Annotated in this window: 97 protein-coding genes, 1 other RNA gene and 18 pseudogenes (1 of these 116 only partly in view); 29 read left to right on the top strand and 87 right to left on the bottom strand. The window is 38.4% G+C overall.

Annotated elements, in window-relative coordinates; genetic code table 11:
• Nucleotides 1-50: 50 nt before the first annotated feature.
• The 11 genes from L3081_RS04585 to L3081_RS04555 all read right to left on the bottom strand — a co-directional run bounded on the left by L3081_RS04585 (nt 51) and on the right by L3081_RS04555 (nt 8,803).
• The gene (locus tag L3081_RS04585; protein ID WP_242283811.1) at nt 51-1,229 is read right to left on the bottom strand and encodes a porin; all 1,179 of its coding nucleotides are present in this window, start codon (nt 1,227-1,229) and stop codon (nt 51-53) included.
• Between the two features lie 168 nt (nt 1,230-1,397).
• Nucleotides 1,398-2,153, bottom strand: coding sequence for an ABC transporter ATP-binding protein (locus L3081_RS04580; protein WP_242283809.1), 756 nt, complete (start codon nt 2,151-2,153; stop codon nt 1,398-1,400).
• A complete protein-coding gene (locus L3081_RS04575) occupies nt 2,146-2,913 on the bottom strand; it encodes an ABC transporter permease (RefSeq protein WP_242283807.1) in 768 nt (255 codons plus the stop codon). Before L3081_RS04575 ends, L3081_RS04580 begins: the two co-directional genes overlap by 8 nt.
• An 80-nt stretch (nt 2,914-2,993) precedes the next feature.
• Nucleotides 2,994-3,995, bottom strand: coding sequence for an ABC transporter substrate-binding protein (locus L3081_RS04570; protein ID WP_242283805.1), 1,002 nt, complete (start codon nt 3,993-3,995; stop codon nt 2,994-2,996).
• A 72-nt stretch (nt 3,996-4,067) separates the two neighbouring features.
• A complete protein-coding gene (locus L3081_RS27955; protein WP_338027109.1) occupies nt 4,068-4,841 on the bottom strand; it encodes a TonB-dependent receptor in 774 nt (257 codons plus the stop codon).
• Nucleotides 4,763-5,131 (bottom strand): hypothetical protein, encoded by a 369-nt coding sequence (locus L3081_RS27950; protein WP_338027108.1) that lies wholly within the window; start codon nt 5,129-5,131, stop codon nt 4,763-4,765. Before L3081_RS27950 ends, L3081_RS27955 begins: the two co-directional genes overlap by 79 nt.
• The gene (locus L3081_RS27945) at nt 5,073-6,053 is read right to left on the bottom strand and encodes a TonB-dependent receptor plug domain-containing protein (protein WP_338027107.1); all 981 of its coding nucleotides are present in this window, start codon (nt 6,051-6,053) and stop codon (nt 5,073-5,075) included. The genes L3081_RS27950 and L3081_RS27945 overlap by 59 nt, the downstream gene beginning before the upstream one ends.
• Nucleotides 6,040-6,231 (bottom strand): hypothetical protein, encoded by a 192-nt coding sequence (locus L3081_RS27940; RefSeq protein ID WP_338027106.1) that lies wholly within the window; start codon nt 6,229-6,231, stop codon nt 6,040-6,042. The genes L3081_RS27945 and L3081_RS27940 overlap by 14 nt, the downstream gene beginning before the upstream one ends.
• 193 nt (nt 6,232-6,424) lie before the next feature.
• Nucleotides 6,425-7,210, bottom strand: a complete 786-nt coding sequence (locus tag L3081_RS04560; RefSeq protein WP_242283804.1) for a TonB-dependent receptor domain-containing protein — start codon at nt 7,208-7,210, stop codon at nt 6,425-6,427.
• A complete protein-coding gene (locus tag L3081_RS26395) occupies nt 7,161-7,334 on the bottom strand; it encodes a hypothetical protein (protein WP_274620331.1) in 174 nt (57 codons plus the stop codon). The genes L3081_RS04560 and L3081_RS26395 overlap by 50 nt, the downstream gene beginning before the upstream one ends.
• Before the next feature lie 35 nt (nt 7,335-7,369).
• Nucleotides 7,370-8,803, bottom strand: coding sequence for a TonB-dependent receptor plug domain-containing protein (locus L3081_RS04555; RefSeq protein ID WP_242283802.1), 1,434 nt, complete (start codon nt 8,801-8,803; stop codon nt 7,370-7,372).
• A gap of 268 nt (nt 8,804-9,071) precedes the next feature.
• Between L3081_RS04555 and L3081_RS04550 the strand changes: the two are divergent.
• Nucleotides 9,072-9,560, top strand: a pseudogene (locus L3081_RS04550) (N-acetyltransferase family protein).
• A 142-nt stretch (nt 9,561-9,702) separates the two neighbouring features.
• On the opposite strand, the gene L3081_RS04545 reads toward L3081_RS04550, so the two are convergent.
• Genes L3081_RS04545 through L3081_RS04530 form a run of 4 tightly spaced genes read right to left on the bottom strand, consistent with a single transcriptional unit; the run spans nt 9,703 to nt 13,293 of the window.
• Entirely contained in the window at nt 9,703-10,491 is a 789-nt protein-coding gene (locus L3081_RS04545; RefSeq protein ID WP_242283792.1) for an ABC transporter permease, read from the bottom strand.
• Complete coding sequence (locus L3081_RS04540) at nt 10,491-11,219, bottom strand: ABC transporter ATP-binding protein (protein ID WP_242283790.1); 729 nt, start codon at nt 11,217-11,219, stop codon at nt 10,491-10,493. The genes L3081_RS04545 and L3081_RS04540 overlap by 1 nt, the downstream gene beginning before the upstream one ends.
• Nucleotides 11,216-12,163: a YVTN family beta-propeller repeat protein gene (locus tag L3081_RS04535; RefSeq protein WP_242285552.1), complete on the bottom strand. Its 948-nt coding sequence runs from the start codon at nt 12,161-12,163 to the stop codon at nt 11,216-11,218. Before L3081_RS04535 ends, L3081_RS04540 begins: the two co-directional genes overlap by 4 nt.
• A gap of 47 nt (nt 12,164-12,210) precedes the next feature.
• Nucleotides 12,211-13,293 carry an ABC transporter substrate-binding protein gene (locus L3081_RS04530; RefSeq protein WP_242283789.1) on the bottom strand — a complete coding sequence of 361 codons (1,083 nt, stop codon included), beginning with the start codon at nt 13,291-13,293 and terminating at the stop codon, nt 12,211-12,213.
• Nucleotides 13,294-13,721: 428 nt separating this feature from the next.
• Here L3081_RS04530 and pedF point away from each other — a divergent pair, with 428 nt between their 5' ends.
• The 7 genes and pseudogenes from pedF to L3081_RS04495 all read left to right on the top strand — a co-directional run bounded on the left by pedF (nt 13,722) and on the right by L3081_RS04495 (nt 24,863).
• Complete coding sequence (pedF, locus tag L3081_RS04525) at nt 13,722-14,117, top strand: cytochrome c-550 PedF (RefSeq protein WP_420839717.1); 396 nt, start codon at nt 13,722-13,724, stop codon at nt 14,115-14,117.
• Between the two features lie 5 nt (nt 14,118-14,122).
• Nucleotides 14,123-14,998: a substrate-binding periplasmic protein gene (locus L3081_RS04520; protein WP_420839716.1), complete on the top strand. Its 876-nt coding sequence runs from the start codon at nt 14,123-14,125 to the stop codon at nt 14,996-14,998.
• A gap of 215 nt (nt 14,999-15,213) precedes the next feature.
• Nucleotides 15,214-16,975, top strand: a pseudogene (locus tag L3081_RS04515) (PQQ-dependent methanol/ethanol family dehydrogenase).
• A 281-nt stretch (nt 16,976-17,256) separates the two neighbouring features.
• Nucleotides 17,257-18,778: pseudogene (gene exaC / locus L3081_RS04510) on the top strand (acetaldehyde dehydrogenase ExaC).
• Between the two features lie 166 nt (nt 18,779-18,944).
• Nucleotides 18,945-21,095 carry a 4Fe-4S binding protein gene (locus tag L3081_RS04505; protein WP_242283785.1) on the top strand — a complete coding sequence of 717 codons (2,151 nt, stop codon included), beginning with the start codon at nt 18,945-18,947 and terminating at the stop codon, nt 21,093-21,095.
• Between the two features lie 66 nt (nt 21,096-21,161).
• On the top strand, nt 21,162-22,310 hold the full coding sequence (gene nosP, locus L3081_RS04500) for a nitric oxide-sensing protein NosP (protein ID WP_242283783.1): 1,149 nt from the start codon (nt 21,162-21,164) through the stop codon (nt 22,308-22,310).
• Nucleotides 22,303-24,863 (top strand): annotated as a pseudogene (locus tag L3081_RS04495) (hybrid sensor histidine kinase/response regulator). The gene nosP and the pseudogene L3081_RS04495 overlap by 8 nt, the downstream one beginning before the upstream one ends.
• Before the next feature lie 115 nt (nt 24,864-24,978).
• Here the strand turns inward: L3081_RS04495 and L3081_RS04490 are convergent.
• The 3 genes from L3081_RS04490 to L3081_RS04480 all read right to left on the bottom strand — a co-directional run bounded on the left by L3081_RS04490 (nt 24,979) and on the right by L3081_RS04480 (nt 26,513).
• Entirely contained in the window at nt 24,979-25,524 is a 546-nt protein-coding gene (locus tag L3081_RS04490) for a DUF2780 domain-containing protein (protein WP_242283782.1), read from the bottom strand.
• Between the two features lie 117 nt (nt 25,525-25,641).
• A complete protein-coding gene (locus tag L3081_RS04485; protein ID WP_242283781.1) occupies nt 25,642-25,812 on the bottom strand; it encodes a hypothetical protein in 171 nt (56 codons plus the stop codon).
• Between the two features lie 71 nt (nt 25,813-25,883).
• Nucleotides 25,884-26,513, bottom strand: coding sequence for a DUF5610 domain-containing protein (locus L3081_RS04480; protein WP_242283780.1), 630 nt, complete (start codon nt 26,511-26,513; stop codon nt 25,884-25,886).
• Between the two features lie 184 nt (nt 26,514-26,697).
• Between L3081_RS04480 and L3081_RS04475 the strand changes: the two genes are divergently transcribed.
• A complete protein-coding gene (locus L3081_RS04475) occupies nt 26,698-26,901 on the top strand; it encodes a cytoplasmic protein (RefSeq protein WP_242283778.1) in 204 nt (67 codons plus the stop codon).
• Nucleotides 26,902-26,964: 63 nt separating this feature from the next.
• On the opposite strand, the gene L3081_RS04470 is transcribed toward L3081_RS04475, so the two are convergent.
• The 10 genes and pseudogenes from L3081_RS04470 to L3081_RS04425 form a co-directional block, all read right to left on the bottom strand.
• Nucleotides 26,965-27,510: a GGDEF domain-containing protein gene (locus L3081_RS04470; protein ID WP_242283776.1), complete on the bottom strand. Its 546-nt coding sequence runs from the start codon at nt 27,508-27,510 to the stop codon at nt 26,965-26,967.
• Nucleotides 27,511-27,528: 18 nt separating this feature from the next.
• Entirely contained in the window at nt 27,529-28,287 is a 759-nt protein-coding gene (locus L3081_RS04465; protein WP_242283775.1) for a PAS domain-containing protein, read from the bottom strand.
• 197 nt (nt 28,288-28,484) lie between these two features.
• Nucleotides 28,485-29,276 carry a sterol desaturase family protein gene (locus tag L3081_RS04460; protein ID WP_242283773.1) on the bottom strand — a complete coding sequence of 264 codons (792 nt, stop codon included), beginning with the start codon at nt 29,274-29,276 and terminating at the stop codon, nt 28,485-28,487.
• Nucleotides 29,269-29,928: a CDP-alcohol phosphatidyltransferase family protein gene (locus tag L3081_RS04455; RefSeq protein ID WP_242283771.1), complete on the bottom strand. Its 660-nt coding sequence runs from the start codon at nt 29,926-29,928 to the stop codon at nt 29,269-29,271. The genes L3081_RS04460 and L3081_RS04455 overlap by 8 nt, the downstream gene beginning before the upstream one ends.
• Before the next feature lies 1 nt (nt 29,929).
• The gene (locus L3081_RS04450; RefSeq protein WP_242285547.1) at nt 29,930-30,577 is read right to left on the bottom strand and encodes an ATP-binding cassette domain-containing protein; all 648 of its coding nucleotides are present in this window, start codon (nt 30,575-30,577) and stop codon (nt 29,930-29,932) included.
• Nucleotides 30,578-30,673: 96 nt separating this feature from the next.
• Entirely contained in the window at nt 30,674-32,380 is a 1,707-nt protein-coding gene (locus L3081_RS04445) for an ABC transporter permease (protein ID WP_420839715.1), read from the bottom strand.
• Between the two features lie 41 nt (nt 32,381-32,421).
• Nucleotides 32,422-33,704: pseudogene (locus L3081_RS04440) on the bottom strand (ABC transporter substrate-binding protein).
• Complete coding sequence (locus L3081_RS04435; protein WP_242283767.1) at nt 33,691-34,527, bottom strand: DUF547 domain-containing protein; 837 nt, start codon at nt 34,525-34,527, stop codon at nt 33,691-33,693. Before L3081_RS04435 ends, L3081_RS04440 begins: the two are co-directional and overlap by 14 nt.
• A gap of 1 nt (nt 34,528) precedes the next feature.
• Nucleotides 34,529-36,693: pseudogene (locus L3081_RS04430) on the bottom strand (FAD-dependent oxidoreductase).
• 18 nt (nt 36,694-36,711) lie between these two features.
• Nucleotides 36,712-39,072 (bottom strand): annotated as a pseudogene (locus L3081_RS04425) (TonB-dependent receptor).
• A 194-nt stretch (nt 39,073-39,266) separates the two neighbouring features.
• On the opposite strand from L3081_RS04425, the gene L3081_RS04420 reads away from it, so the two are divergent.
• Nucleotides 39,267-39,680 (top strand): hypothetical protein, encoded by a 414-nt coding sequence (locus L3081_RS04420; protein ID WP_242283766.1) that lies wholly within the window; start codon nt 39,267-39,269, stop codon nt 39,678-39,680.
• A gap of 166 nt (nt 39,681-39,846) precedes the next feature.
• Here the strand turns inward: L3081_RS04420 and L3081_RS04415 are convergent, their stop codons facing one another.
• The 11 genes and pseudogenes from L3081_RS04415 to L3081_RS04380 all read right to left on the bottom strand — a co-directional run bounded on the left by L3081_RS04415 (nt 39,847) and on the right by L3081_RS04380 (nt 47,595).
• Complete coding sequence (locus tag L3081_RS04415) at nt 39,847-40,899, bottom strand: aldo/keto reductase (RefSeq protein WP_242283765.1); 1,053 nt, start codon at nt 40,897-40,899, stop codon at nt 39,847-39,849.
• A gap of 103 nt (nt 40,900-41,002) precedes the next feature.
• Nucleotides 41,003-42,250, bottom strand: a complete 1,248-nt coding sequence (gene olsF / locus L3081_RS27935; protein ID WP_476728545.1) for a bifunctional ornithine lipid synthase OlsF — start codon at nt 42,248-42,250, stop codon at nt 41,003-41,005.
• 116 nt (nt 42,251-42,366) lie between these two features.
• Nucleotides 42,367-42,678, bottom strand: a pseudogene (locus L3081_RS29340) (GNAT family N-acetyltransferase); the annotation flags it as partial.
• Nucleotides 42,679-42,806: 128 nt separating this feature from the next.
• The gene (locus tag L3081_RS04405; protein WP_242283763.1) at nt 42,807-43,562 is read right to left on the bottom strand and encodes an alpha/beta fold hydrolase; all 756 of its coding nucleotides are present in this window, start codon (nt 43,560-43,562) and stop codon (nt 42,807-42,809) included.
• Nucleotides 43,559-44,656 (bottom strand): M14 family zinc carboxypeptidase, encoded by a 1,098-nt coding sequence (locus L3081_RS04400; protein ID WP_242283761.1) that lies wholly within the window; start codon nt 44,654-44,656, stop codon nt 43,559-43,561. The genes L3081_RS04405 and L3081_RS04400 overlap by 4 nt, the downstream gene beginning before the upstream one ends.
• Before the next feature lie 151 nt (nt 44,657-44,807).
• Entirely contained in the window at nt 44,808-45,194 is a 387-nt protein-coding gene (locus L3081_RS04395; protein ID WP_242283760.1) for a protein tyrosine phosphatase family protein, read from the bottom strand.
• 14 nt (nt 45,195-45,208) lie between these two features.
• Nucleotides 45,209-45,838 (bottom strand): sulfite exporter TauE/SafE family protein, encoded by a 630-nt coding sequence (locus L3081_RS04390; RefSeq protein ID WP_242285544.1) that lies wholly within the window; start codon nt 45,836-45,838, stop codon nt 45,209-45,211.
• A gap of 28 nt (nt 45,839-45,866) precedes the next feature.
• A complete protein-coding gene (locus tag L3081_RS26390) occupies nt 45,867-45,989 on the bottom strand; it encodes a hypothetical protein (RefSeq protein ID WP_274620329.1) in 123 nt (40 codons plus the stop codon).
• Nucleotides 45,990-45,995: 6 nt separating this feature from the next.
• Nucleotides 45,996-46,367, bottom strand: coding sequence for a hypothetical protein (locus tag L3081_RS27925; protein WP_338027102.1), 372 nt, complete (start codon nt 46,365-46,367; stop codon nt 45,996-45,998).
• The gene (locus L3081_RS04385; protein WP_338027101.1) at nt 46,286-46,867 is read right to left on the bottom strand and encodes an MBL fold metallo-hydrolase; all 582 of its coding nucleotides are present in this window, start codon (nt 46,865-46,867) and stop codon (nt 46,286-46,288) included. The genes L3081_RS27925 and L3081_RS04385 overlap by 82 nt, the downstream gene beginning before the upstream one ends.
• A 68-nt stretch (nt 46,868-46,935) precedes the next feature.
• Nucleotides 46,936-47,595, bottom strand: coding sequence for a peroxiredoxin (locus L3081_RS04380; RefSeq protein ID WP_242283758.1), 660 nt, complete (start codon nt 47,593-47,595; stop codon nt 46,936-46,938).
• A 282-nt stretch (nt 47,596-47,877) separates the two neighbouring features.
• Here L3081_RS04380 and L3081_RS04375 point away from each other — a divergent pair, with 282 nt between their 5' ends.
• Complete coding sequence (locus tag L3081_RS04375; RefSeq protein WP_242283756.1) at nt 47,878-48,795, top strand: hydrogen peroxide-inducible genes activator; 918 nt, start codon at nt 47,878-47,880, stop codon at nt 48,793-48,795.
• Between the two features lie 224 nt (nt 48,796-49,019).
• Here the strand turns inward: L3081_RS04375 and L3081_RS04370 are convergent, their stop codons facing one another.
• The 11 genes and pseudogenes from L3081_RS04370 to L3081_RS04320 all read right to left on the bottom strand — a co-directional run bounded on the left by L3081_RS04370 (nt 49,020) and on the right by L3081_RS04320 (nt 56,973).
• Entirely contained in the window at nt 49,020-49,298 is a 279-nt protein-coding gene (locus L3081_RS04370; RefSeq protein WP_242283754.1) for a hypothetical protein, read from the bottom strand.
• A gap of 101 nt (nt 49,299-49,399) precedes the next feature.
• Nucleotides 49,400-50,728, bottom strand: coding sequence for a Na(+)/H(+) antiporter subunit D (locus L3081_RS04365; protein ID WP_242283752.1), 1,329 nt, complete (start codon nt 50,726-50,728; stop codon nt 49,400-49,402).
• The gene (locus L3081_RS04360; protein ID WP_242283751.1) at nt 50,728-51,063 is read right to left on the bottom strand and encodes a hypothetical protein; all 336 of its coding nucleotides are present in this window, start codon (nt 51,061-51,063) and stop codon (nt 50,728-50,730) included. Before L3081_RS04360 ends, L3081_RS04365 begins: the two co-directional genes overlap by 1 nt.
• A 2-nt stretch (nt 51,064-51,065) precedes the next feature.
• Entirely contained in the window at nt 51,066-52,532 is a 1,467-nt protein-coding gene (locus L3081_RS04355; protein ID WP_242283749.1) for a monovalent cation/H+ antiporter subunit D family protein, read from the bottom strand.
• Nucleotides 52,529-53,602: pseudogene (locus L3081_RS04350) on the bottom strand (proton-conducting transporter transmembrane domain-containing protein). Before L3081_RS04350 ends, L3081_RS04355 begins: the two are co-directional and overlap by 4 nt.
• A 426-nt stretch (nt 53,603-54,028) precedes the next feature.
• Nucleotides 54,029-54,388, bottom strand: coding sequence for a cation:proton antiporter subunit C (locus L3081_RS04345; protein WP_242283747.1), 360 nt, complete (start codon nt 54,386-54,388; stop codon nt 54,029-54,031).
• Nucleotides 54,385-55,362 carry a DUF4040 domain-containing protein gene (locus tag L3081_RS04340; protein WP_242283745.1) on the bottom strand — a complete coding sequence of 326 codons (978 nt, stop codon included), beginning with the start codon at nt 55,360-55,362 and terminating at the stop codon, nt 54,385-54,387. The genes L3081_RS04345 and L3081_RS04340 overlap by 4 nt, the downstream gene beginning before the upstream one ends.
• A gap of 2 nt (nt 55,363-55,364) precedes the next feature.
• Nucleotides 55,365-55,699, bottom strand: a pseudogene (gene mnhG / locus L3081_RS29335) (monovalent cation/H(+) antiporter subunit G).
• The gene (locus L3081_RS04330) at nt 55,692-55,967 is read right to left on the bottom strand and encodes an MrpF/PhaF family protein (RefSeq protein WP_242283743.1); all 276 of its coding nucleotides are present in this window, start codon (nt 55,965-55,967) and stop codon (nt 55,692-55,694) included. The pseudogene mnhG and the gene L3081_RS04330 overlap by 8 nt, the downstream one beginning before the upstream one ends.
• 2 nt (nt 55,968-55,969) lie before the next feature.
• Nucleotides 55,970-56,491 carry a Na+/H+ antiporter subunit E gene (locus tag L3081_RS04325; RefSeq protein WP_242283741.1) on the bottom strand — a complete coding sequence of 174 codons (522 nt, stop codon included), beginning with the start codon at nt 56,489-56,491 and terminating at the stop codon, nt 55,970-55,972.
• The gene (locus tag L3081_RS04320; protein WP_242283740.1) at nt 56,488-56,973 is read right to left on the bottom strand and encodes a Rap1a/Tai family immunity protein; all 486 of its coding nucleotides are present in this window, start codon (nt 56,971-56,973) and stop codon (nt 56,488-56,490) included. Before L3081_RS04320 ends, L3081_RS04325 begins: the two co-directional genes overlap by 4 nt.
• 146 nt (nt 56,974-57,119) lie before the next feature.
• Between L3081_RS04320 and L3081_RS04315 the strand changes: the two genes are divergently transcribed.
• From L3081_RS04315 to L3081_RS04305, 3 genes are all read left to right on the top strand, one after another.
• Complete coding sequence (locus L3081_RS04315; RefSeq protein ID WP_242283739.1) at nt 57,120-58,034, top strand: LysR family transcriptional regulator; 915 nt, start codon at nt 57,120-57,122, stop codon at nt 58,032-58,034.
• Nucleotides 58,035-58,572: 538 nt separating this feature from the next.
• Nucleotides 58,573-60,936, top strand: a complete 2,364-nt coding sequence (locus L3081_RS04310) for a TonB-dependent receptor (RefSeq protein ID WP_242283737.1) — start codon at nt 58,573-58,575, stop codon at nt 60,934-60,936.
• A gap of 40 nt (nt 60,937-60,976) precedes the next feature.
• A complete protein-coding gene (locus L3081_RS04305; RefSeq protein WP_242283736.1) occupies nt 60,977-62,263 on the top strand; it encodes a hypothetical protein in 1,287 nt (428 codons plus the stop codon).
• Between the two features lie 128 nt (nt 62,264-62,391).
• Here the strand turns inward: L3081_RS04305 and L3081_RS04300 are convergent, their stop codons facing one another.
• From L3081_RS04300 to ahpC, 4 genes and pseudogenes are all read right to left on the bottom strand, one after another.
• On the bottom strand, nt 62,392-63,690 hold the full coding sequence (locus L3081_RS04300) for an amidohydrolase (RefSeq protein WP_242285541.1): 1,299 nt from the start codon (nt 63,688-63,690) through the stop codon (nt 62,392-62,394).
• A 256-nt stretch (nt 63,691-63,946) separates the two neighbouring features.
• Nucleotides 63,947-64,534: a class I SAM-dependent methyltransferase gene (locus L3081_RS04295; protein ID WP_242283734.1), complete on the bottom strand. Its 588-nt coding sequence runs from the start codon at nt 64,532-64,534 to the stop codon at nt 63,947-63,949.
• Nucleotides 64,535-64,777: 243 nt separating this feature from the next.
• Entirely contained in the window at nt 64,778-66,229 is a 1,452-nt protein-coding gene (gene katE2, locus L3081_RS04290; RefSeq protein ID WP_242283733.1) for a catalase KatE2, read from the bottom strand.
• 281 nt (nt 66,230-66,510) lie between these two features.
• Nucleotides 66,511-67,075 (bottom strand): annotated as a pseudogene (gene ahpC, locus L3081_RS04285) (alkyl hydroperoxide reductase subunit C).
• A 488-nt stretch (nt 67,076-67,563) separates the two neighbouring features.
• Here ahpC and istA point away from each other — a divergent pair.
• Nucleotides 67,564-69,054 carry an IS21 family transposase gene (gene istA, locus L3081_RS04280; RefSeq protein ID WP_242283473.1) on the top strand — a complete coding sequence of 497 codons (1,491 nt, stop codon included), beginning with the start codon at nt 67,564-67,566 and terminating at the stop codon, nt 69,052-69,054.
• Entirely contained in the window at nt 69,047-69,832 is a 786-nt protein-coding gene (istB, locus tag L3081_RS04275) for an IS21-like element helper ATPase IstB (protein ID WP_242283027.1), read from the top strand. The genes istA and istB overlap by 8 nt, the downstream gene beginning before the upstream one ends.
• Here the strand turns inward: istB and L3081_RS04270 are convergent.
• From L3081_RS04270 to L3081_RS04250, 5 genes are all read right to left on the bottom strand, one after another.
• On the bottom strand, nt 69,806-71,266 hold the full coding sequence (locus tag L3081_RS04270; protein WP_242283731.1) for a tryptophan halogenase family protein: 1,461 nt from the start codon (nt 71,264-71,266) through the stop codon (nt 69,806-69,808). The two genes, istB and L3081_RS04270, sit on opposite strands and share 27 nt — an antisense overlap.
• Before the next feature lie 58 nt (nt 71,267-71,324).
• Entirely contained in the window at nt 71,325-72,350 is a 1,026-nt protein-coding gene (locus tag L3081_RS04265) for a cupin-like domain-containing protein (protein ID WP_242283729.1), read from the bottom strand.
• Nucleotides 72,351-72,359: 9 nt separating this feature from the next.
• Nucleotides 72,360-73,094 carry a SapC family protein gene (locus L3081_RS04260; protein WP_242283728.1) on the bottom strand — a complete coding sequence of 245 codons (735 nt, stop codon included), beginning with the start codon at nt 73,092-73,094 and terminating at the stop codon, nt 72,360-72,362.
• A gap of 130 nt (nt 73,095-73,224) precedes the next feature.
• Nucleotides 73,225-74,610, bottom strand: a complete 1,386-nt coding sequence (locus L3081_RS04255) for a TonB-dependent receptor domain-containing protein (protein ID WP_242283726.1) — start codon at nt 74,608-74,610, stop codon at nt 73,225-73,227.
• Nucleotides 74,585-76,339: a TonB-dependent receptor plug domain-containing protein gene (locus tag L3081_RS04250; protein WP_242283724.1), complete on the bottom strand. Its 1,755-nt coding sequence runs from the start codon at nt 76,337-76,339 to the stop codon at nt 74,585-74,587. The genes L3081_RS04255 and L3081_RS04250 overlap by 26 nt, the downstream gene beginning before the upstream one ends.
• 392 nt (nt 76,340-76,731) lie before the next feature.
• Between L3081_RS04250 and L3081_RS04245 the strand changes: the two genes are divergently transcribed.
• Entirely contained in the window at nt 76,732-77,424 is a 693-nt protein-coding gene (locus L3081_RS04245) for a GntR family transcriptional regulator (protein ID WP_242283722.1), read from the top strand.
• 487 nt (nt 77,425-77,911) lie between these two features.
• Nucleotides 77,912-78,745 (top strand): hypothetical protein, encoded by an 834-nt coding sequence (locus tag L3081_RS04240; RefSeq protein ID WP_242283720.1) that lies wholly within the window; start codon nt 77,912-77,914, stop codon nt 78,743-78,745.
• A 109-nt stretch (nt 78,746-78,854) separates the two neighbouring features.
• Here L3081_RS04240 and L3081_RS04235 read toward each other — a convergent pair whose 3' ends face one another.
• The 7 genes from L3081_RS04235 to L3081_RS04210 all read right to left on the bottom strand — a co-directional run bounded on the left by L3081_RS04235 (nt 78,855) and on the right by L3081_RS04210 (nt 85,464).
• The gene (locus L3081_RS04235) at nt 78,855-79,826 is read right to left on the bottom strand and encodes an SMP-30/gluconolactonase/LRE family protein (RefSeq protein WP_242283718.1); all 972 of its coding nucleotides are present in this window, start codon (nt 79,824-79,826) and stop codon (nt 78,855-78,857) included.
• Nucleotides 79,823-80,881, bottom strand: a complete 1,059-nt coding sequence (locus L3081_RS04230) for a Gfo/Idh/MocA family protein (RefSeq protein ID WP_242283716.1) — start codon at nt 80,879-80,881, stop codon at nt 79,823-79,825. Before L3081_RS04230 ends, L3081_RS04235 begins: the two co-directional genes overlap by 4 nt.
• A gap of 33 nt (nt 80,882-80,914) precedes the next feature.
• Nucleotides 80,915-82,141, bottom strand: a complete 1,227-nt coding sequence (locus L3081_RS04225; protein WP_274620325.1) for a tripartite tricarboxylate transporter permease — start codon at nt 82,139-82,141, stop codon at nt 80,915-80,917.
• Nucleotides 82,134-82,445, bottom strand: coding sequence for a tripartite tricarboxylate transporter permease (locus tag L3081_RS26375; RefSeq protein WP_274620324.1), 312 nt, complete (start codon nt 82,443-82,445; stop codon nt 82,134-82,136). The genes L3081_RS04225 and L3081_RS26375 overlap by 8 nt, the downstream gene beginning before the upstream one ends.
• A 5-nt stretch (nt 82,446-82,450) precedes the next feature.
• Nucleotides 82,451-83,254: a tripartite tricarboxylate transporter TctB family protein gene (locus tag L3081_RS04220; protein WP_242283715.1), complete on the bottom strand. Its 804-nt coding sequence runs from the start codon at nt 83,252-83,254 to the stop codon at nt 82,451-82,453.
• A 1-nt stretch (nt 83,255) separates the two neighbouring features.
• Complete coding sequence (locus tag L3081_RS04215) at nt 83,256-84,164, bottom strand: tripartite tricarboxylate transporter substrate binding protein (protein ID WP_242283713.1); 909 nt, start codon at nt 84,162-84,164, stop codon at nt 83,256-83,258.
• A 193-nt stretch (nt 84,165-84,357) separates the two neighbouring features.
• Nucleotides 84,358-85,464 (bottom strand): isocitrate/isopropylmalate dehydrogenase family protein, encoded by a 1,107-nt coding sequence (locus L3081_RS04210; protein ID WP_242283711.1) that lies wholly within the window; start codon nt 85,462-85,464, stop codon nt 84,358-84,360.
• A gap of 375 nt (nt 85,465-85,839) precedes the next feature.
• On the opposite strand from L3081_RS04210, the pseudogene otnK reads away from it, so the two are divergent.
• From otnK to L3081_RS04190, 4 genes and pseudogenes are all read left to right on the top strand, one after another.
• Nucleotides 85,840-87,135: pseudogene (gene otnK, locus L3081_RS04205) on the top strand (3-oxo-tetronate kinase).
• Nucleotides 87,126-87,764: a class II aldolase/adducin family protein gene (locus tag L3081_RS04200; RefSeq protein WP_242283709.1), complete on the top strand. Its 639-nt coding sequence runs from the start codon at nt 87,126-87,128 to the stop codon at nt 87,762-87,764. Before otnK ends, L3081_RS04200 begins: the two are co-directional and overlap by 10 nt.
• Nucleotides 87,765-87,772: 8 nt before the next feature.
• Nucleotides 87,773-88,060, top strand: a complete 288-nt coding sequence (locus tag L3081_RS04195) for a putative quinol monooxygenase (protein WP_242283708.1) — start codon at nt 87,773-87,775, stop codon at nt 88,058-88,060.
• A 114-nt stretch (nt 88,061-88,174) separates the two neighbouring features.
• Complete coding sequence (locus tag L3081_RS04190) at nt 88,175-88,321, top strand: hypothetical protein (RefSeq protein WP_242283706.1); 147 nt, start codon at nt 88,175-88,177, stop codon at nt 88,319-88,321.
• Nucleotides 88,322-88,461: 140 nt separating this feature from the next.
• Here L3081_RS04190 and rnpB read toward each other — a convergent pair.
• An RNA gene (gene rnpB / locus L3081_RS04185) (RNase P RNA component class A) lies at nt 88,462-88,865 on the bottom strand.
• Nucleotides 88,866-89,440: 575 nt separating this feature from the next.
• Between rnpB and L3081_RS04180 the strand changes: the two genes are divergently transcribed.
• Both L3081_RS04180 and L3081_RS04175 read left to right on the top strand, forming a co-directional pair.
• Complete coding sequence (locus L3081_RS04180; RefSeq protein ID WP_242283705.1) at nt 89,441-89,755, top strand: hypothetical protein; 315 nt, start codon at nt 89,441-89,443, stop codon at nt 89,753-89,755.
• Complete coding sequence (locus L3081_RS04175; protein ID WP_242283703.1) at nt 89,730-89,840, top strand: PEP-CTERM sorting domain-containing protein; 111 nt, start codon at nt 89,730-89,732, stop codon at nt 89,838-89,840. The genes L3081_RS04180 and L3081_RS04175 overlap by 26 nt, the downstream gene beginning before the upstream one ends.
• 345 nt (nt 89,841-90,185) lie before the next feature.
• Here the strand turns inward: L3081_RS04175 and L3081_RS04170 are convergent, their stop codons facing one another.
• The 12 genes and pseudogenes from L3081_RS04170 to argC form a co-directional block, all read right to left on the bottom strand.
• Nucleotides 90,186-90,644 (bottom strand): hypothetical protein, encoded by a 459-nt coding sequence (locus tag L3081_RS04170; RefSeq protein WP_242283701.1) that lies wholly within the window; start codon nt 90,642-90,644, stop codon nt 90,186-90,188.
• Between the two features lie 7 nt (nt 90,645-90,651).
• Entirely contained in the window at nt 90,652-90,849 is a 198-nt protein-coding gene (locus tag L3081_RS04165) for a hypothetical protein (RefSeq protein WP_242285733.1), read from the bottom strand.
• A gap of 143 nt (nt 90,850-90,992) precedes the next feature.
• Nucleotides 90,993-91,391: a hypothetical protein gene (locus L3081_RS04160; RefSeq protein WP_338027100.1), complete on the bottom strand. Its 399-nt coding sequence runs from the start codon at nt 91,389-91,391 to the stop codon at nt 90,993-90,995.
• 20 nt (nt 91,392-91,411) lie between these two features.
• Entirely contained in the window at nt 91,412-91,876 is a 465-nt protein-coding gene (locus tag L3081_RS27915; protein ID WP_338027254.1) for a S8 family serine peptidase, read from the bottom strand.
• A 41-nt stretch (nt 91,877-91,917) separates the two neighbouring features.
• Nucleotides 91,918-93,312 (bottom strand): S8 family peptidase, encoded by a 1,395-nt coding sequence (locus L3081_RS04145; RefSeq protein ID WP_274620322.1) that lies wholly within the window; start codon nt 93,310-93,312, stop codon nt 91,918-91,920.
• Nucleotides 93,313-93,942: 630 nt separating this feature from the next.
• Complete coding sequence (gene argA / locus L3081_RS04140) at nt 93,943-95,253, bottom strand: amino-acid N-acetyltransferase (RefSeq protein ID WP_242283699.1); 1,311 nt, start codon at nt 95,251-95,253, stop codon at nt 93,943-93,945.
• Between the two features lie 70 nt (nt 95,254-95,323).
• Complete coding sequence (argH, locus tag L3081_RS04135; RefSeq protein WP_242283697.1) at nt 95,324-97,261, bottom strand: argininosuccinate lyase; 1,938 nt, start codon at nt 97,259-97,261, stop codon at nt 95,324-95,326.
• An 11-nt stretch (nt 97,262-97,272) separates the two neighbouring features.
• Nucleotides 97,273-98,533: pseudogene (locus tag L3081_RS04130) on the bottom strand (argininosuccinate synthase).
• A gap of 80 nt (nt 98,534-98,613) precedes the next feature.
• Entirely contained in the window at nt 98,614-99,552 is a 939-nt protein-coding gene (locus L3081_RS04125; RefSeq protein ID WP_242283695.1) for an ornithine carbamoyltransferase, read from the bottom strand.
• Between the two features lie 71 nt (nt 99,553-99,623).
• Complete coding sequence (locus L3081_RS04120) at nt 99,624-99,764, bottom strand: hypothetical protein (RefSeq protein WP_242283687.1); 141 nt, start codon at nt 99,762-99,764, stop codon at nt 99,624-99,626.
• Nucleotides 99,748-100,404, bottom strand: coding sequence for an acetylglutamate kinase (gene argB / locus L3081_RS04115; RefSeq protein WP_242283685.1), 657 nt, complete (start codon nt 100,402-100,404; stop codon nt 99,748-99,750). The genes L3081_RS04120 and argB overlap by 17 nt, the downstream gene beginning before the upstream one ends.
• 52 nt (nt 100,405-100,456) lie before the next feature.
• Nucleotides 100,457-101,498 (bottom strand): annotated as a pseudogene (gene argC, locus L3081_RS04110) (N-acetyl-gamma-glutamyl-phosphate reductase).
• Nucleotides 101,499-101,761: 263 nt separating this feature from the next.
• Between argC and argE the strand changes: the two are divergent.
• A pseudogene (argE, locus tag L3081_RS04105) lies at nt 101,762-102,932 on the top strand (acetylornithine deacetylase).
• Between the two features lie 90 nt (nt 102,933-103,022).
• Here the strand turns inward: argE and L3081_RS04100 are convergent.
• The 5 genes and pseudogenes from L3081_RS04100 to metB all read right to left on the bottom strand — a co-directional run bounded on the left by L3081_RS04100 (nt 103,023) and on the right by metB (nt 109,099).
• The gene (locus tag L3081_RS04100; RefSeq protein WP_242283684.1) at nt 103,023-104,396 is read right to left on the bottom strand and encodes a hypothetical protein; all 1,374 of its coding nucleotides are present in this window, start codon (nt 104,394-104,396) and stop codon (nt 103,023-103,025) included.
• 155 nt (nt 104,397-104,551) lie between these two features.
• Nucleotides 104,552-105,442, bottom strand: coding sequence for a methylenetetrahydrofolate reductase (metF, locus tag L3081_RS04095; protein ID WP_242283682.1), 891 nt, complete (start codon nt 105,440-105,442; stop codon nt 104,552-104,554).
• The gene (locus tag L3081_RS04090) at nt 105,442-106,719 is read right to left on the bottom strand and encodes a hypothetical protein (protein ID WP_242285533.1); all 1,278 of its coding nucleotides are present in this window, start codon (nt 106,717-106,719) and stop codon (nt 105,442-105,444) included. Before L3081_RS04090 ends, metF begins: the two co-directional genes overlap by 1 nt.
• Nucleotides 106,720-106,777: 58 nt before the next feature.
• A complete protein-coding gene (locus L3081_RS04085) occupies nt 106,778-107,881 on the bottom strand; it encodes an amino acid kinase family protein (RefSeq protein WP_242283680.1) in 1,104 nt (367 codons plus the stop codon).
• A gap of 48 nt (nt 107,882-107,929) precedes the next feature.
• A pseudogene (gene metB / locus L3081_RS04080) lies at nt 107,930-109,099 on the bottom strand (cystathionine gamma-synthase).
• 252 nt (nt 109,100-109,351) lie between these two features.
• On the opposite strand from metB, the gene metJ reads away from it, so the two are divergent.
• Nucleotides 109,352-109,681, top strand: a complete 330-nt coding sequence (gene metJ, locus L3081_RS04075; protein ID WP_242283679.1) for a met regulon transcriptional regulator MetJ — start codon at nt 109,352-109,354, stop codon at nt 109,679-109,681.
• Between the two features lie 68 nt (nt 109,682-109,749).
• On the opposite strand, the gene hemE is transcribed toward metJ, so the two are convergent.
• Together hemE and L3081_RS04065 are read right to left on the bottom strand one after the other, a co-directional pair.
• Complete coding sequence (gene hemE, locus L3081_RS04070; RefSeq protein WP_242283677.1) at nt 109,750-110,817, bottom strand: uroporphyrinogen decarboxylase; 1,068 nt, start codon at nt 110,815-110,817, stop codon at nt 109,750-109,752.
• Nucleotides 110,818-111,475: 658 nt separating this feature from the next.
• A complete protein-coding gene (locus L3081_RS04065; RefSeq protein WP_242283675.1) occupies nt 111,476-112,681 on the bottom strand; it encodes a GGDEF domain-containing protein in 1,206 nt (401 codons plus the stop codon).
• Nucleotides 112,682-112,836: 155 nt separating this feature from the next.
• Between L3081_RS04065 and L3081_RS04060 the strand changes: the two are divergent.
• The 3 genes and pseudogenes from L3081_RS04060 (at nt 112,837) to L3081_RS26360 (ending at nt 114,221) form a co-directional block, all read left to right on the top strand.
• Nucleotides 112,837-113,314: pseudogene (locus L3081_RS04060) on the top strand (acyl-CoA thioesterase).
• Between the two features lie 14 nt (nt 113,315-113,328).
• A complete protein-coding gene (locus L3081_RS26365) occupies nt 113,329-113,949 on the top strand; it encodes a S1/P1 nuclease (RefSeq protein WP_274620320.1) in 621 nt (206 codons plus the stop codon).
• A complete protein-coding gene (locus tag L3081_RS26360) occupies nt 113,946-114,221 on the top strand; it encodes a S1/P1 nuclease (protein ID WP_274620319.1) in 276 nt (91 codons plus the stop codon). The genes L3081_RS26365 and L3081_RS26360 overlap by 4 nt, the downstream gene beginning before the upstream one ends.
• Before the next feature lie 49 nt (nt 114,222-114,270).
• Here the strand turns inward: L3081_RS26360 and L3081_RS04050 are convergent.
• Nucleotides 114,271-115,343, bottom strand: a pseudogene (locus L3081_RS04050) (glycosyltransferase); it runs 185 nt beyond the window's last position.

Genomic DNA, 115,343 nt, shown 5'->3' with positions numbered 1-115,343 from the left:
GCAGAAGTATCTTTTCTGCTACTTACATTGGTTTAAACTGTCATTTACCTTTAAAAAGTTACCACTGCACCAATTGAGATAGTGTTATTATCTTCTGCAACCAACGAATTAGAGGCATCCACTTCAGTATTATTGTATTCAACTACCGCAGTTAAACCAGGACGAACTGTTCTGAAATAAGCAAATCCCGTATTACTATGGACCGCATCACCCACAATACCAACAGCCTCAACATTACCAGAGTTTTTAGTTTCAGATTCACCATAGGTTAATACAAAACGGTTATCATTTAATGTGTATGCCGCTTGTACTAAATACCCCTCTGATTCTATGCTGTCAGGGCCAACAAACTGATCTAAACCTGCCACATGACCCAAGCCTTCCGAGCTATAACCAGAAGCAGTTAATGATAAGCCAGAAAACTTAACATTTACCCCATAGCCAACACCAGACTGATCTTGGTCTACATCATTAACTTCACTTGATTGTGTAACACCACTAACCCAAGCTTTTACCGAACCATTATCAAAAGAAGTGTTATACATTAACTCAGCTTCAAAACGGGGTAAATCTTCATTTGAGTTAGCCGCAACCTTATTAGGATCCATCACGGCAATGGCAAGTTTAAAACCGTTCATATCGGGTGTTCTATAAGTGATCTGTGCTTTGGGGAAAGGATATGTATAACCTGTAGCTATGTTACCAAATGACACATTACCACCATCAACTAAACCAAAAAATTCTGACGTTTGACCAAAACCTAGCAATAATTCATCACCTAGTATATTAGCACGGTTATACAAACCAAAATCCTTACCTAATAATACTTCCCCCCAACCTCCACTGACCGTAGCATAAAACTGACGAACATCAATTAATGAACCTGTCCCCAAATCAGCAGGTGATGCATCACGGCTATTATCCGAATCACTTAGAGAAACCCAAAATGAAGAGCGCATTGATATTTTCATGTCATCTAGCTGTTTACCGAAATTAAAGCCTATATTGCTCGGTAAGAAGCCTGTACGAACACGTGATTGTGAATGATCTGATTCAACACCTGCGGCATCCGTTTCATCAACAGAACTGTTAGAATAAAATACATTAACTAGGCCATCAGTACTGAATGTCATACCGTCGTTGTTATATATTTCAACAGCGGCACTCGCATTAAATGCCGCCATAGCCAATGTTGCTGTGATTAAGCTTATTTTAAATCGTTTAGTCATTTTCATGCATCCTGTTTTATCGTTATTAGTGTTCAAACATCATAAAAATAACGTTACCTAAATAGAATCAGTCGACTTAGCCAAATTAGCTGTGCTTTAGGCGTAAACAAAAAGCTTAATGCTTTAGTAGGAGCAAGAAGGAGGTAAAAAAGAAATGTGTTTTAGCCGCTAGTCAATTTTCCAGAGAGTAATCTTTGGAAACCTTGTCATCAGTTGCATCTGCCATTTTAACTCAGACACGCCCGATTCTTGGCGTGGTTTAGGTATATCTACATTACACTGATGAATAATACTACCAGGTGAATCACTCATAAAAAGTATTCGATCAGCTAAATAAATAGCTTCTTGTAAATCATGAGTGACAAAGACAACCGTAGTCCCTCTTTGTTTGCACAAATCTATTAACAATTGTCTTAATCGGTTAGCTGTTGGTGCATCGAGGGAATTAAAAGGTTCATCTAATAATAATAAATGTGGGTTTATCGCAAAAGCACGCGCAATGCTCACTCGCCGTTGCATACCGCCGGACAGCTGACGTGGAAAATATTCTCCTTTGCCTGCTAACCCCACTTGAGTGAGTAAAAGTTCAATTTGATCATACTGGTTTGATTGTAAAACTAACGCTATATTTTCTCTAACTGTAAGCCAAGGCATTAACCTGGGCTGTTGAAAAATATAACCAACACGATAGGGTTCTTGCTTTTTTTCATCATTCTTATCGTAAGTAATGAGGTGTCCATCGCATTTTTCAATGCCACTGATCATATTAAGTAATGTAGTTTTTCCACACCCAGAAGGGCCAATAATAGCAACAAATTCACCGCGTTCTACACTAAAATCTACCTGCGCTAACACTGTGTTATTACGATTAACATTATTATTAGTATAATGCTTATTTTTAATAGCGACATTCAATTCAATCAAAATGATTTCCTCTTGCGACCAGTTTATCAAAAGGTTTAAAAAAGAGTATTTCAATAAGCAAAACAATCAAAACAAAAGCGAGGGTATAAGCAAGAATTCCGGCAATATCAAAAAACTGAAATAGTGTATTCAGCGCAAAGCCTACCCCATCACTTCGCCCTAGCAACTCAACCACTAAAACAATTTTCCAGATTAAAGATAAACCAGAGCGAGCAGAGGCAATAATATAGGGATAAAGTTGCGGTAAGAACACCTTAAAAAAAGTAGCTCGGGGTGACAATTGGTAAACTTTAGCCACTGCTAATAAATCCTGATCAACGGTTCGAGCGCCCTCTCTTATCATCACAACAACCGTGGGTACTTTATTAATCACTACTGCCGCAATCGCTGCCGCTTCAACTAAACCAATCCAAATGTAACATAATAAAATAGTGACTAACGCGGGTATATTAAGCAGAACAATAAGTAAAGAGTCGGTGAGTTTATTTAACCATGCATTTACCCCCATTAAAATTCCAATAATACCGCCGAGCAACATAGCAATAGTAAAACTCAATAGCACGCGCCGTAAAGTGATCAGAAGATTAGTTATCATTTCCCCTTCATTGAGGTGAAACTGTAAACTGTTGATCACGGCGAACAACGAGGGGAAATCTGAGCTGTCTAGTGCCCAAGACGCTCCTTGCCACGACAGAGCAAAAAAAGTAATAATCGAAAGTTTTGTCAATAAAAAGGAAAATAACTCTTTAGAAATTCCCATAACGGAAGTACCTCTCCTTATAAGATGTTTTTCTACCTTACTTTGTGATTCAATAAAATTTTTAAAAAGAAAAAAACTCATTAATCAGCCTTTGGGTATACAGATAAGTTACTATCCAATAAGTTACTCTGCCAAAATGTGCCTTCGTGTAATGCTGTCGCATTACCCACTAATGCACTACCACCTTGCGTTGCTAATATGTTAAATATGCGTTTACTTGCCTCGACTTCTTTACTACCAAATTGAGATAACAAACCTGCACGGTAATCATTTATCAAGGTCTTAAATACAGCGTCATTTTCTGCTTTAATCAAGGGACGAATACGCTGCCATTCATCTTCAGAAGAAGATAATAGTTGCTTGGCCTCTGCGGATGCATGTAAAAAACGATGTAAAGCTTCTCCATTTGCATTAGCCCATGTTTGATCAAAGACCCAGACTAACAATGGTATTTGAGCATCAATCCCTAATGCCTCCGGCATTTCAGGTAGGGTGACTAACTGTTTATATCCTTTAGCCTTTAGCCTAGCACCATAATGCCAAAAATTAATCACTGCCGCTAAATTTCCTCGCAACATTAATCGATTTAACAACGGGGGTACCGCAAAGGTGGGTTCAGTTTCTTTTTTTAAATCAAGTCCATATTTTTTTTGGCTGTAAGCTTGAAGTAATAACCGGCTCTTATCAACAGCACCACCGGCAATGCCTATTTTTTTACCTTTAAGATCTGCTAAAGACTCAACACCTGAATTAGCGGCGACGTACAACCCGCCCGTTGTCATAGACGTTGGAAAAATAGTATAGTTTTTTTGCTCAAAACGTTGACGATTTACCCAAAGCCAATCCGTAAGAATAATATCAACCGCATTACTTTGTAATGCTACTGCTGATGCATTCTTACTGGCTAATGGCGTTACTTCTAAGTTAAATTGATATTTTTTGTCTAACTGGTGATGTTTTATCACATCAATTTCCCAGTTAACGGTGCCAAACTTTAAAACACCAACACGAACAGTAGGCTGCGCCTGCACTTGAAGCGATAATAATATAAATAGTGCTATGCTAAAAAAACATTTATTCATGTTGGTTACTCTTTTAAGTTTTAATCCGTACCCTATTACTCATTTTATTAAATTTGATAGTGCAAATTAGAATCAAAAATTAACACTCATACCAAGATGAAGTGCACGGGGCTGCCCACCAAAGAAGCGATAAGAATCAAAAGCATAATCAGCACGACTAGCATATTTTTCATCGGTTAAGTTTTCGACACGAGCAAACAATTTAACCTGACTATTTAATTGCAAGCTGCCCCTTAATTGCCACAAATTATGACCTGCATATTCATGTTCATTGGTTACCGGGTCTAAGTAGTAATCGCCCATATGTAACCACTCTAATTCAAGCTTAGTGTCAGTGGTTGGTAGCCAACTTAATCGGGTATTAGCAAGATGTTTTGGTGCCGTATCAATCTCATTACCTTTTATAACACCACTGTTTAAACGGTCAGATTCATATTCATGCAGACCATAACTATAATTTACCGCTAAGCTGAGATTGTGGCTAATATCATAATTAATACCTAACTCAAGACCTTGATGTGATGTTTCACTATCCGTTACGTTTAAACCTTGCGCATCGCGAAAGAAAAAATTATTCTTGGTCATACGATAAATGACCACTTCATACTGAAGTTTATCGCTAACACCGCGAACACCAACTTCGGTACTATTAATTTCTTCTGAATCAATTTCACCCACAACTTGTTGTTTTTGCAAACGATATAAATCTGTTGTTTGTGGCGCTCTAAAGCCTTGAGACCATGCACCAAATAATGCCGTGTCTTTATTTAAGCGGTAATTAATACCGATCTTGGTACTGGTATTGTTAAAGCGATCATCACTGTCGGTGGGCGTAAAAATAAGCAAGGAACAGCTTCAGCAGAATTATTCACACAACTACTACCATCAGCTTTTGTTGTACCATTGGCCACTAAATTATCGTAGTCATATAAAATGGTATCAAAACGAAGACTACCGGTAATTTTCAACGCATCGTTCACCTGCCAATCACCTTGAACGTAGGGCGCTATTGTTGATGCTTCAACCTCATAGTCATAATGAACCCCTTGTTGACGTGCTTTACCATAACTAAAGGTATCAGGTTTTAACTGGGTTTGTGTCAGTTCCCCTTTGGTCCACTCGGCGTCTAACCCCATAACAACCGCTATCTTTGGGATCAATATTCCAATAATACTGGCTTGTAACTCCAAAGCTATAGTGACTATTTTCTTCTATTGCTTGTGAAGGCAAATAATGCTGACTAAACTCCATTTGGTTAGATCTAAAATACGGCGTAATACTCAATTGCGTTTCTTCACTTAATTTACGCTGCCAATGCGAAGCAACACGTACTGATGACCATTTACGATAGGCATCCACATCACAATTTTTTTCCATCGCATCACGGTCTTTATATAAATTTTTACCACTATAATCTGAGCTATAACACTCACCACCATTATCATCAGATGAAATAAAACCGGCTGTATCTTGATCAAGTATAAAGCCTGAAATAAGCGTACTTATACTGTCTTTTCCCTCTTCATAATCATGCCTGCCATTCACTTTAAAAGAGCTAAAGCCACTATTATCTCTGTATCCACCATCATCAATTGCTTGAAAATTACCACTGACGCCATGTTGCCCCATATCTTGACCAACAGTACCCTGTAGTTGATACCTTTCATTTGGACCAAGTAATAACGAGACTTCGCCTTCATCGCTAGGGGCTTTAGTTAACACATTTAACACACCGTGCACGGCATTAGAGCCATAAACAGCACTTGCAGGGCCTCTAATTATTTCTACACTGCCCGCTTGAGCTAAATTTAACTCTGACAAGCCATTATTATTCGCAAAGCCCGCCGATCTAGTGGCAATGCCGTCTTCTAAAAACAAAAAAGCCCCTGCAGCGCCAGGCCCTGTTAAAACAGGTGAACGCAAAGCAGGAAGCGATTCCATACCATTATTTGTTTGAATATGAACACCTGTTGCTCGATTCAAAATATCACTTGGGTGAACCGAATTTACAGTTTCAATATCTTCTGATGAGATACGATCAATATTACCGGCAAACATTCAATAAACTAGAGGCTTGCTTACTGCCAGTGACCACAATAATTTCAGTTGCGTTAGAATCCGTTTGTTCTATTTTTTGATTATCTTCTGCAATAGCGAAGTTTGAATAAACACTTGAAAGGCTAATTAACGATAAAGCGAAACACGGTATAAAAGCACGATAACATTGTTGGTACATCAACTTACTCTCAGGTTTAATAAAATATACTACAATGCTATACGGACTTATTGCACAATACTTTCCTCCTTTAGTATGACAAACCTCCTCTTTTAGTGAGCTTATTGTTTTTCTATCACTCACCAATCATGCTTATTGCAAGGAAGTGATGGGCAAGTGAGTCATTTAAAACTAACGCGATATAATAGGTGCCTTAGAATTGATAGTTAAGGTTAATGCTTGCCGAGCGTGGTCGTGACGGCCCTACAAAATATTCATCAAACTCAGTATCAGGATAGATATCTTCTAACACTTCATCTGCTTCACCATATGTACCAAAGGTTTCAAAATGACGATCAAAGAGGTTATCCACTTTAACTGATAAGCGTAATTGCTCACTAACTTGATAGTTAAGATATATATTAGTCACCGAATATGATGGAATTTTCTTATTTTCATTCGCTTCATCACCACGATAATAAGAAGATGAGGCATATAAAAATTCAGTACCAATATTCACATCATCATTGACTTGCCAATTTGCATGAAACTTGACTTGATGTTTAGGTTGACCAGGAATTTCATCCCCTTTACTCACTTGTCTATTTGCTCCAAGTGGATTTACAGGGCTAAAAGAAACGAAAGGTGATTCAAATGTTGCTTTTAAAAAGTTATAACTAGCACCGAAGTCAACTTTACTGACTTGAGTAGACAGTGCTAATTCAATACCTTGACGTTGAGTTTTATCAAGATTAACAAAATAACCTTGATTAGATTTATTACCCGCTTGTTGAAAAATAATATCGTCATAACTTTGGGTAGAGAATACAGTAGCTAATGCAGAGAAATTTTCAATATTATAATGTATAGAGGCTTCTGTAGTTTTTACAACCACTTGCTCAAGGGGTGGATCAGCAACAAAGCCATTAGGTAATTTACAAGGGTCATCTTCATCCGCACAGCTTAATTCTGCTTGGACTAGGTATCCTTGAAGATTCACTATAACTAAGTTTAAATAACGTGGATTCGTTTAACTGGTAATTACCTGAAATAGCGGGGTTAAAGCGATTAAAATAGTGTTCACCATTGAGTGAACCTTCACCACTGTCTATCTGATCCTGCATACTCACATGGGCATGATTATATCGCCCGACAATATTTAGTGTAAATTTGTCACCAAAAAAAATGTATTAAGAAAATAAGCATATTCTTGTTGTGTTTTTACCTTTAAACGAACCCGTGATTCTGTATCGAACAGACCAATACCAGTGACCGAACGATCATCATCGACCGAGTCATTGTGCAATATAGCAAACTCGGTATCACTACTAAAATCAATATCAGCCTTATCAATTCCTACACCAAAAATAAACTCGTTATCAAATGAACCAATAAATGTAGAAGTATCAACATGACTTAATCTGACAAATTGCAGTGCAGCACCATAACTTTTATTATCAGTAAAGCCCGTATTGTAGGTACCATCTATTGAATCAGCATCAATATCAGTCAGTTCACTCAACCATGTATCTTCATCATATCCTACAAAATGAACTCGCTCTAGCTCCCCTATTTCAGTTTCTGCCTCGTCTTCCATTTCATCATCTTCCTCTCCTTCGCATAAACTATAAAGTAGGCCTGATTCACATTCTTCGTAGTCACTATCATCGCCATTAATACTATTGATTTCATTATGGCGGTAATAGGCTGTTGCCTGCCACGACATTTGATCGTTTATCAAATTATCGCTTTTAAGACTTAACTGTTGATAACGGCTAGCGGTTTTATCAGGTTGTGTATAAATAGCACTTCTACTTGCCAACGCCGGCAATTGTTCTGGTACAGCACCATTACCTAATAATTCATTTTTATTGGCCGCATAAGTAATATCAAAAGAATGTTCTTTGTTCGCATAACTAAGTGTAGTAAGCAACTGCTTTAATTCACTTTCAGAATAATCACGCCGACCATCTTCTTGGTATTTATTGGCAATAAAATAATACCCCCAATTACCCTTATTGCCACCAGATTGTACTGTAAATTGCTTCTGGCCAAAGCTACCGAAGCGTACATCAAGTTCATTTTGTGTGTAACTAAAGCCGTTTTTGGTTTGTAGCGCTAATGCACCACCTAATGTATTTTGACCAAAGGCGGGATTAGAGCCTGAATATAAAGCAACAGATTCAAGTGCCGCTAATGGAATCAAATCCCAATTTACCGTATCACCAAAAGGCTCATTAAAACGTATACCATTTAAATATACCGAAATTCCTTGAGGTAAGCCTAATAAGGGTGAAGCAGTAAATCCTCTGTATTGAACATCAGGTTGAAAGGGGTTATTTTGCACATCATTTATATGTAAACTAACTAGTTGATTCTTCATATGTTCAGCTAGTGAGATGGCTTGTGATTGTACTAACTCTGATCCCTTGATCATTTGTACGCTAGCCAAAAGGTTTCGCTCACTTGTTGTACTACCCGAGAGAGGTGTTTGACTATAGATACTAATTTTTTCTATTTCTTCACTTTCTTGCGCTAATGCGGGAAATATAATAGTAAAATAAATACTAACAACAGCACTTTTCATCTTCATTGGTTCATTCCTTAGATTACACTAATAATGAATAGTGTAACGGAATTCATACAAATGTAACCTAATCAACAACCCTACCAAAACAGAAATAAAACAAAATATCTTTTAATAACAAAAAGATAAAAACAAACACTATCAGTAAATCCTGCTAAAGTAGGATTATTTTACTACCCGAGTTTAATGCTCAATACCCTTATCAATTTAAAAAATACACTATAAACACACCTACTCACACGTTATGATATTCCAATAATAAATAACGGAGTACATTTTGAATCATTTAACTATTCGCCAAGCAGTTGCTGAAGATACCGCATTAATTTTACATTTTATTCGTGAATTAGCCATTTATGAAAAAGCCGAACATGAAGTTTTAGCAACAGAAGAAACCATTAAGCAATCAATTTTTTCTGAAAATAGCCATGTAAATGCATTAATTTGTATGCAAGGTGAGCAAGCCTTAGGTATGGCTATTTATTTTTATAATTATTCCACTTGGTTGGCAAAATCAGGACTTTATCTTGAAGACCTTTACGTTTCTCCTGAACATCGCGGCAAAGGTCTTTGAAAATTATTACTTAAAAAAATGGCTCAAATCGCTTTGCAAAATAACTGTGGTCGATTTGAATGGAGCTGTTTAGATTGGAACCAACCGTCACGGGATTTTTATCAGTCTATTGGCGCACAATCACAAGATGAATGGGTTGGTTATCGTATGTCTGGTCAAACGCTTATCGACTTTGCCAAGGAGGATTAATTTCCCTTATACAGGATTCATTAATTAAGCGATCTATTTTATATGTAAAAAAATTGCCAAATACAAGGTGTTTATTTCAATAAGTAGTTGTTCTAGTTAGTTATTAAATAAATAACGATCTAGTTGGTGATTTAACCTTAACTCACCTGCTATTTCTTCCTTGCTGAGGTTTAAAACTCATTAATGCAAAAAATGACGCAATGCTTGTGGCAATGAATACGGTAGCCAAGGCAACAGTATTCATTTGCCCATAAAGGGCAAATCGTAAGAGCTCTACACAAGCAGTAAAGGGATTAAACTGACATAGCCAAAACAGCCAAATACTCGCTTCTTGCATTTTCCATAACGGATATAAAGCGCTAGAAAGAAAGAACATCGGAAAAATAACAAAATTCATTACGCCGGCAAAGTTTTCTAATTGCTTAATTAAATTAGATAACATCAACCCTAACGCGCCAAGAAAAAAAGCAATTAAAAAAATTGCGGGTATTGCAGTAAAGTAACCAATAAGTGGAATTTCAACATCAACCAACTGCGCAAATAGTAAAAAGATCATCACCTGCAGTAGCGACAGTAATGCGCTAGCAATTAGCTTACAACACAATAAAAACGGCCTTGGTAACGGGCTCATTAATAACACTTTCATGCTACCCATTTCTCTGTCATACACCATAGACAACGAGCTTTGCATACCATTAAATAATATGATCATGCAGCAGAGTCCTGGGGCAATATATTGTTGATAAGTTATGTAGGTACCATAAGGTTCCATTATAGACACACCCAAAGCTGCTCGAAACCCTGAAGCAAAGACAATTAGCCATAACAAGGGTCTAACAAGCGCGCTTAATAACCGAGAACGTTGCTGAAAAAAACGTAATAATTCGCGTTTAACAATGCCCGTAAAACAATAAATATAACTAAGGAACATTAGATAATCTCCACGCTAGTGGTTAACGTGCGATAAAGCTGATACACATCAGCAACCTTATGTGTTTTACATAACTGTCCACTAGTACCTTGTGCTTGAATTTTTCCTTCATTGATAATAATTAACTGATCTTCTTCTGAAATTTCATCAATCAAGTGAGTCGCCCATAACACACAAATGCCCAGAGTTTGACAAAGGCTACCAACGTATTCGGTGATCATTTTTCTGCTGTCAATATCTAAACCAACGGTGGCCTCATCAAGTAACAATACTTTGGGTTGATGAATTAATGCCCGTGCAATTTCAACTCGACGACGATGACCGCCATTTAATGTGCGCACTTTGTCATTCAGTCGAGAGGTTAATTCAAGTTGAGTTAATATTTCGGATATATTTTCTATGGCTTGTGATGAGCAAATTCCATGTAAAGCGGCGTAGTAAATTAAATTTTGTTTTACGGACAAATCAAGGTCTAGGGTACTTTGTTGAAATACCACCCCCATCGTTCGCATTATTTTGGCTCTATCATGGCTTAAATCATAACCATTAATTTTGATAACGCCTGACGTAGCTTTATAAAGCCCTGTTAGCATAGAAAACAACGTACTTTTGCCTGCTCCGTTAGGACCCAGTAACACATTAAAGCCTTTGTTAATTTTTAGGTTTAGTTCTTCAATTACAGCTTTCTTACCATAACAAAAACTAAGGTTATTAGTCTCTATACTCATGGCATTCTTCGTATCACTACGCCCCAAGGGTAACGACCCACTTTAATTGACTTGGTTACCTTCATTCGCTCAACATCAATAACAGACACATCGCCGCTAATACCATTAGTGGTTACGAGTTGACTTTGATCTTCATTAAAAGCGAGTTGCCACACTCTACGTCCTACTAATAAATATTTATCTATCTTCATTGTTTTTCGGTCAATCACAGCAACATGATTTGCCGGCCCAAGTGCGATAAAGGCATAACGTCCGTCTTGTGTTAATTCGATGCCAACGGGTTGAATTCTATCACGGTGAATACCATTGATTTCAAAAGAAAATTTTTGAATAATTTGTTGAGTTGCAACATCAAATATAACCACAGTACCGCCGATTTCAGCACTGACCCATAGAAACTTCCCGTCATCCGTAAATTTAACTGACCTTGGTCTGGCGTCAACTAAACTATTAGCAAAGTTTTTATGAGTTCGCGTATCAATCCAATGAACCATATTGGTTGTTTCTGACGTAACAACGACCATGTTTCCATCTGGGCTTACTGCTAACCCTTCAGGCTCAACACCAACATCAATTTGTGCAATAACAGAGCGCGAAGCAATATCAATAACGGTAAGCAAGGCATCATCTTCATTAGACGTATAAATAGTTTTTCCGTTGGGGTGTAACGCAATAGTTTCAGGATCTTCTCCAGAAGGTAATTCACCAATAATTTGCTCTGTTTTCAAATCTAAGATCTGAATAGTGTCCGATTCACTTGCGCAAATATAAGCCAGTGTATGCATTTTATTTAAAATAACACCACGAGGCCGTTGACCTACAGCAATAGTTTTAATGACGTTATTCTGGCTTAAATCAATCACCGAAATATTATCGTCCTTTTCATTGGTAACATAAGCTAATTCAGTGGCATAGCCGGATTTAGTGCCTAATAACATAGTCATGAGGAATATAGTTAAAACGAGTTTATTTTTCATGGGTCGTATATACCTTATTTACATTGCGATTCTTGAGCGTCAAACCCCAAGGTATCGAGATCAGTTAACGGATGAAGCATACCTGGCTGAGGTGATTGCGATACCAAGGCATGTGGCTGCACCAAAGCAATTGGCATTCTCAATTGTTTACTCCATGGGCGGAAGCTAAGTTTTCGTCCTTTATAAGCCGCTAAATCAAAGTCAGATGAATTAATATAGTTGATGAGTTTAGTACTTTCACTCGAATGAAGTTTATGTACCGACTGGGCCACACTTCGTACCGCAAGATAACCCGCAAAATCCTGTTCATTCATTCCCCTATCCGCCATTTCAATAAAACGTGATTGTAACTGCGCGGCTCCCCATTGCTCTATAACTTTATGCCATGCCAGAGCTTCTAAACCAGCCGAACCAATAACAGGCCGTGGTAAATACGTATTAAAGGGAATAAACTCAGCAAAATCTTTTGATTTGTCCGCAACATAAACTACGTCATAATCTTTTATTGTTTGTGTAAATAATGGAATTTCTTGCTGAGCACTACGTCTAAGATCTGTATTGAAATCCCATTGTTTTTCATCAATAACTTTCAAACCAAAGCGTTTTGATGAACGCTTAAATGATGCAACAAGTTGAGTATCTTCCACTTTACTACCCTGTACCAACAACACCTTATTCATTCGGCGAGAAAGCAACCACTGAGCAAGTGCATCAGACTTCATAGCATTACTAGGTATAGTATGAAATACCGACGCTAAACACTGTTCATGCCGAAGTTGATCGGCAGTTTCACTGACATTAAACAACAATACAGGTTTTTTTTGAGCCCAACGATCCACATCAATTAACAATCGTAAAGGGGCTTCAAGTATAAAAATACGTTGCCCTTGCAAATATTCACTGTCTAAATAATCTAGAAATTGTGCTGCTGTTGTTGCTGTAACATAGTTCAATTTAAAGTGCTGTTGTAAAAACTTACCTGTAGTATTTGAGTCGGTAACGGCTAACTTTGCCCCGAGGTAACCACTATTTTCTGGTTTTACGAACAGAGTAGAAAAAGTAGGAGGCTTGTGCTGCTCTAACTTAATATATGTCATATTTAGGGTAAGCGGGCTTGATATCGCATTAAAACAAAATAGCCACACGCTAATAGCAATACTTCTTAAATAAAACATGGCAACCCTCAAACAAAAAATCAAAGGCACTACATCAACTTGATATAGTTAAATTTGATATACGTGAACTAAGCATATAGAAAAAAACACTAAAGTGAAAAAAGCAACACGACACAGTATTCTTATAACCCAATGATATACAAACAAATAAAGTTAAAACCCTCATTTTTGATCGCTAAATTCATACTAAAGGATGAGACCTAACCGCGCTAAAGTACAATTCTTGAAACTCTACAACATCGTTATAGTTTTATAAAAATAAACATAATTAATTTACAAAGATAATGGGGTATTCACTGATGGTAAAGTTTAAACTTAATAAGATAGGGCGACATTATTTAATTGCATTAATGTCTATAAGTTCGTTTGGGGTTATAGCTCATGGCGCAGTAACACCACAAGCAATCGACACATCAACATTGCCTACGTTAGGCGAAGAATGGACTGACACTAACCCATACAGAGACGAACAAGGTGATACGCTCAAGGAAATTATACGGGTAGGAGGATCTGCTTATAACCAAAACTGTGCCCGCTGCCATGGTTTAGGAGGCATCTCTGGAGGCATTGCTCCTGATTTACGTCAATTACCTGCCGATTATGATGGTGATGAATGGTATATCTATCGCGTTCAAAATGGTGCCGTACGCAATGGCGCCGTTTACATGCCGAAAATGTCTGAACATTTAAACCAAGAAGCACTTTGGTCTATTCGTACCTGGTTAGAGTCTGTCAGTGAAGAGTAATAATCATAACTTACTTTTTTTGGTTAAGCTGTTGCCTAATTTTATGCGCAACAGCTTCTGCACGATCGTACGACGATATTATTGAAAGTAATGAAATTGTGGTTGCCGTTTATAATGATTTCGCCCCGTTTTCATATCAAGAAAACGGGCAAGAAAAAGGTATTGATATTGACGTTGCAAAACATATTGCCAAACAATTAGGAGTTGCACTACGTTTTAGGTGGGTCACCGCCGATGAAAATGTGGAAGATGATTTGCGCAACAACCTATGGAAAGGACATTACCTAAACCGCAATGTTGCTGACCTAATGCTAAGAGTGCCCTACGACAAGAAATATTCTGAGCTAAGAGATGATATTGGTGAACGTGTGCACGCCCAAGTGCACATGTTTTCGCCCTATCATACTGAAGCATGGAAAATAGCCTTCAATAATAAACGCATTGACGATGTCAGTACGATGGCCGTTTTTCAATATCACAACATTGGCGTCGAAATTGACTCTATCCCGCAGTTTTATCTCATGTCGGCTTTCAATGGACGCATGCGGGGCAAAACCAAACAATTTGCCTCAATGGCGTTAGCAATGATCGCAATGCAAAAACATGAAGTTGATGCAGTGATGGGGTTACGAAGCCAAATCAGTTATTACCAACATCAACTTGCCTCCACTAATTACCAGTTAGCAACCAATGCCTTTCCTATGATAGGGAAACAACAATGGGATATTGGTATGGCAGTAAAAAGTGACTATCGACAATTGGGTTATGTTATCGGTGATATTGTCGAAGCCATGATAAAAAAAGGCCTGATGAAAGACATATTCAGACATTACAACGCCATCTACCAAGTGCCAAGCCTTTACTCTTCCACGACACAGTAACGTTTAGTCTCATCCTTTCTATCCTACTAAGTGATGAAAAAAATTCGACCGCCGAGTGATAGCAAGCCAAATAGATACATTTTATGATTTATACAACCTGCTTAAATGGTGTTTCATGATTGTAGAAAACATGAATTCAATACTGTTACGTAGGAGGGGAAGTTTAAAAATAAAAAGTATCGTTAACCAGATTTAAAACCCAAGAGGAAATAACAATGATAACAGCAGGTAAAACCAAGGTATTGTCATTATCTATGGCAATTTCTTTAGCGTTAACTGGCTTAGCAAATGCTAATGTAACGAATAAAGATATTATTAACGACCAAATGACAACAGACGATGTTGTGTCCTACGGGCTTGGTTTAAAAGGGCAACGATATAGCCCACTTGATAAAATAAATACCAAAACAGTGAAAGAAATGCGCCCAGTTTGGTCATTCTCTCTGGGAGGAGAAAAACAACGTGGTCAAGAATCTCAACCCATGGTTAAAGATGGGGTTATGTACATTACAGGCTCATATTCTCGAGTGTATGCAATAGACGTAAATACAGGTGACGAACTTTGGCAATACGACGCTAGATTACCCGATGGTATTATGCCTTGTTGTGATGTGATTAACCGTGGGGCCGCACTATACGAAGACCTCGTTATTTTTGGCACACTGGATGCAAAACTTGTCGCGCTAAATAAAGACACAGGTAAGGTTGTTTGGAAAAAGAAAGTTGAAGATTACAAAGCAGGTTATTCTATAACGGCTGCCCCCATTATTGTTAAAGGTAAGGTAATCACAGGCGTAGCAGGTGGTGAATTTGGTATCGTGGGTAAAGTTAGTGCTTATGATGCTAAAAATGGTCAGTTAGCCTGGGAACGTCCAACAGTTGAAGGCCACATGGGCTACATCTGGAAAGATGGTAAAAAAATAGAAAATGGTATTTCTGGTGGCAAACCAGGACAAACATGGCCGAGAACTTTGGAAATCAGGGGGCGCAGCACCTTGGTTAGGCGGCACGTATGACGCCGATGTTGATCTACTCTTCTTTGGTACCGGTAACCCTGCACCATGGAACTCTCATTTACGCCCCGGTGACAACCTATTCTCATCATCACGTTTAGCTATCGATCCTGATACAGGTAAAATTGTATGGCATTTCCAAACCACACCACACGATGGTTGGGATTTTGATGGCGTAAATGAGCTTGTATCATTCGATTATAAGCAAAACGGAAAAACTGTTAAAGCAGCCGCTACAGCAGATAGAAATGGTTTTTTCTATGTCCTTAATCGTGAAAATGGTGATTTTATTCGAGGTTTTCCGTTTGTAGATAAGCAAACTTGGGCTTCAGGGCTTGATAAGAAAGGACGTCCTATCTATATCGACAGTAATAGACCCAGTGATCCAAGTGCATCAAAAGGGGGAACAAAGGTAGTACCGTCGTTGCCGCACCAGGCCTTTTTAGGCGGTAAAAATTGGATGCCTATGGCTTACAGTCAAGACACTGAATTATTTTATGTGCCTTCGAATGAATGGCAAATGGATATTTGGAACGAGCCCACCGCATATAAAAAAGGTGCTGCATACCTCGGCGCCGGCTTTACCATCAAAGCAATTAATGAAGGATACATCGGTGTTTTAAAAGCTATTGATCCTAAAACAGGTAAAGTCGTATGGCGTTATAACAACTATGCGCCACTATGGGGCGGTGTTTTAGCTACAGCAGGTAATTTAGTCTTTACCGGTAACCCTGAAGGATATTTATTAGGGCTTGACGCTAAAACAGGTGAGGTGAAGTATAAATTTAATACCGGCTCGGGTATTGTTGGCTCACCCATTACCTGGGAAATGAATGGCGAACAATACCTAAGTGTACTTTCTGGTTGGGGTGGCGCGGTACCTCTTTGGGGTGGTGATGTTGCGAAACGCGTTAAACACTTAAACCAAGGTGGTAGTGTATGGACTTTCAAGCTCCCTAAATAACCATATATGATCATGGTTTAATCAGTTTTATATCCTTCTTAAAAGACTTTTGATTAAATTCAAAAGTCTTTTTTTATTCCTAAATCAAAACTGCAGGCCAATAAATATCAATCAACTCATTCTAAAGTATGACATTTTCAATGCAAAGGGATAATAGTTTCACTTACCCAAGCAATACTACACTAGAAACATGAAAAAACGCTTTGGTGACAACCAAAGGAAATACAAAACAGGGCCACGGAAAGAGTAATACTCTGGCAGGTCTCGATATGAGGTGATATATGATCTATGCAAATCCGGGAAGCGAAAATTCTGTTGTTTCTTTTAAACCCAAGTATGAAAATTTTATCGGTGGTAAATGGGTAGCTCCCGTTAAAGGAAATTATTTTACTAATACAACGCCTGTAACAGGTGAGGTTATTTGTGAAGTTCCACGCTCAAGCGCTGAAGATATTGAATTAGCACTTGATGCAGCACATGCAGCAAAAGTAGCGTGGGGGAAAACCTCAGTACAAGAACGCTCAAATATATTATTAAAGATTGCTGAACGTGTGGAAGCTAATCTTGAATCAATCGCCGTAGCTGAAACCTGGGATAACGGTAAACCAATTCGTGAAACACTCAATGCAGATATCCCATTAACAGTAGATCACTTCCGCTATTACGCCGGTTGTATCCGTGCCCAAGAAGGTTCTATATCGCAAATAGATGACGATACAGTCGCGTATCATTTCCATGAACCTATTGGTGTTGTTGGTCAAATTATTCCATGGAATTTCCCTATGCTAATGGCTGCATGGAAATTAGCTCCTGCACTCGCTGCCGGTAACTGTATTATTATTAAACCAACAGAACAAACGCCTGCAAGTATTCTTGTCTTTATGGAATTAATTGCGGATTTATTACCTGATGGCGTATTAAACATAGTCAATGGCTTCGGTAAAGAAGCCGGTGAAGCTTTAGCAACTAGTACACGAATTGGTAAAATTGCCTTTACTGGTTCAACCCCCGTTGGTCAACATATATTAAAATGTGCTGCCGAAAATTTAATTCCATCTACGGTAGAGCTTGGTGGTAAATCACCAAACATATTTTTTAGTGATATTATGCAGTTTGAAGATGATTACCTTGACAAATGTGCTGAAGGTTTTGCGTTAGGCTTCTTTAACCAAGGTGAAGTATGTACATGTCCTTCCCGTGCATTGGTACAAGAAGATATCTTTGATGAATTCATGGAAAAAGTACTAGAGAAAACCAAAAACATCATTCAAGGTAATCCACTTGATGTTAACACTATGGTTGGTGCACAAGCGTCTAAAGAGCAATATGATAAAATTAAAGGCTATTTACAAATAGGTAAAGACGAAGGCGCAGTCGTGCTTTCTGGTGGTCAACATGAGAGTTTAAATGGCTCATTAGAGACCGGCTTCTATATTCAACCAACTATTTTGAAAGGTAATAACTCAATGCGAGTTTTCCAAGAAGAAATTTTTGGTCCGGTCATTTCTGTTACTACGTTTAAAGATCCTGAAGAGGCCTTAAAGATAGCGAATGACACTGCTTTTGGCTTAGGTGCTTGGCGTGTGGACACGTGATGCTAACCTTGCTCATCGAATGGGTCGTGGTATTGAGTCAGGCCGTGTTTGGACTAACTGTTATCATTTATATCCTGCTCACGCTGCGTTTGGTGGGTATAAAAAATCAGGTATAGGCCGTGAAACCCACAAAATGATGCTTGATCATTATCAGCAAACGAAAAACCTACTGGTAAGCTATAGTACAAGTCCTTTAGGGTTCTTTTAAACTTTCTCCCAATAGCAATGTGGATAAATGAGTGCTCTACTTTTTTACAGCAGCACTCATTTAATTCAAGGAGAATCAACTAACTTACGTAAGCTCATACATTGGCTTATACACTAGTCTTTGATAGCGCTTCATTAGAGATTATAAAATTTACTTGGGTGTTAACATGCCTTTAAATAGATCATACCACCTTAAAATCAGGGTCGTTTTTACCCTTATTTTTATGTTAACACCCTCTTTTTTCACTCATGCATTTAATGCGAGTGATAGCCAAAATGCCACATCAATTTCTGAAGATATTGCCCAAATTTTCCCTCGTGCTACACGTGTAGGCCCCGTTGATAAAGACATTGCTGTTACGCCCGTATATCAATTAAACGAACTACTCGGTTATGTTTTTGAATCAGACGACTTTACTCATTTTATTGCTTTTTCCGGGCAAACCGTAAATATTCTCATAGGTATTGATACGCAAGGGGTAATTACTGGCTTAAAAATATTAAATCACCATGAACCCATATTTTTACACGGTTTAGGTGAACAGCCACTGTTCCGGTTTATTAAGCAATATCAAGGACACTCCATTAAAAAACGTTTTATTATTAACGCACGTGATAAAACGACGCTAGACACCACTTATTTAGATGGAATTACCCGAGCGACCATTTCAGTCTTAGTAATCAACGACACCATTATTGCCTCTGCCCTTAAAGTAGCACGAGAAAAACTCTCAGGTTTTCTTGCCCCCTCTAACATTACCGTTAATCCTAATTTCTACGAAGCACTCACCTTTGAACAGCTTGTAAATCAGGGCTATATTCACTATTGGCAATTAACGCGAAAACAAGCAATTGCGGAGACTGACAATTCATCCTCTGCGCTAGTTAATGAAATTAATGAAGTAAGTGACGAGGATGATAATTATATCGAACTGTATTTTGCTTTCGTTAACATCCCTATCATCGGGAAAAATTTACTTGGAGAGCAAGAATACCACCGTTTACTTGAAAGCTTAAAACCAGGAGAGCATGCGTTAATGGTTTTTAATAGAGGAAGCTATAGTTTTGTTAGTGAAAATTTTATCCCTCAAACTGTACCAAATCGTTTAAGCGCCACACAAGGCGAGCTCCCCGTTGATATTCGTGATATCGACTTTTACAGCTATTACGACCCTTATTTTGCACTGACCTTACCTAGCTTTAATGACATTAAAGTGTTTAGAATAAAGTCTCAATCAGGTTTCGAACTCAATAATGCATTTTCCTTATCTTTGAATGTTAGTTATAACCAGTCTTTTTTAAGTAAACAGCAACACAATTTTTCAACCAAAATCACTTTGCCTGACGCATTATTTATACATCAGGAACCCAAAGAAAACTTAACAGCGCAGTCGCCTTTATGGGTCAAAGTTTGGCTTAGTCGTAGTACTGAAATAATAATATTAGGTATTTACCTTACTTTTTTAAGTTTGTTATTTATTAAACAAGAAACCTTAGCCAAAAACGCCAAAACCACCCATAAAATACGCTTTATCTCTTTACTCTTTGTTGTTATTTTTATTGGTTACTATACGCAAGGGCAGTTGTCCGTTGTTAATATTTACACTCTATTACTCTCGCTATACAAAGGTTTCAATATTGAAGTATTTTTGCTCGATCCAATAATTTTTGTATTATGGGTATTTGTGTTTATTACATTATTTTTGTGGGGAAGAGGTTTATTTTGTGGTTGGTTATGCCCCTTTGGTGCATTGCAAGAATTTGTAACCTTAATTGCCAACAAATTAAAAATAAAACAGTTTAAGATCAAACCACAGCATCATAAAATAGCGCAAAAAATAAAATATTTAGCACTCTTTATATTAGTTGGTATTTCGTTTTACTCTTTAACATTAGCAGAAAAGCTAGCAGAAATTGAGCCCTTTAAAACCAGTATTACCCTAAGTTTTATTCGGTATTGGCCCTTTGTTTTATACGCCATAATATTACTAGCGCTTAGCTTAAAAATTCACAAATTTTATTGTCGATACCTGTGTCCTTTAGGTGCCGGCTTGGCTATTTTAGGACGATTCCCTTTACTTAAAAAGCTAAGACGCCGTGAAGAGTGTGGTTCCCCCTGCCATCTTTGTCGCACTAAAAAATGTGGTATCGATGCCATCAATATTGACGGCTCTATTGACTATGGTGAATGCATACAATGTTTAGAATGTTTAGTAACCATCGAAAGCCCTCAACTTTGTGTAGTAAATAAGTATTCAAACAAGGCAACGAGAACAAAAAAAACATCTAAGGCCTTAGATATAAAGGTTATGAACTAACTCAAGTTAACGATAAGATAGCAATAATACGTAATTAAAACGTCATCAAAGGCAATTATAAATCATATGAACTCAATAAAAACAATAACTGCTGTTAGTAGAGCGACTGATCCATTCATTGCAAGCCAAGAGCTTTATCAGCAATTAAACCAAGATAATATTACTTTTGTACTTTTCTATTGTTCATCAACTTATCAATTAAATTCGCTTGCAACAAGCATGAACAACGCATTCAAAGACATCGATATTGTTGGCTGCACTACAGCGGGAGAAGTCACTAACAAGGGCTATGAGCAACATTCTATAGTCGCCATTGGTTTCTCTTCTCATTATTTTGCCATCAGCGCTGCGCTCGTTGAATCAATGAAAAAATTCGACACTATCAACGCACAATCTACAGTCAATGACTTAGTAGAGCAATGTCAAACTAAAAACTTAACAACGATAAATAGTAATAGTTTTTTACTCACGCTACTTGATGGCTTGTCTTCTGACGAAGAACAATTTTTGGTAACGTTAAACGCTGCTGCTAGAGGCACTCCACACTTTGGTGGTTCGGCGGGCGACGACATTGTTTTAGGTAAAACCCACGTTTATTATCAAGGGCGTTTTTATCAAAATGCCGCGATTGTGATCATGGTGACTACCCTTTTATCTTTTGAGGTATTTAATTGCCATCACATAAAACAGCCAACAGAAAAACTAGTGGTTACCGCTGCTGATGCTGACAGTAGAACAGTTTATGAACTCAACGCAGAACCCGCCGCTCTTGAATACGCTAAACTGTTAAATATGGACATAAAAGACTTAAGTCCTAAGGTTTTTTCCCTTAATCCATTAGCGGTTAAAGTGGGTGGTCAATATTATATTCGCTCTATTCAAAAGGTTAATGAAGAAAATTTAAGCCTGACATTTTATTGTGCTGTCGATATTGGCATTGTATTAAGTGCTGTCGACATGGGCGATATATATGCCCCGGTTATACAAAAGCTTAGTGAGATTGAGGAACGTAGGGGGAAGTCTGAGTTAGTACTGGTGTGTGATTGCTTTTTAAGGCGGCTAGAAATAGAACAAAAAAGTTTAGAAAAACAAGGACAAATGTTGAATGCTCAGTACAACATCGTAGGCTTTAATACCTATGGCGAGCACATAAATGGTATTCACTTAAATCAAACCTTTACGGGTGTTTATATCGCGGGAGGCATGGATGAATGAACAAACTTTAATTGAAGAGTTAGCGCAATTAAAAAAGCAAAATAGTAAATTAAAAAAAATTAATGATGCGCTAATGCAGCGTGTTGAGGACAGCGGCGAAAATCAATATGCCCCTTATACGGCATTTGAACATTCTGTCCACTTAGCCGAACAAGTAAGAGAAAAGACCCAAACATTAAATGAAACCTTAGCAAAACTTGAGCGAACTAACCATGCACTGAAACGGGCAAATGATAAAGCGAATCTTTTCAGACAACGTTTTATAGATGCCATTGAAAGTATTTCCGAAGCCTTTGTATTACTCGATAGTAAAGGTAGAATTATTTTACAAAACAGTAATTTTGCCAATTTTTGGACCGACTCGGGTTTACCCATTAAAGAAGGTGCCAACCTAAACGATTTAAAAGATTTAGCAAAAACACGCGGTATTATTCGACGGGCTTCACCAGGTGATGGCTTTGCTAGCCCTGTATATCAATTATCAGACGATCGTTGGTTTCAATTAAATGAACACCGTACCGAAGGTGGTCGGGTAATGCTTTATACTGATATTACCGCAGTAAAAAATGCAGAAAGTGCTCGTTATGAACGTGGTATGGCACAAAAATCACTCTTGTTACAAAACCTTATCGATAATTTATCTCAAGGCGTTATATTAATTAGTAGTTACAATAAGATAGAAGTCTGGAATACGCGTTTTGCCCACATAAGTCAATTATCTCCTCGCCTATTACGAACAACACCTAATACGCATTATTTAAAAAACCTTACTGAGCTTGATTTAACACCCAAATTAAGTACTGACGTTGACTATTACACTCAAACCTTAGCGAATGGAACGGTAGTAGAAATACGAGATCACAGATTAACTAATGGTAAAACCATTAAAACCTATAGTGATATAACTGAGCGTCATCGCAATGCAGAATCATTAAGACAAAGTGAAAGTCGGCTACGCTTAATTACAGATAATGTGCCCGCGATGATTGCCTATGTTGGCAAAGATTTAAAATATCAATTCACTAATCAAGTTTATGTTGACTGGTACGGTTGGCCCCAAGGGGGACTTAATGAGCTAGAATTAGAGCTAAGTCGCGTACATCCTGACTTTAAGCAATTAAAACCTTATATTAATCGTGCTCTAAATGGTGAAAGTGTTAGCTTTGAGATTGAAGAACGAAATAAGCTCAATGAACTAAGCTATTTACTGAAATCTTACGTGCCTAATCGTGATATTAACGGTGACGTTCAAGGATTTTTTGTGCTCATTCGTGATATTACCGAACGGCGTAAAAACGCCCTCGCTCTGCAAAAAGCACATGATTTACTTGAAATTAGGGTTGAAGAGCGAACATTTCAATTACAGAGTTTAAATAATACATTGCAAGTGGAAGTTGAAGAGCGTCGACAAGCACAAGCGAATCTCCTTAAAGCCAAAAGTGAAGCTGAATTTGCCAATAGCTCAAAAACTAAATTTCTTGCCGCGGTGAGTCATGATTTACTGCAACCTTTAAATGCCGCACAACTTTTTACCACTCATTAATGGAAGCGCCTTTTGAAGGTAAAACTAAAACACTGCTTGGCTCTGTTGCCGGCTCATTAGATGATTTAGAAAACTTAATTTGTACATTAGTAGATATTTCAAAGCTTGATCTTGGTGTTGTTAAAGCGGATAAATGCTCGTTCAAATTATCAGAATTACTGAACAACCTCATTAGCGAGTACCAACAGATAAGTCAGCAATTTAAAGTAGAATTACGCTATGTTAGTTCTGATTTAGTCATCAACAGTGATAGCGTTTTACTCGCAAGAATACTGCGTAACTTTCTGTCTAATGCCTTTAGATACGCCGGTAACGGCAAAGTGTTACTTGGTTGTAGACGCCATGGAGACCAAGTATCCATTGAAGTATGGGACAATGGCATGGGTATTGCTCAAGATCAAATTCAAGAAATATTTAAAGAATTCAAACGTCTAAAACCCTCTCAGAACGCTTTTCGTAATGGTCTAGGCTTGGGGTTAGCCATTGTTGATAAAATTTCTAAAGTACTAGAACACCCTATTATGGTGAATTCTACATTAGATAAAGGTTCGGTATTTTCTGTCAAAGTACCTCTAGGCGAACTAAATCAGGTATATCAGTCAACTGATCCCCTAAGCTTTATGAGAGCATCCTCAGAATTAACCAATAGCAGCATATGGCTGATTGATAACGATGTAAATGTTTGCGCGGGTATGTCGCAGTTGCTTGAAGGTTGGGGTTGTATTGTCACAACAGCCACCAGTTTAGAGCACTTACAGCAACAAGTTGACACAGAGCATGATCATGCTGATATTTTGATTGTTGATTACCATCTTGATGATGATGTAAATGGCCTAGATGTTGCCAACGACATTAACAATTGTCGTGATTTTCCTTTACCAGTGATGATGATCACGGCGAATTACAGTAAAGAACTAAAAAATGAAGTCAGTAATAGCGATATACTTTTGCTCAATAAGCCAGTCAAACCCATGAAACTCAAAACCTCTATGTTATATTTATTAAAATAAGCATAAGGGGTTTTAGATATATAACTTGAACTAAAATCTGTACTGTAAGGCTAAATACCTTTCATCACAGAGCAGATTTGGTTTAGTTCAAGTTCAAGTTCAAAGAAGAATACAATTAGCCTAATAGTTTAGCTAATCCTTCAGTCAATACTTGCTTTGCTTGTTGACCTTCTTCCGTATCCAGATAACGTTGAGCACTTGCAATAAAGCTAGTGATCATTTCTGGTTTTAAACCTAACGCTTCAAATTGTCTTTTAACATCATTAATGGACTTTAACGAGTCACTGTATTCTGATGCTTTATCAAGTAATCCACCCAAACCTTCGCTAGAGCCAAGTTTACTTAGATCAGGCATTTGACCTACAAGGCCTTCAACACCTGGTACAGAGCTAGCAAGCTGACTAAACTGATCTGACGTTACATTGTTTTTAACATAATTTAAAAGTGATCCCATACCACCAGATGCTTGCTCAGTATTAACACCCAAACCGCTAGTTAGCATATTAACTAAACCATCGCTACTTAGCTTTTCAACTGCACTTTGTTCTTGAGTTTCACCCAAGCCAACAAGGTTTTTCAAGCTATCAAGCCAAATGGTTTCTGCTGCCATGGCTGAACTACTTAAGGTGGTAACAGTTAAAAGTAAGATAAGTTTTTTCATAAAATTTCCTATAGTGTAAAAAGTTTTAATTGATTTGGAGGCTAGTATACAACAATTCTCATTCAACAAAGGAACAAAAAATACTAGTCTACATTCTGGTTAGCTAAATTACAGATATTAGTTTTCTGTTTTAATGGTTACTTCAATATTCTTACTATCGCCTGCAAACCATTTTTGTACATAGATAGAGCCTAAAACTGGTGGCATACCATTTTCGGGGACTTCTTTATAACGAATACTATTTTTATTATGTTTTTCAAATTCAAATTTAATTGTTTTTTCAGACAAAATCAGCTCACTTTTAGTTAATATTTACACTGTATTATATTGTATAAATGACTATGAACAAATTCTAGCCCTTACTGTGCAGGTTCTTCCTCTTTTTTATCAAAAGATTCGACAAAAGACTGTAACCCTTCTTGAACTAATGTATAAGTTTTATCAATAGTATCGCCAATTTCTCCCTCTAATACTTTTAAGCCTGAGAGTATATCTTTGGCTTCGCCAAATCCTTGATCTATACCTCCGCTAATAATATCCACAAAAGCGCTTAATGCTTCATCTTCAGCTATTTCTGGGTGCTGATCTCGATACGAGCCAAAGAACTGAGTACTAAAAGAAACAATTCGCTCTGCCGTTGCTTCAGGGCTGAAATCTACGCCTGACTCATAAACCTCTTCAATGCTAGTCTCAACCTCTGTGCCCTTAAGCGCTTCATTTATTCCCTGTAAAGCTGTTTTTAATAACAATGACAGCGGCTGATCACCAATGGTTGTATTGAATTTTAACGATGACTCAATAATTGCAGCATTTAATTGCTGTTTATTGGTAACAGAAATAGGGTCTTGCACTTTCGCTGTTGTTTGCTCATTTGTAAGCTCCGCTGCTTTCTGTTCTGAGGAGGGTGCATCTACCTTATCTAGTGCCTTTGTCGATGTCCGTATATCTTGACTATAAGTACCGTTAGCATTTATTGATGAACTCATCATATTATCTCTTTTTATCGAAGCATACCTTTATATCGGCTACGCGAAGCATAACTTAAGGAGTATCCTAAGCTAATTAAATTTACTTTTACTAAACTTAGAATAGTGGGGTTAAAGCTTTAAGTAAACTTGCCGACAACATGTTTACGTACTATTATTTATTTACCTCGAATATCGGAGAACCCTAATGTCTATCAATATTAATAATGCATCGAGTTTTGCTCCTGCCAATAGCGGTAATGGAACAATACTCAGCGTTGCAGTTAAAGCAAAAGAACTTGCAGAAGCAGAAGGTAAAATGGCGTTACAATTAATTGAAAGTGCAGCTCCGGCTAGTAGCTCAAGCAGCCCAGTAGGAAATATTGGTAAAAATATAAATATCCAAGTTTAATACGCAGATAAAATGCGTTAAGGACAGGCGTTACCGATTATTTATTCGCTATCGCTTTGATATTTATTCGCTATCGCTATATAGCTCAACCCGATTTCTCCCATTAGCTTTTGCCCTATACATTGCAATATCAGCTTTTTCTATTAGTTGGTCTCTTGTTGAACCATGAGCAGGATAAGTTGAAACTCCCATACTCACTGTTAACGTGATTTCAGTTTGATCAGCGAGTGTAATGCGATTCCTTTCAATGGTTTTACATAACTTTTCAGCCACTCGATATTGTTTCGCTTCATCTAGGTCGGGTAAAAGTACGAGAAATTCTTCCCCACCCCAACGAAATAACAGGTCATTTTCTCTAAGGTGCTCCTCCATTTTACTAACAAAAGCCTGCAAAACAATATCACCCACTCTATGCCCATATTGATCATTGATGGCTTTAAAATAATCTATATCAACAAAAACAACGGCAAATGGCTCACCATTAATGCGGGAAGTCGCAATTTGTTGCTCCAAAATCTCATGACAAACCCTACGATTAAACGCCCCGGTAAGCTCGTCTCGTGCCGCTTGGTTTTCTAACCTTTCTTGTAAAGCAACTTGATCAGTCACGTTCTGCACCATGCCGAACTACAGCAGTCGGGCACCTTGTGCATCTCTTTTACTCACTTTTCCTCTATCATCAACCCAAATATAGTGGCCGACTCGGTTTCTTAAACGGTATTTAGCTTCAAATTTATCAGTACGTCCTTGCAAATGCTCTTGCATTACAGCGAGTACTCTATTTTTATCATCAGGGTGAATACCATCTACCCAAAAATCAACCTTTGATGCATCTTCTTCTGGACCATAACCTCGCATTTGCATTAGTTTTGGGCTGACATAAAGACTATCATTCTCAATATCCCATTCCCAGATACCATCTGAGGCTTCATAGAGGGCGTACCATAAACTATGCTTATGCGCCTCCATTTCCTTGTCTCTCATTTGTCGATGGCTAATATCACGAGCAACTGATAGGAAGAAATGCTTCCCCTCATAATATACATTAGAAGTGCGAATTTCGACGGGAAAAGAACGACCTCCTTTACGTTGATGATGCCCTAAAAATACATAGGGCTTTTTTGATTGCGAGATAACTTCAGCAATTTCACTCCAATGAGGCTGATTAAAAACAGAGTCTTGCAGGCTCAAAACCGAGTGATTAATAATTTCGGCTTCCGTCATCTCCACAGATTCATAAGCCATTTTATTTGCATATAAAATATTGGAGGACTCAGGATCAATAAGATAAACAGCTTCAGGAAGATGAGTAAGCACAGAAGTTAATAGTAAATAATCAGGCGCAGTACCACCTGTTAAATCAATTTCTTTTGTAGTTTTTTTCATACTTCGTCTACCTACAGTGGAAGCTATAGAACACCCCACCTTACAGCTAATGAATTCGAGTTCATGAAATAACACCACCGGTTATTATCGCGAAGAACTACCTAGCATATCCATATGTGTATTATAATATTACACATTAAAAGCATTAAAAGCATTAAATGGTCAACGTATTTCCCAAGAGGAATGCTTTTTGAGCTTTATTTATTTTCAAACGGCATAGTAAGTAAACGCCAAAGCTTAGCATTATCCTTTACTGGAGGGTATTCAGTTAACCCGATATCTAATTCACTATCCCGCTTTTGAGCCTTATCTTTATAACTACCAAATAACTTATCCCACCAAATGACACTAAAACCATAATTTGAGTTAGTTTCACTGACAACTTGGCTGTGATGAATACGATGCAATATTTGCGTCATTAATATCAAGCGCAGTGGTTTTTCTATCACGTTGGGTAAACGAATATTGGCATGATTAAACAATGCCAAACCGTTTAAAGTAATTTCAAATATAAGCACTGCAATAGCAGGTACACCAAATGCCGTGACAGCAAGTAGTTTAATCAGAACACTAAGCACTATTTCAATAGGATGAAATCTAAGTCCCGTGCTGCTATCTACATGTACATCTGCGTGATGTACTCGGTGAAAGCGCCACAAAAAAGGCACCTTATGAAACAACCTATGCTGCCAATAAATAAGGATATCGAGTAAAAACAAACTTAGGATGATTTCGATAACGCTAGGTAACAAAAATAGGTTAAATAAGCCAATATTGTGCTGTTGATTATAGAGTGCTACTGCCGTAAGACCAATAGGCACGGTTAATCTAACAACAAGGGATGAAACAATAACTAGGCCAAAATTGGCAATCCATCGTGTACTATTTTTAATGACAGATTTTCGAGCAGGATGTTGCCATTCCAGTAACATCATGACAACCAATATAGTGAAAAAACAGCCTAAACGCCACCCAAGTTCGTTAGTCATTTTTCACCATCTCATCTTTAGTAGTTAATATATTAGCTTCTTGCTGTTTTAACGTATGATAGCCACCATAAATACGCGTTACAATCGTTATTACACAGGCAATAGCGAATACGGTCGCCAATGCAGAAAAATATTGTGGCCAAAGACAAAAAGCCACAAAAAAGGCAATAGTTTCAGTCCCTTCAGTTAAACCATTTAAGTAGTAGAAGCTTTTATATTTAAATTGTGGTTTTTCCAAGTTAAATTTTTCTGCGGCGATAGCAAAAGCCAAAAAACTTGACCCTGTGCCAATAAACGCAGCCAATAAAAAAGAACCCGCAACAGCATTTTGTTCAGGGTTTGCTAAGATAAAGCCAAACGGAATAGCCGCATAAAATAAAAAATCGAGGGTAATATCAAGAAACCCACCTGCACTTGTACTGTTATTAGCGTAACGAGCCAATGCACCGTCAAGCCCATCGATAACACGGTTTAAAATAATAGCGGCAAGGGCGGCATACCAGTACTGAAACGCAAGTAACGGTACAGCAAGTAAACCGATAGAAAATCCCACGAGTGTCAGTTGATTTGCTGTTACACCACGCTTATTCAATAACACTATCGGCGGGGTTAATAAGGGTTTAATAACCGGAGTTATGAATTTATCTAACATGCTATTTACCTCCTGAGTGTAGCGAAATAACTTTGCCGTTTGCCTCATCAGCATCACTGTGATCATGGCTAACCATAATAGCAGGAAGCTTATGATCTCGAATCAGATTAAACACTAATTGGCGAGTAGCAACCCTTAATTCTGTATCGAGTTTACTGAAGGGTTCATCCAGTAAAATTGCTTTAGGCTTGCTTAATAGCATACGTAATAAAGCGACGCGTGCTTGTTGCCCACCAGAAAGGTTATCAGGATGGCGATTACCCACGCCTTTTAAACCGACGCTCTCAAGCGCCTGCTCAACTTTTTCAAAACGCTCTTTTTTACCCGCCTTTTCCTTAGGTATAGCAAAGGCAACATTATCACTCACAGATAAGTGTGAAAATAATAAGGGATCTTGATATAGCACCCCAATATGACGTAAATGTGCAGGTAAATTATTAATAGATTGCCCGTTCAGCCATAGCTCACCCGTTGCGTTAAAATCCTTAGTTAATGTGCCCGCTATCCAATTGAGTAAACTTGATTTACCACTGCCTGACGGGCCCATAATAGTAAGAATTTCACCACCATTAACTTGCTCATTCAAACTAAGTAGCTGCGTATTTTGCCGATATAACTGTAAATTTTTTATTTGTAAACAAGGTTGCATTTCAATACCTTTAGCAATATTCGTTTCATTAAGGCCTGTTGACCTTTCATGTTTAAATTTTGTTCGAATTAAATAATCAGCAAAGTTCAACAGGCCCTAGTGGGCACTTTTAAAGAAGTACTTCGGTAATATCCAAGCCAAGATAAAACCAAGCAAAGGTAATACCATCTGCATAATGCCATAAACAGCACTCGTACGCCGACTTGCGCCATTAGCTAAAGTAACGGCTTCAGTTGTTATCGTGGTTATACGACCTCCTCCGACTAAAAGCGTTGGCAAATATTGTCCAAAGCTTATTGCCAACCCCAATGCCACTGCGACTAAAATAGGCGCAAATAACTGAGGGAGTTTTATCTTTAAAAATACGTTAAACGGTGTAGTCCCTAAACTTGCACCAACTTGCGCAAACCTTGGGTCTAAGCGCCGATAACTACTGGCGAGTGATAAAAAAACATAGGGTAATACAAACAGCAAATGCGAAAAAACCATATTAAAGAAAGAAGATTGAATATGCATCAGTTGTTGTACCCATACAAGACCAAATAAAAAGGCAATGCTCGGTACCAACAACGGTAAATATATAATTAAGTTAGTCACATTAGATAACGGCTTAGCGCTTAATTGCTCAGCCTCTAAACATAACAACGTCAGAATAATAGCTGAGATCGTTGCAACGAAGCCAATAGACAGGGTGTTAAATATCGGATTGCCCATTTGTGCTAAAGCACTTTTAACATGAAGTAACGTAAGCTGTTCTGGCAGTAAAGCGGGAAAGCGCCAGAAACCTGCCACCGACCACATCATTAAACCCACAAGTGCTAGCAAGATAAAAGCAATAACACAAACCGTCAGTATTGTTGTGATTTTTTGCCAAAAAACATCGCCATAATCACGCTTGCCATTAGTCAGTGAATCACAAAAAAATGCTTTTACTATTTTCTCCCCCATAAGCCATAGTAAAAGTAGCCCACTGGTTAGTGCAAGTTGCAATATCGCACCGGCTGAAGCCTGTAGTCGTAAATTCAAATCAACATCGTTAAACCAATGCATAATAGCAACAGCAAGCGTTGATGGTGTATTGGGTCCTAAAATCAATGGCATTTCAACACTGGCACTGGCATAAGCAAGCACGGCTAAAATAGGTAAACGTAATAGTGGGTAAATACTTGGCAAGATAACTTTAAAAAAAGCGGTCATCGGACAATAACCCAAATTTAAGGCTACTTTATGTTGTTGACGCAAAGTCTTGCCAAACTCGGGTTGTGCTAATACGCTTAATGCCATTAATAATAAAAAGGGTAACTCTTTTAGTGTTAATCCTAAAATTATACTAATACCGTACGGATCATGCGGTAAGATACCTGCAGGCGCAAATTCCCGACCGCTAAGCCAAGGTGATAATAACCTTGAAAGCATACCAGAAGGCGCAATTAAAAAACCGACAGCAATCGCCGCAGCTGCATGGGGTATAACTAAAATAGGACTCAGTAAACGTTGAATATGGTTGAGCCACTGACTGTTAAAAAAAGCACCTAGAATTAATAACGTAATAACAAAAGCGCACAATGTACTTAATAAACCAGTGACAACACTTAATAAAATCATTTGGGCTAAACCAGGTGTTTGCCAAAGCGCCATAAATCCTTGTAATCCAATGGTTGTTTGCTCAAGTGCAGGGGCATAACCAAAAGCAGGTAGCAAAACACTCATTAAACCACCGCAGACAGGTAGCATGAGTATAGCCAATAAAAAATGGGGACTATATTTAACAAAACGAGTAAATATATCAAGATTATCGTTCATCGTATTTGATGAGACACCTACTTTTTTAGCAAATATACTCATTACCTTGCCCCATAACGGGATTGCCACCCTTGCATAATGGCATTAACCCAACTGGGATGTGGTTCACTCAACGTTTGTTTAATACTGTCAAACGGTAGTGCGCTTGGGTGTTGTTTAGCGCTTTTAAATAAAGTTTGTTGCGCAGGAGATAAAGTTGAAGAGATCAAAACCGTTGTGTCTCCCCAAATATCAGGTTTTTGTTTATAAGACTGCGCTAATGGACTCAGTAAAAAGTTGGCAACCACCTGTGCTGCCTGTTGATGGCTTGAATTATAAGGAATAGCCACAAAATGCGTGTTACTTAAGCTACCATCATTCATCGCATAACTGCGAATACTTTTAGGTAAATCAAAACGGTTAACCGCAGCAGGTACTGCTTGGGTGCTGAAAAAGTAAAGGCCAAACTTAACTCGGTATCATCAATTAAGCGGCGCATTTGTGAGCCACTTTGCATAAAATGTTCGCCATTGCGCCAAAGTGTTGGGTGCAGCTTATTTAAAAAATGCCATAATGGGTTTAGCACTTGCGCTGTATTTTTGGCTGTAGCTGTTTGCTTTAATTGCGCTTTAACTGTTTCATCACTTTGCTGATGTAATACAACCAATACGTATTTTAAAAAGCTCATGCCTAAAAAATCAGGGGGTTTAGGATAACTAAAGCGTCCTGGATTATGTCTACTCCAACGTAATAATTCCTGAAGTGTTCTGGGTAGTATGTTATTGACTGAACCATCAATGGCAAGACTGTCGTAATAAAAGGTCAGTGATGCTTGTCCCCACGGTGCTTCCATTCCTTGTGTTGGTAGCCCAAAATCAAAATTAACGGTAGGATTATTACTCGGGTCGGTAAAAGCAAAATTAGGTAATTTATTTGCCCACTGCTTTAAAAGTAATCCGTGCTCACTCATGGCGGCAAAGTTTGCGCCGTTTATCCAGATTAAATCAACACTACCTTGTTGATTATTATTGGCAGACTTCTCTGCAAGCACTCTACTTACAGCTTCGCCGGTATCACTTAGTTTTACATGAATTAAGGTAATATCGTATTTGGATTTAACCTGCGCAGCAACCCATTGAATATAGGCATTAATTTGTGCGTCTCCGCCCCACGCGTTAAAGTATACATAGTGATTTTTAGCTTTTTCTTCAATAATTTGCCAACGCGATTGTTGCTCAGCATTAGCCGCACCACTGATACTAATCATGGGGATAAACGCCATGCAAAACATGGCGCAACGAAAACGATACTGCGCCAAGAGTTTCCAACACTTAGTGATGGGCATTTAAATTCCAATTGTAATCTAAAAATTTAATTTTCATTTCGCCTATTTGAAGTGCTTCTTTTTGCGTTGCGGTTAACTTAAGCGCCTCTGGATATTGTAGAAAAAACTGCTGTAAAGTATGCCCATTTCTAAACGTTTTTTCAAAATCATCGCCATACCATTTGAATATTGACGATACACTTAATAAATTACCTTCAGCTATATTACGTGTTGTATCAGACAAAAAACGAATAGTTTGATCTTCTAATTGGCTTTCTAACTGTGCCGCAGTATACGCCTCTGCACGAAGTGCAGGACAACCAATACTGGCACAGTTTACTGCAAAATGAATACGTGGGTCGTTGTACTTTGACTCACTCTTGTCATCAATCGCGCCACGAATTAAGTCATGCTCTATATTGTCTAAGCTAAGTGTTTCACCTAATAATGGAATAAATTTTTTACTCCATGGTGAGCTAAAAAAGCCCCCTAAATCTTTTATTGATTTAAGACCTGAACCGTCTTCAGAAAGGTTAGTGACAATCAGCTCCACTGTCCATGCGTTATAAGCGTTAATTAAAAAAGCCAGTTGTTTTGTTTTTCCCGAACCGTCAAATTCATTTTGGCTTACGGCTGACAACATCTTTAAATACGTTGTTAATTCGCTGTGTTGCGCCTGCATAGCAACATAGTTTACTGCCGTGCTGTGGCCATTATTAATAGCGACGACGTTTTGATTTACTAACTTATTCCATGCACTATGCATGTTTTCAGCATAACTAACAAACGATGCCGCAAGTAAGGTAGAACTTAGTAAGATTGTTTTAAAAGAAAGTTTAAACATATTAACCTCGACGCCATGTGTGGTATTTTTCAAGCCAATTTAATACAGTTTCGGGTGCATGAGCTCGTTTCCACTCGCCTGCGGCATACTTGTTGCCTTCAGCCCATGTTGGGTAACTATGAATAGTGCCTAAGATTTTGTTTAAACCTAAACCGTGTTTCATGGCTAAAACAAACTCAGCAATTAAGTCGCCCGCGTGCTCAGACACGACCGTAACCCCTAATATTTTATCTTTACCTTTCGGTGTAATGACTTTAATAAAACCTTTAGTTGCACTATCGGTAATAGCACGATCAAGTTCTTCAAACTCAAAACGGGTAATTTCAAAATCAATACCTTGGTCTTTCGCTTCTTGTTCGTTAAGTCCTACACGCGCCACTTCTGGGTCAATAAAAGTTGTCCACGGAATAACACGATAATCAACTTTAAACTTTTTAAGGTGTCCAAATAAGCCGTTTACAGCGGCGTACCAACCTTGATGCGCTGCCACATGGGTAAATTGGTATGGACCAACAATATCGCCTGCGGCAAAAATATTAGGGTATAAGGTTTCTAAGTATTCATTGGTAACTATAGTACGGTTCGTTTCAATACCTAATGCTTCAAGTCCGTAACCTTTAAGACGTGCACTACGGCCTACTGCACATAATAACTCATCGTATTCTATGGCTAACTCTTCACCATTTTCTTCGACAAGACGTTTAACAATAATGTACTTTTTACCGTCACGCGCTTCACAACGTAATGCTTGATGCGAGGTTAAAATGTTAACACCACTGTCGCTTAATGCTTCATGCGCGAAGGTAGACACGTCAAGATCTTCTTTGATCATGATGCGATCTGCCATTTCAATTTGCGTAACGTTTGAACCTAAACGAGCAAAAGTTTGTGCTAATTCGCTACCAATTGGCCCACCACCCAATACAACAAGTTTTTTAGGGGCTTCGTCAAATTCAGCAAACTTGCTCCATAAGGTATCACTGGTTACATAACCTGTTTCTTCAATACCGGGTAAAGGTGGAACAAATGGACGTGCGCCCGTTGCAATAACAATAGTGCGTGCGGTTAATGTTTGCGTGCCACCATCGTTGAGTTTAATTTCAACAGTCCATGGGTCAATTAACTTACCGTAGCCTTTTACAACGTCTACACCTAAATTTGTGTAACGTTCAACACTGTCGTGCGGAGCAACGTCTGCAATAACTTTATGAACACGTGCCATGACTTTTTTGAATGAAAACTGTGGTGTTGTGTTCTCTAAGCCGTAATGTTCTCCGTGTCGAATTTGTTCCGCTATTTTTGCACTTTTAATAATCGCTTTACTTGGTACACAACCGTAATTTAAACAGTCGCCGCCCATCTCACCCGCTTCAATCAAGGTAACTTTTGCTTTTACCGCGGCAGCGATATAGCTAGTAACTAAACCACCTGCACCTGCACCAATAACAATCATATTACGGTCGAATTTTTTGGGTTTTGAATAGTTTTTGTATACACGACTTTTTTAAACATGTTTAAAATTCCTTTAGCAATAAGAGGAAAAATACCCAATAAAGCAAATGATAAAATTAAGTTAATAGATAAAATACCCGACAAACTTTCTATTTGCGCCGGCTGTGTACCCGCGTTAACAAATACAAAAGTACCTGCCAACATACCTATTTGGCTTACCCAGTAGAATGTCCACGACTTTATCGCTGTAACCCCCATAAGTAAGTTGATTAAAAAGAACGGGAACACAGGCACTAAACGTAAAGTAAATAAGTAAAAGCCACCTTCTTTTTCTACCCCCGCGTCAATCGCAGCTAAACGCTCAGGAAAACGTTGCTTTATCGTATCGCGCAGTAAATAACGTGAGACTAAAAAGGCAAGGGTCGCACCTATGGTTGATGCAAATGAGACGATGAGTAACCCTTGTGCTAAACCAAATAAGGCACCGGCCGCTAAGGTTAGAATTGCAGCACCAGGTAACGAAAGAGCTGTAACAACTACATACAATAAAAAGAACCCACCTACCACTAATAATGGTGACTGTTCTTTATATTGGTTAAATTGCGCCATTGAGCCTTTTAAGCCATCGAGCGTCAGTAATTGATGCAGGTCAAAATGAAAGAACAAGCCTACGGCTATTGCTGCAATCAATAATACAACTATTTTTTTTATCATAAATCTCTCTAAAGCTTTTTAAAAATAATGGCTAAGCGTTAACTTAGCGTTAATTGGTAATTCAGGAAAAACTAAGGTGGCACCAAAGTAACCCCCTTCAAAAACAGGACGCCAGTTTTTTTGATTGGTTATATTATTTACATCAAACCGTAACTTGGTTGCGGGTGTAAAAGCATAACTAGAATTGATGTTTAGCGTGTATTGGTCACGTATATTAACCGTTGCTAAAAAATCTAATGGGTAACTCTTGGTATAAAGACCCGAAAAACCCGCTTGCCATTTCGAACTAATTGAATAACTACCATTAAAACTAAATGATTGCTCTGGAATGCCTTGCACTTGCCTATTTGAAGCAGCAAATGCTGTAAATGAAGGAGCGCCTACATTCGTCCCGGCAATAATATCTGGGCGCGAATCGTCAAAGGCATCTGCTACTTGAGCAGAATCTTGGCTGCTAGCAGAATTATCATAACGCGCATCAATGTAGCTGTAGCCGACTCTCAACCAGTAAGGGTATGCATCGTAAAACACTTGGCTTTCAAAACCAGTAGTACGTATACCCGTATTACTGCCATCACGATTTCTTAAACTACGGCGCTGACTAAACAAAGCGCCATCGGCGTACCAATTGCTGTCGTTTGGAGCATACTTTACGCCAAGTTCAACAAGTGTATTTTCAGTAGCAAAGTTTTGTGCACTAATAGTGTTGTCGGAACCAAGAGTTGTTCCACCTGCCATACTGTTAGAGGTTGCTTCGTTATAACTCGCTGCTCCGTATGTAGTGACATCATTATTCAACTTATAATTGAAGCTAATTTGACCTGAATGTAACGTTTCATTAATACTGTCACTTGCTGAAATCTGCCCCTGTGGTGCGATAGGATCATGTGCTTCTACATCATAAAAATCTATACGATAACCAATACTCGTGTGCAGGTCGCTTGTCCAATCTGAGTCGTGTTGCATTGCAAAACCTGTTTGCCACGAGCGTGAATCAGTTGTGTCGGATAAATTAAAATCACCGCTACCATCATTGTTAATATCATACTGACCACCAGGAGAGACAAATACACCAGGACGAAGCTCTACTAAACGTACTTGTTGTTCAGCTGTAAGCGGAATGCGTCGATTTGAAAGAGGGCCGGTTAAATCAATAGGTAAATCAGCCTCTGTGGTAAATTGGCTATAGCCTAAAACTTTATTATAGCGCACGTCAAAGGCAAAAATAGTTTCTTGGTCGTTATTCCACAGATGAGTTAGCTCAATACGGTTTTGTGCGGTATCTGCTCCATCAATTATTTCAACAAAACTGTTTTGCGCAATTTCTTCGCGTTGTAAATGTTGAAAATAAGTAATGTTTTTAATTGACGTTTTAGGCGAAAGTTCGCGCTTATAAATACTATGCAGTAAATACGTTGTGGCTTCGTTTAGATTATCTGGGTCAGTCAACACCGTGCTGCGATCAATCTCAACAAGCCCTGTTGGTGACACAATTGAGCCGGCTCGCCGGCACTGTGCTGCCATTTACTTGCACGCCTTGACCCGTAATGTATAAACCATTATCTATTAATGCTTGGGTTGGTCGATTGATCCCTGCATTGTCGGTAAATTCAACATGGTATAATTCTGCGTTAAGATCCCGCTGCTTTTATCATCTGGCAATATACGCAAAGCCGCAAATAAACTGTCACTCTGCGTACTTGAAAAATCATAATAGCTACCATTATCAATGTGTTCAACACTGACTCTAAAGCCAATTTCATCATTGACTATTGGCGCAGTGTAATCAACTAACGCACGGTATTGGTCCCAACGACCTGCCGATAAATTAACTTTTCCTTTGCTTTCATCTGTTGAAGCCGATTTAGAATGTAAATTGACAAAGCCGCCATTACGTTGGCTTGAACCGAACAACACAGGTGGCGCACCTTTTACGACATCAATTTGCTCTACCGAGTTAAATGACAAAGGCACACCAAAACCATTATTACCTGCTTGACGTCGTGTTCCGTCTTGAAATAATTCGCCTAACTGGCCACGGATAGTGGGTAAACTTGGCGCACCAAAACCGTCGGCTGAATAAGTATTTGGACTTACAGCCAATACATCTTGCAAGGTTGTTATGTTGAGCTGCTCTATTAATTCACTCGAAATAGGCGTAACAGAACGGGCAATATCTTGTAATGCTAAATTATCACCAAAAGGCCCATCGATTAATGCATCTTTTACTGACAGGCCTTGGGAATTTATTTTTTGCCCAATAATTTCAACACGCTCTATCGAACTTTGATCCAAATCGCTACTTGCTTCATCTGCGTACAATTGCATGGATAAACTCAATAACGTTGCTATAGACAACGCCAACACTGTTTGTTTCAAAAGGCTCTCGCTCTGATTAAATTTTTCATGGGGGTAAAGACCATAAGGAAGTAAAAAAACTTTCATTTAATCAAAATGAATCAATTTTATGGGTTATTTGCGAATAAACTAAAATTTATAAAAATTAATTTGCGTTTGGGCGGTCTTGTTTAGCTGATTACTCTTTTACTAATTTAATTTTTTAAGGAAACTTTATGACAAGCACAACCAATGATGACTTTCAAAACCGCCTACAATGGTCGCTTTTTTCGCTGCGTTTAGGCGTTTTTATTGTGATGATTATGTGGACACTCGATAAATTTGTTAACCCTGGTCACAGTGCTCGTATTTTTGAACATTTTTATGGTATTAGCGGTTCATCCGATATAGTCGCTTATGTATTAGGGGCTTTGCAGTTACTGTTAGTTGTAGCATTTATGGCGGGTATTAAAAAACGTTTTACTTATGGCTTAATTTTTATAATGCATGGTTTGTCTACCTTGTCATCATACAATCAATATATTGATGGCTTTAATAATTTATTATTTTTTGCTGCTTGGCCTATGTGGGCAGCATGTTTTGCGCTTTATCTATTACGAGAGCAAGATGTAAAATTAACGGTAAAGTAATTCAGGCAAAAAAAAAGCGTTTACTTGAAACCAAGTAAACGCATTATAAAACATAAAACACTAGGGAAATAACATGTTCATATAATAAGAGTACTCACAAACCAAAAAGTTCCCTCTAGTTGAAAAAATTGATAACTTTCTAATTCGCAATACCTAATACTTAATATTAATACGGTGCAGGATATTCTCGTAATACCTTATCTATATCACTTAATGCTGCTGCACTGAGCTCAAGGTTAAATCCTTTTATATTTTCTTGTAACTGAACCATGCTTGTTGCGCCAATAATGGTAGAGGTTACGCCATGAATTTGCTTACACCATGCTAATGCCAATTGTGAAGGAGTAATATTATACTGCTTGGCAATATCAACATAGGCTGCGGTTGCCTTATGTGTTGAAGGGGTATTTCTAAAGATGCCGTTTCTTTGTTCAAATGTCCATCGGCTACCCTTAGGTAAAGCATTGTTTAAATATTTACCCGACAATATACCCGTTGCAAGCGGTGACCAAGGCAGATAGGCAATATTTTCTCTAATACAGTTTTCAATTAAATAAGGTGCATCTTGCGGGTGGAGTAAGTTAAATTCGTTTTGAATCGACACAATGCGTGGTAAATCATATTGCTCGCTCAGTTTTAAATAGGTATTAATACCCCACGGGGTATCGTCTGATAAACCACAATACCTTATTTTTCCTGCTTCGACACAGCGCGATAAACCTTGCAGAATATCAAGCATATTTTCAACTTCATGGGCCGTAGTTGTTTGTGTAAAGTCCACTTCGTTCGGCCAATGTTTACCGAAATGCGGAAAACCACGATTTGGCCAATGTAATTGAAATAAATCAATATAATCAGTTTGCAAACGTTTTAATGATTCATTAACAGCAAGTTCAATATTTTTACCTGATATCGAGCTGCCCTCTCTTACCCAAGGTAATCCTGGGCCAGATATTTTACTTGCCAACACAATATCTTTTCGTTTACTAGGCTTATTAGCGAGCCAATTGCCAATAATTGTTTCAGTTTTTCCGTAAGTATCAGGTGTAGGAGGGATAGCATAAATTTCAGCCGTATCAATAAAATTTATATCTTGTGATAGTGCATAATCAATTTGTTGATTGGCCTCTTCTTGATTATTTTGTAAACCCCACGTCATGCTTCCCAAGCAAACTTCAGAAACCGATAAATCGCTACTTCCTAATAAAGAATATTTCATAATTACCTGTAATTACGTTAGTTAAATTGTGATTATTATACTATTGCTTGAACACAGGTGAAAACTAATCAACCAATAGTTACGCTAATAATGTAACAAAAAACTATTTTTTATGAATATCAATATAACGTTGGCGCTTTTTCGGTAGTAATTTGTCAAGATCAACCACCACCAAACCATCAACACAGTCGTTAAAGTCAGGGTCGATATTAAATGCTGAAAAACTCACACCACCCTCTTCGCATAACCCTGAATACTGTTTATATAATGTTGGCACACTCACACCCACATTAGCCAGTAGGTGCTTCATGGTAGTGAAGTCTTTTTCTTTATCATTCCCTTCAAATGCTGAGCTTAGCTGATCTGCTTCAAGATCATCTAACTGAAATGGTGTTTTTGCCTTTGCTAACATTTTGTTATCAAAAAAATAGTGTTGGTAATAATCAATAAGCAAATTTTTTGTTGCTGTCGGCAAGGCATTACTAATACTGACAGGACCAAACAAATAACGGTATTGAGGATTTTTTGCAACAAAAGCGCCAATACCAACCCACAAGTATTCTAAACTTCGTTTCCCCCAGTATCGAGGCTGAACAAAACTTCTCCCCAGTTCTAACCCTTGAACAAATATTGGCTCCATACTGGGCTGATAATCAAATAAAGTCTTGGTATATAGTCCTTGCGATTGTGGGTTATCAATCAGTTTTTGGGTTTCACCAAAACGATATGCACCAACAATCTCTAAATCTTTATCATCCCATAACACTAGGTGTAAATAATCCTGATCATAACCATCAATGTCACGACGTTTTCCCGTTCCTTCACCAACTAAACGAAAAGCAACCTCTCTTAACCGCCCGATTTCACGCATGATAGGTGAACTATCTTGCTGACGATACAAGATGATTGCTTTACCATCGCTAGTAGTACCAAGCATTTCACATTGGCTAATGGCCGCTTTGAGTTCAGCACGATTTTCTGGATGAGCAATCGCTTTTTCAGTTTTTAGAATTTCAGCTTTGTTACGCGCAATATTATACAAATGCTTTTTGAATAATTTAACCTTGCTTTGCCCTGGCACATCTAACGAATCATAATGTTCAAAAGGGATCACATCTCCTATTTTGATGTTCATACGTTTATGTGCTTGTTTAAACATTTCTTTTATCAAAAGCAATGTCGACAATGGTTTATATACAGCTGATATGGCGTAAAAAAGTGCTGAATTACGTGCATCCATATATACAGGTAAAATAGGAGATTTAGTGGCGGTAGCAAAACTGAGAAAGCCCTTATGCCAACTACCATCACGAATCCCGGCCAGGCCCCATACGAGACACTTCGCCGGCAAAAAATAATCACAACCCCTTCATTGTTAAGGTGTTGATAAATCGATTCAAGATTCTTTTTAGCCGTTTTTCCACCCATATTATTAACGGGTAACAAAATTGAATGTAACGGTTTAACCGCCATAAGAACCTTGTTGGCCACCACTTTAAAATCAGGTCTTATTTCACTCACCATTTTAATCAATGCTGCCCCGTCTAAGGTACCAATGGGGTGGTTAGCAATAATAACGACTCGGCCCGTTGCAGGAATTTTCTCTCTATCTTTATCGCTAACACAATAGCCAAAATCAAAGTGGTCAAGCATAGCCTCAGCATAATCTACCCCTTTAGCAAAGGGATATTGCTTTTCAATGTTCAGTAATGCTTTTTCATGTAATAGATAACGTAAAATATTTCTAAAGCTTTTACCCACCAAAGACTGTGGGTGCATTTGGGGTAGATTTTCAGAAACAACTTGATCAACATTAAACATATTAAGTCCGCCATCAATAGATAAACTGTCTATTTCAGTAATGTAACTTATCTATATGGCTAATATTTGACGTTTAAGTGACAGCTTTATGACAAGGCTAGATACTGCTTAATTTTGCTTATCACCCAACTTCCATCATCTAGAGGGAGATCATGACCGACACTTGAATGCTCAATTAAGGTTCCCCCCAAATAATGATGTATATGCTGACTGGCTATATTATTTACCAGACGATCTTTTCTACTAGTTAACACCAATGGCGTAATGTTAGCTAAAGATTTCACTTTAAAACGTGATGCGGCGATTAACTGACGGATTAGATTAAAAAGACTTGTACGTTGAACACGTCGGTATTCGGTCCAATGAACTAAGGTGTCAGCATATTGTTGTTTATTTGAGGTGAGCTGCAAAATTTCTTTTTCAATGGCTTCGTCACTGCCTTTGCTCATGATAACTAAAAGCGATTTGGCTACAGCAACCAAATTAATTCGCTTATACCATGGTGTCAGGTTAGCAGCGCTAGTATTAATCAGGGTGATTGAACTTATTTCTTGTGGAAATCGATGCGCCCAATCGAGTGCAATCATGCCACCTAATGATAAAGCGACTAAATGAATATTAGCTAACAATTCTTCTGGTTTTTCACCTAACTCAAGGCGACAATGATCTGTATACTCAGCAATAAGAAGTGGGCTGTTAAGTGTCGCAAAATCGCCATTTCCACAGGTATCTAAAACGCTCACCTTATCATCAGGAAAAGCGTGTTTAAACTTTGCTATAAATGCTCCCCAATGACGATGATCACGTCCAAGGCCTCTTAGTAATAACCAATGTCGACTCATGTTGCTCGATACCATTGTTTAACCGCCGCTTTACGCATATCACTTTTTGTTTGATTTGTAGGTAACCAATTTGCATAATTGGAAACCGCTTGCGTCATAAAATCAAATAAAACCAAGTGACTACGCTGAACTCTAGACCAACGATGCTCAACATTAGGATTGAATAATCCTTGATATGAAAACATTTGTTTCGGGCTTTTTTTAACCCAATTCCACGATCCCATCTCTAAGGTTAACGATAAAAAAGGGTTATTAAACTCATGCTTAACTATTTTGCCAACGTGATCCCATAAATCTCCATGAGTAGTATAATGGCGAGACTGCGGTTCAAAAACATAATTATTATGAGGATACGTTTGTTGCCACAACTGATATAAAGCAAAATAATTAGCGACTGTGCGCGGTGGCCTTTTACGATAGGCATAGGGGATCCACAACCGATCTCGAAAACCAAAACCTGAATGGCAATCTAGCACTAAATTAAAGGGTCGATGCAGACATTCTTGCTTAAGAAAATCCACCAATAATTGATTTTCATGCTCAAGACTCCCATTGCCTCGATACCAAGGCAAATGACGACTCAATTGTTGTCCCCCAACAAACCACGGTACTTTTTCTTGTGCATCAATAGGGGAGTTTCGCATTAAATCAACCCCATTACCGTTTGAACGTGTACCCAGTAGCATACCAACAGGGTTCATCACAGGTAAAAAATTAAAACGAATATGGCTTAGCGAGCGCATAAAGTTGTTGTCCCACTTAGCACGCGACACTAGCGTATGCAGATAACTTAAAATTACCTGACTACCAATGCGCTCAATACCGTGAATACCACCAATAAAAGTAATTGCAGGTGCATTAATATTCGTACTACCAAAAGACAAACCCACTAAGGGCAGTTTATGTGTTTTGTGCTTACTCACTTTTGCGTCAAGAACAGCGTGAACCTCTGCCTGCATGAACCCTTGACCTTGCTGTATTAGTGTCGAGATACTTTCATATTCAGGCAGTAATTCGATGATTTCATCGTTAAGGTAATCTGAAAAGCTTCCGAATTTTTTTGAAGAATTTGGTAAGTGGTCACACACTGGCATTTTGCCTAGACTCAGTTAATAAGTTGAGCTCATTGTAATCCTACATTTGTGACGTTTTGATTACAAAATAAAATGCCTTAGTGCTTTGCTGAAGTGATGACTTATATTAACAATAACTAAGAAATCACACGCCTTCTTTATCATTAATTTTTTAAATGTCATACCCAATACTTTTCGCTTTAGCAACAACATAATCTCGGCCATATTTTTGTGACTGGCTAAGTGCCCATAAACTCACACTACGGTTTCCAGTACGGCAAAATGCTACCATAGGCCTTTTTTTAATAGTAAGAAGCGTAAGGAACTTATCAATTAAACTTGCAGGATAGCAGCCTGGCGTAATAGGTAAATAGTCATAATCAATACCAAGTTTTTGGGCAGCGACCAAAATATCTTGTGAGTTTGGCTGCGCAACCGTTTCACCATCAGGGCGATTATTTACAATAGTTTTAATTCCGATAGCTTTAAGTAACGGAATGTCTGCTAGTTCTATTTGATCTGAAATATATAAATCTTCATTTAATTTATGTAATTGCATGGTGCTTCCCCGTATTATTGCAGTAAAAAGGAAATGTTTGATTTTATTAAAATAAACAAGCTCATAATGAGTAGGAATACAGCAAAAATTCTTTTGAGCTTTTGTTGAGAAAACTTTGTGGAAACTCGTTCTCCTAAAAGACTACTGAGTGAGCCAACACCCGCTACGATTGCAATGATCTTCCAATCAAAAATTAAGTTTTGTGCCTCAGCAAGAGCATAATAGTTAATAAAGCCAGTTAAAGACTGTAACGTTATTATCACCAAACTTGTTGCTACCGCATTTGTCATACTTATTGACGTAAAAGCAAGCAAGGCAGGTATAATCAGAAAACCTCCACCTACCCCAACTAATCCACTAATAGCACCAACAGCTAAACCTGCTAACACTAATTTAAATGAAAAGGTGGTTTCGCCCGCATTTTCAACTACATTAATTTTATGTTTGAACATAGAAAGTGCAGCTACAAGCATAATAATGGCAAATAAAATTATTTGTTGAGTTCCTGTTAAGTAGACAGAAAATCCGGCAGAAGTATAACTTGCCAACATACTTGGCAAACCAAACTGCCAAGCAGTATCCCATTGAATTTTATTATTAAGTTGGTATTTTATTGCACCCGTCAACGCAATTAATCCAACAATGGCAAGCGAGCTAGCAATAGCAAGCTTCTCATTCTGCCCAACAATATAGGTTAACGCTTGGGACAGTTAAAATAGCACCGCCAGAGCCTAATAAGCCTAAACTCAAGCCAATAATAATAGCCGCGATTGAAATAAGAATTAGTTCAGTCATAAGGTATTACTTCAATGTATTAATAGGTAACTTTAAATAGCTAATACCATTACTTTCGGCTTTAGGAAAATGTCCCGCTCTAATATTTACTTGTACAGAAGGAATGATTAATTTAGGCATTGGCAGGTGTGCATCGCGTTCATTTCTAAATTGTACATAATCTTGAGATGTTACATTCTCAACAAGGTGAATGTTTTTAGACTTTTGCTCTGCAACACTGCTTTCCCAAGCAAACACTTCTCTTTCATCACTTTTATAGTCATGGCCTAAAAAAATTCGGGTGCTATCAGGTAATGCTAGAATTTTTTGGATAGAATGATAGAGTTGCTCAGCACTACCGCCAGGGAAATCACAACGAGCAGTACCATAATCAGGCATAAATAATGTATCACCAACAAATGCAGAGCCATCAACCACATAAGTAATACATGCTTTGGTGTATGACCTGGTGTATGCAAGATAGAAATTGCATGCGAACCTAAATTAATAACATCCCCTTCTTCTAATAACAAATCAAATTGTTTACCATCAGTAACAAACTCAGATTCAAAATTAAAAATGGTTTTGAAAATCTTTTGCACTTCGACAATATGCTTACCAATTGCAATTTTTCCGCCTAATTTTTTTTGCAAATATGGGGCAGCGGTAATATGATCTGCGTGAGCATGAGTTTCTAATATCCGGCGGCATGTCCAATGCTTTGCTACGACAAAATCAATCACTTCATCAACTAACTCAGTAGAAGTTACTCCTGAAGAGAGATCAAAACCGAGCACAGAATCAATAATTGCACATTCTTTTTTAGCACTGTCGGCTATTACATACGTTGCAGTATTTGTTATTTCATCAAAAAAACATTTAATAAAAAGTTTAGTCATGACGTACTCCTTTATTGATATAGAGTGTAGTTTTAGCGCCCGTTAAGGACGTTAAAAGCCCATTTTTCTTATAATGACTTAGTGCTAAAATACCAGTCAGTGTATTCAAAGCCTTCACTTGCGCGTGCATTGGCTTCTTCTACCGTTTTTGGTGGAGGAACAATAACTTTGTCACCGACCTTCCAACCTTCTGGCGTTGCTACGCCATTTTCATCTGAGGTTTGTACTGCTTTAAGTAACCTTAAAAACTCAGGAATAGAACGACCATTCGACATAGGGTAGTAAACCATCGCACGAAGCATGCCATTAGGGTCAATTAAAAATGTTGAGCGCACGGCAGAAGTATCACTAGCACCGGGTTGCACCATGCCATAAGCATTTGCCACCTTCATTGAAAGGTCGTCGATAATTGGAAACTGAATATCGACACCAAAGTTATCTTTTATATTCTTAACCCAAGCAATATGGGAAAAAATTGAGTCGATAGATAATCCCAACAGGTCACAGTTCAGAGCTTGAAATTCTTCATACATATTTGCGAAAGCCATAAACTCAGTACTACAAACAGGTGTAAAATCAGCAGGGTGAGAAAATAAAATTAACCAACGTCCCTTATAATCATTTAACGATTTCATGCCATGGGTAGTATTAGCAGTAAAGTCGGGGGCAAGTTCATTCAATCTTGGAAATTGCATTGTAGTGTTATTTTCATTTGTTTCATTAGTCATAATAATACTCTCTTTAAGTTATTACATTAGAAGATATTAAATTAGTTAAATCTAATTTATTAAGTTATTATATACCCCTCGATTAAAAAGTATATTGCGTTTATTGAATAAGGATCTTTAACAAAATAGATTAAACAGTCTTATACCCAAATCTCCTTAAGGGACAGGATTCAGAAGAAATTAGAAACGAGCATCTTTAGGTGGTTTAGGTATATACCGATGATTTGTGTTGAATTACGAGTAACTAACGCCTTAAACTATCGTTAGAGAAAAGCAAAAATGATGGAAGATATGATTACACTCAAACAGTTAACCTATGCTTTGGCGGTAGAAAAAACACTACATTTTAAAAAAGCAGCCGATCTTTGTAATGTATCTCAGTCGGCACTGAGTACCGCTATTAATGAGTTTGAAAAACAGCTAGATATCACTATATTTGAACGCAACACCAAACACGTTTTAATTACCCATAAGGGGCAATTAATTTTAGACAGCGCAAGAAAAATAAATGCTGAACTCGATGTATTATTAAAAATACCAAAAATGGATAATCAACCTTTTTCGAGTGAAATGACCATTGGCATAATTCCAACGATTGGCCCTTACCTTTTACCCAAAGTATTGCCTGCACTCAGAGAAAAACACCCTCATTTTAAAATGAAAATTATAGAGGAACAATCACACCTTTTAGTGTCTAAAGTGAAAACAGGAGAAATCGACGCGGCTATTATCGCTCTACCTTACCCAGTTGACGGCTTGATCAGCTTCGAGTTTTGGAAAGAAGATTTCTATTTAGTCTGCCATAAAGATGACACCATAAAGCAACCTAAAGAAATAAAAACATCAGATTTAGAGTTAGGTAAATTAATGCTATTAAAAGACGGGCATTGTCTAAAAGAACACGTTTATGCGGCTTGTCAATTTGAAGGAAATAAAGGAAAATCTGATTTTGATTCCGCCGGCTTACACACATTAATACAAATGGTGGCAGGTAAAATTGGTACAACATTTGTTCCACAAATGGCATTAGACCAACTGATTTACAATGAATCTGAACTTAGTGCAATCCATTTAAATGAACCAGGACCGCATAGAAGAATTGCTTTCATCGTTAGACCCAATTATGTACGAACAACAGAATTAACCATGTTGATGGATATTTTTACTAAAGAGCTAACTAAAAAGTGTGGCAAACAATAAATATAAATTGAGGTAATAATGAACCGTTTATTTACCTTGAAAATATCACAACTATTCTAATTAAATTTGTCCTTTGGTTTGGTATATTCAACTCACTAAAAGCAAAATCTAACCAAAAGCGTTTCAAGAAAGAAGTTCTTTGTTGTAAACGCTATACCCAAGGGCAAAATCAAAGCAGTAAAGCAGGATAAGGCATCAAATACCCTGCTGACCGTTCATTACTCCTAAAGGTAGTACAACAACACATAGGCCGAAAGTAACCCGGCAATCCATAAAGCGGTCGTTCCCACAGGCCAAGAACGGGCAAACATGCCGCGTTCTTTACTATCAGCTGTATGCGGTTGCCCTAAATATTTAACCGCTATATTATGCAATAATTTTTGTAAACTCGCTCTTTGCACAGCAATCACTTCAGCCAAAGCACTAAATACCTTTTCTAGTGCTTTGTACAAGGAATAACCCGCACGTCGCCACAACCAGTCAGTATCTAAACTTATGGTCATAGTCCGTTTCATTAGTGGTAATAACACAAAGAAAGCAAGACCTGAGAATAATAGTAACTGCAAATAGAACAATACTTTACCTATTGAATAAGGCACGTAATCTACAGGGTAAGGAGCAGGCTATAAAGCAACTCAGGAAAAATCCCCAGTAAAAGACATAAACCGGCAAAAATAATCATCGCCAGACCCATATTCCATGGTGCATCTTTAGGCCGTAAACCTGAATCTTTTTGAAAAAACACAAACCAAGGAAATTTAATCCCCGCATGCAAGAAAACACCCGCAGACGCTGCCGTTAATGCCATGTACACCCACATTAAGTTTCCATCTACCGCCGCTTGTGAGATCATACTTTTTGTTGTGAAACCTGAGGTCAGTGGAAAACTAGAAATCGCAAGAGCACCAATAATACCGCAGGCGCAAGTAATGGGCATAGTTCGGAATAATCCGCCTAATTCAATACATTTGTTTTTGCCTGTACGATAAATAACAACACCGGCACTCATAAATAATAAGGCTTTGTAAACAATATGAGCGAAAGCATGAGCCGTTGCACCGTTAAGCGCCATTTCAGTGCCAATTCCAACAGCAACCACCATAAAACCCACTTGGTTAACTACAGAATAAGCAAGAATACGTCTTACATCATTTTCGAGTAAGGCGAAGATGATGCCATACATCACCATAAATAACCCTAGACCAATCAATACCGGTTCACCAGGGAACAACAATATAAGCGCTAACACGGCTGTTTTAGTGGTAAATGCCGATAGAAAAACTGAACCTGTTGGAGTAGCTTCAGGATAGGCATCTGCAAGCCATGCTGATACAGGCGGTGCAGCAGCGTTAATTAACACACCAATGAGTATCATCCAGGTGCTAAAGTCGGTTGCAAGCATAGGTTGAATTTGCACGCTTCCCGTATTAAGTACAACACCTACAATACCTATTTTTAGTACAACACCACCGAGAAAGTGCATTATCGCATAACGAATTCCTGCTGCCCTTGCGCCTGGAGTACCACCGCAAAATACCACCACGGTAGAAAATATTGCCATTAGTTCCCAATAAACGAACATGCTAATCAGATCGCCCGAAAAACACACACCAATAGCACCTGCAGCATAGGCATAAGCAGCCGCAAGTTCATACCATTTAGCTATTCGATAGGAATAAAGACCACCAACAAAAACCATAATGGCAAAAACAGTAGCAAATAGGCGTCTAAGCGAGCTACCTTCGATGGGCTCTAGAGTATAGGTAAGGAACTCTACCGTACTGTGTACACCATCAGTGATCTGCCAAATAGCCCAAAGTGTTAATACCGGAGCTAGTAATAAAACGGCAGTGCGCGCGTGGCCTTTTACTAGCCCAATTAATATAGCAGCGAATAACAAGATAAACGCGGGCGGAAATAATTCAAACCCCATTAGTGCCCTCCTCCACTATTGTCATTGTTAAGTTCAGGAGTAACTGCTTGCTTTGGTTGTTGTGATGATCCTAAGGATTGTGACGATTCATCGTAATAATTCTCAGGACGCTTTAACACCAGACCTAACAACTTAGCAACCAACACCATAATTAAACAACTAACAAACCCGTAAACAGCGCCAAAACCAAACCAAGCATCAAAACCAAAATACCCCTTAACGTAAATTACCGTCTGTGCCAATACCACGAGGGCGAGTATGACACTCGCGCCAATCCATAATTTGCGAATTGTGGACGGTCGCACTAACCAGTGTAAATTTGTTTCGTCAGTCATGATTATCCAAACCCCTTAACTATCTGGCTTTCCGGCTCAATAACCGGTGCATTAAACAAGAAGAAGCCGAGTGTTAACAGCGCGGTAATACACAGTGCTATCACAGCTAACAGTGGTGCTTCACCATGTTCTTTTCCACCTTCTTTTTCTCGCTCAAACCAAACCATGTATAAAATAGGTAAAAAGTAAGCGGCGTTAAGTACAGTACTGCCAATAATGGTAAACATAGCCACAAAATTATTGGCTTCAAATGCGCCGGCCAAAATATACCATTTGGAAACAAAACCTGCGGTTGGTGGCATACCTATCATACTCAGAGCACCAATGGTAAACGCCGCCATGGTCCATGGCATACGCCGTCCAATGCCTCGTAATTGAGCGATTTCAGTTTTTTTCGATGCAACATAAATAGCGCCTGCGGCAAAGAACAAAGTTATTTTACCAAACGCATGAGCAACCATGTGTAGCGAGGCGCCAAGCTCAGCTAAAGGTTTAAAAATTGCAGCCGCCATGACAACATAGGAAAGTTGGGCAATAGTAGAATACGCCAAAAGTCGCTTAATATTAGTTTGTCGTAATGCAACCACACTTGCAGCAATAATAGTAAACGCTGCGGCGTACAGTAGCCATTGAGAACTAGAAGCATCAAACAAAAATTCAATACCGAATATATAAATAATAATTTTAGTGATAGCAAATACACCGACTTTAACTACCGCAACAGCGTGAAGCAAAGCACTTACAGGTGTCGGAGCCACCATAGCTGCAGGTAACCACTTGTGCATAGGCATTACTGCAGCCTTACCTATACCAAAGGCAAATAAGCCAAGTAATAATCCTACCTCTGGATCATTCAATTTGTCGGCGAGAATACCGCCATGAGTAAAGTCACCGGTGCCTGCAACACTGTAAGTCCAGATTATTGCAGGTAAAAACAATGCAATAGACGTGCTGATCAAAACACCCAAGTAAACCCTTGCAGAACGTACTGTGGCGGCATCGCCTTTGTGCGCAACTAAAGGGTAAGTAGAAAGGGTTAATAATTCATAAAATAAAAACAACGTAAACAAGTTGCCGGCAAAGGCGATCCCCATGGTAGCAGAGAGCGCTAAAGCAAAGCAGGCGAAAAATCGGGTTTGATTTTTCTCTTTATTACCACGCATATAACCCACTGAATAGAGTGAATTAATCAGCCATAAACCAGAAGCTAATGCAGCAAACAACATACCTAAAGGTTCAACCGTAAAGGCAATGCTTAGCCCAGGCATCACCTGACTAACCTCTATCGAAGGGCGTCCTCCATCCATAATAACAGGAAGTAATCCCCAAACTACAAAGATCAAGGAAATTGACGTAACAGCCGTGGCTGCTTCACGAATATTCGGTCCAACACGTCCGGCAAGGGCGATGACTAACGCGCCAATAAGCGGCAGGAGTATAGCTGCTAATATAGCAGTTTCTGGTGTCATAATGCGCCCTCCAGAAGCAATACCGCAGCACTATCAGCGAGTGCTAATGGCACGTGAGGAAACAGGCCAAAGTAAATATTTAAGATAGCCACAGCCCCCGTCACTAATAACAATTGTATGGGCGCCTCAGATAACTGAGTTTCTCCTTCAATTGGCTCTTGAAAATAAAGGGCTTCAACAATTCGCCAAATGTAAACCACCGCCATCAATGAACTAACAAGAATAATGGCCACCAATACCCGACCCCAAGTTCCGCTTTGCAATGCTGCATTAATCAGTAACCACTTACTGATAAATCCTGCGGTACCTGGCACGCCAATTAAGCTTAAACCACAAACAACAATGGCTGCACACGTCCAAGGCATGCGGGTAGAAGCACCGCCCAGTACCGCTTAAACGTAAATCACGATAATGATAGGCTATACAGGCAACACCAAGAAATAAACCCCCTTTTGCCAAGGCATGATTAAACAAATGCATAGCACTACTACTAAGGCCGAAAGAACGCTTACAAAACTAGCACCGAGCAAAATATAACCGATTTGAGCAATAGAAGATGAAGCAAGTAATCTTTTAAGATGCCCTTCAAACATAGCGACTGCTGAAGCAACGAGTATCCCTAAAATGGCTAACGGCATTGCAAACATCGAAAACTGCACCACGTGATCAATAAGATTGCCTTGAAATATCATATAATCGAAGCGAATTAATACATACAATGCAACTTTTGTCGCGCAGGCAGCCAAAAACGCGGTCACCATGTGTGGCGCATGCGTATAAGCGTTTGGTACCCATACATGTAGTGGGAACACAGCCGCTTTAAGTGCTAACCCAACAGTAATAAAACCGGCAGCAACAAGTAACGGGTTTATATCACTAACGTCACCAATACGCGCGTTTATATCTGCTAGGTTCAGGGTGCCTGTCATCATGTAGATTAACCCAACACCAATTAAATAAAACGTTGCGCCAATAGTCCCCATCATCAAATATTTGAATACGGCAGGCAGTGCACGACGATCAGGGCCACCCGCGATCAATATATAACTTGCCAGTGACGAAATTTCCATAAAGACAAAAATATTAAAGGCATCAGCGGCAACGACTATCCCTACCGGCCCCGACAACGCCAAAAGCCAAGCTGAGTAAAACAGCGGCTGACGTGCAGATTCAATTTGCTGATCAATACTGGGTTTAGCCGCAATCAATGCGGCAGCACTCGCGCCTGTTACTACTAATAACATCAGCGCGCTAAAAGCATCAACCATCAGCGTGATACCAAAAGGTGCAGGCCAACCGCCAACTGCATACTCGATAGCTTGACCGTCTAGTACAGCTAAGGTAAGTGTCACCGCAATAGCAAAACTAACCAGTGCTGTAGCTGTAGCGCCGGCCCCATGCCAGGCCACGAGGTTGTAACATAACAATGATGGGTGCCGATAACATCGGCACTACAACTTGTAATACGGGAAGGTGTGCTAATAAATCCATAATCGTTAGTCAGCGTCCAAAATTTCGTTTTCTTCGATTGTGCCATAACACTCATTGATACGGACCACGAGTGCTAAGCCTAATGCTAAGGTAGATACTCCCACAACGATGGCTGTTAATATCAGTACCTGCGGTACAGGATTAGAAAATACTTGATCATCGACACCTGCTTTTATAATAGGGGCCGTTCCGCCTTCCACTTTATCCATGGTGATATACATAAGGAACACAGCCGATTGAAAAATAGATAACCCGATTAATTTTTTGATCAGATTTGTTTTACTTATAACCGCATACAAGCCCACAGTTAAAATAATCGCGAACACCCAATAATTGAAATAACCCAACAGTTCCAATAGTTTCATGAAAAATTCTCACGGGCGGCAAACGCATGGTAAATTGACAGCAAAGCACCGCAAACAGCCATACCAACACCGGCCTCAATAAATAAAATACCTAACTGTTGCCCAACTACAGGGTCTGTAGCCAAGACAGAATAATCTAAAAAAGCACCTCCCATTAACATGCAAGCGACTCCTACACCACCATATAAAAGTGCTCCCCCGACAACCATGCCGAGTAACACCGAACGAGGTATTGCTCGTAAAGCAGAAGATTCTCCTTCCAGTAAGGCGTAAAGAATCACGCCTGTAGCAATAATGGCACCGGCCTGAAACCCACCACCGGGGCCATATTCACCATGAAACTGTACATAGAGACCAAAAAGCACGATAAATGGTATCAGTAGCCGACCAACCACTTGAGGTATCAAGTGATGACGTAGACCACTCTCTTTTTTAATCACTTGTTCAGTTTTTCTTGTGGGCTTTACACTCAATATAAATAAAACACCGATACACGCTGCGAACACAACAAACACTTCGCCAAGTGTGTCGTAGCCACGAAAGCTACCAAGAATTGCCGTAACCACATTGGGAATATCTATATATTCTGGAGTTTTTTCTAGATACCAAGGAGCCACATGTTGATGTACTGGAGCATCAGGGTCACCAAGGCGAGGTTTGTCAAAGGTGGCGTAAATAATTAACAAAGCTAAAACACCAACAGTACAAAAAGCAACCCAACGACTTCCTTCACGAGGTTTTTCTCGATCATCAGTTAAAGATAAAGCACAAAGGAAAATTACCGTGGTTATTCCAACAACGGCCGCTTCTGTTAATGCGACATCAGCTGCATCTAATATGAAAAAATTAGCCGCCATTAATAAACTAAATATTGACGTTAACATTACGGCAACAAATAAGTTTTTAGCGCGCACAATAGCAATGGCAGTAATGACAAGTAAAGAGAGTAAAAAAACCGCAAAGATAAATATCATGTTTACTTATGTTCCTTTGGTTCATCACTAGCGGATCCAACGTCAGGTTTGAGTCCAGATAAGAGTGCAGCATTGGCTAACGCATAGGTAGAAGTAGGTCCTGTTAACAGCAGAAAAACCATGATAGCGAACAGCTTTAACGTCGCCAACGACAGACCACCTGTAGCATGATGCCAGAAAAAATTAAAATGTTACCCATAGAATCAGTAAGGCTTGCCGCGTGAATTCTGGCATAAAAATTTGGTAATCGTAGTCCACCAATACCACCAATTAACACGCAAGCACCACCAAGTAACAGTAGTATCCAACTTAGAATATCGAGTACGAGATCAATCATCTTGAGCCTCCGACTTTTTCCTAACCCGGTTTTGAAAATATTCTAAAACAGCAAGCACACCAACCATATTAACTAAGGCGTATGCTAGGGCAAGATCGAGAAAATCAGGTCGGCCATAAAGAAAGGCAATCACTGACAATAATAAAACAGTTTTAGTGCCGAATACGTTCACGGCTAATACGCGGTCGTATGCACTTGGCCCCATTAGCGCTCGCACTAACGCCAAAACCATGGTTATTAAAATAGCAATAGAAACAACTATATACATTTTTATTTATGCTCCAGAGCAGCAGCTCGTCGATTAGCCTCACCTTTTAGTAATTCCTGTGCACTTTCAGCCGTCAGACAATGAACGAGTAATTTTCCTTTATGTAAATCCAAAGTGACTGAACCTGGAGACAAAGTAATTGAATTTCCCAAAATTACATGGCCCACATCTGTTTTAGTTTCTGCTTTAAGCTCAACCACTGTAGGACTTATAGAAAGAGAAGGTTTTAGGATCAATTTAGCCACATCAATACTCGAAATCGTAATTTCTCGTAGTAACCACAGCCAATATCTTGGTAAACGCGGTATGAGTCTAAGCATCGCCTTATGATGACGAAAAAACCCCATGCGATGCGCCAAATAAGCGCTAAGTACACAAGAAAAAGCACCCAAACCTAAAAGCAGTGGTTTGTACAATCCCGACCAAAGTAGCCAGGAAAGTGCAAGAACCAATAATAAAAGTAATATAGAAGATATTTTTGCTTTGCCGCTCTGCAGCACATAACTAGTTTGCATTAGGTTCATTCTTTACAGGGATAATTTTTCATCAACGACTTATAGACAACCTCCATAGCCGGTTCATCTTTATCGCGGTTGTCTAATTTAATTTGTTGAGCAGCCAAATCGGCAACAACAACGTTCACTACTTCTCGTAATGGCAGGGGATCACCCAGACAAAAACCTGCTAAGCCGGCAGCTCTAGAACGATCGATTCTATTTGGCATACGAGTACGAATTGCGCGTTCAGTGAATGTTTCCTCACCTGCAATAGCACTTTCGGCATTTAACATCACTCGGGCATCAGTCGCTATTGCACCATCAATAAAACCTTGGATATAGCGAACACAATATTGCCCGTCAACACCTTCTGTCTCATTAACCATGAGTGCACAATGTGATGCAAGTTCTTTAGCCGTAAGTACTTCCAGAGCCTTAGCCGATGGTACTGATAACAATTGAACACCCAAGAAAGCGACAAACATTAACGTAAATTTATTAGTCGGCATATTAACTCCTTTCAGGTAATTTCTATATTTATAGCTAATTATCCATAGCAATAAAAGTCGATTTTAGTTGATTACATATCAACAAAAAGTTGATAAGTAAGGTAGAATGATAAAGATTAGTTCATCAAAAAAATTTAGGAGGTTACATGGCAAAACTTAATTACCATCACTTACAATATTTTCATGCCATAGCAACACATGGCAGTATAGCTCAAGCATCCAAAGTCTTGCATATTACGCCGCAAACGTTGAGTGCTCAGTTAAATTTGTTAGAAGAACAACTAGGGTATAGTCTATTTGTTCGAAAAGGTAAACGTTTAGTGCTAAATGATATGGGGCACATAACGCTAAGTTATGCACAAGAAATTTTCAGCTTAGGTGATGAATTGATTCATTCATTGAAAAATCATTCAACTGATTTTTCTTTTCGCTTCTCTATTGGCGTCACAGATGTTATCGCCAAAGTGTTTTCATTTAATTTATTAAAAACCATCTACACAATGGACGACTCTATTAAGTTAGTGTGCAAAGAAACAAGCTTAGACGTACTTTTTGGTGAATTAGCGGTGAATAAACTGGATGCAGTGTTAAGTGACACCTCATTGCCAACAGGATCTCCTTTAAAAGCATATAGCCACCTTGTAGGTAAATGCGGTATTACTTTTTTTGCTCATAAAGATCTCGCTAAATCTCTCACGGTTAACTTTCCTTACTCGCTTGACGGCAAGCCATTTTTTACAGTCAAAGGATCAAATCAGCACCTAAGTGTTATCTCTTGGTTTAATGAACTGAATATATCCCCCAAAATAATAGGTGAACTTGACGATTCAATGTTAACTATGTATTTCGGCGAGTCAGGCTATGGTGTTTTTTGCGCCCCCACCATTATTGAAAACTATGTAACAGAACAATTTGATGTCGAAATTATCGGAAAAACAACGGAAATAAGTGAACATTATTATTTAATATCGCCCGAACGAAAGGTGAAACACCCTGCCGTTCAACATTTATTAACTGAAGGAAAGAAATTATTTAATCGGCCTAACAGTTTAAAAATATAATTTTAATAGATAATAAATTAAAGCTTCAGAAGGTAATGAATACCAACAATTTGTGTGGCTAAGCCAGTCCGATAACTACGGTTTAACATATAGCTAAAATCGTAGTTTAGAAACACAATTTCTAACAATTATTAAGCAGTTAAACAAGCTATTATTAAATTATGTTTACTCTTCAGATTCAATAATAAAAACTTCAACCCACTTACCCAGAATTGTTTCAATATCACAAAAAAAACATAATAACCAATTAATTGTTATATTGATAACCCCCCTCACACCAAAAATAAATATAGTTTTTGATTATAACTCTCTGTTTCACGCATATATCAACTTACTTACCACAATAGTTTAAGCCACTATATTAACTACATTTAATATTAAGAATCATTTAATTAGGAACTAAAAAATATACTTTTACAAACATTATCGCTTCATATTACAAAAATGTCTTCATTGTTAAAAACGCCTTGCGTAGTGTTACATTATAACATAACATTGCCAAAAACTGTTATAACATAACAATAACATAAGAGGAATCATGAATAATCTATCCAAAATTATCAGCTTACTACTGGCTGTTTCAGCAAGCGCAGAATTAAATGCTGAACAAATTCAAGGCATCATTAAAAACAATCAAGGAGGGAGTATTTCTGGCGCTACAGTAAAAATAATGGGAACGAATCATACCTCTACCACCAATGAAAGTGGACTATTCACCCTAGAAGCAAAACCAGGACGTTATGAACTGCATATTGTTGCAGATAATTTTGTTCATAGTAATGTTGACGTGAGTGTTAGCAAAAATACTGGTGCTGAATTAACCGTATCTCTTGATAAATCAGCGTTAGAAATTATAGATGTTCATGCGACACCTTTTCATAGCTCGAACATTGAATCAGCTCTACCTATTACGGTATTGCACGGTGAAAATTTACGCATGCGTCAAGAAAACACCTTAGGTGATAGCCTAAGTAAAGAAGTTGGCGTACACAGTAATTTTCATGGTGGCGTAGGCGGCACGCCAATTATTCGAGGGTTAGATGGGCCACGCGTGTTGGTGACTCAAAATGGTTTAGATGCGGGTGACGCATCACGTATCGGTCCTGATCATGCGGTATCTACTGAAACATCCACAACAGAGCGTATTGAAGTTTTACGCGGACCCACTACATTATTTTACGGTAGTGGCGCCATTGGTGGTGTAGTTAACCTAGTTGATGAAAGAGTACCTCGTAGCACAGATACTAAAGGCGAATGGTTAGTTGAGCACAACAGTAATAATGAACAAACCTTAGCATCAGGCTCAGTTAATGGAGGTGTAGGCAAAATTGCAGTACATGCTGATGCTTTTTACCGTGATAGTGAAAACTACCAAATACCTGAAAAAAATGGCATCGACGAAGTAGAAAATTCAGCGGCTGAATCAAGTGGCTTTACTTTAGGTACAAGCTATTTACTCGACAATGGCTTTGTTGGTCTGTCTTATCAAACGTTAGATCAAGAATACGGTATTCCAGGTCATAGCCATGGTGATGAAACAATCGAAGTACTATCCGATTTAAAACAAGAACGTTGGCAGTTGTTAAGTGAGTTAGATATTAACAATCAGTATATCAAATCAGTTAATACCAAATTTGCTTACACGGATTATCAACATAGTGAATTAGAAGTGGGTGTTGTTGGCACCACATTCAACAATGAAACCATAGAAGCACGTACTGAAATATTACATCAAAATATTTGGAATTGGCGTGGTGGATTAAGTCTTCATTATAAATCAAGTGACTTTACTGCCGTTGGCGAAGAGGCATTTACACCGCCATCAAAAACAGACTCAATAGCATTAGCGTTAATGGAAGAACGTCATTTTGGCGAAGTATTAATACAACTTGGTGCCCGTATTGAGCGTACCGAAATTACTGCAGCAACAGTGCGCTTACCTGAGATTGAATTATTGTCAGAACTAAGTGCTGAAGATTCACATGATGAACATGATCACGACCATGCTACAGACGCAATCACGCGTAACTTTGAAGTTGAACATATATATACACCCGTTAGCCTTTCTGCAGGTTTAGTGTGGGATTTCAGTGATAGCTACAACTTAGCCTTATCTTTATCACATTCTCAAAGAGCCCCTTCTGCCTCTGAACTCTTATCTTTTGGCCCTCATATTGGTACAGGGTCATATGAAGTAGGTGCACTATTTTCGTTACAAAACCCTGAAGGAGAAACACCTTATTTTGGTTTAAATAATCAAGATTTAAAAATGGAAACTGCTAACAATATTGATTTAAGTTTGCGTAAATTTAAAGGTGATCTTGGCTTCATTCTTAATGCCTTTTACAATCAAATAGACGACTACTATTACGAACAAGCTACTGGTTTATCTGCCATTAGTGAGCATGAACATGAGCATGATCACGCAGAGGAAGAGGAAGAAGAAATCACATTACCTTTATTTGTTTTCACAGCTCAAGATGTCACTCTATATGGTTTTGAAGCGCAAGCTGTTTGGCAAGTAACTGACGAATTCTCATGGAAAATTCAAGGCGATATTATTCGAGCAAGTTTAGATACAGGGGGAGATTTACCTCGCACGCCACCCGCACGAATCGCCACCGAATTTAGTTATCAAGGAGAAAAAATTTCTGCTGACTTATTTATTAATAATTACTTCAAACAAACGCATACCGCAGCACTAGAAAGCTCAACCGATGGTTACGTGATGGTTGATGCCAATGTTAATTACCATTTTAGTTTAGGCCAACACGACCTAGCTGTTTATCTAAAAGGTAAAAATTTAACCGATGAATACGCCCAAGTGCACACCTCATTCTTAAAAGATTTAACACCATTAGCAGGCCGTTCTTTTGCTATTGGCATTCGAGGCTCATTTTAATTCTATCCCTGGATATACAATAATTTAACAAAGGAATAACATGAAAAAATTTACTTTAAATACCTTAGCTTTAGTTTGCGCCACTGTTTTAACAGGCTGTGGAGATTCAGAAACAAACATTGTCGAATTACCGCCAACAATAATAGAGGATACAGATGATCATAGCGAAGAAGTAGGGAAAGGGCGTTTAGCTATTGCCGCGGCAGATCAAGCCGTTGTTCATATTTTTAATCTAGAAGACAACAACTTAGTTGAGTCTATAACGCTAACTAACCCTGCAGAATATTTATACGCAAGTCCAGAAAATCGTTATGCTGTAGCGGTACAACGTTCATTTGATACTGTTGAATTTGTTGATGGTGGCGTTTGGCAAGAACTACATGGCGATCATTATGACCAACACAATGATGATCCTGTATTATCAAATTTTGCTTTATTTGATGTTAAACCCACTCATTATGTTCCGCGTGGCGACCAAACCGTAGTATTTTTCGATGGTAATAAAGATACAGGTGTTAACGCGAGTTTAAGTATATTAACTGATGATAGTATCAGTGCAGAACAAACCGTTGCCAATCATGATTTTGATACTTATCTACACGGTACAGCAGAAATTCGTGGCGACTATGTTTTAACAACATTACGCGACTCTGACTCTGAAAGTAGTTTACCAGAATCTATTGCAATACTTGAATTACATAACGATCACTTTCATCAAGAGCAAATCCTTGAAACAACATGCCCTGCTTTACATGGCAGTTTCCAAAATGAAACGCATATAGCTTTTGGTTGCAGCGATGGCGTTTTAGCTATTGAGCAACAAGGCAATGTTTTTAGCGAGTACAAAATTTCTAATCCAACAAGTTTCGCTGAAGGTGTACGTATTGGCTCGTTAACTGGTAGTGCAGAAAGCAATATAATGATCGGCACCGCTTCCTCTGAATTCTATCTAATTGATTTAGCGGCACAAGATATCACTCAGTATAACTGGCAAGCAGAAGATGATTTAACCTCTGTAACCTATGGTTTTGATGGCCATAATGAACACCTGTTGATACTTGATAGCAAAGGCTACTTAAATGTATTTCCTGCTGAAGATAACTGGCAATTAGAAGAGCGATTTCAAGTATTTGATAACTTAGCCGTAGATGCAACCCCCTCAATCGTTGCATCTAAAGCCGATGATTTGATTTATATTATTAACGAACAACAAGTCACAGCCGTTGATTTACACGAAGGCGAAGTAGTCAACAGCTTTGAATTAAATTTCACTCCAGGAAACGCAGCATGGCTTGGTATAGCCGTAGAAGAAGAACACGAACATTAATCATATAAATACATCAGTGTAATTAAAGAGTTGGCTTGCAGCCAACTCTTTATAAAAGCAAAGCTAAAGTTAACGATAAGCTTACGAAAACAGTGCTCTACAAGTATTTTTTAATGCCGAGCAGCAGGTTATTTAGCTTGTGCCATATAGTCAAGTGTCAGTTGCGTTAAGGTCGCTGTGCCCGTTTTAAATGAGGACTCATCAGCAAAAAAGTAAGGCGAGTGATTACTGGCTGCTTTTTTTGCATCTTTATCGTGGGGTGTACCGCCTAAAAACACAAACAAACCAGGTACTTCAAGCGCATAAAATGAGAAGTCTTCCGCACCTGTAATCTTTGGCATAACGGTAACATTCTCTTTTCCTGCGGCTTTCTCTAAACTTGGTAACATTTGCGCAGTTAAATCAGGGTTGTTCACTGTAACGGGATAGCCTTTATATATATCAACTTCTGCCTTTGCTCCTGATGATAAGGCTATATGTGTTGCCGTTGTTTTAATTTTTTCAAAGATCTGTTGTCGATTATCCATGTCAAAATTGCGAATAGTACCGACCATTTCAACTTTATCTGGGATAATGTTGTTACGTACACCGCCCGAAATTTTACCAAAAGACACAATAGCAGGTTCTTTAGTAATATTAATTTGACGACTAACAATCAAGTTAATACCATTTACAATCTGCGCTGCAGAAGCAATAGGGTCTACGCCATTCCAAGGCGTAGAACCATGTGTTTGTTCACCATGTACTGTAATTTCAAATCTGTCTGCACTTGCCATAAATGGGCCACTTCGATAACCTATAACACCAGAAGCAAGGCGAGACGTTATATGTAAACCAAAAGCAACATCAGGTTTATAACGCTTAAATATTCCTTGTTTTAACATAAGCTCTGCGCCGCCCTCTTCACCTTCTGGGGCACCTTCTTCTGCAGGTTGAAACACAAACATTACATTACCGTTTAACTGCTCTTTCATGCCGGCAAGTACTTCTGCTGCCCCCATTAACATAGCGACATGTGTATCGTGACCGCAAGCGTGCATAATTCCAACATCTACACCGCGATAGTTAGTTTTTTTTGTTGATTTAAAAGGCAAGTCTACCTTTTCAGTAACAGGTAATGCATCCATGTCAGCACGTAGCATTACCGTTGGACCAGACTTTGCTCCCCTTAAAATGGCAACAACTCCAGTATAGGCAATATCAGTTTCTACCTCCAAACCAAGGTTTTTTAAATGTTTTGCAACAATACCGGCAGTGCGAATTTCACGATTGCTTAATTCAGGGTTTTTATGAAAATCTCGTCGCCACTCAATGACTTTACTTTCGACACTTTCAAGTAGCTTAGTTTGCTCACTTGGCACTGCAGCTACAGTAAACGCGGCTAATAAACTGATAGAAATACAGCCAGATAAAATAGATTTTTTAATCATTGCATCATCCTTATTGATTCTTCATTATTGTAATTATTTGAGTGATTAGTTACATTCGATGACGAAATATTAATCACTGGCTCAAAGTTGAAGTCAGTGTCAATTAATAAGTCAGCTACGCACCTTGCTTATAAAAACAACAATAACAGCATAATGACGCTTCAACAAGCGGCTAGAAATAGTTTACTAAAATGTATCGCGAAGCAAAACCAAGTAAACGACAGAGCCCTACTTGAAATGCATTGTCTTGAGACTATTTCAGAGTTCCAATGGCTTGAATTACTGCCCCTAAACCATTGTGATTAATTCCTTCATGTACGACTCGTTCAAGAGTCTCTAGATGGCTAAATGTAAAATTTGGGAGTTCTTTTATTAACGTTTCTTTTGAAATCATCATTGAAGCTACGGGTGGCCCTCCCGTTTTATAGTCTAACTGTTCTGGTCTGTAACCTTCTAGTAAGAAAACTCCCGAGGGCTTAATTGCCCGTTCAATTCGTTTATATAAAGCTTGCCTAATTGTTAGCGGTAAATGGCAATATATAGAAACAATACCGTCCCATTTATTTTCTCCAAGATCAAACACTTCCAAATCAGCGCATACGGTTTCAATAATTACGTTATTTTCTTTAGCAAGTTTTTCTGCTTTCTTTAAGCCTACACTTGATATGTCTACTGCAGTTACTGAGTATCCTAATTTAGCAAGAAATACTGCATTTCTTCCTTCACCTTCAGCAAGCAACAGCACTTTGCCTTTTGGTATGACTTTGTAATGACTTTTAAGGAAATCATTCGGTAATTTCCCATAAACATATTCTTCTCTATCGTATTCTGTGTCCCACATAGTCAACTCTCTTGTTACTTAAGGTACCTATTGGCTGCCTTATAACGAGTCTGTAGAATAACTCGCTTTTATTAATACTTTATAATGAAAATACACTAGGGTCTGTTAACTATCTATCAGTGAATAGCAGCCACACCAACTGATTGATGAGTGAAAGGTTTGTAAAATCCTTCTATTATGCACAGTTACAATAAAAGGAATTTACCATGGCTGTCACTTGTTCAAGTTAAATAGGTACAATCTCTACGTATTAAATTCGCTCACTGCAATACCAAGTAATTTACCTATACCTTCACCATAAGCAGGGTCTGCTTTATAACAGTGCTTTAAGTGTCGTAATTGAATTTCTTTTGGTACCCCGTCTAAGTTACGTGCCGTATTACCAAACAGTAATTCTTGCTTTTCTGGCGTCATTAATCTGAACAAGTCACCAGGTTGAGAGAAGTAATCTTCATCTTCACGATGATCCCAATGTGCTGCAGCACCATCTAAGTTTAAGGGTGGCTCAGAAAAGTCAGGTTGTTCTGCCCATTGGCCTTGATCATTGGGTTCATAACCCGACGTACTGCCATAATTACCATCCATTCGCATTGCGCCATCACGATGATAGCTATGCACAGGACAGCGCGGGGCGTTTACTGGAATATGTTGGTGATTAACACCTAAACGATAACGTTGTGCATCCCCATAAGAAAATAAACGACCTTGTAGCATTTTATCAGGAGAAAAACTGATACCTGGTACTACATTTGCCGGATTAAATGCTGCTTGTTCGACTTCAGCAAAGTAGTTGTCAGGATTACGATTTAACTCAAACTCACCCACTTCAATGAGTGGATAATCTTTATGTGGCCATACTTTGGTTAAATCAAATGGATTATAAGGTACCGTGGCCGCTTCACTTTCTGGCATCACTTGAACTTTCAAGGTCCATTTAGGAAAGTCTTTATTATCAATACTTTCTAACAAATCAAGCTGATGACTTTCACGATCACGTCCAACAAGCGCTTCGGCTTCGGCATCCGTTAAGTTTTTAATACCCTGTTGTGTAACAAAGTGAAATTTCACCCAGTAACGTTCATTATCACTATTGATAAAACTAAAGGTGTGACTGCCAAAACCATGCATATGGCGATAACTTGCCGGAATACCACGGTCACTCATCACCACAGTCACTTGATGTAATGCTTCAGGTAATGATGTCCAGAAATCCCAATTGTTTTTACCACTACGCATATTCGTACGGGGATCACGTTTTACCGCATGATTTAAATCTGGGAATTTTAATGGGTCACGTAAGAAGAATACTGGCGTGTTATTACCCACTAAGTCCCAGTTACCTTCTTCAGTATAAAATTTTAAGGCAAAACCACGAATATCACGTTCTGCATCAGCAGCACCACGTTCGCCGCCAACGGTAGAGAAGCGGGCAAATAATTCAGTTTTTTTACCAATGGCTGAAAATATTTTCGCTTTAGTATATTTGGTAATATCATGAGTTACGGTGAATGTGCCATAGGCTGCAGATCCTTTAGCATGCATGCGGCGCTCAGGGATTACTTCACGATCAAAATGTGCTAGTTTCTCTAAAAACCACACATCTTGTAATAACTGAGGACCACGTTTTCCTGCGGTTTCAACATTCTGGTTATGGGCAACAGGACAACCTGCTGCGGTGGTTAGTTTCTTACTCATGATTCATACCTTCTTGGTTTAACTTAGGTGGTTAACTTTAGTTGATTTTAGTTTAGTTGGTTTTTTCAATTTATTTTGATTCAAGTTAATTATTTTCGCTAATCTTCTCTATTCAGATAATTAAGTGCTGAAAAGTGACATTTTGAACTATTAAGTTATTGAGCCATCGAGCATTGCGCCATCTAGCATTGCATTACTGAGATGAGTGAGTAAAAACAGGGGATCAATACCATCCCCCACCCAAATAAGTAAATAACTGAGGTTACTTAATAAATTAGCGCTTAAATTTTTCCAACTAGGTCTAAACTTGGTGTTAATGTTGCTTCGCCTTGTTCCCAAGCCGCCGGACATACTTCACCATCGTTTTCGCGAACATATTGTGCCGCTTTAACGTTACGTACCATCTCTTTTGCACTTCGTCCGATGCCGCCAAAGATGAATTTGTGCAACTTGAATAACACCGTCTGGGTCAGCTAAAAAAGTGCCACGATGTGCCATATGATCTTCTTCAATCATCACATCAAAACCACGCGTAATGATGCCTGTTTGGTCGCCAAGCATTGGAAACTTAATTTTACCAATGGCTTCTGAAGAGTCGTGCCATGCTTTGTGTGAGAAGTGTGTATCTGTCGATACTGAATAAACCTCAACGCCTAGCTTTTGTAGTTCTTCATACTGATTTGCCATATCTTCTAATTCAGTGGGGCAAACAAAAGTGAAGTCTCTTGGGTAGAACAAAAAGATTGACCATTTACCTTTAACACTTTCAGACGTTACTTCAACAAACTCGCCATTATGGAATGCTTGTGCTTTGAATTCTGGGATAGTTTTGCCTATTTGAGCCATGAGTATTTTCTCGCTTATTTTCAGTTAACGTTAAGCATAAAATGTTCTATTACGCTTGGTTTAAAAAGCTTGTTTGCTTTCGATGTGTGTATAGTAGGCTGAAACTATAAATTAATATATTTGATTAAATTGAAGTTTATATTCTATAAAATAGAACCAAAAGAGTACTTAATATGTTTAAAGTGAGTATTTCCTACAGAATTTTTTCAAAGATTTACTAACAAAGAAAGCCTCAACATTGCTGTTGGGCTTTCTTTGTTAATAGGTGAGTTAACACTTAAATTAACTTTCCCATAAAAACAAAAGTATTGATTTGAAGTGGATAGTAAATTACTTATTACTAAGTACACTATATTGACGCAAAAAGTCAGCGTGCATCGGCAAACCTTCCACTGTCTATTAGGCGACAATTAGCTTGGCCGGTTCACGACAATTAGCTTGTCTGGTTTTGGTACACTTCAGATATATCAAATTCAACAGAGAAAGATATGTCTGGAAAACCCATAACCAAACAACAGGTTAATTTATATATGTCTTATCGTAAGGACCATAAACAAACAACAGCTGCCGCCCAAGCGGGGATGTCAGAGCGCACAGCCAGTCGCATTGATACAGGGCAACATTCAACAACAAAGCAACCTAGAGCATATCGAACCCGAAAAGATCCCCTTGATGGTGCCTTTGAACTACATCTTATTCCACTACTTAAAGCAGATCCTAAGCTTCAACCTGTAACGTTATTAGATCAGCTAGATAACGTTATGCCGGGTAAGTTCGGCCGTAACCATTTACGCACGTTGCAACGTCGAGTCAAAAAATGGCTAGCCACTGAAGGGCCAGATCAAGAAGTCATCTTTCGTCAAAAGTATATGCCAGGATTTATGGGGATATCGGATTACACCTGGATGAATAAGCTCAATATTAGCATTGCCGGTGAAGCCTTTGAGCATAAACTTTTTCATTACAAGTTAGTGTTTAGTGGTTGGTCGTATGCTCAGGTTGTCTTTAGTGGAGAAAGCTTTGAGTCACTTTCCACAGGCTTACAAAATGCTTTTTGGCGCAGTGGTGGCGTACCACAGACACATCGAACGGATAGCTTAAGTGCCGCATTCAATAACCATTATGAACAAGAAACCTTAACCGAACGTTATCAAAAACTATGCAAACATTATGGCGTTATAGCGACTCGCAATAATAAAGGTGTGGCGCATGAAAATGGTGCGATTGAAGTGGCTCATAGCCATTTAAAACAAAAAGTAGATCAGCAATTGCGTTTACGCGGTAGTCGTGACTTCGCGACAATTACCGAGTATCAATCGTTTGTAGATCTAATTGTCGCCAAAATCAATCGTCAATGTAAAACACGCTTTGATGAGGAGCGCAAGCACTTAACCGCGCTACCAAAACGCCGTACTAACGATTTTAGTGAGCAATATGTTAAGGTCACATCCAGTAGCACTATCAGCATCAAACGAGTGACATATACCGTACCTTCCAGGCTTATTGGTCATCGTTTACTGGTTCATATTTATGATACCCGGCTCGCTTTATTTCTTGGTCATGAAGAGACTTTATCACTGCCCAGAATTTATGCCCAAGGGCACCGAGCACGCGCGGTAGACTATAAACATGTGATCCACTCACTGGCGAAAAAGCCCAATGCCTTCAAATATTCACAGTTACGAGAAGACTTAATACCAGAAGGTGATTTCAGTTTATTGTGGCAGCAGTTAACCGCGCAGCACGTTAGTGACAAAGACTGCCGATATATGGTTGATCTATTATTACTCGCTCATAACTATCATTGCGAAGACGCCCTTGGCCGCTATGTACTGAAAAACCATGAGCAAGGCAAACGTATATCGATTGATATGTGTCGTAAATTGTTTGGCCCTAGTATGGTTACAGTACCTAATATTGTCAGCCATCAACATCACATAAGTGATTATGATAGCTTGCTTGGAGGTATGCATGGCTAACATTCAAAGCTTACCAATATTGTTGAAAGAGCTGCGCTTAAGTGCGATAGCCAAAGAATGGGAAGTTATCGCTCAAAAGGCCGTGTCAGAGCAATGGGAGCCTGAGTTGTTTCTTGCTGAGTTATGCGAACTTGAAGCGAATCATCGCCATGAGAGTCGCTTAAAGCGGCTTCTTAAAGAGAGTAAATTACCCGTAGGTAAGCAGCTTCATCAATATGATTTTGACGAAATCGAAGGGGTAACATCGCTACAAATCAAACAAAAAACGAATCAAATAGATTGGGTTAGACAAGGTCATAATGTATTACTGTTTGGGGCAAGTGGCTTAGGGAAAACTCACTTAGCGTGTGCGATAGGTTACTCATTACTGGAAAAGTCGGTGCGAGTTAAGTTCAGTACTAGCACGACGATAGTACAAGAATTACAACGTGCTAAAGAAACACTAGGTTTGAATGATGCCTTAAGAAAACTCGATAAATATGAGCTATTGATCTTGGATGATATTGGCTATGTGAAGAAGAATGATAGTGAAAGTCAGGTATTATTTGAATTGATTGCTCATCGATATGAACGAGGCAGTATGTTGATCACATCAAATCAAGCTTTCAGTGAGTGGGATAGTATATTCGGTGACAACATGATGACTGTTGCAGCTATAGACCGACTTGTACATCACAGTGATATCTACCAAATACAAGGAGAAAGCTACCGTAAAAAACAAGCAATGAAAATAAACTCAAATACCGCCAAGTTAATTGACGCCGACCGGACAAGTTAGTTGACGTCTAATAACTGTCGAATTGATATGATGCTTTAATTCGTTAAACGCTTTTCGTAAGTTATCATCTTTAACTAAGCGACCCATTTGATGATAGCCCTCAACGTTAATACCCTGTCCCAACATGACTTGATTCCAAGAATCAACACGAAAGAGATCGCCATCATTCTGAAACGCTATTGAAGTTTTTGTGTATAGTTCCATCCTATGTCGGAGTGAATCCGGAATATCCATCGTTGCAACGTGTTGCCAAAAAGGCTCTGGCCGTCTGTTCAAGGTATAATGCAAGATAATGAAATCTCTTATGCTCTTTACCTCTCCATCAACGTAGGTGTTGTAATGTGTTTGTAGCGCTTCATCCATGCCATTAAAAGGAAACATCTGTACTAATCTTGTTGCTGCAATCTGACTAAGATGAATACTGGTGGATTCAAGTGGTTCGAGAAATCCACTAGAAAGCCCAATAGCCACACAATTCTTAAACCATGCTTTTTTACGTTTACCTGTTTTAAATTTTAGTAAACGAGGTTGCGTGATCATATCCCCTTCAAGATTTTCAGTCAGCAACTGAAGTGCATCTTGCTCAGAGAGATAGTCACTACAAAAAACCAAGCCATTGCCCACTCTGTTTTGTAGCGGGATACGCCATTGCCAACTGGCATCACGAGCAATCGATTTTGTATATGGGGGAATGTCCTGTTTACCTTCGGTTTGTACAGCCCAAGCACGGTTCATAGGTAACCAATGTGACCAATCTTCAAAACCTACTCCCAAAGTTTCGTTGATGAGTAGCCCTTTGAAGCCAGTACAATCTATAAATAAATCACCTTTAACACTTGTACCATTACTTAATACAAGGTTGTTAATGTGTCCATTTTCACTATCCATTTCTATGCTTTCAATCGTCCCCTCTACTCGCTTAACACCTCGCTGTTGACTCAATTCACTTAAGAATGAGGCGTATAAACCTGCATCTAAATGATAGGCATAATTAACGTTGGCTTTATCGTCTTTGCCAAATCTTCCTGCTTTAGCGGCTTTAAGTTCGACGCAATAATCTTGCAGTTCGCCTCCACAACCTAGTGTATTTGCATGTTGCCAAAGGTGTTGAAAGTCCCCCATCCAAGTGGAACGACCAATCTGACCAAAGGCATGAAAGTAGCTCTCACCTATATCTCCCCAATTGCTAAATTCAATACCTAATTTGAATGTCGCCTGAGTTTTTCGCATAAATTCTTGCTCGTCTACACCAATAAGACGATGATAGGCTTTGTGCGTGGGTATCGTTGCTTCACCCACGCCAACGGTTGCAATATCTGCAGATTCAACAAGCGTAATATCAATCAGGCTGCCCAATTGACTCGATAATGTAGCAGCGGTTATCCATCCTGCGGTACCACCACCTGCGATAATCACCTTTTGTACCTTTTGCATCTAAAACTCCTATCTGCGAACCAAAAATATAGAGCGCTTACATTATTACCAATTAATACTAGCGATTGATCTTTTTTAACACTTTATTACGTAATACCCGAGCACTTAATTCATCTAAATCTCGTAAAGCTCCCCATGTATTCTGAGGTAAATGTTGTCGTGCCTGCTGCTTGTCTTCAAAAATGTAATATTGAAATAACGCCTGCCATGCGTCTTTTTCACTTTGTGGCCGATCTCGCAAACTCAACATACCATGTAATAAAGTAGTCATTGGGTCATCAACATAAGCAGGTGTACTATTCCACCAGTAGTTAATCATCACGTTAAAGTCATCTAGTGCTTCAACTTGATGCCACCACAATGCAGGATAAACTAACAAGTCACCTGGCTCTAAATCTACCACGATTGCATGCTTAAGAGCCTCGCGTGCTTTGGGATAGCGTTTAAAGTCAGGAGCTGAAATATCTACCATACTTAATACTTGTCCACCGGGTGTAGGTTCTAAAGGCCCTGGATATAAGTTGCCACTTTGAGATGGTGGAAATAAAGTAAATCTACGTCGACCAAGCATACAGGCAGCAATATTATTTGAAGTATCAAAGTGAGTAACAGCAGTTGTTTTATTACCAAGCCAAATACCGGCTTGAGCTGAATGCCCAGAAAGGTTGTTATTATCGATGGGTAAATTAGTCTTTAGTAGTTCGGGAAAATAGTCATTCAGTCTGGCTGAGCCGATATAAAAAGCCTTATCGCTACGGGTTTGTTGATTCTGTTCTATATCGTTAAAAAAATCGGTTAATTGCGCAAAGTGTGTTGTGAAGTTCATCCCATCAAATTGTGCGTTATAGAAAAATCGACCTTTTTCCTCAGCTTCGCATTGATAAACCAACATAGGCTTTTGCGTATAAAAAGCCTGTAAGTACTCTTGCGCCAAGCTTAATGATTGGCGGCCTTTAAGTACTAGAGGAGAGTTAGCAATCGCGCCTTTTATTAAACATGGTCGGCCTAATTCAGTCAGAGCGTTAAAGTCTATTTCATTGAACTGGCACGCTTTAATTGTATGAAGGCTATTATTGTATCTCATTATCATTACCTATGATGCGGACGATACAAGACAACGCATTTTCATATTCACTAGATGCGACATGTTGCCTGCAGACGATACCACAGAAAAACAATGTTCAAGTAATCCTAAACTATTTAATTCATGTAATTCATCAGAAGATAATGCTGCTAAGCGCTCACGACTTATTGTGAACAGATCGGCTATGTTATAGGTACCTTTTTCTGCTAGATCTACCTTTATTTCAATAGGCTCTATCAGTTTAAATTTATCTAAAATGGCAAAAAAAGACTCTGTGCTTTGATTACCTACATGGATCTTACGCATGGCTTGAAGTATCTCCTTAAAATAGGGCGTATATCCGCCATGAGCTTGAAATATTGACTCTCCAATATCTGGATTTATACGTGTATTATCTAGGTCAACCATTACAATAGGATCAGCATCTGTCTGTAAAGAGTTTTCGTTATCGGTGAGTTGTATTGCAAATGGTCCTCGCATACACATAGCGGGGATAGAGCGTGCTGCCCAATGACCATTCTCTAAAAAAAGGTTTTCATTTTTATCAAACCCTAAAATACAAATAGCATAATAACCTGAAGTTTCATTATGACGGAAGAAAATCGGGTATTCTCTGTGTAGAGCTTCAAATTCAGTAGGAAAAACCAGAGCATGATTGCTATTACCCCCAAATACTTCACCGTATTGATTACGTACTTTTAGGTTTTGATGAGCCACACAATCTAATGCTATATAATTCGACATTTAACACCTATTTATTTTTATTACATCAAATAAAACACTTAAATAATATTTATTGCACTCAAAAGCATGAGGTGCATCGTTTAAATAAAACAGTCAAACCGCTATTACTAGCGGTTTGACTTAGCTTTTATTAAAACTTGTATCTTACGCCTAGGTAATAACGCGCTGCATTTTCACGTATGAAATGCAAATCTGTTTTCGAACGAGAAAATGATCTAGAGCTTTCTTCATTTAAATTAATTGCATCAAAAGATACTGCTAATTGCTCACTAAACGAATAACTTAGGTTGAAATCTAACTGACCATAGTCTTCAACAAAGATAGGGTTGTTAAATCCGCTGCCATCATTTGCTGAAGCAAGAAATTCATCCCTCCAGTTATAAGCTAAGCGGCTTGACCAACCATTCTTTTCGTAAATCAAGGTAACGTTTGCAGTATCACTCAAGCCTTGTAGTGCAAATTGTGATACGTTAGGAGCACCAGATATATTGTATCCAACATCCCCGTTGACTACGGTAAAACTACCCACAACGCCAAATCCTGACTCACCAAAAAAGTGCTGTGCTTGAAGTTCTAGCCCGTTAATTTCAGCTGAATTGTTATTGATAGGTTGATTCAAAGCAAAGTTGAATAATGGATCATCACCGTTTGGTACTATCTCAAAGCTACCTTCGAGACGATCATATTCAGCATCCTCTATATTTCCATCAGCACCTTGATTAGCCACAAACAGCGCCATTGCTTCGGCCATATTTGCTGATTGGTCAACGTATACTGCTGCAGCAAATAAATTGATTTCATCTGCTAATACGCCTAAGTTGTCGAGTATTTCTAGAGCCATACCTGAACGAGTACCTGGTGCACCAGACGTAGCATCACGTAAACCAAACAAGTTACCATTTACCGTTTCACGACCAACAAAATTACTTACACGTTTAGAAAACAAGCCGGCTGAAACATAACTAGTTTCATCGAAGTACCATTCTACAGATACATCATAGTTATCTGATTCTAACGGTTTTAACCCTGGATTACCTTTACTACCAGTTACCACGTTACCTAATGCCGTTGGGCCTGAAGGAGCATTTGCATTATCACTAGCGTATAAATTGTTATATGTCGCTCTTGCAAGTGTTTTACTGTATGACGCTCGTACTTTAACCTCATCAGTTAAGTTAATCGCAAGATCAATGTTTGGTAATAAATTACTGTATGAGGAATCTGAAGAAAATCCAGAACTCGATGCTGCCGCAGACTTAGCAAAATCATTATCACCTTGCCAAATAATGGCAGATGTTGGAGATGATTCTGTTATTGCAGTAACATCTGTTTGTTCATATCTAAGCCCTACATTCAAATATGCGTCTAAGCCACCAATTTGAAATTCATTTGTAAGCTGAACAAAAATAGAGGTAACATCTTCTTCAATAACATCATAAGCACTACCTGTTACGCGAAGAGGTCTAGAAGATGCACCTGAGTATCCGGCTTCATAAGGCGGGTGATAGTGCAGCAAAAATATCCGCAGCATTTCCTCGAACAGCGTAAACTTCGTTGTTAGTTGCTCCACCTACAGAAGTCGTTCCACCACCTATTGTGTGATCATTGAATTTACAAGATATACAAAAAGTTTCAAGGGAACCAGGAGCTAAATCTTCTACGTCTCCAGGATTTTCAGATCCCCAGTTCCCTAAAATTTGTTGGTAATCAGTTCTGTCAGCAACATTCTTCTGAGTACGATAATTTGCACCAACCGTGAGGTTTGCTCCATCATCTAATACCCAATCAGCACGGAGATCGTATTGATCAATTTCGTTAATTTGTGTGACCTTACGCATACCACTAGCAACTTGACTTGCTACGATTTCAGGACGAATAACTGTCGCTCCTGAGATTGTTTCGACTGTCCGTACAGGAATTGCACCACTATAATCAACTGATTGAAATGCAGAATCTGTCGATGAGTTACCGTATTTATGATCTAAACCAACGTTAATTTCAGTGTATCCCATTGGTGCATCAGGTGTTACTTCAGCCTTCGAAGAGTGGCCATCAAACGTTATCTTAAGTGTATCATTTAAATAGTATTCAGCGTTAAAACCAAAAGAACTCAACTCATCTTTTGTTGCTCGCATAACCTGAGGCATTCCGCCGCCTTTATTGATGGCTTTTTCTTTTATGAAAATAGTGCTTGGAACCGGACTATCGTCAAATACCACCTCAGTGAAAGGACGATTGAACCAGTTATAAAATTCTACTTTTTCTTCCACACCTTTATTCACAGCAAAAGTATAATCTGCTGTCATTGACAAGTTTTCGCTCGGTGCAAACTGTAATACTAATTGACCATTACTCCGTTCGCGTTCAAATTCAGAAAACTGGTAGCGACTATCTCTTGGTAAAGTCACGTATTGATCTAAAGAAGTCGGTGCATTAGTAATAATGGTATCTTCGGTAGTTAGCCCTAAAAATTCAGAATATGGAATAACATTCCACGATGAAGATGTAGCTCCTGCTGCGGCACTATCTCGATTTGATATACCACCAAAAAATCCAATACCAAACGTATTGTCTTCATTTGCCCAACTAAAAGAACCACCAACTTCAGGAGTAATACTGCTTCCTCCATCCACTGATGTATCGTGTATTGCTTTGGCACTTATTGAGCCTTGCATACCCGAAGTCCCTAAAGGACGTCGTGTTACAACATTGACAGTTGCCCCAATACCACCAGAAGAAATATCGGCACGGCCAGTTTTAAATACTTCTAGTATTTGTACCCCATCAGAGGATAAATTTGAAAAATCAAAAGCTCGACCTGAAGCCCCCGACGCACTACCACTACTACCTGCCCCAACAATTGGCACATTCGCGGTTGGCATGGTACGACCATTAAGAGTCACCTGATTAAAGTCGGCGCCAAAACCACGTACGGTGATCTGTGAACCTTCTCCGTTTACTCGGTCGATGGATACACCAGGAATACGTTGTAATGATTCAGCTAAATTTGTAGAGGGAAATTTACCAATATCTTCGGACGAAATAGCATCAACTACCCCTTCTGAGTCTCTTTTTAGATTCATAGAGTTAAGTAAACTACCGCGAATACCAGTAACTGCAATGATTTCTGTATCATCATTAGCCGGAGATTCTTGTGCAATGGTGGGCATGATAACTGTTGACCCCAACAACAGCGATATACTCTTTGTCAGTAGTGTCTTTTTAAACTTATTGTGTGGATTCATATTTTAAGCCTTTTGATCTTCTTACTGTAAATTAGATGATGTGTGACGCTAATTGAAAGAGCTCCCACACCACTGCGCATTCATCACAATTAATGCATACATTATAACGAATTAATGCATACATTAATATTGAATGCTTAACATGTCAACGCTAAAAATTAACGATGTAATTTCAAGTAATAAAAAATCACACATCTTTTAAAATAAAAACGTACTATGTAGCTCCTTACATTAGGGCACGATAAGGATTAAATATGCAAATTAACTCAACAAAACAGGTGAGTATGCAAAGCGCTTGTAATATAGGCTTTAATGAGGATAAGATGAATTAAACCATGAAAAACACGTATCTAATTAAAATAATTATCTACATCAAGTAAAAGAAGACATATATGAAAAAACCAATAAAAACCAATGTAGTCCCTCTTTCTGAAAAAGCTTATCAAACAATTCGTGCTTTGATTTTGGACAATGAGTTCAGAGCGGGTGATCAAATACTTGAGAAAGTATTAGTAGAAAAACTCAATATTAGTCGTACCCCTATACGCGAGGCATGTGTGCAACTTGAAAAAGAAGGCTTAATAAATATCAGACCTAGAAGAGGCATATTTATTAAGCCTATATCCGGCGCCGACATGAACGAAATTTATGACATTATGACAGCACTGGAGGCCCAAGCAGCTAAAACATTAGCTGAAAAGGTAGCGAACAAAACAATTACTGAGCAAGAGATTAAACAGCTTGAACTACCCACATTGCGAATGGAAAAAGCGTTAGAGAAAGACAACTTAAAAGAATGGGCTGAAGCTGATGAAGAATTCCATCTGTGCCTTTTAGATTTATGCGGTAACGTTCGATTAAAACAAGTGGTTCTTCAGTTCTGGGGACAGGCTCATCGAGTTCGCTATTTTACGCTTGCCCTGCGTGATAAACCGACAGATTCTACTGATGACCATAAAGCCGTAGTTGCGGCTATTCGTCTTGGAGATGCCAAAAAAGCAGGCGAAATACATAGCTTACACCGCCAGAAAGGTAAGAATAATTTACTCAATATTATCGAAAAATATAGGTTTGATAATCTATAATACAGGAACCAATGAATAGGTATTTAGTTGCATTCAAATATACGGGGATGTAATTACAAAGCTATGACTTGAACAATATGAATAATCATAACATTGATAACCAACACGGTTAGGAGTTTTTATAGTTTACTTATCGCTGAGTCAATCGGATTAAACGAGGATACTTTAAGCAAATTCAAGTGGTTTATATTAGCTACATTTCCCTCTCGAAAAATACAACGCGTCAAACAATCTACTCAACAAATACTGCCCGTAAGTCACTTATAAAAATAAACTGTTGATCCAAAACTATGTTACTGGTAACTTATTAATGTATACATTAATAATATTTAAATTAAAACGACACACTCAACTGAGTTATTAGGCAATTTCAATAGTAAAGTAGGTGGGTGAGTCAGTCCTAAAAAATCATATTGGCTTTTCAGCTATGAATATGAAGTTATGTCTTTAATAAAAAACTAATCTATTTTCTCAAGGAATTTAAAAAATGAAGAAGCTTTACTTACTCACTCTCTTTACTACCTCTGTTTTATTCTCATTATTGGGCCATGCTGCAGATACACCAAAATTTGATAAAGCTAAAGATTTGCTTTTGTTAAACTTTGACCTCAAAACCGATGTGGATGATATTCATACCATTGCCGCACTAGATCTTATTTTAAAAGCTAAATCTTTTAAAGATCTTAACTATTTTGCAGTAAGTGGTACTTATGGTGTTCAAGGGGGTTTATATGTTCCTGCAAATTCGCTATTTGATTTAGTGTTCAAAAACAATTGGACTGATGCTCATATGGAACGTAAAAAGGCGCTTGCTGATACGTCAAAACGAATTAAGAAAACTGTCTCAGCCGGTGGACGTGTATGGGCTGCGGAAGCGGGCCAAAGTGATTTTACTCAAGACTTACTTAACCACTTAGCTCAAATGGGCAACCCACTAACTAAAGAGCAATTCGTTGTTGTTCAACACAGTACTTGGAATGAAAAAGAAACAAGTAAAGATGCCCTAGCGTTTGTTAAAGAAAAAACTACTTATATAAAAATTCCTGATGGAAATGCAGCCGAAAATGGTTCACCTGGCTATAATAATACCTCTTACGCAGTGAAGAAACTTGAAGCGGCCAATCTACCGTCATCAAAAGTATGGACAATGGCTAACGCCATTAGTAATCAATATAACGGTGTAAATGGACGTTACCAGAACGACAGTATTCACTACGGTGGAGCTGACTTTTCAGATCTATCAGAAGTAATATCGATTTTAGGTATCACAGACGTCGACACAGTTAACCAATTTTTTACTAAATTCAATACAAACCCATAATTCATATTAATTCTTTTAGACATATATGACTCATTGCAGGTTTACTATAAACTTGCAATGTTATGGCTTTTTTATTGGACTTCCCAGATTTCACTACGCAGTGTCTGAGTCAAAATTCCAATGTCTTTGGAGCTACTCCGGCCACAGTCCCATTTAAAACAGCAACTGACTCTCCCGACAAACATCCAAGATACAAAGTACGTCGATTTAAACCACCAAATGCTAACGAGCTAATATTCTTAAAGACACGGCTCTTTGCGGTACCAAGATGGCTACTGTTCATTTCTCCTCGGATAAAAGCATCTTCAACCCAGTCAACATGGCTTTCTTCAACATCTTGAACAACAAGGTCTACTTGAGATGTTTTTGGATTAACCTTTAAAATACTATTACTAACAATACTGGTTATCCAAAGATCTCCATTTTCATCCATCGTCAGTCCATCAGGATAAATTCCTTTTTCATACTGAGCAACAATACGTCTATTACAAAGATTATTTTGCTCGTCAATATCAAAGGCCAATGTTTGTCGTGCAAACGTCGCGTTAGCATAAAGCATTTTACCATCGGGTGTAACATAGACCTCATTGGTGTATCCAATGTTATCAGCCACAATTCGTGCACCATCTGCATCGACCAAAGCGATGAAACCGTCGGCAACATCACGGTTGTATCCTTTAGATCTAGGAGACTTACGTGTACTAACAGTAATCCAAAGACGCTCTTGATGATCAAGCATAATAAAATTGGTAGGAGGTAGAGCGCGCTCCTCAACTTCAGTTAAAAAAGGTTCTATCTTGTTATCTCGATAAACACGGTATATACCCCCGCTATTATCGCCAAGATGAGCAACCAAAAAGCTACCGTCGGCTAACATACAAATGCCGTTGGGTTTAAGTTTACCTAAACCTTCTACATCTTCACCGCCCATAAATTGAGTATGTCCGTCAGACGATATTTTTGTAACGCCACCACGAAAATCAGAAACATATAAATTACCTGCTTTCGTTGCGAGAACACATTCAGGCCGTACAAGTTCAGAGCCTATAAACGTCACACCATTTATCGATAATCTATTCATGGTGTTACCTCAATGTTTGGCCGCAAATCTAAATCAATACACATGCGCTGTTCATTAGAGCGGTAAATAGCCTGTTCAACTAAAATATTATGTAAATATTCAAACCCTTGATTTTCCAACGGAGTACCTTGACGGTAGTGCTGCACAATATGCTTTATTGTTTGGTAAACACAATCCCCACCAAAATTTTCGTCTTGCCATTCGTAATCTATTTCATTGCTGATTTGCTCGCCTATTTTGCGAAGCCATATTTGTCCTTCGCCATCTATAGTTAACGTCCCTTGTGTTCCTGAAAATTGGCATTCCCCCATGGTGCGGCGTGTATTCGTACTACTATGATCTAACAACCTATTTCCATCTAAAATAGCTTGTAAGTTGTGGGCGAATTGAAAAATAACCGTACCTGCATCTTCCCCTTTTATGACAGGGTTACAGCGACGCAGTTGAGCATAAACAGAATAAGGTTCACCAAAAAAATACCGGAACACATCAACAATATGTATGCCTGTTTCGTGGATCAAAAACTTAGGCATATCTTGAAAATAAGCTTGACGTGCTAAATAAGCATCGTTGCCTTGGCCGTCGCCCGGTCTAAGATTAAATTGAACATTTAATACTTCCCCTAAAATACCACTATCAAGCACTTCTTTGGCTTGACGTATCCATGGCATAAAACGAAAGTTTTCGTGAATAACTAATTTAATCCCTGCCTTCTCAGCTATTTCTACCATTTGCTGAGCCTGTGCAAAATTCTCACCAAATGGCTTTTGACAACATACATCTATTCCTAGTTTAGCTGCTGTAGTCACCGCATTAAGATGTGTAACGGGGGGAGTAATAACATCTAGAAAATCAGGCTTAAGTTCAAGCAACATCGTCTCTAAATTTTGATAATAATGTTCAATGTTGTATGTTTGAGCGAAAAGCTTCGCGTTCTCTATGTCTCGATTACACACACCAACCAGTTCGACCTTATCTAGCCGATCCCATGCTTCATAGTGAAACTGACTAAAATACCCTGTACCAGAACAAGCTACTCGTAATACGTTATTCATTATTTAAAACACCTTGAATTTGTTTATCGCGTACTAACTATTTGTACGTTTGAAAAAGCGGTTCATAAATATCTTTACACCACGTCGAACCAAAGGAATTTGAATTAAGCAAAAGGACAAAATTATCAACAGTAAAAGAACGGCAACAGGTCGATCGAATAAAGGTAAGAATGAACCCTCAGATAACATTAATGCGCGCCGAAGGCTGTCATCTGCCATACTGCCTAGCACTAACCCAATAACTAGCGGTGCCAAAGGAAACTTCATTTCACTTAAAAAATAGGCACAAATTCCTACGGGTAACATAATGTAAAGATTAAAAATATTAATACCTAACGAATACGCTCCCATTACACACAGTAAACCAACCACAGGAATAAATAACGGAGGTGGAACCTGTAATAACTTCAGCACTTGTTTTGCTAGCAACATACCATTGGCCCACATAGCAAAAGATGCGAGAACAAGAATGGCGGTTACCTCAAGTAAGAAGTTAGGATGATCAATCTCAACCGTTGGACCAGGAGTAATACCATGTAAAAGTAAAGCACCTAATAGCATTGCGGCAGGGGGACTGCCTGGTATTCCTAAGGTTAAAAGCGGTATCAAAGCCCCACCTACACACGCGTTATTGGCTGTTTCAGACGAAACAATAGCAGCCTCGGCTCCCTTACCAAATTTCTTTTGTTCTTCAGGAGTTGATGTTTTTTTAGCGGCGCTATAGCTTACCCATCCTGCAATATCTTCTCCAATGCCTGGCACCGAGCCAATACCTACACCGATACAGGCAGAACGGAAAATATGCTTAATATTACGTTTAATAGTAGAAAGCTCTGGGAGCACTCGTGATAATTTCGATAGCTTGCCTAATGTTTCTCTATCGCTCAATACACGTATAACTTGAGGTATACCGAATACCCCAATCAATACAGGAACAATTTCTAGGCCACTGTCAAGCTGACTTTGTTCGAATGTATATCGTGGAAAATATTGTAGTGAATCACGACCTATTGTAGATAGAAATAACCCTAAGAAACCCGCTATCCACCCTTTTATGACAAGATCTTGACTGGTAATTGAACCGCTAATAATAATGCCAAATAACGCTAATAAGAAAAACTCCCAAGACGTAAACTGTAGAGCGACAGTGGCAATAGCGGGAGATAAAATAACTAAGAAAATGAGCCCAATAAGTGTACCAATAAGCGATGCTGTAGTGGTTAAACCTAATGCCTTTGCTCCTTCTCCTCGTTTAGCCATAGGATACCCATCTAGAGCGGTTGCTGCCGCGGTCCGGAGTACCGGGTATATTTAAAAGAATAGCAGGGTAAGATCCTCCATATACCGCGCCCACGTACATCCCTAATAGGGATATAAGTGCCGTTTCTGTGTTTAGGCTATATGTTAACGTAGTTAACAGTGCAATACCTAAAGTAGCAGTTAATCCGGGCATCGCTCCAAACAAAATCCCAATAAAACTAGAAGCGAATAGAATAAGTAGATTTTTGGGCTGTGAAATTAAGTCAAAAAGAATACTAAAGAATTGTAAAAACTGATCAATCATAGTTATCAAACACCCAAAACTTCATAAACGAAATAATTAAGAAAACTTGAAACACTGCCATATTCAACAGGCATTGGTACATAGAGCACAAAACTAAAAATACAAATTAAAATTAAAGGTATTAACATGCTATACATCAATACTCTGACCAACTTAGCCGGCTTACTTTTTAAATTAATCACGCTCGAAAGTAGCAGTAAAAATAACGCCGTAACACTGCATAAGTCGTTGATCAAAATAAGTGGCTCATCAACAATACTTTCTGTTAAAAACCAACTAAAAGCTTCACTATTCATACTTCGGACACTCAGCAACACAATAGTCAGCGGAATGTGAACATATAGAACCCAACGCCATATACCCGTAAGTTGCAGGTAAAACCGGAGAATAAGTGACAGTACGAATAAACAAGTAACTAAATAAAAATCTGCCGAAGGAATGTATACGTAAACATACAGGCATAAAAGTATGATTACGTACCATTTATCTATGTTTTTTCTATTATTAATCGTTTCTGCACCGCTATGGTCCATTGGCACATTAAAATAATCACAGTCTTTCCAAGCCTTTATGATCAGTATCACGCTTAATATCATTAATATACTGAGCACAGATAGTGGAAATAAGGCGGGTGAAACATACCACTGATTTTCCACGCCACCATACGAACCAGTCATTGGAAATGATAAAGTATGCACAAAGAATGCTGCACAAATTATCAGTAACACTAAGCCAACTTTAAAATTCGCACGAGATAATGCACGGCTCTTAACGTCCTTTTCTGCATCAAGGTGAACTTCTTGTTTCATATTAGTTTGGTCGCGCGATATTTAGCGATTCAGGTGATACTTTGTTAGCATTTAGCGCTTCCAAAGACCAAGCAAAAAGTGACTCTAATCGAGAAAAACTCTGCTGCGCAGCCTCTCCATATTCACCGCTTAACTGATAGTAATTCAGATGAGCCCAATTTTTGACTTCTTGAGAGTTCATTGCTTTTTTAAAAGCATCCGCAAGTTGGCGTTTAACCTCTGCTGAAGCCTTATTATTAACCGCGAAACCAATGGCTTGGCTAATAGGAAGGTGTTTTGATAACTCAGGAAAATCAACAATAGCACTAGGGATCTCTCTTCCATCTTGCATCTTAAATTTTTCTGGATGCAACATAGCTAAAGGTCTCAACTTATTTCCTCGAATGAGTTGAGCTTGTTCTGCCATCGAGGTTATAACTAAATCAACCTCTCCTGTTATTGTTGCAGTTTGTGATGGAGCCGATCCCGGATAAGGGATAAAGCTCATATCAATACCTGCTGCTTTATTAAGTTCCATTAAATGCAAATGATGATTACTGCCTAATCCACCTGCACCCACTCTAAGGCTACCCGGAGAATTTTTAGCTGCTGCAACCAAATCAGCAAGTGAATGGTAGGGTGAGTCTGCTTTAACAGATAAAACATCTGGAGAGCTACCCACAATGAAGGGATACCAGACATCAAATTTCTCTTTCCATCCACCATTAACCGCAGCAGATACATTTGAGCTTGCAATACCAACTAAATTATATCCATCAGGGCGTTTTCTTAACGTTGAACTCATGCCGATTGAACCAGACACTCCTCCGGCTTTATTGGTCACATTGATACGTACACCGAGCTCTTTAGCCATTTCAGCCATGACCACTCGATTTACTGCATCAGTACCACCACCAAAGAGACCAAACAACAGTTGTTGTAATGGGCCGCTTTGGATAGACCTGCTTTCCGTTGGCCTGTTCGCTGATAAATATAAAAAATAATAAAGATATAAATAATGTTCTTAGCATAATAATTCTCCGTGTCACAGCCTAAATGAATGTTTGCTATACCAATGGTCAGGTGACGTATGTGAATAATCAATAGTTAACCACAACAGCGATTTATAGCTTATCTAACTCTACCATAATACTTTGCGTGATTTCATCAGTTCCACAGGTTCCACCTAGCTCAAAAGGAAGGATATTTGAACTTGCGTACGCATTTTCAACTGCAGTATTTATTAATTGACCAGCCTCAATGGCCGCAGGGTTATCGTATTGACCTCCCAACCAATCTAGCATTAATGCGCCAGATAAAAACATGGCAGTAGGGTTAGCCTTGCCCTGTCCTATAATGTCTGGAGCACTTCCATGACATGGTTGAAAAACAGCATTATTTTCACCAATATCAGCAGACGGAGCCATCCCCATCCCCCCCATCAAACCAAGACCAAGATCAGATAAAATGTCACCAAACATATTCTCGGTTACCATAACATCAAAAATCCATGGCTTACTAACCATCTGTAGTGCAGCTGCATCAACATACACCTGATCAGCTTCTATATCAGAGTGATTGCTTGCCATTTCATCGAAAATTTGACGCATATAATAAAAGGAACCTAATACATTCGCTTTATCAACACAGGTTACTTTACCTTTATAACCTTTAAGTTTTCTTCTTCTTGCAAAATCAAATGCAAAATCGAACAGTCGCTCGCAACCTTTACGGCTGATTTTTTGTGTATCATAAGCGGCTTCATCAGCCCCTTCACCTTTAATAGTAAAGTTATTACGGCCGGCAAAAAGCCCTTCAGTACTTTCTCGGATTAATACAAAATCTAAATTTTTAGCACGTTCGTCTTGCAACGGCAAAGGTAATCCAGGTAATGTTTTTACGGGTCGAACACCCGCGAAAAGGTCCAGTTTTTCTCGTAACTCTAACTGCGGCGCAATTTCACGACCATCAGGATAGCGAATACTCGGCATCCCCATGCAAGCTAACAATGTCGCATCAGATTTCTTAGCGTGTTCAAGAGCATCTTCAGGAAGTGATATACCCGTTTCTTTGTAGTACGCTGCCCCTGCATCAAAAGAGATGAAGTCCAACGAAAATCCTCCCACTTTTTCAGCAACTTTGTTCAGTAAAGTAATGCAAGGAGGCGTGACCTCATGTCCAATACCATCCCCTGGAAATACTGTAATCGTAAATTGTGTTTTTCCACTCATATTAGTCTCAATCATCCTAAGTTATTAAATATTTATGCCTACTAGTCGAAATGCTTTAATCATCACAACTAGAATTTCATTGTTATTTTAACAATGCGTTTTCAAAATTTATCGGTATCGCTTACGACGCTTAATTTATTCGCCATTTACTTTACTCACCAGAAGTAACCATACATTGCTGTCTCAATTAATCATCTACGTTCCTATAAGCTGATTGAATCCAGTTTCAGAGTAACTTATATATGTTTAATTTTAGTAGAGATAAGTATTGCAAAACAAACAATGTATAAGTTAATCTATATTTAATGTATACATTGTATTTAAGTTTACTGACGTTGCAAAGTCAATATCTTTTTTTTAATAATTGTCATTTAGATGGAATCAAGCGTTATGAATAATTACTCTCAGCCCCCTATTCTTGGTTGTATAGCTGATGATTTTACCGGAGCATCAGACTTAGCCACTTTTCTTGTTAACAGTGGTTTAAAAACCCTACAACTCAACAGTATTCCCGTTGACTCTGATCTTGCTTTAGATGACTACGACGCAATAGTCATTGCGTTAAAAACTCGTACAGTAGATCCGAGTATTGCTGTTGAAGCTTCACTCAAGGCTTTACATTGGCTTCAAGTAGTGGGATGTCGAAAGTTCTACTTTAAATACTGTTCAACATTTGACTCAACATCTGCCGGGAATATTGGTCCCGTAATAGACGCCCTGCTTGATGAATTAAAACTAAAAAGTACAATTGTCTGCCCTGCATTACCTATTAATGGCAGAACCGTTTACATGGGGCACCTTTTTGTGGGTGATACACCATTAAACGAAAGTCCGCTCAAAGATCACCCTTTAACGCCGATGAAAGACTCTTCAGTAGTACGCCTTATTGAAGCGCAGGGGAAAGGTAAAGCGATTAACATTCCTTATCATTGTATCGAAGCTGATGAGGCATCTTTTAATCAAGCATTGCTTGAAGCCGCGAAAAACTATAGATATATTGTGCTCGATACATTGAGCACAGAACATCTAGAGTGTATTGGTCGCAATGTAGAAGCATTTACCCTGATAACTGGTGGCTCAGGTTTGGCAACCAACCTAACGAGTGAATTTTCAAAATATGGATGTGTACCAAATTCATCAAATAAATCAGCACGCCAGTCAAATGGTCCGACACTGATACTTAGTGGTAGTTGTTCAGCTATGACACAGCTACAAGTCGCTGAATATAAGCAAAAACACCCGGCGCTTTATATCGACCCTTTTAAATTACTTAATCAAACACAAACCTATGAACAAATACTCGATTGGGCACTAAAAAATCAATCTGCAGCACCGCTAATTTACACCACCTCTTCCAAAGAAGTCGTAAGCAAGGTACAAAGTGAAATTGGCTTTGAAAAATCCCAAGTACTACTCGAAGGAACGTTAGCTAAACTGGGTGAAGATTGTATTAAACGGTTTTAAAAACATTATTGTTGCGGTGGTGAAACCTCGGGGGCCATTGTGAAAAATTTAAATATCAATGTTTTCGAAATTGGTCAGAGTGTAAGTCCTGGCGTTCCTATTTTGCACTCGGTAACACCTCCTATCATCAATCTTGCTTTGAAATCAGGTAATTTTGGTGATCAAACATTCTTTCAAACAGCGCCGGAGAAAATCACATGTCGATAGACGAAAAAACCGCAAAAGAAAAAATTGTTAAATACGCACGTTCTATTTTTGAGCGTGGATTAACCTCTGGAGCCTCAGCAAATATGAGTGTTCGTATTGATAGCGGTTGGGTTATTACTCCAACCAATACTTGTTTCGGATTCTTAAAAGAAGATGAACTGTCGGTTATTGATCATGATGGTAATTTAATCCGTGGTAGCAAAGCCTCTAAAGAGTTCTCTTTACATAAGGCAATGTACGATAAACGACCACAAGATAACTGCATTATTCATTTGCATTCAAGTTATGCTACGGCATGGTCATGTTTACCTGCTGATGATTTGGCTGATTGCGTACCCACTTATACGCCATATCTGACTATGCGCTTAGGCGCAATAGCTTGCGTGCCTTATTTTGCCCCCGGCGATACGGGTTTGGCAGTAGCGGTAGGTGAAGTAGCAGCAGAGCATCCAGGCGTTATCATGGCTAACCACGGGCCTATTGTATCAGCCCAAAGTGTTGAGGCATGTGTCTATGGAATGGAAGAATTAGAAGAAAGCTGTAAACTCGCTTTTATGCTCGATAAAAAGCAGCCTCGTCTATTAACCGATAGCCAAATAAATCATCTAAAAAAGAACGCAAAACCTTAAGGACATTTATGTTTGTAGTTACCGTAAAATTCATTATTAATACAACTTTCAAAGCTCAATTTATAGAAGCAGTACAAAAACAAGCGAAAGACTCACTAGATCTTGAGCCTGAATGTCATCACTTTGATGTATGTACAAGCCAAGAAAAACCAAACGAAGTCTTTTTGTATGAAATCTACGAAACAGCTAAATCTTTCGATGACCACTTAATAACTAGTCACTTCAAAAACTTTAGTCAGGCAATATCTGACTGGGTAGAGTTAAAAACAGTAGAAACCTTCAAGCTAGAGAAATAAAAATCATGTCCACTAAGTCTAAATTACTCATGAATTAATGAAAAATCAATTAAAGTATAATACTCAATTTGTTTTACTTTTTTTACAAGCTTTAACGTCGCTACGATTAGACGTATGAAAAACTATAAGGATAATAATAACCTCGCTTATCGTCATACGTCAGTGGGGTTCCCCTTTATATTTCCATCAGCAATTAATTATTTTTCTAAATACGCGACAAAAACCATCGACATCACAGAAGAATTTGGAAAAGTAAAATGAGATTTTGAGAAGAATATAAAGTGTAGAATTTGAAGTCTGGCGTGCCCTTTGACGTACCATTTTTTGAATATAACTAATTAATACAAAAGTATTTTAGATGCCGCCTGACTATTTACAATATAATCAAGCGGTTACTAAAATTGGTGAGCTGACACATAAGCCGGGTTTTGTATCTTCCGAAGAAGTGACAATCATTCGTCTAGGCCTTAAATCGCTCTAAGGCTCAAGCAACCTACCCGGTTTCCACGCGAGCCACGCTTATATTATTCAAACTTGCGTCTAAATAATCATGAAACCCTATTTGGTCTTGCTCCAGGTGGAGTTTACCCTGCTGCGAACTGTTACCGCCGCCCGGTGCGCTCTTACCGCACCCTTTCAGCCTTACCTGTGAAATCTCGAAAGATAACCATCGGCGGTCTTCTCTCTGCTGCACTTGTCGTCGGCTTGCGCCGCCCAGGCGTTACCTGGCACCCTGCTCATTGGAGCCCGGACTTTCCTCCCCCACTAAATAAATTCAGTAAGCAGCGATTGTCTAGTCAACTCGAGGCGCATTCTACTTTATTTAAAGAAAAAGTCTATGTTAACAATCCAAGAATTGTGAATAAAAACAGCAAAAACTTATATTTTCTATTATTAATATAATACCTATGGCTACTATCTATATGGCTACTATCTACGGTTACCCTCGTGAATATTTATAGCGTTACGCATAAAGAAGTAAGCACTTAATTATGCCAATTGATATTAATAAGGTGCACTAAGCATACTGTCAGCTTTTTTTACAAAAACACAAGCAGTTGTAAACAAAAGGTTAATCGTTCACACAAAACAAACTAATTGGTTGATAATTATAGAGATAAATAATTAGGAATAGTTTTTGCTTAAGTGATTTTGCATACTTAAAGTGGATTTGAAGTAGATGAATTTCCTGATATTCATCTATAAATTAAAATACATAACAATAATATATATAGGAAGTAATATGTTAAATAAATTAATTTTACGCATTTTTTTATCACTATCGTTAGCCTTCAGCTGTCTTGTCGTACAGCTAACGCTACATTAATTACCCAAGACATTCTTTTTAATAGTTTCTTTGATAATGAAGATACGTTTGAAGTGATTGGGAGTGTAGCTGTTGATACCGATAATATTGATGATTGGGGTTTTATTGAGAATACTTGGGAATCATTTTCTTTTTATGGTTATGATGTTGACCCATTTGATCCTAGTTGGAATATTTTTGTGGCTGTTTTTGATGTTAGCAATATAATGAAAGGGATTGAGTCGTTAGATTTTGATGTGACACTACTTTCAGATCTTAGCTTTGCCGGTTATATCGATGTCTACGATCCTATAAATAGTGTTACTTTCTCTTTATTCGATAATGCTGATAACAATTTATACGATGCTTGGTGCTTTAGCCTTTGGTAAAGCAACGGCTGTACCATTACCAAGAACATTAATGTTGTTTTTAACAGGTATTTTGGGTTTAGTTGTTCGTCGTAAAAACAGTTAATCTATTGATTCTTTAAAGGCTCTATACGTTAGGGCCTTTCATCTCTGTAATCCGCAAAATTTACGCTTATCACTCTTATTCAAGTCAAAAGTATGTATAACCTCTGTTATATGAAAGTTCGGGCGTTAACTAAGATTAGAATCATGTTTAGGCTGCAATACATTGATTAACGCGCATGTTTATTCACTTGTTAAATTCAATAACACAACATATAAGTCTTTTAAATTCGCACTTCAGCAACTCAGTAGCAAATTGACATAATAAAAAGCCCCTCTTAATTGATGTAAGAGGGGCTTTATTTACACTAATTTTTCAACTTGTAAAATCACAAAGTAAATCAATTACTTAGCTCGAGCACCGTAGTACCTTCAGGTTGACCTTCCTCATTATAATAGGTGACTGCTCCCATATATGTAGATTCTGCTTTGGCAAACCATTAGTGTATATCGTGGTATAATTAAATCGGCCTTGGATAGCTCTTGGGCTAGATATAATTCTAGTAGTACTTTCAGCTATATCTGCAATCCAACCAATCATGGTGTAATCTGTTGCTGATGCGTCTCCAGTAGAGTAACCATGTATCATTGTTATGTAAACATCACCAACATCAACATTAGCAGCAGGCTCAGGAGTTGTTAAAATTACATTCTCGTTTGAACCACCATTTAAAGAACTCCCCACTTGAGTACAGTCCCAATCAATACATCGGTACACATATAAATCTAAATCTGAGTTTTCTTCAGAAACTAAAGAATCGCCAAGACTAAAGCGAGCAACTTTAGTACCCGCAGGAATATGGAACATGTGATACTTAGTTCCAAAGACCCAAAAATTCAAATTCTTGAGCAGGATCTGCTTCTACATTACCATTCACACTAAACGGAGCAGCTAAACCCGTATAATCTATACTTGTACTTCCTGAGTACAACATTTTAACAGGAAACCTAAAACGTCCTCGATTCAGTGTGCCTGAGATAAGCTCGGGAACATCAATTTTAACCGTTGGCACCCCTTTAATTGCTAGTGGAAGTCGTACTGAGTGTCCTGCATTGTCTATCCATGTAATTGCACCAAATTTCCAAACATTAATTTCACTAGTTTCAGTTTTAGAAAAAGTTACCGCAAAACTTGCTGCCTCATTTGCACCAACTTCTAATGTATTACCTGCTGTTTCATTTCCGGAGCGTCAAAAGTCTGTACGGTTACTTCAAACCCTTCTGGTGCTTCTATCGTAGCAGTGTATTCAGAAGCAAAGTCGGTCGCATTGGTTACTGTTCTAAAAATTGTTTCAGGCTCAAGTAACTCAGCAATCGCAATTGACGGAAGGTTTAATTGACTCGCATCAGTACTAAAGCCTGCGGCAGTTAAATTGGCACATGTTGTATCATACCCCTCAACAAAAGCATCTTTGTCTTGACCACACAAAAATGCCAAATAATCGGCAGTATTAGTATCAAATAATAAACCTGGATCTAGGGCCGCAACTGGGTCTGCATGACCTGAACCAAAATCATAGGGATCAGCTTGTGTTATACCATCTTCTTTAGTCACGTTTTGCCTAGCTGAAGTCATTAAAGCTGATTTAATTTGTCTTTGAGTCCAGGCACTATTTGACTCCTTAAACAATGCAGCCATACCGGAATATGAGGACTAGACATCGATGTTCCTTGCAGGTATTTAAATGTTTCACCCTGCGCTGAGAACATAGGCGCCGGAGTAGTAGCTGCTAAAATCTTCACACCTGGTGCCGTAATATCAGGCTTAATAATGTCATATGTATTTAAGTTAGGACCACGCGAAGAGAAACTTGCCATGGTGTTTCCGACTTCAGTAGCTTGCTCTGATGCCGCAGAAGCAGTGAAAATTACTGAAGTACTTTCAGCAACCACACTTGTTACCAAGTCTTGTCCATCTTGAAAGGAAATCATTACCGGCCGAATAGCAACGTTAGGATCATCGCCTCCCATAGCAAACGGTGAAGTTGCGTTATAAGTATAAATAACAACACCAAGTGCTCCCGCATTTTGAGCATTAATGACTTTCTCAGTAAATGCGCATGTACCTCGTGCAATTAATGCTATTTTTCCGGAAAATCACCCGCATTAGTTAAAGGATCTGCATCACATGCTTCTATTGGCTCAGCTATTACTAATTCTCCCGATAATCCCTGAGCTTCAGGTCCAAAGTCAGCAAGAACAGACATCAATGAAGTGCCATTGAGTGGGCCTGACGTAACATTCAGTGCCTTACCAACAATGATTGATGTACCATTATAAGTTGAAGCTGCAACACTTGTTACCCATGGCGCCGGTGTGCCAACTGTTTCGACATCAGGTCCTTCATTACCCGCAGAAACTGATACAAATACACCCGCAGCTGCTGCATTTAGCATAGCCGTTGTTGAGGGAATAGTTAAATCTGTTCTGCTACCACCAATAGAATAATTGATCACATCTACACCATCAGTAACAGCGGCATCAATCGCTGCCATGGTATCACCATAAAAGCAACCGCGTTCTTCGTTTCCTTCAGGGCTTACATAGTCACTATTCCGGCAAGCCTTATAAGCAGCAATTCGTGCTCGTGGCGCCATACCAGATACAGTTCCGGCGGGAATACCAGAAAGAACAGCGTCGATATTCTCATTACCACCGGCTGTACTTGCGGTATGGCTTCCATGTCCGTCAGCATCACGTGGTGAATCAAACTCACCTAATACATATTGAATATCATATTGACTTTTAAAACTAGCATCAAAATAACGCGCGCCAATTAATTTATTATTACAATAAAACTCCGTATCAGTGCCTATATCACATGAACCTTGCCGGCCTAAACCAACAGGGTCAGAGTAAGAACCATCATCAGCAAAACTTGGATTTTCTGGCCAAATACCCGTGTCAATTACACCAATAATGACATCTTCTCCTTTAATATTTAAAGAATGTTGCCCTCCAGGGCCTGTTAAACCTAAAAATTCTGGTGTGTTAGCAGTATTTATCACTTCTAATCGATCTTCCCAAACACCGATAACGTCTGGATGAGATTCTAATTCACTCTTTTGTTTGTCGCTTAATTTGGCAGTAAAGCCATTAAAGGTATGTGTAAAAGAATAAATAATATCTACCGCTCCTATACTTCCAAGAACCTCTTTTTGTTTTTTCTCTAGTGCTTCTGTATAGGCTATCATTGCTGGTGTATATGCATTATATCTATTACCTACATTCGCAACCAATTGATTAGTCGGCATAAGTTCGCCTATATCTTGCGCTTGTGCAATTGCTACTTTGCCTTTTAATTGAACAATGTAATTACTAGTATGATGCTTTGTATTATTCAGCCTCGTTGTATCAACTTTGAATTTACTTATATCCGCCGTTACTTCATTGCCCATAACCGTGGTAGCTGTACCTGCGGTTATAGCTAATGCAATCAAGCCGCCCAGTCCCAGTATAGATCTCTTAAATTCCATCTTTATCTCCTGTTTATTATTATTTTCTCATCAAACTGATCTTCGTTTTTCTTTTCATTAATACGCACAATGAATGTTGCACCCTTGAGCATTAAGCAATAATGGTGCCTTGTTACATTAATGTTAACAACAGCTAAATATTGCTTATTTACATGGCTATAAACCGAATTAAAAAGAATAATAGTAAATGCATTGTAAATAAATTTTACATATAATTTACAATAGTGGTTTTTTACAAATCAAAAAACAATAACAGATAAAATATAATACAACAGTTAACACAATAAACAGAATAAACAAAAGAAATATAACAAGCAATCACCTTAAAACAAAATATAATACAGATAAATAAAAATTCTCTATATGTAAAATAATCTGACACTTCTATTTTTGAATTCTAACCAGTAATAACAAGTCTTATTTCCCATTCAGCGAGAAAAAATTTAATAGAGTTAATGGTATAAATAAGGCTTGTTAAGTATATTTCAAAAAAACAAGATTAAAGGAGGAATCGGTTTTATAAAAGGAGAAGTAGAAACATAGATAACTAATAGACAAGAAAAAACTAAGCTTAAGCAGGAGTAATTTTGAAACATAGTGAAGCTCATCTATGATCATTTAATAAACAATTTAAATCTCTTTAATAAATACCTTAGATTTACGCTGAAAATTATACAATTTCTGTTTGCCTTCAGGTAATTTTTCTGTTGGTTGTTCAATAAAGCCTTGCTCTTGGAACCAGTGCCCACTAACTGTTGTTAATACAAATATTGCAGATAAGCCTAACTGTTTTGCTTCATCTTCTAATGCGGTGATGAGTCGACCACCTCGATTACCTTTACGATAATCTGGGTGAATGGCAACACAGGCCACTTCGCCCATTTTGGCATCAGGGTATGGATAAAGTGCAGCACAGGCAATGATCATGTCTTCTTTTTTGAGCACAATAAATTGGTTTATTTCGACTTCCAATAATTCACGAGAGCGTTTAACCAAAATGCCTTCTGCTTCCAGTGGTGCTAGCAGCTCTAATATACCCGCCACATCATCTATGGTTGCGGTAGACAATTCTTCTTTGTGATCTTTAGCAATGAGTGTTCCGGCACCATCACGACTGAAAAGCTCTTGTAATAGCGCTGTATCACTCTGATAGCTAACACAGTGACAACGTTCAACACCATTTTCACCACTTTGGATAATGGCGCGTAGTAATAGTTGACGAACATGGTCATCTTTATCATCAAGCAAGGTTTTAACCCGACGTACACTACAGCTTTTAATAAGCTGCCCGGTTTCATCAAGTAAACCTTCGTCATACGTTAGCGTAATTAATTTATCGGCATTTAAGGCGATGGCTGTTTGCGCCGCAACATCTTCTAATGCGAGGTTGAATACCTCGCCTGTAGGTGAATAACCAATAGGTGACAAAAGCACAATAGAGCCATAATTTAGCTGCATATTTATGCCTTCAGAGTCTATTCTACGTACAGTACCCGTATATTTATAATCAATACCATTACGCACCCCCATAGGTTTAGCAATAACAAAATTCCCCGTACTTACTCTAATACGAGAGCCATGCATAGGGGAGTTTGCTAAGCCTGTGGTTAATAAGGCTTCAATATGTAAACGTAGAGATCCTGTCGCGTCTTTTACAGCACTTAACGTATCGGCATCAGTAACACGAATATTGTTTTCAATAATTCGTTCAATATTACGCTGCGCCATGCGTTCTTCTATTTGTGGCCTTGCTCCATGCACCACAACTAACTTCACGCCTAAACTACGTAGTAACGAAATATCATGAATAATATTTGCAAAATTAGGATGTAGAACTGCTTCGCCACCAAACATTAATACGACGGTTTTTCCCCGATGTGCATTAATATAAGGCGCTGCATTTCTAAACCATTTTACGTAATTTTGGTCACTATTATTCATGTTTTCCATACTTTACAATTGCCGCTTAATTCTAATACTGGGTTTGATCAAATCCTAAATTGTTGGTTATTTATTTTCCTTGACCAACAATATATTCCATCGCCACTTCATCCGCAGGATCTTTGTGGGGGCTTGGCTCGCTATCTTCAATAATATTTTCAGCAAGTGAATTTTTATCAATAAGATGAAATCCTAATTTAGTGAAATATGCAGGGATATAAGTTAATACAATAATTTGTTTTAACTCCATTTGATATGCAAATTCAAGAAGATACTGAACTAATGCCTCACCTTGTCCTTGGCTTTTTGCCACGTCTTCAACAACAACAGAACGAATTTCAGCAAGGCCCGTTTGGTAAATGTAAAGTGATGCACAACCAACAACGTCGCCTTCAAGCTCCGCAACCACAAAGTTTTGTATATCGTGAATAATATTATCGAGTGATCTTGGTAATATTTCACCTTTGTCAGCTTGCACGTTGACTAACTGGTGAATTTTATTTACATCTGACATACGTGCTCTACGCACTGACATAGCGGCAGCTCGTTGGGCATTTAAGCGCTGTTTTACTTGTTTAAGGGCTATTTCAGTTTGTTGAATACCCGGAGCGCCTGCCACTTGTTCATTCAAGATTTCTTCATTACCTGATTGAATATTTGCCATGGCTTTTTCTACTTGCGAACGAGACGTTCCACCAAGCACTTCACGTTTATCAAGTGTAGATTCAATTGATAAGTGCTGATAAACGTCTGCTTCTATTTGTGTGCTAAATGTTTGTAATTGCGCAATGGTTAAATCTTCTAACGGACAACCTTCGGCAATGGCCGCCAAAACAACTTCACCCACAATGTGATGAGCTTCACGAAATGGAATATTTTTGCTTACTAAATAGTCAGCAAGCTCTGTTGCATTAGCGTAACCTTGCTGTGCAGCAGCTAATGTACGGCTTCTATTCACTTTTAAACCGTCGGCAACTAATACCGCCATTTCCATGCATTCTTGCCAAGTGTCAAGGGCGTCAAATAACCCTTCTTTGTCTTCTTGCATATCTTTATTATAGGCAAGCGCCAACGCTTTCATGGTAGTTAACATACCAGTTAATGAACCAAATACTCGCCCTGCTTTACCGCGAATTAATTCGCAAGCATCGGGATTTTTCTTTTGTGGCATCAAGGAAGAGCCAGAGCTAACTAAATCGCTCATTTCAACAAAGCCGCCTTCACCTGAATTATAAAAAACCAAATCTTCAGCAAAACGTGATAAATGCATCATTGAAATACTTGCACTTGCGAGCAGTTCAATCACATGATCTCGGTCAGAAACGGCATCTAAGCTATTCATGGTTGCCGTTCTAAAACCTAAACGATTGGCTAATGCATTACGGTCAATTGGGTAGGCCGTTCCTGCCAATGCACCCGAGCCTAACGGCGAGACATCTAATCGATATAAAGCATCTTTTAAACGGCCAATATCGCGGTTAAACATTTCTACGTACGCTAAACACCAATGACCAAAAGTTACGGGCTGTGCGCGTTGTAAATGAGTGTAACCAGGTAGTACAGTATCTTTTTCACGTTCTGCTAAATTCATCATTGCTTGTTGTAAATTAACTAAAGCAAATAATAAATCTCCGCCTGTTTCTTTACACCATAGCTTTAAATCGGTAGCTACTTGATCATTTCGACTACGACCTGTATGGAGTTTCTTGCCTAAGTCCCCTGTTTTCTCTATCAGTTGAATTTCTACCCAACTGTGAATATCTTCAGCATCTGATAACAAAATTTGCTTTGGATTCTCTTCTACAGACACTTTAAGTTCATTTAATGCTGCCGTTAAGCGTGTTAATTCATCATCATTTAATACACCAACTTCATGAATTGCCTGTGCCCAAGCAATTGAACCCACAATATCTTGCACTGCCATGCGATAATCAACAGGTAGCGAGTCATTGAATTTCTTAAATTGTACACTCGCTTTTTCTTTAAAACGTCCACCCCATAAGGCCATAACTTTATCTCCTAACCTTTTTTGTTGTCGTTTTGTGCACTTTTCTGGCTTAGCGCGGTTATTCTGCTTGATAAGCTGAATAAACGAATAAAACCTTCCGCGTGTTTTTGGTCGTAAACATCATCAGCACCAAACGTTGCAAATTCTTCTGAGTATAAGCTGTTAGGTGAACGACGTTGCGTTACTTGCGCCATACCTTTGTATAATTTAACAACAACATCACCTGTAAGTTTTTCAGCAAAAGAGGCTGCTGACGCTAATTGCGCTTTAGCTAACGGCGTAAACCAACGACCATCATAAATAACATGAGAAAATTCATGGCCTACAGATTCACGATATTTAAGTGATTCTTTGTCTAAAATTAACGTTTCTAAACCTTTGTAGGCGGCCATTAAAATGGTGCCACCTGGGGTTTCATAACAACCACGAGATTTCATGCCCACTAAACGGTTTTCTACGATATCAATACGACCAACACCGTGTGCAGCCCCTTTAGCATTTAGATACATTAATGCGTCAAGTCTTTGGAGTGCCATTGGCTTTAAAATCTTGGCCATCAACAGAAACAAGTTCACCTTCAACAAAGCTTAATTGAACACGTTCAGGCTCGTTAGGTGCATCCATAGGATCAACCGTCATGGTCCATACTTCTTTTGATGGCTCACACCACGGATCTTCTAACTCGCCACCTTCGTGTGAGATATGCCATGCGTTTGCATCACGGCTATAAATTTTGGTTAATGATGCTGAACATGGAATATTACGTTCGGCTAAGTAATCTAATAAATCTTCACGAGAAACCATATCCCACTCACGCCATGGTGCAATAACAGTTAATTCTGGTGCTAATGCCGCGAAACAAGATTCAAAACGAACTTGGTCGTTACCTTTACCTGTACAACCATGGCATAAAGCGTCAGCGCCTACTTTTAAAGCCACTTCAACGTGTGCTTTTGCAATAACAGGGCGAGCCATTGAAGTCCCTAATAAATACTGACCTTCGTAAACAGCACCAGTTTTTAGGATAGGGTAAATATACTCTTTAACATATTCTTCTTTAAGATCTACTACGTGACATTCTGAGGCGCCTGAAGCAATGGCTTTTTCTTGAATACCGACAAGTTCATCTTCTCCTTGACCCACATCAGCACAAAAGGCAACCACTTCACAACCTTCATAATTCTCTTTCAACCATGGAATGATTGCTGATGTGTCTAATCCACCGGAATACGCTAATACGACTTTTTTAATCTTTTTCTTTTGAATACTCATGATTTTTTCTCTAAATTTGTTAAATTATTTCAGTTGTTTAAATTTTTTTTCGATAAACTTAATTATCAGTTTATGAATTATCAGGCTAATAATGTTACTAATACGGCATTCTGTGCCCACATTCTATTTTCCGCTTGCTGAAAAACCACGGACATTTCACTATCAAATAGTTCCGTTGTGATCTCTTCTTCCAAATGCGCAGGTTGGCAGTGCATAACAATACTCGCTTGGGTATTGCTCATCAACGAATGGTTGACTTGGTAAGGTAAAAAATGTGCGATAACTTTTGATTTTTTATTGGCATCTTCATCACCCATAGAAATCCATGTATCAGTATAGATGACATCTTGCGCGCCAATACTATTAATGTCACTCGTTATATTAAGTTTTGCGCCTGATTTATTCGCTAATATTTTTGCTTTTTTAATAATCGTTGATTTTGCTTCATACCCTATTGGGGTTACTAAAGTAAAGTCTACACCCAACGTGGCTGCCATGATCATTAAAGAATGGGAAACGTTATTACCATCACCAACATAAGCAAGCTTAACCTGAGTTACATCGCCAAATTTTTCGGTTAAGGTAACAAAATCAGCCAAAGCCTGACAGGGATGATAAACATCACATAAGGCATTAATAACAGGCACACTAGCATGTTCAGCTAAACCTTGAATTGAGTCATGGCTAAAGACACGGGCAACAATTGCATCAGCAAAACAAGACAAGTTTTTGGCATAATCACTAACACGTTCACGTTCACCTAATTTGCCATTTTGTTGACCTAAGTAAAGGGCATGCCCACCTAATTTATTGATGCCCATATCAAAACTAACATGCGTTCTTAATGAGGGTTTTTCAAAAATCATCGCTACTGATTTACCTGCTAACGCTTGATTATAATCACTAGGATTATTTTTAATCTTGATAGCAAGTTCAATTAGGGCTAATAATTGCGATTTATTCAGCTCATCATCGGCTAAAAAATGGGAAAGTTGTAGTGTCTTACTCTGTTGTAACATAAATTTTCTCGGTTCAATTAATCTAAAGTATTCTCTATTGAGTTTAAGCTAAAAGGTAACACCAATATGACTTAATTAGGTAATATTTGTGTGCCCATTCCCTGTCCATTCAACAAGCTCGGAATTTGCTCTGGCGATTGCCAACTTGCAACCGCGATACTTCGTCGTAATTGATTTGCAGCTTGTAATGCCGCTTTAACTTTTGCAGTCATACCACCAAAGAATAACACCTGCTTCAATCAATGCTGCAGCTTGCTCACTATTAAGCGACGTTAAATATTCACCATCACTGCCTTTTACCCCATTAACATCGGTTAATAATAGTAACTCCGCGTTAAGTAACTGACAAATAGCCACCGCAGCATCGTCGGCATTAACATTAACAAGATCGCCATTTGGTAAGGCACCAATTGATGATACAACTGGTAGGAAATTATTATTAAGCAATGAGTCTAACAACAGACTAGATTTTGGGTGAGGTACGCCCACTTCTCCTAAGTCTAATTCAGACTTAGTACAAGCAATCATATCGCCATCAGTTAACGATAAGCCCACAGCAAATAAATTCATACTGTTTGCCGAGGCAACAATTGATTTATTTACTGTACCCGCTAATGCGCCACTAATAAGACCAATTTGTGTTTTAGGCGTTACCCGTAAACCATGTTTTTTTACTGTGGTAAAACCAAATTGCGCTAACATTTCATCAACGACACAACCACCGCCATGCACTAAAACAATTTTTGCATCCGCTTTAAGGTTTGCGATCACGATTAATAATGACTTTAATGCATCTTCTTTTTCTAAGATGGCGCCGCCAATCTTGATTACTAAGGGTTTAGGATTACTCATTTCATTTCTCTTTTTTCGTTTCGCAACTCAATACTAGCAACAAAAGTTTCAGTTATTTTGACAGTAAGGCGTATTCACTCGGTAAACCAAGAGAAATATTAAAACACTGTATTGCTTGTGATGATGCACCTTTGAGCAAGTTATCAATAGCACAGCTTACTACCACCACTTGCTTTTCTTCATCTACTTGCCAATGAACATCAGCAAAAGGGGTATACGCTACATTACCAATTTGCGGCCAAGATTTCACGAGTCTAACAAGCGGTTTGTCGTTATAAGCTTGTTCGAAAGCAGAATCAACTTGCGCACTAGTAACCCCCTCTTTTAGTTGCATGGTAACTGTTGCTAACAACCCTCTTTTATACGGAGCTAAATGAGGATTGAAAATAACCTGAACACCAAATTTCTTGAGAAATTTCTGGTTGGTGTCTGTGTTGTAAAATATTATAGGGCTTTAAACTCACTTCATTAAAGTTAGTCGCAAGTGACGCACTTCTACCTGCACCACTGACACCACTGATACCGTTTACAACAATGAGTGAATTTTCCACATGCAGTTTATTGTGTGTAATAGGTTTTAATGAAAGCAAACTTGCTGTTGGATAACAGCCTGGTACAGCAACTAGGTTAGTATTAGCTATGTCGTCATGTTGCCATTCTGCTAAGCCATATTTAGCTTGAGATAAAGCGCCAACATTAGCATGTTCAAAGCCATAAAAGGTGGGGTAATCTTCTGGTTTTTTTAATCGAAAACCACCAGAAAGATCAAATACTTTAACACCTGCATCAACAAATGATTGTGCCCAATCAGCACTAAATTCATGTGGTGTAGCAAAAAAAACAGCATCCAATTTTTGTGTGGAATTTACCACATTGTCATCAAACCACTGCTGAGAAAAAGACTGCAGGGGTACATCACATATCCCCTGCCGCCGACCATGTAACTCGCTAAAAGGTTTTCCACAGGAAGTAGAGTTTTCCGACACAACAAGATGTTGTATTGAAACTTTATCGTGTTGGTATAATAAACCAACTAATTCAGCACCGGCATAACCACTGGCGCCAATGACAGCAACTTTTTTTAATTCTGACACAACTAAAACCTTATTATTCAAATAATTAAAACGATATAACCAATCTCTTATAACTAAAGCGTCCAAGAGATAATAAAATAAATATCTATCGTCGTCGTATTCCTTGAACAATTAGCATTACACTGTGCCTTATGAAAAGAGTAGCCTTATAAAAACAGGTTATTTACACTATAAAAAGCAATTTACCAGTAAATGGGTAGTTATGCAACTAATAAGCATAACTATTTAAGCTTTTTTCTCATGATTTTTTATGGATATTATTTATGCCACAACTGCCAGATTTCACTCAATCCTTGACACAGTTAATTGCCTGCCCATCAGTTAGTTCAACCCAACCTAGTTGGGATCAAGGAAACCTAACAGTGATTCAATTACTCGCCACATGGTTCGAACAGTTAGGTTTCACTATTGAGATTCAAAAAGTGCCAAATGTGCATAAAGGAGGCGATAATAAATATAACTTATTGGCTAAATTAGGCAGCGGTGAGGGTGGATTATTATTGGTCGGTCACAGCGATACGGTTCCTTTTGACGAACGCCGCCGAAAGTAACCCTATGGATGTTATCAATAAAGATGATAAATTTTTTGGTTTAGGCACCTGTGATATGAAAGGATTTTTTGCTTTTATTTTACAAGTATGTAAAGGCTTAGACGTTAAGAAATTAAAGAAACCATTGTATATATTAGCCACAGCAGATGAAGAAACAACAATGGGCGGAGCACGTTTTTTTGCACAAAGCCAAGCGATCAAACCCGATGTGGCGATTATTGGTGAGCCAACAAACTTGGTACCTGTTGTAATGCATAAAGGGCATATGTCGCATCGCATTAGTGTGCAAGGTCAGTCTGGACATTCGAGTAAACCAAGCCGTGGTGTGAATGCTATTGAGATCATGTATGAAGTCATTGGTGAACTCATTAGTTTACAAGAAAAGTTTAACCTCAATTACAATAACGAAAGATTTGATGTACCTACTCCTACGCTCAATATGGGCGCAATCAATGGCGGTGATAATGCCAACCGTATTTGCGGTTATTGTGAACTTGACATCGATCTGCGTTCCTTACCTGGCATGAGTGATGATGAACTTCTGAATTGGTTAAGCGAATCATTAAAACCATTAGCTGAAAAATACCCTGCCAGAATTAGTTTTGAAGAGTTACACCCTAGCTCTCCAAGCTTTGAGCAATCTAAAATGCCGAGTGATGAAAATTGCTTAGTCAGTATTGCTGAAGAAATTAGTGGTCACAGTTGTTGTGCGGTAAATTATGCTACTGAAGCACCTTTTATTCAGCAGCTTGGCTGTCAAACCATTGTGCTAGGGCCTGGTTCAATTGATCAAGCACATCAACCCAATGAATTTTTAGCTCACAGTGAAATTGAAAAAACAGACAAATTGCTCATGACGATGATTCAGCGGTACTGTTTTTAATTTTAATTTTAATTTTAATTTTAATTTTAATTTTAATAAACAATGGACAGGGGATATAGTTCCCCTGTTTGTAACGATAATCGCTAACACTTAACCATTATCGCTTCTATTCCATAATTTTTGATGTGTTTTAACAGAAAAAAATTCATTGGCGTGCCAACACCTTGGTAATAAATCAAGCTGTTGTCTTTCTTGATAATTAGACGATAACAACTCAAGAATTTCATTCAGGCGTTCTTTGCTTAAAGAAGCAACTTTCTTTGCCATATGCGGAAAATACAGGTTATTTTGCTTCTTCACTACAATATTGTGACCATAACCAATAAACGTTAGTTTGCGGGTGGTAATTCTACAGTGTGGTTGTTCTGGGTGTTTAGGGTAAAGTCTATTCACAATAGCATACTCATAACACTCTGCTTGATGCCCATTTTCATCTTCTGGCATATAGATAACACCATACCCTTGAGGAAACATACCAACAATTTCATAAAGCGTATCCACAACTTTTTGAGAGCAAGCCCCTATTTCAGCATTTTTATTTAATACCTGAAACACTTTAGGTAGAACTTTGTAGTTATAGTTGTCTTTGGTCGACAAAATAATAGACACGTAAATTTGAGGGACTTTTAACAGATTACCCACCCCTTGTTTTGCCTTAAAACTACTTTTTATTAAGGTTTTTATAAATTGGTGCTTTAGCTGTTCGTCAATAACAAACTGATTTCGTTCGGGTTTAGAGTTTCCAGTATAACTAGGTATACCGACACCATTTGTTATATAGTCAAGTGTCTGTTTATGATTGATTTGTAGTAATTTTTTTCTTTCTTCAATGGGTAAAGTTCGATGAGGATCTTGATTTCCATCAGCGCCACGTAAAATAGTTTGGGCGTGAGTATGGTTATGACCAATATCTTGTAAAAGTGCTGCCATAATAAGGGGGACTTTTACTAGATTTGTAAAGCGCAACCGCGCATCAGCATCAAACTCAACAAACGACTTTCCGTCAAGCTCAGCTAATACTTTAAGAATGTATGGTTCATTAATTTCATTGTTTAACAATAATCTATCAAGTAATCGTAGGCTTAATATAGCTTTATAAATTGCTTTGCATCGTTCATTATTCTCAGCAACTTTTTTACCTTCAGTCGGGCTAAGCAATTGAATAGTACCCAGTAGTTGAGCCGACTTTCTATTACTTTCCTCAAAGCTGTCACCTTCTGCTAGTTCGAGTATTCCATTACAAACCTCTTGTAAATGCCCTTGACGTTCTTTCTGCTGTAACTTATTTAACGCTTCACTTTCAGCGCTTTCCGGCACGTTTGACGCAATAAATTCATGATGATCAAAATAACTAATTGCATTTTCAAGTATTGAGTCGTTATGGACACTTCGACCATAGGCTTTTGAAATCAAAACCTGAGTTTGACGTGTGTAGTGAGTTTGATGCTTAAGCACTTTAGCCATGTGTGTAGCGAATTAGGTATTAAATAAATACTCATAATGCTAGAAATAACAGAACTAATCAAGAATAACAAAGGAGTAAAAGGTGATAAAAACAATAAACTTAAACAGGCACTTCCTTATACCTGTTTTTATGTATTTTAAATAAGATCAGCTGCCTATTTTTGCGGGCGTATACCTAAGGTATGACACAAAGCATAGGTAAGTTCAGCTCTATTTAACGTATAAAAATGGAAATTTTTAACGCCTTCACGATTAAGTACTTTAACTTGCTCCATAGCGATATTTGCACCCACCATGCGACGTGTCATTTCATCATCTTCCAAGCCCTCATACATTTTAGGCATCCAACTTGGTACATGAACATTAGTTAAACCAAAGAAACGTTCTAACATTTTGTAATTTGTTACCGGTAAAATACCTGGAATAATCTCAACGTCTATACCAACGGTTACACAGCGATCTCTAAATCTTAAGTAAGATTCAATATCAAAGAAAAATTGACTGATAGCGCGATTAGCCCCCGCGTCAATTTTACGTTTCAAATTAAGTAAATCAAATTGTGGATTAGGCGCTTCAGGATGACCTTCAGGGTAAGCTGCCACAGAAATATCAAAATCAGCTACATCGCGTAAAAGAGCCACTAGATCCGAAGCATACATAGCAGGTTTTTCATCGCTATTAGGCAAATCGCCTCGTAAAGCCACAATATGGCGTACACCGCTTGCCCAGTAATCTTTGGCTATTTGCACTAACTCGTCGCGATTAGCGTCAATACACGTTAAATGTGGCGCGGCAAGTAAAGCAGTGTCTTGTTGAATACGTTTAATAATATCATGAGTTCTATCGCGCGTTCCTGAGCCTGCACCATAGGTTACCGAAACAAAATTAGGTTTTAACGGCGCTAAACGTTCTATTGAATTCCACAGCGTTGTTTCCATTTCAGGGGTGTTCGGTGGAAAAAATTCAAATGATACCTGCACGTCATTGCTGATTTCACTTAGGCTTCGGTTTAATGCTTCCACTTGTCTTGCATGGCTATAACTCATTAGTTTATCCCCTTTATTTTAACTTGGTTGTGCTTGTGAGCTAATTGCTGACAAATGTTCACTAGATCTGAATGTAATCCGCCCGCAGTAACATCTCGCCCTGCGCCTGGACCACGTATAATTAATGGATTTTCTTGATACCAATGACTGCTAATTTGAAAAATATTGTCACAAGGCGTTAAATTGGCAAAAGCATCAGTATTTGGCAACACTTCTAAACTCACTTTAGCTTGAAGCTTGCCAATTTCATTCACACTTAAGCGCGCAACATAACGTATACAACATGCCTTGCTATTAGCATCAGTTAAGGCGCTAGCAAAGTAATCATCTAATTCATTCGCTCGCGCTAAGAATTCATCTTTACTCACGTTCTGTAATGACTCTGGCACTAAATTATTGCATTCAATATCACCCGCCGATAATTCAAAACCAAACATACGTGCTAAAATGAGTAATTTACGTTGTACATCACGGCCCGAAAGATCTTCACGAGGGTCTGGCTCAGTAATACCTTGTTCAAGAGCACTTAAAAGTAATGTAGAAAACGCGACTGAACCGTTATATGTTTCAAATAGCCAAGATAATGTTCCTGAAAAAATGCCTGCGATTGCCGTAATAGTGTCGCCACTATTATTGAGATCTGCTATAGCATAGTTTATCGGTAAACCCGCACCTACTGTGGTATTGCCTAACCACAAACTGTGATGCTTATCTGCAGTATTAACCAACTGATTATAGTGTTCAGTTGTGGATGATGCGGCCCACTTATTGGCACCAATAACGTGAATTCCTTGTTTGAAAAAATCTTGATAAAGTAAACTGAACTCTTCACTTGGCGTAATATCAACAACAATTAAATCATCATAAGGGTGATTGCTTAACCACGACAACAATTGCTCATGGTTATACGGTTGGGCATCTTGCTTAAATAGCGTTAGCGCCTTATTTACATCAATACCATCATTATTTATCAGGGCTTTTTGCGACGATAATAAACCCACCACATAAATATTTTCTAAGGCATAAATACGATTTAACTGCGCGGGTAATAATTCAATAAAGCGCTCACCAATATTACCTAACCCCGCAATAACCAACCCAATATGTCGCGAGTCTTTAACCATATCATGATGTACATTATTCAATAATTCAGTACTGCATGGTTCAGACAACAATGCAATAACACTATGATTATTGTCACTAGCAACTAAGCACAATGGTTGCGCACTTTTTAAAGACCGTTTAAATCGTGCTTTAACATCTCCACGTTGTGCAATGTTATAACCAACAGTGGCGATAATAGCGACAGATCTAAACGTTACTTCTACATCATGGTCAAGCTAACCATTGACTCAGGGCCTTTTGCTGTGATTGATTGATAACAACAAAGCCTTGTTGAATGTCAGCACAAATAGGTGAAAACTCTTTCAATACTTGAGCCGCTTTATCTCCAATAAAACTAGCTGATTGCGCCAATAAAAGATCATTCAAATACGTTACTGATAACTCCTGTTTGGCAATGTGACCAAATTTACCGATTTCAGTGCCCTGCACTTGCGGATCAAAGCTACTAGCTACATGTAGATGGCAATGATGAGACAGACTTTCGTTAACTAAGGGGGTTAATGTTTTTGCGTGTAAAACCGGATTACCAAGTCGCCCTAACTCTTTCGCTACACCATTAGGTAAACGGTGTAGTTTTCTCGCATTAGGTACTACACGAGGGTCGGCACTATAAATACCATCAACGTCTGTCCATAAAGTGACATTAAAAGCCCCCACTAATGACGCCATAATCGTAGCAGAATAATCACTACCATTACGCCCAAGGGTACAGGTTATCCCTCTGGTATCTTGACTAATATAGCCTGTAATTACCGCTAATTTTCCAAACTGTAAATGTGTTTTAAGCTGCGCGCTACTTAACGCATGGTCAACGGTGCAGGATTGTTCGTTATCAATGACTAAAAAATCGCGAGCGTCGATGGCGTTACTGGGACAAATTTTTTCGTTAAGCAAAGCAGAGAGTAACCGAGCTGACCACAGCTCACCAAACGCTAAAATATCATTTCTGTGGTGAATAAAGTCACTCGATAACCATTGCGTCAACTGCACAATGTCTTTTAATAAAAGCTGTGTTAATTGCTTTGCATTTTTTTCGTTTAGTATTTCACTAATCAGAGTTGATTGCTGAGCCTGTAATTCTGCTATAGATTCGGTAAAATCACCATCTTCAGCAAGATTAAGCAGGCTAAATAAATAATCGGTCGTTTTGCCATTAGCAGAAACTACAACAATATCATTTAACTGACAATTTTGACGAATTATCTCTAAAACACGTTCTATACATTGTGCATTAGCTAAAGAGCTTCCGCCAAATTTATGAACATTGATCGCATGCTTTTCTAGTTTATTTTTTGGTGCCTGTAATTCTGTCATGTTTTATTCTATAAAATCGTAATAGTTGTAGTTTCGCTAAATATAAACTTAGCGACTTTGACTTTGTTCTAAGCCGTGAGCTAAATCTGCTAGAATATCATTAATGTCTTCTATGCCTACTGAAATTCTTACTAATGACTCGCTGATGCCTGCGTCAAGTCGAGCGCTTTCTTCCATACCTGCATGAGTCATGGTTGAAGGGTGGCAAATTAAACTTTCTACACCACCTAGAGATTGAGCTAAGGTAAATAAGGTTAGGTTATCAAATAGTTTTTTCACTGCTTCAACGCCACCTTTAACATTAAAGCTTAACATAGCACCAAAACCACTTGTTGTTTTTTAGCGATATCATGACCTGGATGTTCTTTTAGCCCGGGGAAGTATAACGCATCAATTGCAGAATGATTTTTCAAAAACTCAGCCACTTGTTCGGCATTTTCTTGATGTTGTTTAATACGTAGAGGTAAAGTTTTCAAGCCACGTAAAGCTAAAAAACTGTCAAAAGCACTGCCGGTAATACCGATACAATTTGCCCACCATGCTAACTCTTCACCTAATGACTGATCTTTCGTTACTAAAACGCCGCCAACTATATCACTGTGGCCGTTAATATATTTAGTCGTGGAATGAAAAACAATATCTGCACCCAACGTTAGCGGTTGCTGTATAGGCCGGCGATAAAAAGGTATTGTCGACGGCAACTAAAGCACCAACATCGTGGCAAAGCTTGGTTACCCGTTCAATATCTACTACGCGTAATAATGGATTACTCGGACTTTCTAATAACACTAACTTAGGCTTTTGTGCCAGTGCTTTTACTAAAGCATCTTGATCGTTTTGATCCACAACAATTAGTTTAAATTGTCCACGCTTTGCTAAATGAGTAAATAAACGAAAACTCCCACCGTAACAATCATGCGGAATAACCACTAAGTCATCCGCTGATAACAGCTGACAAAGTAACAATACTGATGACATCCCCGTGCTAGTGACAATACCAACACACCCTTGCTCTAGATCAGCAATCGCTTGCGCAAATAACGCGCGGGTTGGATTTCCGGTACGAGAATAATCGAACTCTCGTTTGTCGTTAAATCCTTTCAATGAGAAGGTGCTAGATAAATGAATAGGCGCAACCACGGCCCCATGATGCGTGTCAGCATTAATGCCGGCGCGTACTGCCGATGTGGTAATATTTTTAATCTTAGCCGTAGACATTTTTATTCCTTTTTCTCATTAACAAACGTAGTAAATCTATTTAGATGTTTGGACGTCTATAACTCTAAACACTTTAGTTATTTAGGTCAAGATATTTTAGACATCTAAACTTCTACTTGACTGAATTTCTGCAACCAGTAGAATTGCATGATTAAGAAGAAAAAAGTATATCTTTGGTAAATTCATTTTATTATCAAAATAATCACTAGCAGTTACATCAATTGAAATAGCAATACTAACAGAGGAATTTACATGGCTCAGTGGAATGACGAATATATTAATCCCTATGCCGAACATGGTAAAAAGAGTGAGCAAGTAAAAAAGATTACTGTCTCAATTCCTTTGCGTGTATTAAAAGTATTAACCGATGAACGTACTAGACGCCAAGTAAATAATTTACGCCATGCGACTAATAGTGAATTATTGTGCGAAGCCTTTTTACACGCATTTACCGGGCAACCTTTACCTGACGATGAAGATCTAGCTAAAGATAATGGTGAAAAATTACCCGCTAGTGTCCGTCGCATCCTAGAAGAAAAAGGAATAACTGATTTTAGCGCTTATGAAGTAGATGAAGACTAACAATTGATGGTTTAGATAAATAGCGAGCACACATTAGCTCGCTATTTTTTACACAACAGAGGTCTGTTCTATTTGTGATATGGTTTACTTAAACGATGAACTGACTCGATAAAATGTCCAAGATGCTCAGGGTTAACATCAGGATGAATTCCATGTCCTAAGTTAAATACGTGCCCTGTACCACCTTCTCCGAAGCCTGCTAGTATTTTTTCAACTTCTTCTTCAATACGTGGTAATGGTGCGTATAACATGGAAGGATCCATATTCCCTTGTAAAGAGACTTTATCACCGATACGTGCTTTGGCATTATCAATATCAATAGTCCAATCAAGTCCTACCGCGTCACAGCCTGTCGCCGCTATGTCTTCTAACCACATACCGCCATTTTTGGTAAATAATGTTACCGGCACTTTTCGGCCATCATTATGTCTTGTTAATCCATCAACAATTTTATGCATGTATTGTAATGAAAACTCTTTGTAATCACGTGGCGATAAAACACCGCCCCAAGTATCAAAGACCATAACCGATTGAGCACCAACAGCAATTTGCGCATTTAAATATGAAATAACAGAATCCGCTAACTTATTCAGTAATAAATGCAATGTTTGTGGCTCAGCAAACATCATTTTTTTAATCTTAGTAAAACTTTTAGAGCTACCACCTTCAATCATATAGGTTGCAAGCGTCCAAGGACTTCCCGAGAAACCAATCAATGGTACGCTACCATTGAGTTCTTTTTTAATCGTACGAACCGCATTCATTACGTATTGTAATTCAACTTCTGGATCGGGAATGCCTATTTTATCTACGTCAGCTTTACAGGTAATAGGACGTTCAAATTTGGGACCTTCACCCGTTTCAAAATATAAACCTAATCCCATGGCATCAGGAATAGTTAAAATATCACTAAACAAAATGGCTGCATCAAGTGGAAAACGACGTAATGGCTGAATAGTCACTTCACAAGCTAAATCAGCATCGCGGCATACAGACATGAAATCACCTGCACCTTTACGTACTTCACGATATTCAGGTAAATAACGACCTGCTTGTCTCATCATCCAAACTGGCGTGTAATCCACTGGCTGTTTTAACAACGCACGTAAATAGTTATCATTTTTTAATTCGGTCACCAATAAATCCTCTCATTCAGTCATCGTCTATTCGCATTTATGCGCGCACATTCTAGCATTAGCCGTATTATGAATCTATGCGCCAAATCAATTCCTTTCTTATCGTGATAAAAAACACTAAACAAAAAATATTTCAAAATTGTTACATTTACCTTGAAATTATCAATATATGTAACAATCAGTTACTTAGCTATGATGAAGGTAACTTATCCCTTTGTACGAAAGAAATCGTCGAGTTTATGCTCTATTAAAGTTGTTGCAGTGGTGAAATTGCTTTGCTATAAAATACCTGCAAAACAAAGAAGCGCCGATTAATAATAAAAATACTTCTGCAAATAAATAATAAGAATCTTGATTAACAAGACCATAAAGCGAGCATTTCAAGCCTTTCTCATTGAGAAAGGCTTTTTTATTTTGATTGTTTTATTTTCTTACAAAAAACTGAAGTATTGCTGTGATCCTTCGCTAAGCAAGTCAATTGTATATATACCCAAACAAATTCAAGATGTAGGATTCAGCCGAATTAGAGACGTCTAAACAAACCATGCTCATCGTTGCATCTGTTTTAAGGGACTAATCATTAATAAAAGATGCGCCTTGTTCATGATTCACTCAGGCGTCCTGAAACGAGCATCTTGAAGTAACTTGGGTATATGAGTTACTGGTGTTTTTCCGGCGTAGGAAGGCGATGTACAGAGGCACTGTGTAACTTTACACCATTGCCACCACTATTTTTAGCATGAAAGAGTGCTTGCTCCGCAAGTGAGAGCAACTGCAACCAGTGAATATGCTCTCCCTTATTCGTTGCTACACCAAAACTTGCTGATACATTGAGGCGCCCATCCTTGTGAATATTAAATTCAGGGTATAAGACACTGTATCGTAGTTTTTCAGCAATCAATATTGCTGTTTCAGCATTTGTGTCTGGAAGCAAAAGCACGAAGGCCTCGTCTTCATACCGTGCTAAGATATCATACTGGCGTAAACACCCCTTTAGTCTGGCACTACACTCTCTTAATAATTTATTACACAGCTGATGACCAAATTTTTCATTTATTTGTTTAAAGTAATCTACGTCTATTAATATAACTGACAGGGGTTTATTTTCCCGCTGAGCACGTGAGACTACATTCAGAGCTAGTTCATCGAAAGCACGACGGTTATAAATGGTCGTTAAAGGATCAATGGTTACTTGGATAGCCAATTTATTGGTTAATTGTCGGCTAGCGCTTAACGTTAGGGCGAAACAACTGGTGATAGAAATAAGTAGTAAGGCAATAAGTGAGAAAGCATGAATAATACCTGCATCCATAAAATTATTTAATGTGGCTTCATGAAAGGTAAAATAAATACGCAATAAAAAAACCACGACAGCAAAAAGAAACGAAAATACAAGCACGCGGCTATAAGTTGCTATTAGGTTATTATGCTTTGTTAATACTTTAACGCACACGAACAACGAGAAAATTGCCATTATCGTACTAATGGTAATAATCCTAGCGTTAATATTAACGTAAAAATAAGTGAAATAAACAAAGGCAACAAGCATTATCAACAGCATAAAAATAGCCATTTTCTTAAATGCAGAATTGTCATGTTTTAAAAACTTCAACACCCCCATGATCAATAAACTAAAAGCAGCAACAATCGCTAAATTAGCAATAATAATAGAAATAAAATCAGGTATATAGTGGCGTAATCCTAAAAGAGCAAAGCCAAACGAAAACAATAAATAACTGTAACCTAACGCTTTAAACCCAAGAAAAAATGGGTGTATACGTGCAAAAAGTAACGAACCACTCCCCAAAAACAAACCTAATAAAACGTTTGTAAATATCAGTGTTCTTATGTCAAGTCCTTCCATCTATACATCAAGGAGTTTATAAAATAATATGTTAATTATAGATCATATTTTCATTAAAATACGCTAAAATTCCCGTCAACATGACAAGTAATTGTTTGCTAATCATCGATTAACCATATAAATTCCCTTTAACCAAGATTTTAAGAGAATAAATAATGAATAACCCACAACGTGATATCACTTTACGATTTTTAGCTGAGCCTCAAGATGTCAACTTTGGCGGTAAAGTTCACGGTGGCGCCGTAATGAAATGGATAGATTTAGCCGCTTATGCCTGTGCAGCCGGTTGGAGTGGGCGTTATTGTGTTACCGCCTATCTTTGGGGGTATTCGTTTTGTTGCACCCATTCATGTGGGCAGCTTAGTCGAAGTAGAAGCGAAAGTGATTTATACTGGCAACTCGTCTATGCATATCGCCTTAGAAGTCAATGCGTGTGACCCTAAATCATTAAATCGTCGAATCACAACACATTGTATTGTGATTATGGTGGCGGTTGATCAAAATGGTCAATCTGAGCGAATTCCCAAGTGGATTCCTGAAACAGAGGAAGACAAAAGACAGCATGATAGCGCGATAAAATTAATGGAAATGCGTAAGCAAATTGGCGAAGAAATGCAAATTTTTGTTGAGTAAGAGAGTGATTGATAATGACTAAATTTATTGCCGTAACGGTTTTTATTCTTCTTTATGTTGTAAGTACCCCAAAGAATGCTATGGGTAAACTCGGTCATCAAATTGTTTGCCAATTAGCCTTTGAGCATCTTTCCGAAACGAATCAAAATAAAATCACTGCGTTGCTCAAAGACATTCCTACTCAACATAAACGATTGATTAATCATTATAATTATAAAAAAGAAGATAAACCAATAACATTTGATAATGCGTGTACTTGGGCTGATGCAATAAAACGTATTGAAGAATATCGTTCTTATAATGCTTGGCATTATTTAAACGTTACACGTGCAAGCACTCATATTAGTGAAAATGAATGCAGTAAAAACTGTTTGCCTCAAGCAATCATAACGCATCAAAAACGTTTAGCTAACCCACAAGTCGGGCAAACAAAAAATGAAAAAAAATGGCTACAAATTCAATCACTCATGTTTTTAGGTCATTGGCTTGGTGATATTCATCAACCCTTACACATCAGTTTCGCCGACGATATGGGTGGCAATAAAGTGAAATTTTCTCACTTTGATACCAAGTGCGGCAATCTGCATTGGTATTGGGATGAATGTATTTTCTATAAAGAAAAAAAGGTAAATTGAAATGGTTAGATTTACTCAATAAAAATTGGAAGCAATCATCTCAACCTGCTTGGCAGACTAAACAAGTATGGCAATGGGCCAACGAGTCTTACCAAATAGTAACCCAAGCTAACTTTCACTATTGCCAGATAACTGAGCAGGGGCGATGCGAAAAATCTAAAGAAAAAATAAAGCTACCTCAAAATTATTTACAAGAATTTCAACCCGTAATGGCACAAAGATTATTACTTGCGGCACAGCGTTTAACGAATATATTAGAAGCATCTTTGTAACTTGGTAGCTTGGTAACAAGCAACACGTCTTGAAAATTATGATAGGTCGCTAAGATTTATTCTTAGCTTCAATCCATTGAGACATATATTTTGTGCTTTTATGATGATGATGATTAAGCATACTGCCAATAAAATTATCTTGTCTGTGTACGGCTAAATTCGTTAATACTTGCGTTAAACGACTTTCAAATGCTATAAAATTCTTATGCTGTTCAAATAACAACTGAGCATTTTTCTGGCCTAAATCGCTAGCACATCGCCAAGCAGCCTCATCTTGATAAAGCTTTACCGCGGCATTGGCAATACTGGTGGCATCATTAGCGACCTCTCCGGCCCACGGTAATTGTGTTTGCATACCTTCTATACCAATATGAGTGGTAACTGATGGCGTTGAACATAACATGGCTTCTGCTAACTTTCCTTTTATCCCGAAGACCAAAACGCAAAGGCGCTAAACAGATACGTGCAGCTTGCATCTCTTTAACAGCATCATCAACCCAACCTTTCACTATAAAACCTGATTTTTCATCATGTAGATCGGTTGCTTTGGGAGGTGGATACGCGCCGCAAATGTAAATTTTAGCGTTAGGTAATTGCTTGCGAATAAGAGGCCAAATTTGCTGCTTTAACCATAAAACTGAATCCCAATTTGGCGGGTGGCGAAAATTTCCAATAGAAATAAAGCCTTGCCGTTGTTCAAAATCCGGATTCGTTTTTTCTAATTGATTTTGGTCAAAAACAAAGGGTAGATAGTGCAGTAAATTTGCATCAACCTTGAATACTTCAATCAATAATTCAATTTCTATAGGAGAAATCATTAAGGTGAGATCACAACGAAAAATAGCCGCGATCTCTCTCTTCGCTAAATCAGAGCAGAGTATGTCAGAGTACAGTAAATCAGAATGCAATAACGCCAAATCATCTACACTACGATTTTTTTTATACGCATCATGTCTAGCATGACGTAAACAAAATAAATCTTCTGTATCTAAAATTCTTAATGCTTGTGGGCATTGTTCACTAACACGCCAAAACTGTTCTTCCATCATAAAGCGATCAAACATCACTACATCAGGTTGTAATGTGCTAATAAATTCATCGAAACTGGAACAATTAAGTTTG

Source organism: Colwellia maritima (assembly GCF_022669015.1).
Taxonomy (GTDB): Bacteria; Pseudomonadota; Gammaproteobacteria; order Enterobacterales; family Alteromonadaceae; genus Colwellia; species Colwellia maritima.
The sequence above is the reverse complement of the archived record's forward strand: the minus strand, read 5'-3'. Positions and strand labels throughout refer to the sequence as shown.

Bases quoted from the DNA above. Each gene is read 5' to 3' on its own strand.
- L3081_RS04545 (WP_242283792.1), bottom strand. From the start codon at position 10,491: ATGTTCCTTAGTTATATTTATTGTTTTACGGGCATTGTTAAACGCGAA.
- istA (WP_242283473.1), top strand. From the start codon at position 67,564: ATGTCTGGAAAACCCATAACCAAACAACAGGTTAATTTATATATGTCT.
- L3081_RS04555 (WP_242283802.1), bottom strand. From the start codon at position 8,803: ATGAAGATGAAAAGTGCTGTTGTTAGTATTTATTTTACTATTATATTT.
- L3081_RS04585 (WP_242283811.1), bottom strand. From the start codon at position 1,229: ATGACTAAACGATTTAAAATAAGCTTAATCACAGCAACATTGGCTATG.
- L3081_RS04455 (WP_242283771.1), bottom strand. From the start codon at position 29,928: ATGTTAGATAAATTCATAACTCCGGTTATTAAACCCTTATTAACCCCG.
- L3081_RS27925 (WP_338027102.1), bottom strand. From the start codon at position 46,367: ATGCCTGATTATGGTACTGCTCGTTGTGATTTCCCTGGCGGTAGTGCT.
- L3081_RS04415 (WP_242283765.1), bottom strand. From the start codon at position 40,899: ATGAAATATTCTTTATTAGGAAGTAGCGATTTATCGGTTTCTGAAGTT.
- L3081_RS04065 (WP_242283675.1), bottom strand. From the start codon at position 112,681: ATGGAAGGACTTGACATAAGAACACTGATATTTACAAACGTTTTATTA.
- L3081_RS04145 (WP_274620322.1), bottom strand. From the start codon at position 93,312: ATGGAATTTAAGAGATCTATACTGGGACTGGGCGGCTTGATTGCATTA.
- L3081_RS04330 (WP_242283743.1), bottom strand. From the start codon at position 55,967: ATGTATATAGTTGTTTCTATTGCTATTTTAATAACCATGGTTTTGGCG.
- L3081_RS04100 (WP_242283684.1), bottom strand. From the start codon at position 104,396: ATGGCTAAAGTGCTTAAGCATCAAACTCACTACACACGTCAAACTCAG.
- L3081_RS04450 (WP_242285547.1), bottom strand. From the start codon at position 30,577: ATGCAACCTTGTTTACAAATAAAAAATTTACAGTTATATCGGCAAAAT.
- L3081_RS04175 (WP_242283703.1), top strand. From the start codon at position 89,730: ATGCTTGGTGCTTTAGCCTTTGGTAAAGCAACGGCTGTACCATTACCA.
- L3081_RS04220 (WP_242283715.1), bottom strand. From the start codon at position 83,254: ATGAAACAAGAAGTTCACCTTGATGCAGAAAAGGACGTTAAGAGCCGT.
- L3081_RS04395 (WP_242283760.1), bottom strand. From the start codon at position 45,194: ATGCAATTACATAAATTAAATGAAGATTTATATATTTCAGATCAAATA.
- L3081_RS04250 (WP_242283724.1), bottom strand. From the start codon at position 76,339: ATGAATCCACACAATAAGTTTAAAAAGACACTACTGACAAAGAGTATA.
- istB (WP_242283027.1), top strand. From the start codon at position 69,047: ATGGCTAACATTCAAAGCTTACCAATATTGTTGAAAGAGCTGCGCTTA.
- L3081_RS04120 (WP_242283687.1), bottom strand. From the start codon at position 99,764: ATGACTGCAAAAGTTAAAGCGGCATTACAAGCTGCAAATCAATTACGA.
- L3081_RS27940 (WP_338027106.1), bottom strand. From the start codon at position 6,231: ATGTACCAACAATGTTATCGTGCTTTTATACCGTGTTTCGCTTTATCG.
- L3081_RS04535 (WP_242285552.1), bottom strand. From the start codon at position 12,163: ATGACTATGTTATTAGGCACTAAATCCGGCTATGCCACTGAATTAGCT.
- L3081_RS04380 (WP_242283758.1), bottom strand. From the start codon at position 47,595: ATGACTAATGAAACAAATGAAAATAACACTACAATGCAATTTCCAAGA.
- L3081_RS26390 (WP_274620329.1), bottom strand. From the start codon at position 45,989: ATGACTGAACTAATTCTTATTTCAATCGCGGCTATTATTATTGGCTTG.
- L3081_RS04085 (WP_242283680.1), bottom strand. From the start codon at position 107,881: ATGACAGAATTACAGGCACCAAAAAATAAACTAGAAAAGCATGCGATC.
- L3081_RS04540 (WP_242283790.1), bottom strand. From the start codon at position 11,219: ATGAGTATAGAGACTAATAACCTTAGTTTTTGTTATGGTAAGAAAGCT.
- argB (WP_242283685.1), bottom strand. From the start codon at position 100,404: ATGAGTAATCCTAAACCCTTAGTAATCAAGATTGGCGGCGCCATCTTA.
- L3081_RS04310 (WP_242283737.1), top strand. From the start codon at position 58,573: ATGAATAATCTATCCAAAATTATCAGCTTACTACTGGCTGTTTCAGCA.
- L3081_RS04420 (WP_242283766.1), top strand. From the start codon at position 39,267: ATGACAAGCACAACCAATGATGACTTTCAAAACCGCCTACAATGGTCG.
- L3081_RS04265 (WP_242283729.1), bottom strand. From the start codon at position 72,350: ATGAGATACAATAATAGCCTTCATACAATTAAAGCGTGCCAGTTCAAT.
- L3081_RS04475 (WP_242283778.1), top strand. From the start codon at position 26,698: ATGTCTATCAATATTAATAATGCATCGAGTTTTGCTCCTGCCAATAGC.
- L3081_RS04530 (WP_242283789.1), bottom strand. From the start codon at position 13,293: ATGACATATATTAAGTTAGAGCAGCACAAGCCTCCTACTTTTTCTACT.
- L3081_RS04340 (WP_242283745.1), bottom strand. From the start codon at position 55,362: ATGATATTTATCTTTGCGGTTTTTTTACTCTCTTTACTTGTCATTACT.
- L3081_RS04370 (WP_242283754.1), bottom strand. From the start codon at position 49,298: ATGACCATAAGTTTAGATACTGACTGGTTGTGGCGACGTGCGGGTTAT.
- L3081_RS27950 (WP_338027108.1), bottom strand. From the start codon at position 5,131: ATGGGGTTAGACGCCGAGTGGACCAAAGGGGAACTGACACAAACCCAG.
- pedF (WP_420839717.1), top strand. From the start codon at position 13,722: ATGTCTATAAGTTCGTTTGGGGTTATAGCTCATGGCGCAGTAACACCA.
- L3081_RS26365 (WP_274620320.1), top strand. From the start codon at position 113,329: ATGACTAAATTTATTGCCGTAACGGTTTTTATTCTTCTTTATGTTGTA.
- L3081_RS04505 (WP_242283785.1), top strand. From the start codon at position 18,945: ATGCCTTTAAATAGATCATACCACCTTAAAATCAGGGTCGTTTTTACC.
- L3081_RS04190 (WP_242283706.1), top strand. From the start codon at position 88,175: ATGAAAAACTATAAGGATAATAATAACCTCGCTTATCGTCATACGTCA.
- L3081_RS04355 (WP_242283749.1), bottom strand. From the start codon at position 52,532: ATGACACCAGAAACTGCTATATTAGCAGCTATACTCCTGCCGCTTATT.
- L3081_RS04570 (WP_242283805.1), bottom strand. From the start codon at position 3,995: ATGAATAAATGTTTTTTTAGCATAGCACTATTTATATTATTATCGCTT.
- L3081_RS04345 (WP_242283747.1), bottom strand. From the start codon at position 54,388: ATGAAACTATTGGAACTGTTGGGTTATTTCAATTATTGGGTGTTCGCG.
- L3081_RS04325 (WP_242283741.1), bottom strand. From the start codon at position 56,491: ATGAACCTAATGCAAACTAGTTATGTGCTGCAGAGCGGCAAAGCAAAA.
- L3081_RS04295 (WP_242283734.1), bottom strand. From the start codon at position 64,534: ATGTGGGACACAGAATACGATAGAGAAGAATATGTTTATGGGAAATTA.
- L3081_RS04245 (WP_242283722.1), top strand. From the start codon at position 76,732: ATGAAAAAACCAATAAAAACCAATGTAGTCCCTCTTTCTGAAAAAGCT.
- L3081_RS04235 (WP_242283718.1), bottom strand. From the start codon at position 79,826: ATGAATAGATTATCGATAAATGGTGTGACGTTTATAGGCTCTGAACTT.
- L3081_RS04260 (WP_242283728.1), bottom strand. From the start codon at position 73,094: ATGTCGAATTATATAGCATTAGATTGTGTGGCTCATCAAAACCTAAAA.
- L3081_RS04400 (WP_242283761.1), bottom strand. From the start codon at position 44,656: ATGCCAGTGTGTGACCACTTACCAAATTCTTCAAAAAAATTCGGAAGC.
- L3081_RS04200 (WP_242283709.1), top strand. From the start codon at position 87,126: ATGTCGATAGACGAAAAAACCGCAAAAGAAAAAATTGTTAAATACGCA.
- L3081_RS04230 (WP_242283716.1), bottom strand. From the start codon at position 80,881: ATGAATAACGTATTACGAGTAGCTTGTTCTGGTACAGGGTATTTTAGT.
- L3081_RS04435 (WP_242283767.1), bottom strand. From the start codon at position 34,527: ATGTTTAAACTTTCTTTTAAAACAATCTTACTAAGTTCTACCTTACTT.
- metF (WP_242283682.1), bottom strand. From the start codon at position 105,442: ATGAGTTATAGCCATGCAAGACAAGTGGAAGCATTAAACCGAAGCCTA.
- L3081_RS04225 (WP_274620325.1), bottom strand. From the start codon at position 82,141: ATGGCTAAACGAGGAGAAGGAGCAAAGGCATTAGGTTTAACCACTACA.
- L3081_RS04170 (WP_242283701.1), bottom strand. From the start codon at position 90,644: ATGTTCCATATTCCTGCGGGTACTAAAGTTGCTCGCTTTAGTCTTGGC.
- L3081_RS04375 (WP_242283756.1), top strand. From the start codon at position 47,878: ATGGAAGATATGATTACACTCAAACAGTTAACCTATGCTTTGGCGGTA.
- L3081_RS04360 (WP_242283751.1), bottom strand. From the start codon at position 51,063: ATGACTGACGAAACAAATTTACACTGGTTAGTGCGACCGTCCACAATT.
- L3081_RS04480 (WP_242283780.1), bottom strand. From the start codon at position 26,513: ATGATGAGTTCATCAATAAATGCTAACGGTACTTATAGTCAAGATATA.
- L3081_RS04240 (WP_242283720.1), top strand. From the start codon at position 77,912: ATGAAGAAGCTTTACTTACTCACTCTCTTTACTACCTCTGTTTTATTC.
- L3081_RS04460 (WP_242283773.1), bottom strand. From the start codon at position 29,276: ATGACTAACGAACTTGGGTGGCGTTTAGGCTGTTTTTTCACTATATTG.
- L3081_RS04365 (WP_242283752.1), bottom strand. From the start codon at position 50,728: ATGGGGTTTGAATTATTTCCGCCCGCGTTTATCTTGTTATTCGCTGCT.
- L3081_RS26375 (WP_274620324.1), bottom strand. From the start codon at position 82,445: ATGATTGATCAGTTTTTACAATTCTTTAGTATTCTTTTTGACTTAATT.
- nosP (WP_242283783.1), top strand. From the start codon at position 21,162: ATGAACTCAATAAAAACAATAACTGCTGTTAGTAGAGCGACTGATCCA.
- argH (WP_242283697.1), bottom strand. From the start codon at position 97,261: ATGGCCTTATGGGGTGGACGTTTTAAAGAAAAAGCGAGTGTACAATTT.
- katE2 (WP_242283733.1), bottom strand. From the start codon at position 66,229: ATGAGTAAGAAACTAACCACCGCAGCAGGTTGTCCTGTTGCCCATAAC.
- metJ (WP_242283679.1), top strand. From the start codon at position 109,352: ATGGCTCAGTGGAATGACGAATATATTAATCCCTATGCCGAACATGGT.
- argA (WP_242283699.1), bottom strand. From the start codon at position 95,253: ATGAATAATAGTGACCAAAATTACGTAAAATGGTTTAGAAATGCAGCG.
- L3081_RS04125 (WP_242283695.1), bottom strand. From the start codon at position 99,552: ATGTTACAACAGAGTAAGACACTACAACTTTCCCATTTTTTAGCCGAT.
- L3081_RS04405 (WP_242283763.1), bottom strand. From the start codon at position 43,562: ATGAGTCGACATTGGTTATTACTAAGAGGCCTTGGACGTGATCATCGT.
- L3081_RS26395 (WP_274620331.1), bottom strand. From the start codon at position 7,334: ATGCAGGATCAGATAGACAGTGGTGAAGGTTCACTCAATGGTGAACAC.
- L3081_RS04385 (WP_338027101.1), bottom strand. From the start codon at position 46,867: ATGACTAAACTTTTTATTAAATGTTTTTTTGATGAAATAACAAATACT.
- L3081_RS04575 (WP_242283807.1), bottom strand. From the start codon at position 2,913: ATGGGAATTTCTAAAGAGTTATTTTCCTTTTTATTGACAAAACTTTCG.
- L3081_RS27945 (WP_338027107.1), bottom strand. From the start codon at position 6,053: ATGTTTGCCGGTAATATTGATCGTATCTCATCAGAAGATATTGAAACT.
- L3081_RS04195 (WP_242283708.1), top strand. From the start codon at position 87,773: ATGTTTGTAGTTACCGTAAAATTCATTATTAATACAACTTTCAAAGCT.
- L3081_RS04270 (WP_242283731.1), bottom strand. From the start codon at position 71,266: ATGCAAAAGGTACAAAAGGTGATTATCGCAGGTGGTGGTACCGCAGGA.
- L3081_RS04315 (WP_242283739.1), top strand. From the start codon at position 57,120: ATGGCAAAACTTAATTACCATCACTTACAATATTTTCATGCCATAGCA.
- L3081_RS04445 (WP_420839715.1), bottom strand. From the start codon at position 32,380: ATGAACGATAATCTTGATATATTTACTCGTTTTGTTAAATATAGTCCC.
- L3081_RS04320 (WP_242283740.1), bottom strand. From the start codon at position 56,973: ATGCCGACTAATAAATTTACGTTAATGTTTGTCGCTTTCTTGGGTGTT.
- L3081_RS04465 (WP_242283775.1), bottom strand. From the start codon at position 28,287: ATGAAAAAAACTACAAAAGAAATTGATTTAACAGGTGGTACTGCGCCT.
- L3081_RS04210 (WP_242283711.1), bottom strand. From the start codon at position 85,464: ATGAGTGGAAAAACACAATTTACGATTACAGTATTTCCAGGGGATGGT.
- L3081_RS04305 (WP_242283736.1), top strand. From the start codon at position 60,977: ATGAAAAAATTTACTTTAAATACCTTAGCTTTAGTTTGCGCCACTGTT.
- L3081_RS04490 (WP_242283782.1), bottom strand. From the start codon at position 25,524: ATGAAAAAACTTATCTTACTTTTAACTGTTACCACCTTAAGTAGTTCA.